The organism is Streptomyces antibioticus, assembly GCF_002019855.1.
GTDB classification, from domain to species: Bacteria; Actinomycetota; Actinomycetes; order Streptomycetales; family Streptomycetaceae; genus Streptomyces; species Streptomyces antibioticus_B.
Genome location: NZ_CM007717.1, coordinates 5,809,043 through 5,922,607, shown reverse-complemented (window position 1 = coordinate 5,922,607; position 113,565 = coordinate 5,809,043). Strand labels below are relative to the sequence as shown.

Genomic DNA, 113,565 nt, shown 5'->3' with positions numbered 1-113,565 from the left:
CCCCGTCTCCGAAATCCTCGCCAAGACCCCCGCCATCCCCAGCCGCTGCCAATGGGGCATCTTCCTGCGCAACCACGACGAGCTCACCCTCGAAATGGTCACCGACGAAGAACGCGACTACATGTACGCGGAATACGCCAAAGACCCGCGCATGCGCGCCAACATCGGCATCCGCCGCCGCCTCGCCACCCTCCTCGACAACGACCGCAACCAGATCGAACTCTTCACCGCCCTCCTCCTGTCATTGCCGGGCTCACCGATCCTCTACTACGGCGACGAGATCGGCATGGGCGACAACATCTGGCTCGGCGACCGCGACGCCGTCCGCACCCCCATGCAATGGACCCCCGACCGCAACGCCGGCTTCTCCTCCTGCGACCCCGGACGCCTCTTCCTCCCCGCCATCATGGACCCCGTCTACGGCTACCAGGTCACCAACGTCGAGGCGTCCATGTCGTCGCCCTCGTCGCTGCTGCACTGGACCCGCCGCATGATCGAGATCCGCAAGCAGAACCCGGCGTTCGGACTGGGGACATACACCGAACTCCCGTCCTCGAACCCGGCCGTCCTCGCCTTCCTCCGCGAATACGAGGACGACCTGGTGCTGTGCGTCCACAACTTCTCCCGCTTCGCACAGCCCACGGAGCTGGACCTGAGCCGCTTCAAGGGGCGCTACCCGGTCGAACTCTTCGGCGGGGTGCGCTTCCCGGCGGTCGGCGACCTGCCGTACCTGCTCACCCTCGCGGGGCACGGCTTCTACTGGTTCCGCCTCCGCGCGGACACCGTCTAGAACCCGCGGCGGGGCGGTTTCCCCCGCCCCGCCCGGGGCACGCATCAGTAACACCCCGACCCCCCGCGGGGAAAGGAATGTGACGCCATGGCGGACACGGTCACCCGTTCCGGCACGACAAGTCCAGGTCTCCTCGCGTCACTGGACCCGCTGCTGCGGGAGTGGCTGCCGCGGCAGCGGTGGTTCGCCGGGAAGGGGCGGCCGGTCACCGGGTTCTCGCTGGTCACGGCCACCGAGCTGCTGCCGCCTCTGGGACGGCTCGGGCTGTACCACCTGCTGGTGCGGGCCCATCAGCCGGGCAGCGCGGGCGACTGCTACCAGCTCCTGATCGGCGTCCGCGAGGCGCTGCCGCCCCGGCTCGCGCCCGCGCTGATCGGCCATGTGGCGTCCGGCCCGCTGACCGGGCGCACGGTCTACGACGCCCTCTACGACACCCGGCCCGCCGAACTGCTCCTGGAGGCGCTGCGCACCCGGGCCCGGATCGGTGCCCTGCGCTGCGACCGGGATCCGGGGCAGGAGATCCGGGCCGGGCTCGTGCCACGTCTGATGACCGCCGAGCAGTCCAACTCGTCCCTGGTCTATGGAGATACGTTCATCCTGAAGCTGTTGCGCCGGGTCGTGCCCGGCGTCAACCCCGATCTGGAGCTGCCGCTGGCGCTGGCCCGCGAGGGCTGTCCCCGGGTGCCGGCGCCGACGGCGTGGATGCACGCGGACGTCGACGACGACACGTATGTGGTCGGGGTGCTCCAGCCGTTCGTGCAGGGGGCGACGGACGGCTGGGAGCTGGCCCTGCGGGAGCTGGCCAAGGGCGAGGACTTCGTCGCGGAGGCCCGGGCACTGGGGCGGGCCACCGCCGAGGTGCACGGGGCGCTGGCCCGGGCGCTGCCCACGGCGACGCTCGGCGCCGCGCAGATACAGCCCCTGGTGGACGGCATGGTCGTACGCCTGGACGCGGCGGCGCGGGCGGTGCCGGCACTGCGGCCGTACGCGCCCGCGCTGCGCACCGCCTTCTCGGCGCTGGCGGATCTCGCGGCGGAGGGGCACACCTGGACCGCGCAGCGGGTGCACGGCGATCTGCATCTCGGACAGTGCCTGCGGGCACCGTCCGGCCAGTGGTCGCTGATCGACTTCGAGGGGGAACCGGCCCGGCCGCTGGCCGAGCGCCGGATGCCGCAGCCGGCCGTGCGGGACGTGGCGGGGATGCTGCGCTCCTTCGACTACGCGGCCTCCTGCGCCGATCCGCCGGTCCCCGGCTGGGCGCACGCCTGCCGGTCGGCGTACTGCGCCGGATACGCCGAGGTGTCCGGCACCGACCCGCGCACCGACCCCGTGCTGCTGCGGGCCCTGGAGACCGACAAGGCGGTCTACGAGGTGGTCTACGAGGCCCGGCACCGCCCCGACTGGCTCTCCGTACCGCTGTCCGCGATACACCGGCTCGCAGCCGACCTGCCCTGAGGAGGCCCCGTACGTGACTCCCCCGAAGAAGAAGGCCACCGGGAAGCAGTCCGCAGTGAAGAAGGCCGGAGCGAGAAAGTCCGGGGCCAAGAAGGCCGCGGTGAAGAAGAAGCAGGCCGGGGTGGAGCAGGCCCCCGCGGTGCCGGTGCCCGTCGAGCCCGTCCCGTCCGTCTCCTTCTCTCCCGCCCTCGGCACCGTCGACCGTGAGCGGCTGCTGCACGGCACCCATCACGATCCGCACGGCGTGCTCGGCGCGCATCCGGTGCCCGGCGGGGTGGTGTTCCGGGCGCTGCGGCCCTTCGCGCGGGCGGTGACGGTCGTGGCGGAGGGGCTGCGGGCCGAGCTGCACGACGACGGCGACGGCTTCTTCTCCGCGCTGCTGCCGCTCACGGACGTCCCCGACTACCGGCTCCTGGTGGCCTACGAGGACACCACCGTTGAGGTCGAGGACGCGTACCGCTTCCTGCCCACGCTGGGCGAGCTGGACCTGCATCTGATCGGCGAGGGCCGGCACGAGGAGCTGTGGACGGTCCTCGGCGCGCACCCGGCGACCCACCAGGGCGTGAGCGGCACCGGGTTCTCCGTGTGGGCGCCGAACGCGCAGGGCGTGCGGGTGGTGGGGTCCTTCAACTTCTGGGACGGCACCGGGTTCCCGATGCGTTCGCTCGGGTCGTCCGGGGTGTGGGAGCTGTTCGTGCCCGGGGTCGGCGAGGGGGAGTTGTACAAGTTCGACATAGCCCGGCCGGACGGTACGCACACCCTGCGTGCCGATCCGCTGGCCCGGCGCACCGAGGTGCCGCCGGCCACGTCGTCGATCGTGCACACCTCGCGCTACGAGTGGGGCGACGCCGAGTGGCTGGACCGCCGTGCCGCGACGCCGGTGCACGAGGCGCCGTTCTCCGTCTACGAGGTCCATCTGCCGTCCTGGCGGCCCGGGTTGACGTATCGTCAGCTCGCCGAGCAGTTGCCCGCGTACGTCCGGGACCTCGGGTTCACGCATGTGGAGCTGATGCCGGTCGCGGAGCATCCGTTCGGGGGTTCCTGGGGCTATCAGGTCACCGGTTTCTACGCGCCGACGGCCCGGCTGGGCACGCCGGACGACTTCAAGTTCCTGGTGGACGCGCTGCACCGGGCCGGGATCGGGGTCCTGATGGACTGGGTGCCGGCGCATTTCCCGCGCGACGAGTGGGCGCTGGCGGAGTTCGACGGGCGGCCGCTGTACGAGCACGAGGACCCGTTGCGGGCGGCCCATCCGGACTGGGGGACGCTGGAGTTCGACTTCGGGCGGCGCGAGGTGCGCAACTTCCTGGTGGCCAACGCGGTGTACTGGTGCGAGGAGTTCCACATCGACGGGCTGCGGGTGGACGCCGTCGCCTCCATGCTCTACCTCGACTACTCGCGCGAGCCGGGGCAGTGGACCCCGAACGAGCACGGCGGCCGGGAGAACCTGGACGCGGTCGCCTTCCTCCAGGAGATGAACGCCACCGTGTACCGGCGCTGCCCGGGTGTGGTGACGGTGGCGGAGGAGTCGACGGCCTGGGACGGGGTCACCCGGGCGACCCACCACCGGGGCCCGAGCGGTTTCGGCGGGCTGGGTTTCGGGCTGAAGTGGAACATGGGCTGGATGCACGACTCGCTCCAGTACATGAGCCACGAGCCGGTGCACCGCAAGCACCACCACCACGAGATGACGTTCTCGATGGTGTACGCGTACAGCGAGAACTACGTCCTGCCCATCTCCCACGACGAAGTGGTGCACGGGAAGCGGTCGTTGGTGTCGAAGATGCCCGGCGACTGGTGGCAGCAGCGCGCCAACCTGCGCGCCTACCTGGCCTTCATGTGGGCCCACCCGGGCAAGCAACTCCTCTTCATGGGGCAGGAGTTCGCGCAGGGCGCCGAGTGGTCCGAAGCGCACGGCCCGGACTGGTGGCTGCTGGATCCCGCGTACCCGGCGGAGCCCGATCACCGCGGGGTGCGGGACCTGGTGCGCGACCTCAACGCCGGGTACCGGTCGGCGCCCGCGCTCTGGCAGCTCGACACCGACCCGGCCGGGTTCCAGTGGGTGGTCGGGGACGCCGCCGAGGACGACGTCTTCGCCTTCCTGCGCCACGACGCCGAGGGCACCCCGCTGCTGTGCGTCGCGAACCTCTCCCCCGTGGTCCGCCACGACTACCGCATCGGCGTCCCCGACGACGTCCCCGCCTGGCACGAGTTCCTCAACACCGACGCCGAGCGCTACGGCGGCAGCGGGGTCGCCCACCCGGACCCGCTCAAACCGGAGCCACAGGGGTGGCACGGCCGCCCGGCGTCGATCCGACTGACCCTGCCCCCGCTCGCGACCCTCTGGCTGCGCCCGGCCTGACGGGCCACCGGGGCCCCGGCCCGCCCCGGCACCTCAGCCCAGGGCCGCCGCCAGTGCCGTCGGCAGCTCCTTGTGGTGGACCACGCCGAGCCGCTGGGTGGCCCGGGTGAGGGCGACGTACAGATCGCTGGTGCCGTAGTCGGCCGGTTCCACCACGAGCACCGAGTCGAACTCCAGGCCCTTGGACTGGCGCGGGTCGAGGAGGACGACCGTGCGGGTCAGGTCCGGTTCGGCGCCGGCCGTCACGCCGTCCAGCCGGGCGGCCAGCCGCCGGTGCAGGGCGCGCGGGGCGATGACGGCGAGCCGGCCTTCCTCGGGGGTCAGCTCCTCGACGGCGGCGGCGACCGCCTCGGGCAGGTCCTCGGCGGCGCGCGCCCAGGGCCGTACGCCGGTGGAGCGCACCGAGGCCGGGGGCTCGAAGCCGGGGTCCTCGGCGCGGACGACTGCCGCCGCGATCTCCATGATCTCCGCGGGGGTGCGGTAGTTGACGCCGAGGCGGGTGTGCTCCCAGCGGTTCTCGACGTAGGGGGCGAGGATGCCGGACCAGGAGCCGACGCCGGCCGCCTCGGCGGTCTGGGCGGGGTCTCCGACCAGGGTCATGGAGCGGGTCGGGCTGCGCCGCATCAGCAGCCGCCACGCCATCGGCGACAGCTCCTGCGCCTCGTCCACGATGATGTGGCCGAACGCCCAGGTGCGGTCGGCGGCGGCGCGCTCGGCGGCGCTGCGGTGGTCGTCCTCCTCGTGCCGCTCGGCGAAGCGTTCGGCGTCGATGATGTCGTGGGCCGACAGCACCTCGGAGCTGTCCGGGTCGCCGTCCTCCTTGTCCTCGAACTCGTAGGTCCGGGAGGCGTACGACACGTCGAGGACGCCCTGCGCGTAGGCGATCTGGGTCGCGCGTTCCCGTTCGGCGCGGATCCGGGCCAGCCGGTCGTCCTCGCCGAGGAGTTCGGCCGCCTCGTCCAGCAGCGGCACGTCCGCGACGGTCCATTCCCGGGTCACGGGGCGGCGGACGGCGGCCGCGTCGGCCCCGTCCAGATACGCCTCGGGTGCGGCAAGGAAGTCGGCGACCAGACGGCGCGGGGTGATCCTCGGCCAGAGCTGATCGATCGCGGACCAGACCTCGGGGTTCTCGGCCAGCTCGTCGCGGATCTGCGTGATGTCACTGGGGTCGAGCAGGCTCGTGCCGTCGTACGGGTCGGTGCCGACGCGCTCGGCGTACAGCTCGGTGAGCGTGTTGAGGATGTGCCCCTCGAAGTGCTCGCGGGCCGCGTTGTGCGGGAGCTTCGCGGCGCGGGTGCGTTCGCGGGCGACGCCGACGAGACCGTCGTCGAGCATCAGGACCTCCCGGTCGTGCTCGATCGCGATCACCGGGTCGGGCAGCGCCTGCCGGTCGCGTACGACGGCGGCGAGGACGTCCGCCATGGCGGCGCGCCCCTTCACCGCGGCCGCCTCGGGGGTGTCCGCGGCCGTCGCCCTCACGCCGGGGAAGAGTTCGCCGACCGTGGCGAGCAGCACGCCGGTCTCGCCGAGCGAGGGCAGCACCTCGCCGATGTAGCCGAGGAAGGCGGGGTTGGGTCCGACGATCAGGACGGCCCGCTTGGCGAGCAGCTCGCGGTGCTCGTAGAGGAGGTAGGCGGCGCGGTGCAGGGCGACGGCGGTCTTGCCGGTGCCGGGGCCGCCCTCCACGACCAGGACGCCCCGGTGCGGGGCGCGGATGATCTCGTCCTGCTCGGCCTGGATGGTCTGCACGATGTCGCCCATACGGCCGGTGCGCGCGGAGTTCAGCGCGGCCAGCAGCACGGCGTCGCCCGCCGGGTCCTCGTGGCCGGTCCGCTCCCGGTCGCCGAGGTCGAGGAACTCGTCGTGCAGGGCGGTGACCCGGCGCCCCTCGCTGCTGATGTGCCGGCGGCGGCGCAGCCCCATCGGGGTGTGGCCGGTCGCCAGGTAGAAGGGGCGGGCGACGTCGGCCCGCCAGTCGATGAGGACCGGGGTGCGGTCGGCGTCGTCGACGCGCAGCCCGATCCGGCCGATGTGGTGGCTGACGCCCGAGGCGAGGTCGATCCGGCCGAAGCACAGGGAGCCGTCCACCGCGTTCAGCGCGGCGAGCAGCCCCGAGCGCTCGGCGACCAGGATGTCCCGCTCCAGGCGGGCCTGCATGGGGGTGTCTCCCTGGGCGAGGGCGTCGGTGACGGCGGTCTCGGTGTCGCCGCGCAGGGCGTCCACGCGTGCGTACAGTCCGTCGATGAATTCCTGCTCGTGCCGCAATTCATCGTCCGGAATTTCGGTGTTTGACAATTCCACTCCCGCCCGGATATACTGTGCTCACTGAACTTCTTCGCGTATCGATATTTCCGAAGTCGCGAATCATCGAATATACGCAAAGAAATCCCCCGAGCGCAATTGCTCGGGGGATTTCTCCTGTTCAGGGGGTCAGAGCACCTCGGACAGCTCCTCCAGCAGCCGACGACGCGGACGGGCGCCGACCATCGCCTTCACCGGCTCGCCGTCGCGGAAGACCATGAAGGTCGGCATCGACAGCACCTTGTAGGCGTTGGTGGTCGCCGGATTGGCGTCCACATCGAGCTGCACCACCTTCAGCCGCTCGCCCTCCTCCGCCGCGAGCGCCTTCAGCACCGGCCCCATCTGCCGGCACGGCGGACACCAGTCGGCGGTGAACTCCACCAGCACCGGCAGCTCGGACCCGATCACCTCGGTCTCGAAGTCCGCGTCCGTCACGTCCCGCACATCGGTCACCATGTCCGGCCTCCCAGTTCGCACTTCGGCTCCGGACCCCCCGGAACCGCCGCCTCGGCCCGCGCGAGCTGGGCGCCGACCTGCGCCCGCACCGCCGTGAGCTGCCCGATCAGCGCGTCCAGCTCCGCCAGCTTGCGCCGGTAGACCAGGAGCGAGGCCGGGCACGAGTCCCCCTCGGGGTGACCGGCCCGCAGGCACTCCACGAACGGCCGGGTCTCCTCCAGCTCGAACCCGAAGTCCCGGAGCGTCCTGATCTGCCGCAGCAGCCGCAGATCGCTCTCGTCGTACGTCCGGTACCCGTGCTCGTCGCGTCGCGCGGGCAGCAGCCCCCGCGACTCGTAGTACCGCAGCGTCCGCGTCGTGGTTCCGGCCCGCGCGGCCAGCTCGCCGATTCGCATACCGACGAACGTACGGCTTGACGCCGACGTCAAGGCAACAGGTCCGGCGTCGGGGAGCGGTCCGGCATCAGGGCAACAGGGGCTTGTGGCGTATCGGCGAGGTGAGCACGATCGACGTGGTGGTGCGGCCGAGGGCCGAGATCTCCGACAGGACCTCCTCCAGATGCACGGTGTCGGCCACCGCGACCTTGAGGATCCAGCAGTCCTCGCCGACCACGTGGTGCGCCTCGGTGATCTCCGGCCGGTCCATCAGCTCCAGGGTCCTCGGATGCCTCAGGGTGTACCCGCCGTGCGGATCGACGCGGACGAACGCCTCGATGCCGTAGCCCAGCCGGGCCGGGACGACCCGGGCGCCGTAGCCGTCGATCACCCCCGCGGCCTCCAGGCGCCGGACCCGCTCGGTGACCGCCGCCGGGCTCAGCCGGACCCTGCGGCCCAGCTCGCTCAGCTTGATCCGGCCGTCGGTCTGGAGCAGCAGCAGGATCTGCCGGTCGAGGGCGTCGAAGGCCACCGACGTTTCGACGGTGGCGGCCCGTGACGGCCGAGGTTCTTTCGGTGCGGCGGCCGAAACTCCCATGGTTCCCCCTTCAGGACGGGCGGATACGCCGGGAGAATTATGGTCATGGACAAGCCACGAGAGGTACTGGTCATCGGCGGCAGCCGCTACTTCGGCAAGCGGCTGATCGCCCGGCTGCTCGCCGCCGGGGACCGGGTGACGGTCCTCAACCGCGGATCGTCGGCCCCGCCGCCGGGCACGGTGCATCTGGTCGCCGACCGCGACGACGAGGCGTCGCTGCGCGCCGCCCTGGGCTCCCGCGTCTTCGACGCCGTCGTCGACCAGGTCTGCTACACCCCGCGCCAGGCGGCCGTCGCCCGCCGGGTGTTCACCGGCCGCACCGGCCGCTATCTGATGACGTCCACCGTCGAGGTGTACGAGTACGAGGACTCCCTCGCGCCCGTACGGGAGGCGGACGTCGATCCGCTGGACGTCGTCGTAGACCTCGAACTCCCCTGGAACGACTCGGAGTTCACCGACGCCCACTACGGCGAGGGCAAGCGGCAGGCGGAGGCGGTGTTCGCGACGGACCCGCCGTTCCCGTGGGCCGCCGTGCGCGTCGCCCATGTGCTGGGCGGGGACGACGACTTCACCGGCCGGCTGGAGCACTACGTCTCCCGCATCCGGGCCGGTGAGCCGATCACCGTGCCGACGGTGAACCAGCCCGCCACCTACATCCACGTCGAGGAGATCGCCGACTTCCTGTTCTGGGCGGTGGGCCAGGACTTCACGGGCCCGGTCAACGCGGCCTCCCACGGCCGGCTCACCACCCGCGACCTCTGCGAGGCGATCGCCGCACAACTCCCCTACGGTGAGACGGTGTTCCGCGAGAGCGAGATCGGCGAGGTCTCCCCGTTCTCCTTCCGCCGCTTCTACGGCATGGACAACTCCCGTGCGGTCGCGCTCGGTTACCGCTTCGGCGACGTACGGCGGTGGCTGCCGCGGGCGGTGACCGAGACCCTCGGCACGGCGGCCCGGTCGGGCGCCGCCGGAAAGGGCGACTGAGATGCGGCACCGCACTCTGGGGGACCTGCGGGTGAGCGCGGTCGGACTCGGCGCGATGCCGCTGTCCGTCGAGGGCCGCCCCGACGAGGCACGGGCGCTGGCCACCGTGCACGCGGCGCTGGACGCGGGGGTGACCCTGCTGGACACCGCCGACTCCTACCATCTGCCCGGCGAGGAACCCGGCCACAACGAACGGCTGCTGGCCCGCGCGCTCCGCTCCTACGGCGGTGACACCGACGCCGTGCTGATCGCGACCAAGGGCGGGCGGGGCCGGCCGGCGGGCGCCGACTGGACCGTGAACGGCGACCCGCGCCATCTCAGGGCGGCCGCCGAGGGCTCGCTGCGACGGCTCGGCGTGGAGGCGATCGGCCTCTACCACCTGCACAAGCCCGACCCCTCCGTCCCCTTCGAGGAGTCGGTCGGCGCGCTGCGGGAGCTGCTGGACGCGGGCAAGATCCGGCTGGCGGGCGTCTCCAACGTGGACACCGGCCAGATCCGCGCCGCCCGCGCGATCCTCGGCGACCGGCTGGTCTCCGTACAAAACCGCTACTCCCCCTCGTTCGGCGACAGCGAGCCGGAGCTGCGGCTGACGGCCGCCCTGGGGCTGGCCTTCCTGCCGTGGAGCCCGCTCGGCGGCATCTCCCGCAGCGCCCTGGACGGGCCGGGCGGGTCCTTGGGACAGGCGCCGGGCGAGGGGCCGTTCGGCGCGTTCCACGCGATCGCGCGGGAGCACGGGGCGAGTCCCCAACAGGTGTGTCTGGCCTGGCTGTTGTCCCGCTCCCCCACCGTCGTCGTCATCCCGGGAGCGAGCCGCCCGGAGACGGCCCGCGACTCGGCCGGGGCGGCCGGCCTGGAGCTGACCGAGGAGGAGTCGACGCTGCTGGAGGCGGCGGTGGAGCACGGACGGGCGGCGCGGTCCGTCGGATGACGGCCGGATGCCTGTCGTCGGACAACGGCCGGATGCCCGGCCCCGGTTCAGGCGGGGCCGGGCATCCGGAGTGGGGAGGGGCCGGGGTGCGTGGGGTCAGGCGCGGGCCAGTTCCTTCTGGCCGTCCTCGCGCTGCTCGGGGACGTCGGTCCCCGCGCCGCCGTGGCCGTCGTCGTCGAGGAGGGTCTTCTCGTCGAAGGGCAGCCCGCCGGACAGCACCAGGCCGACCCGCTCGCGGTCGATCTCCTTGGTCCAGGTGCCGATCAGGACGGTGGCGACGGCGTTGCCCGCGAAGTTGGTCAGGGCGCGGGCCTCGCTCATGAAGCGGTCGATGCCGACGATGAGGCCGATGCCGTCCACCAGGGCCGGCTTGTGCGACTGGAGACCGCCGGCCAGCGTCGCGAGACCGGCGCCGGTGACGCCCGCCGCGCCCTTGGAGGCGACCAGCAGGAACAGCAGCAGCGGGATCTGCTCGCCGACCGACATCGGCGTGCCCATGGCGTCGGCGATGTAGAGGGACGCCATGGTCATGTAGATCATGGTGCCGTCGAGGTTGAAGGAGTAGCCGGTCGGGACGGTGATGCCGACGACGGGCTTGCTGACGCCCAGGTGCTCCATCTTCGCGATGAGCCGCGGCAGCGCGGACTCGGAGGAGGAGGTGGACAGGATCAGCAGGAACTCCCGGCCCAGGTACTTGAAGAGCGAGAAGACGTTCATGCCCGCGATCACCCGCAGCAGCGCCCCGAGCACGATGAAGACGAAGAGGAAGCAGGTGACGTAGAAGCCGAGCATCAGGACGGCGAGGCTCTTGAGGGCGTCGACGCCGGCCGAGCCGGTGACGGCCGCGATGGCGCCGAAGGCACCGATCGGGGCGGCCCACATCACCATGCCGAGGATGCGGAAGACGAGCCGCTGGATGTGCTCCACCCCGCGCAGGATCGGCTGCCCGGCCGACCCCATGGCCTGGAGCGCGAACCCGGCGAGCAGGGCGATCAGCAGCGTCTGGAGCACCTCGCCGCCGGTGAAGGCGGAGACGATGGTGGTCGGGATGACCCCGAGCAGGAACTCGGTGGTGTCCTTGGCCTCGGCCGAGACCTGCGCCTGGCCGGTCTCCTTCACCGCGTCCGTGATCGCCAGGCCGGTGCCCGGCTCCAGGATGTTGCCGACGACCAGACCGATGCTCAGGGCGACCAGCGACATGACCAGGAAGTAGCCGAGGGCGATACCGCCGACGGCGCCGACCTTCGCGGCCTTGCGGACCGATCCGATGCCGAGCACGATCGTGCAGAAGATGATCGGCGAGATCATCATCTTGATCAGATTGACGAAGCCGGTCCCGATCGGCTTCAACTCGACGGCGAAGTCGGGCGCGATCAGACCCACGGCGATGCCGAGGGCGACCGCGACGATCACCGCGATGTACAGGTAGTGGGTGCGGTCCCGCTTGGCGGGTGCGGCAGGTGCCGTATCGGGGGTGCTGCTGGCGGCCACGGCTGCCCTCCTTGACGTCTTCGTCGGCATCACCGGCGTGCGGCTCACGTCCGGGGAGAGATGGGGAATGCGGTGACTATCTCCCGGGCTGTGAGGGCGGTCACCCTTCCGTTCATTTAGTTCACGCCGGACCTCGGGGGCACACTGACGGCATGCGCCTCCCCTCCCCCCGGCCGCGCAGCCTGGCCGGCCAGCTCTTCGCCATGCAGGCGGTGCTGATAGCGATCGTCGTCGCGGGGTACGCGCTGTTCGCCTGGGCCAGCAACCACCGCCAGGCCGAGGACGCGGCCGCCCGGCAGGCCACCGCGGTGGCCCGTTCCGTCGCCGACTCGCCGTCCGTGCGGGCGGCGATCCACACCGCCGACCCCAGCGCGGAACTCCAGCCGTACGCGCTGCGGGTCGTGCGGGACACGGACGTCGACTTCGTGACGATCATGAACACGGACGGGATCCGCTGGACCCACCCGGACGAGAAGGAGATAGGCCGGCCCTTCCGCGGCAACACCGCGGCCGCGCTGGCGGGCCGCACCTTCACCGAGACCTACACCGGCACCCTGGGCGCCTCGGTCCGCGCGGTCACCCCGATCGAGGAGGGCGACGGACGGATCATCGGCCTGGTCAGCGCCGGGATCCGGGTCGAGGAGATCAGCAAGCGGGTTCAGGACCAGGTGACGGCCCTGATCGCGGTGGCCGCGGGCGCGCTGCTGCTGGGGGCGGTGGGCACGTACGTGATCAACGCGTCGCTGCGCCGCCACACCCACGGGATGAACGCGACCGAGCTGAGCCGGATGCACGACTACCACCAGGCCGCGCTGCACGCCGTGCGCGAGGGGCTGCTGATGCTGGACGGGCAGTACCGGGTGGCGCTGATCAACGACGGGGCGCGGGAGCTGCTGGGGGTCTCGGAGGAGGTGGTCGGCCGGTCCGTGGCCGAGCTGGGGCTGCCGGCGCCGCTCACGGGCGCGCTGCTGGCCTCCGAGCCCCGGGTCGACGAGGTGCATCTCGCGGCGGAACGGGTCCTGGTGGTGAACACCTCCCCGGTGTCGGGCGGTGAGCACCGCGGCACGGTCGTCACCCTGCGGGACGTGACCGAACTCCAGTCCCTGATGGGCGAGCTGGACTCGGAGCGGGGCTTCACGCAGGCGCTGCGCTCGCAGGCGCACGAGGCGGCGAACCGGCTGCACACCGTCGTGTCGCTGATCGAGCTGGGCCGCTCACCGGAGGCCGCGGAGTTCGCGACGGCGGAACTGGAACTGGCCCAGGCCCTGACCGACCAGGTGGTGGCGGCGGTGGGCGAACCGGTGCTGGCCGCGCTGCTGCTGGGCAAGACCGCGCAGGCCAACGAGCGGGGCGTCGAGCTGGTCGTCTCGCCGGACAGCCGCCTGGACGACGGTCTCCTCCCGCCCTCGCTGCCCGCCCGCGACCTGGTCACCATCCTCGGCAACCTCATCGACAACGCGGTGGACGCGGCGCAGGGCAGTGTGCGGGCCCGGGTGACGGTGACCGCGTCCACGGAGGGCGACGGCGGCGGCGAGCTGCTCCTCAGGGTGGCCGACACCGGTTCGGGCGTGGACCCCGCGCACGCGCAGCTCGTCTTCGAACGCGGCTTCTCCACGAAGCCCTCGGGCCCGGGCGGCCGCGGCCTCGGCCTGGCACTGGTCCGCCAGGCCGTCCTGCGCCACGAGGGAACCCTCTCGGTGACGGAGGCGGACGCCGGCGGCGCAGAGTTCCTCGTACGCCTCCCATTGCGCGCCACGGCGTCTTCCGGTACTCCCGGGCTGACGGGGGCGGAGGACAAGGGATGACGAAGGTGTCGGGAGAGACGGGCAGAAGCGGGGCGCCGGGCGGGACCGGTGGGCCGGGCAGAAGCCGTGCGCTCGGCGGGACCGGTAGGCCGAGCGGGACCAGTACGCCGAGCGGGAGCCGTGCGCCCGGCAGGACCGACGGGCCGAGCGGAAGCGGTAGACCGAGCGGGACCGGTGCGCCGAGCAGGACCGATGGGCCGGGCGGAAGCAGTGGACCGAGCGGAACCGGTACGCCGGGGGGAAGCGGTACGCCGGGCAAGCCCGGGGCGCCGAGCGGGAGCGATGGACCGAGCGGAAGCGGCGGGTCGGGCGGGCCAGACAGAAGCGGTGGGCCGAGCGGGACCGGCGGGCCGGGCGGAAGCGGCGGGCCGGGCAGAGGCGGTATGCCGAGCGGAAGCCGTGGACCTAGCGGGACCGGTGTGGCGAGCGGAAGCGGTGCGCCAGGCGGGACGGGCGGGCCAGGCGGAAGCCGTGCGCCCGGCGGGACCGATAGGCCGGGCGGGACCGGTGCACCCGGCGGGCCGGGCGGGCCGCGGGTGCCAGACGGGGAGCCGATTCGGGTGCTGGTTGTCGAGGACGATCCGGTTGCCGCGGACGCGCATGTCATGTACGTGGGACGGGTGCCCGGTTTCGTCGCGGTCGGGAAGGCGCACACGGGTGCCGAGGCCCGTCGGCTGCTGGACCGCACCCCGGTGGACCTGCTGCTGCTCGACCTGCACCTCCCGGACGGCCACGGCCTCCAACTGGCCCGCTCTCTCAGGGCCGCCGGCTATCACGCGGACGTGATCGCGGTGACGTCGGCGCGGGACCTGACGGTGGTGCGGGAAGGGGTGTCGCTCGGAGTCGTCCAGTACGTGCTGAAACCCTTCACGTTCGCAACGCTGCGCGACCGTCTGGTCCGCTACGCGGAGTTCCGGGGCGCGGCCGGTGAGGCGAGCGGCCAGGACGAGGTCGACCGCGCCCTGGCGACCCTGCGCGCCCCGGGCCCGGCCGCCCTGCCGAAGGGGCTGAGCGCGCCGACGCTGGAGCGGGTGACCCGGGCCGTGCGCGAGAGCGAGGAGGGCCTGACCGCGGCCGGTGTCGCCGAGGCGGTCGGCATCTCCCGGATCACGGCCCGGCGTTATCTGGAGCATCTGGTGGACGCGGGCCGCGCCGAACGCAGACCGCTCTACGGCCAGGTGGGCCGCCCGGAGCTGGTGTACCGGTGGGTGCGGGGGGCGGCCGGGAGAAGCCGCTAGCCCCCTGCGCTGCGGAGGATCACACCCCCGCGCCCCCGGTTCCGGTCCCGAACGGCACCGCGTACAGCACCACGAACACCCCGAGCCCCACGACGCCCACCGCCTCCACCAGCGACAGCACCAGCAGCCCCGACGAGAGCTGTCCGCCGCCCCAGTACACGATCAGCGCGGCCAGCGGTACGACGCAGAAGGCGAGCAGGTCGACGACACACTGGACGATCTTGCGGGACGTCCGGCGGGCGTCGCCGCGGTGGAAGGTCTCCCACCCGAAGACGTCCACGGCGCCGGTGACGGCCGCCAGCCGGGGCGTCAGCTCGCCGCGCACGTAGCGTCCGATCGCGGAGATCTTCTCGTCGTTGACCAGATAGGTCCAGCCGAGGACCACGCACACCGGCGGCAGCGCGAGCAGCATCGACGTCTGGCGGGCCTGGGCCGCGGCGGCGATCACCGCCGCGACCACCGCCAGGGTCACGTACAGCAGGTTGTCCCGGAAGCCGATCCGGGCCTTCTGCTCGTCCTTCACGCTCTGGTACTCGGCGAGCAGCAACTGCCCCTCGCCCATGTCCTGTTCGGCCATGCCGGCCGCCCCCTCCCCCTGACGGAAGGATCAGGCTAGAAGACCGACTCCGCCTCGTCCATCCGGTTCTTCGGGACGGTCTTCAGCTCGGTGACGGCCTCGGCCAGCGGCACCATCACCACGTCGGTGCCGCGCAGCGCGGTCATCTTGCCGAACTCGCCCTGGTGCGCCGCCTCCACCGCGTGCCAGCCGAACCGGGTCGCGAGAACCCGGTCGTAGGCCGTGGGGACGCCGCCGCGCTGGATGTGGCCGAGGATGACCGGCCGGGCCTCCTTGCCGAGCCGCTTCTCCAGCTCGTAGGCGAGGGCCGTGCCGATGCCCTGGAAGCGCTCGTGGCCGAACTTGTCGATGGCGCCCTTGCCGTAGTCCATGGTGCCGTCGGCGGGGTGGGCGCCCTCGGCGACGCAGATGACGGCGAACTTCTTGCCGCGGGAGAAGCGCTCCTCGACCATCTTGACCAGGTCGGCAGGGTCGAAGGGCCGCTCCGGCAGGCAGATGCCGTGGGCGCCCGCCGCCATCCCGCTCTCCAGGGCGATCCAGCCCGCGTGCCGGCCCATGACCTCGACGACCATCACGCGCTGGTGGGACTCGGCGGTCGTCTTGAGGCGGTCCATCGCCTCGGTGGCGACGCCGACGGCCGTGTCGAAGCCGAAGGTGCGGTCCGTCGAGGAGATGTCGTTGTCGATGGTCTTGGGGACGCCGACCACGGGCAGTCCGGCGTCGCTCAGCATGCGGGCCGCGGTGAGCGTGCCCTCGCCGCCGATCGGGATCAGCGCGTCGATGCCGAAGTCGTGGATCATGTCGGAGGCGCTCTCGCACGCCTCCCGCAGCCGGTCGCGCTCCAGCCGGGACGAGCCGAGAATGGTGCCGCCGCGGGCCAGGATGCCGCTGACGGCGTTGAGGTCGAGGGCGCGGTAACGGCCGTCGAGGAGACCGGCGTAGCCGTCCTCGAAGCCGATGACCTCGTCGCCGTAGTTGTCGACGGCGCGGTGCACGACCGACCGGATCACTGCGTTCAGGCCGGGGCAGTCGCCACCTGCGGTGAGAACTCCGATGCGCATCGTGCTGTGTCTCCTGCTCGCTGAGGATGCGGGTGAGCCGGGACCGATTCTTCCACGCCGCCGTACGGGCTGTCTCTTGACGGGCGCCTTATCCACGCGCAGAGGTATTGTCAAGAGGGATCTGCTCACCTAGGTGGGCGATTTTTGTGACCAGGGTTTGATGGCAGGCGTCGAGAACACCCAGGACAGAAACACCCAGGACAGAAACGGAGAGCACGCGTGACCCGCAGCGTGTACGTGACCGGTATCGACCGCGGCGACGGCCGGCAGGTCGTCGAGCTGGGGGTCATGGAACTCCTGACCCGACAGGTCGACCGGGTGGGAGTCTTCCGCCCCCTCGTCCACGACGGGCCCGACCGGCTCTTCGAGCTGCTGCGCGCCCGCTACCGGCTGGCACAGGACCCGGCCACCGTCTACGGCATGGACTACCACGAGGCGTCCGCGCTCCAGGCCGAGCAGGGCGCCGACGAACTGGTCTCCACCCTCGTCGAGCGGTTCCACCGGGTCGCCCGGGAGTTCGACGTGGTGCTCGTCCTGGGCACCGACTGGGCCGACACCCAGTTCCCCGACGAACTGGCCCTGAACGCGCGGCTGGCGAACGAGTTCGGCGCGGCCGTGATCCCGGTGGTCGGCGGCCGCGGGCAGACCGCGGAGTCGGTGCTCGCCGAGACCCGCAACGCCTACCGGGCGTACGTGGGCCTCGGCTGCGACGTACTGGCGATGGTGACCAACCGGGTGGCCCGTGAGGACCGCGACAAGATCGCGGCCGCGCTCGACACCCGGCTGCCGGTGCCCTGTTACGTGCTTCCCGACGAACCGGCGCTCTCCGCCCCGACCGTGGCGCAGGTCGCGCAGGCGCTCGGCGCGAAGGTGCTGCTCGGCGACGACTCGGGGCTCGCCCGGGACGCGCTGGGCTTCGTCTTCGGCGGCGCGATGCTCCCGAACTTCCTGCACGCCCTGACCCCGGGCTGTCTGGTCGTCACCCCGGGCGACCGGGCCGACCTGGTGATCGGCGCGCTCGCCGCGCACAGCGCCGGCACCCCGCCGATAGCCGGTGTGGTGCTCACCCTGAACGAGGTGCCCTCCGACGAGGTCCTCACCCTCGCCGCCCGGCTCGCCCCGGGCACCCCGGTCATCTCGGTGCCGGGCCTCAGCTTCCCCACCGCAGAGCAGTTGTTCTCCCTGGAGGGCAAGCTGAACGCGGCCACCCCGCGCAAGGCGGAGACCGCGCTCGGGCTGTTCGAGCGGCATGTGGACACCGGCGGGCTGCTGAGCCGGGTCTCGGCGCCGAGCAGCGACCGGGTGACGCCGATGATGTTCGAGCACAAGCTCCTCGAACAGGCCCGTTCCGACCGGCGCCGGGTCGTGCTGCCCGAGGGCACCGAGGAGCGTGTGCTGCACGCCGCGGAGGTGCTGCTGCGCCGCTCGGTCTGCGACCTCACGCTGCTCGGTCCGGTCGACCAGATCCGCAAGAAGGCCGCCGACCTGGGCATCGACCTCGGAGACTGCCAGTTGATCGACCCGGCGACCAGCGGGCTGCGCGACTCCTTCGCCGAGAAGTACGCGGCCGTCCGCGCCCACAAGGGCGTCAGCGTGGAGCTGGCGTACGACGTGGTCTCGGACGTGAACTACTTCGGGACGCTCATGGTGCAGGAGGGTCTCGCCGACGGCATGGTCTCGGGGTCCGTGCACTCCACGGCCGCGACCATCCGGCCCGCTTTCGAGATCATCAAGACCAAGCCGGACGCCGACATCGTCTCGTCGGTGTTCTTCATGTGCCTCGCGGACAAGGTTCTGGTCTACGGCGACTGCGCGGTGAACCCGGACCCGGACGCCGAGCAGCTCGCCGACATCGCCATCCAGTCCGCCGCCACCGCCGAGCAGTTCGGGGTGGAGCCGCGGATCGCGATGCTGTCGTACTCGACCGGTACGTCCGGCTCGGGCGCCGACGTGGACAAGGTGCGCGAGGCGACCGAACTGGTGCGGCAGCGGCGCCCCGACCTCAAGATCGAGGGGCCGATCCAGTACGACGCGGCGGTGGAGCCGACCGTCGCCGCCACCAAGCTGCCGGAGTCGGACGTCGCGGGCCAGGCCAGCGTGCTGATCTTCCCGGACCTCAACACCGGCAACAACACCTACAAGGCCGTGCAGCGTTCGGCCGGCGCGATCGCCGTCGGGCCGGTGCTCCAGGGTCTGCGCAAGCCGGTCAACGACCTGTCCCGGGGCGCCCTCGTCCAGGACATCGTGAACACCGTCGCCATCACCGCCATCCAGGCCCAGAACCCGATCGAGAGGCCCACCGCCCCGTGACCGCCAGCCGTGTCCTCGTCCTCAACTCCGGCTCCTCGTCGGTGAAGTACCAGCTCCTCGACATGCGCGACAACAGCCGGCTGGCCGCGGGGCTCGTCGAGCGCATCGGTGAGCGCACGTCCCGGCTGAAGCACACGCCGCTGGCCGCCGGCGGGGAGGCCCGGGAGTGGAACGGCCCGATCGCCGACCACGACGCCGCCCTGAAGGCCGTGGCGGAGGAGCTGGCCAAGGACGGGCTCGGGCTGGACTCGCCCGAACTGGCCGCCATCGGCCACCGGGTGGTGCACGGCGGGCAGACCTTCACCCGGCCGACCGTGATCGACGACGCGGTGCTCGCCGAGATCGAGCGGCTGATCCCGGTCGCCCCGCTGCACAACCCGGCCAATCTCACCGGCATCCGGACCGCCCGCGCGCTGCGCCCCGATCTGCCGCAGGTCGCGGTGTTCGACACCGCCTTCCACACGACGATGCCGGAGTCGGCCGCCCGCTACGCGATCGACGTGGAGACCGCCGACGCGCACCGCATCCGGCGCTACGGCTTCCACGGCACCTCACACGCGTACGTCTCCCGGGCGACGGCCGAGCTGCTGGGCAAGGCACCGGAAGAGGTGAACGTGATCGTGCTCCATCTGGGCAACGGGGCGTCCGCCTCGGCCGTGCGGGGCGGTGTCTGCGTGGACACCTCGATGGGGCTGACCCCCTTGGAGGGCCTCGTGATGGGTACGCGTTCGGGCGACACCGACCCGGCCGTCATCTTCCATTTGGCCCGCGTCGGCAATATGTCCATCGACGAAATCGACACTCTTCTCAACAAGAAGAGCGGGCTCATCGGGCTGTGCGGCGACAACGACATGCGGGAGATCCGGCGCCGTATCGACGAGGGGGACGCACGGGCGGAGCTCGCGTTCGACATCTACATTCACCGGCTGAAGAAGTACATCGGCGCGTATTGCGCGGTGCTCGGGCGGGTGGACGCGGTGGCGTTCACCGCCGGGGTCGGCGAGAACTCCGCCGAGGTGCGCGCGGCGGCCGTCGCGGGCCTGGAGACCCTGGGCCTGGCGGTGGACGACGCGCTGAACGCCGTACGCGGCGACGAGCCCCGGCTGATCTCGCCGCCGGACGCCCGGGTGGCGGTCGCGGTGGTGCCGACGGACGAGGAACTGGAGATCGCCACACAGACCTACGCATTGGTGGAAAGGACAAACTGAGCCGGAAAGCAACTGAGCACCGAGCCGCCCATTTGTATCTTCCGCCAGACGGAATATTCCGGAGCGAAACAAACCGATAGGATCGCCCCATGCGCCGTTCGAAAATCGTCTGTACTCTCGGCCCCGCGGTCGACTCCCACGAGCAGCTCGTGTCCCTGATCGAAGCCGGCATGAACGTGGCCCGCTTCAACTTCAGCCACGGCACGCACGCCGAGCACCAGGGCCGGTACGACCGGGTCCGGGCCGCCGCCAAGGAGACCGGGCGGGCCATCGGTGTGCTCGCCGACCTCCAGGGCCCGAAGATCCGCCTGGAGACCTTCGCCGAGGGCCCGGTGGAGCTGGTGCGCGGTGACGAGTTCACCATCACCACCGACGACGTCCCGGGCGACAAGACGATCTGCGGCACGACGTACAAGGGTCTGCCCGGTGACGTCTCGCGCGGCGACCAGATCCTGATCAACGACGGCAACGTCGAGCTGAAGGTCCTGGACGTCGAGGGCCCGCGGGTGCGGACCATCGTCATCGAGGGCGGGGTCATCTCCGACCACAAGGGCATCAACCTGCCCGGCGCGGCCGTCAACGTGCCCGCGCTGAGCGAGAAGGACATCGAGGACCTGCGGTTCGCGCTGCGCATGGGCGCCGACCTGGTCGCGCTGTCCTTCGTCCGCGACGCCAAGGACGTGGCCGACGTCCACCGGGTGATGGACGAGGAGGGCCGCCGGGTCCCCGTCATCGCCAAGGTGGAGAAGCCGCAGGCGGTGGAGAACATGGAGGACGTCGTCGCGGCGTTCGACGCCGTCATGGTGGCCCGTGGCGACCTGGCCGTCGAGTACCCGCTCGAGAAGGTCCCCATGGTGCAGAAGCGGCTGATCGAGCTGTGCCGGCGCAACGCCAAGCCGGTGATCGTGGCGACCCAGATGATGGAGTCGATGATCACCAACTCCCGTCCGACCCGCGCCGAGGCGTCCGACGTGGCCAACGCGATCCTGGACGGCGCGGACGCGGTCATGCTGTCCGCCGAGTCGAGCGTGGGCGCGTACCCGATCGAGACCGTGAAGACGATGTCGAAGATCGTCACCGCGGCCGAGCAGGAGCTGCTGAGCAAGGGCCTGCAGCCGCTGGTGCCGGGCAAGAAGCCGCGCACGCAGGGCGGTTCGATCGCGCGCGCCGCGTGCGAGATCGCCGACTTCCTCGGCGGCCGGGGCCTGGTGGCCTTCACCCAGTCCGGCGACACCGCGCGCCGGCTCTCCCGCTACCGCGCGGGCCAGCCGATCATCGCGTTCACCACGGACGAGAACACCCGCAACCAGCTCGCGCTGAGCTGGGGCGTGGAGTCGCACATCGTGCCGTTCGTGAACAGCACCGACGAGATGGTCGAGCTGGTGGACCAGGAGATCCTCAAGCTCAACCGGTTCAACCCGGGCGAGATCGTCATCATCACCGCCGGCTCGCCCCCCGGCGTCCCCGGCACCACCAACATGGTCCGGGTGCACCACCTGGGCAACGGCGCGAACGACTGACCGCCGCAGCACGTCCCCTCGGCGGTCCCGACCCCGCCGAGGGGCCTGTACGACGCCCGAGCGGCTTTGTACGACACCGAGGGCGCCCCCTGTTGCAGGGGGCGCCCTCGGCGTTTGTGCGGCTCCCGGACGGGTCCTTCTCGGTTCCCGGACGTCAGTCCGTGTAGACGTGCATTCCGGGGATGTGCAGGTTGCCACCCATCTGGGCGGCCTGCACGACCTTGACCTTGGTGAAGTAGATCAGCGGGATGTTCAGCGGCGGCGGGTTCTCCGGGTCGAAGGTGACCGGGATCAGACCGAACAGGTTCCCCGAGATGCTCTGGGTGTACATGATCGTGTCGCCGTCGCGGATCGTGGACGTGCTGCCCGAGGACGCCTGGACGTGGTAGGTCTTGCCGGCCTGCTTGTCCTCGACCGTCTGGTGCAGGTCCCCGATGTCGGTGCCGCCGGAGATGACGTACTTCAGGACCTTCTTCTTGGTCCCGTTGGCCGTCTTCACCTCGACGACGCCCTTGTAGTCGGCGCCCTTCAGCAGCAGCGAGCTGGCGTTGAGGTACCAGGGGTCGTCCGCGATCGGCGTCTTGTTGTCGACGCCGCTCTCGTCGAGGGTGGCGACCGGACAGTCGTCGACGACGGCGTCCGCACTCTCGGACGGGCTCGCGCTCGGCGAGGCGGTGGCCTCGTCGGCGGCGTCCTCGGCCGCGTCCTTCACGGCCTCGGTGACCGTGTCCTTGGTGTCCCCGGCGTCCTTGGAGTCCTTGCTGTCCTTGTCCTTGGATTCCCCGGCCGCACCGGAGCCGCCCGTGGCCGAGCCGCCCGACGAACCGGAGCCGGAGGAGCCCGAGTCGGAGGAGCCCGTGCCCGGGTCCGGCGTGGCGTCGTCACCGGTGCCGGCCGAGGCCGAAGGGGTCTCCGCCGGGGCCGGGGTCTCGTCGGCGGACTTGCCGCCGTCGAAGAGGTCCCCGATCGCGTCCCCGATGGTCTCCAGGACGTTCTTCTTCTCGGTCTCGGTGGCCGACGGGGCCGCCGTGGCCGTGTCGCCCGAGGACGAGGCCGGCTTGCCGGCCGACGCCGCGGGCGCGGAGGACGCGGACGGCGCGGGCTCGGCCTCTTCGTCGGAACCTGAATCCGACGACGAGCCGCCCGAACCGCTCGACGTGTCCTTCGAACCGCCCGTGGAGGGGGTGGTGGAGCCCTCGTCCCCGGAGTCCTTCGAGCCCTCGGAGTCCTTGTCGTCCTTCGCGTCGTCGGTGGACGCGGAGGCCGACGGCGACGGCGAGGCCGACGCGGAGGCGTCCGCGTCCTCCAGGGCCGCCACGCACTCCTTGTACTCGTCGATCGTGAGGCTCTTCGACGTGGGCTGGTCCTCGGCGTTGGCGAGGGTGGGCGTGAATCCCATGCCCATGAGGACCGCGGTGGGCATGGCCGCCAGGGCTATCGCCTTGCCGGCGGGCATGTGGAACCTGGTGAACAGCGGCTTCTTCGGTGCCGCGTGGCGGGGACCGGTCCTCACCGGGATCGACGCCTCCACGTCGGTCCCGTGAGTCACCTCGTCAGCCGGCACTGTGCCTCCCGTTCGCCCCGTTTCCCGGGCTCGTTCCTGACAGATCGTTCGGCTCGCCCGCGGCCTCGTCGCCCTCTGCGGGGGACGGGTCCTTGGTGAGGGCGGGGCCCGTGCTGTACGGGTTCTCGGTCACCTCGTCCGCGGGAGCGGGGTCGGTGGAGTAGACGCCTTCCGGCGCTCCCCCGGCGGCCGGTCCGGCCGTCGCCGTCTCCGGCGCGGACGGGGCGCCCGGCGCCCAGGACACGGCCATCGCTCCGCCGATGAGCGCGAAGAGGAAGCCGATGAGGAAGCCACCGAGGTTGGCCACCGGGATGGACACCAGGCCGAGCAGGATCGCGGCGACACCCGCGAAGGTCCGCACGTGCTTCTGGAACCACAGGCTCACGCCCAGTACGCCCAGCAGCACACCGATGATCAGGGAACCGGCGCCCGCGGTGGTCGCCATCGCCAGCGTCAGATGGCCCACCTGGAGGTGCGCGTAGGGGAAGTAGGCGATGGGGAACCCGCTGATGAGGACGAACAGTCCGGCCCAGAACGGCCGGGTGCCCCGCCAGGCGCGGAACTGCTGCCTCCGGAGGGTGAACTGGCCGGGGGCGACAGGAGTCTCGGCGCTCATGGAAAACAGCTCCCTGGTGCGGCTTTGCTGTGGAGATGAGGGCCGCGGTGGAACGCGCGGCCGTCAGAAGGGACGGGCGGGGGAGCCAGTGGCGCCCCCGCCCGTCACGGAGTGCTTAGTAGCACTCCTTGACACCCGTCGACAGCGACATCTTCAGGCCGCTGAGCTTGAAGGTTCCGGCGGTGGTCGCCCACGCCGTCTGCTTCACACCGGTGAGCACGGCCGAGTCCGCCTGCTGGCCGAAGCCGTAGGGGTTGGCCTGCTCGCCGCCGCCCTTCATGCCCGGACCCTTGTTGAGGTCCTTGGCGGGGACACCGATCTCGATGTTGTTGAACGTGGCGTCGGCCGCCAGGTCCTCGACGTCGATGTACAGGTTGTCGGCCTCGACCGGCTTGCTGCCGCCGCCGGCCTTCAGCGTGAGGCTGACCGAACCGAGCAGCGGGATGTCCGGGGTGACCACGGACTGGCACATGTTCGTGATCGTCGCGCTCTTGAACGACGAGACGGCGACGGGGTGAACCGTCTTCTTGCCGTCCAGGGTGTAACCCGTGTCGAGCGCGCCGTACTGAGCGAAGCCCGTGCCGACGAGCTTGTCGGCCGTGACCTTGAACGACTGGCCCGACACGCTGAACGACGCCGCGAGGGCGCCCTGCGCGAGGGCGACGCCTATACACGCCGTGGCGGCCACGCTGGGCACCATGACGACGGCGAACCGCTTCCATCTGGTCCCGCCACGCACCTGGGACTCCATATTTCCTCCTTCTCGGACGTACATCTCCTGCCCCCGACTCACCACCGAGGCGGCGGCTCAGCCGGGCAGGGATGGGAGAAGTGCTACGTCCTCGGGAAGGGGAGCGCCCGTGTTCCGAGGCGCTGTCCGCGCACCGATCACCGGCGATCACCCCCGAGCGACAACCACTGGTCGCGCCTGACACGCATCACGCACAACCTTGCTGGACAGGCTCCACCGAGCGGTGAAGACCCCCCTGCCCCAGAGCCGGCGTCACAGCCGCCGGCCCTGCTCGGTGGGGACCCAGGAAAACCCGTTGACCCAACCGGCTGTCGGGGTACGGCATTGGACCGAGCGTGGCCGATCGTGGTGCATTCTCGCCGCCCGCACAAGGGGGTTCGTTACTCGCTAGTAACGGCCGGATAACCGAACAACGACCCACAGGTCTCGGGCGGCGACGCAGGGTGGCAGATGGGCCCGGAACAAAACTGTTGATCGAGGGACAGAACCCGACACTTCCGCGGCCTGGACTTACTTCAAGTAACAGCGGCCGCGATTACCAAGATTTGGTAAAGCGCGGCCGCAGAAGAGCCTCTTCGGCAAAATTTTCACTCGGGAACCACGTGCCCCGACGTTTAGCGACTGGTCAGGAACAGGGCCCCCGCCCCGCTCAGAACAGCGCCCTGGCCAACGCCCGCCGCGCCGCGCCCACGCGCGGGTCCTCCGGGCCCACGACCTCGAACAACTCCAGCAGCCGCACCCGTACGGCGTCCCGCTCGTCGCCCGCCGTGCGGCGGACGGTGTCGATCAGCCGGCCGAAGGCGTCCTCGACATGGCCGCCCACCAGGTCCAGGTCGGCGGCGGCGATCTGCGCCGCGGCGTCCTGCGGCTTCTCGGCGGCGTCCTTGCGCACCTGCTGCGGGTCCAGCTCCTGCACCCGGTGCAGGAGTTCGGCCTGCGCCAGACCCAGCTTCGCCTCTGTGTTCGCCGGGTCGTCCGCGAGGACGTCGCGGTACGCCTGCACGGCGGCGCCGAAGTCCCCCGCGTCCAGGGCGTGCACGGCGGCCTCCAGAAGGGCGTCGTGCGGACCGGCCGGGACCTCGGCGGGCTCGGGCCGGCCGCCGCCGGGCTCGGCGTCGGGGTCGACGGTCAGGCCGGTCAGCCCGAAGCGCTGCTCGGCGACCTGCACGAGCTGGTCGAGGGTCTGCCGGATCTGCTCCTCACCGGCGGCCCCCTGGAAGAGCGGCAGGGCCTGCCCCGCGACGACCGCGAAGACGGCCGGGATCCCCTGGACCCCGAACTGCTGCATCAGCATCTGGTTCGCGTCGACGTCGATCTTCGCGAGCAGGAAGCGGCCGTCGTACTCGACGGCGAGCCGCTCCAGGACCGGGCTGAGCTGCTTGCAGGGCTGGCACCACTCGGCCCAGAAGTCGATGACGACGGGCACCTCGGCGGAGCGCTGGAGGACGTCCCGCTCGAATCCCGCCTCGTCGACGTCGATGACGAGATCGGCCGGGGAGACGGCCCCCGCGCCGCCCTGCCGGGCCGTTTCGGCGCGCGTCTGCTCCGCCTTCGCCTTGGCCTCCTGGGCCGCCTTCACCGCGGCGAGGTCGACGACTCCGCTCATGGACATGTTCCGTGGCTGCATGCGTCTATCCTCCCCCGTCCGCGCGTGTGCGTGAAAAGCGTTCCCGAAAGCCGTCTGCACGAGTGCCTGGTCGGGCACCCGGTCGGGCGCCGGGGTCCCCACCCCACGCCCTGCGGTCGCGGCCCGCGCACGTCCAGCGCGAGCTTTCGCTACGAGTCGTAGCGTAATGGCACGGGGTGCCTTCGCGGGGCGGACGCCGGGTGATCTCCCTCACGGCTCCCGGGGAGACAGCGCGGCGCAAAAGGGCGGTTATGGTCGGGGCATGCAGACCCGCACCCCTCTCGGCCGCACCGGCCGCCCGCGCAGTGCCGCCGCGGACACCGCGATCCTGGCCGCGACCCGGGCGGCCCTGGTCGAGCTGGGCTGGTCGAAACTCACCCTGGGGGACGTGGCGACCCGCGCCGGGGTGGCGAAGACGACGCTCTACCGCCGCTGGGCGGGCAAGAACGAACTGGTCGTGGACGCGGTCGCGGAGCTGTTCCACGAGCTGGAACTGCCCGACCGCGGCAGCCTGGCCGCCGACATCGAGGGCGTCGTCCTCCAGTTCGCGGCGATCCTGGCGCGCCCGGAGGCCAAGAGCGGGCTGATGGCGGTGGTGGCCGAGTCCACGCGCGACGACGCTTTGCGGGCGCGCATCCGGGCCTCGATCGTCGAGCCGCAGAAGGACCTCGTGCTGGAGGGCCGCGCCCGCGCCCGGACGCGCGGCGAACTCCCCCCGGAGACCGACCCCGAGGAGGCCGCCCGCACGGTCGACCTCATCTTCGACGTCGTCGCGGGCGCGGTGGTGCACCGCACCCTGGTCAGCGCGGAACCGGCCGACGAGGAGTGGGTGCGGAGCTTCACCCGGGTGCTCCTCCTCGGCCTGACGGCGACGGGCTGACGGTCCCCCGAGGCCAACTGGGCCTTGGGGAACCAGCCTTGGGGGAACCGGACTTGCTAGAACCCGGGCGGCTCGGTGTAGACCCCCCACTCCTCCCGCAGGACGTCGCAGATCTCACCGAGGGTGGCCTCGGCGCGGACGGCGTCCAGCATGGGCCCGATCATGTTCGAGCCGTCCCGGGCCGCGGCCAGCATCGCGGCCAGCGCGGTCCGCACCCGGGCGTCGTCCCGGGCCGCCCTGCGCTCGCCGAGCACCCGCACCTGCTCGCGCTCCACCTCGTGGCTGACCCGCAGGATCTCCAGGTCGCCGGTGACCGAACCGGTGTGGGCGTTGACGCCGACGACCCGCTTCTCGCCCTTCTCCAGGGACTGCTGGTAGCGGAACGCCGACTCGGCGATCTCACCGGTGAACCAGCCGTCCTCGATCCCGCGCAGGATGCCGGAGGTGATCGGCCCGATCGGGTGCCGGCCGTCGGGGTGCGCCCGCAGTCCGCGCTCCTTGATCTGCTCGAAGATCCGCTCGGCGTCGGCCTCGATCCGGTCGGTGAGCTGCTCGACGTACCACGAACCGCCCAGCGGGTCGGCCACGTTGGCGACGCCGGTCTCCTCCATCAGCACCTGCTGGGTGCGCAGCGCGATCTCGGCGGCCTGCTCGCTCGGCAGCGCGAGGGTCTCGTCGAGGGCGTTGGTGTGCAGGGAGTTGGTGCCGCCGAGCACCGCGGCGAGCGCCTCCACCGCCGTACGCACGACGTTGTTGTACGGCTGCTGGGCGGTGAGCGAGACACCGGCGGTCTGGGTGTGGAAGCGCAGCCACTGCGCCTTGTCGGACTTCGCGCCGTAGACGTCCCGCATCCAGCGGGCCCAGATCCGGCGCGCGGCGCGGAACTTGGCGATCTCCTCGAAGAAGTCGAGGTGCGCGTCGAAGAAGAAGGACAGGCCGGGCGCGAAGACGTCGACGTCGAGGCCGCGGCTGAGGCCCAGTTCGACGTACCCGAAGCCGTCCGCGAGGGTGTACGCAAGCTCCTGCGCGGCCGTCGCCCCGGCCTCGCGGATGTGGTAGCCGGAGACCGACAGCGGCTTGTAGGCGGGGATGGCGGCCGCGCAGTGCTCCATCAGGTCGCCGATCAGGCGCAGATGGGGCTCGGGCGGGAAGAGCCACTCCTTCTGCGCGATGTACTCCTTGAAGATGTCCGTCTGGAGCGTGCCGTTGAGGACGCCCGGGTCGACGCCCTGGCGTTCGGCGGCGACGAGGTACATGCAGAAGGCGGGGACGGCGGGGCCGCTGATGGTCATCGACGTGGTGACGTCACCGAGCGGGATGTCCTTGAACAGGACCTCCATGTCGGCGGCCGAGTCGATGGCGACCCCGCAGTGGCCGACCTCGCCCAGGGAGCGGCGGTCGTCGGAGTCGCGGCCCATGAGCGTCGGCATGTCGAAGGCGACGGAGAGACCGCCGCCGCCGTTGGCCAGGATCATCTTGTAGCGCTCGTTGGTCTGCTCGGCGTTGCCGAACCCGGCGAACTGCCGGATGGTCCACGTACGCCCCCGGTAGCCGGTCGGGTAGAGGCCGCGGGTGAAGGGGTACTCACCGGGCCAGCCGATCCGCTCGAAGCCGTCGTACCGGTCCCCGGGCCGGGGCCCGTACACCGGCTCCACGGGGTCCCCGGAGAGCGTGGTGAAGTCCGCGTCGCGCTTGCGCGAAGCGTCGTACCGGGCCTGCCAGCGACGGCGGCCCTCCTCGATGGCGTCAGCGTCCATGCTTCGAATTTACTTGGACGTCCTAGTAAATGTCGATGGGGGACCGCCTTGAGTAAGCCGTACGGCGGTAAGGACGCGCTGCGCGACCGGTGCGCCGGCATCGCCTAGCCTGGCGCCGTACGGCGGACGAGGGGGAGCCGGGATGAACGTGAACGGGATACGCACGGTGGGTCTGCTCGGGGCGGGGGTCCTGATGCTGCTCGCCGGAGGCGGGGTGATCGCCGTCGGGGCCGGGGCACCGGGGCTGGACACACGGACCTTCACCCGCATCTCGTGCAACGAGAAACACACCGCCAAGGGCGGCACCGTATGGCACTGCTTCGGCATGACCGCCGCCCAGATCGAGGCGGCCGAGGAGCAGCAGCGCCAGGCCCGGGAGGACGCGCTGCGCGGCAGCTATCCGGACCTGGAACCCGTGCCGCGCACCCGGCTCACGTTCGTCGACCACGACGGCCGGCAGGACCCCGCCGAGGTCACCGCGACCCGGGTCGGCTCACGGTGGATCGCCCACGCGCCGGGCGTGGTGGCCACGGGTGTCGCACTCCTGGCAGTGGGAGCCGGGGTGGCCGCCGCGAGCGTCGTACGACTGCGGGCCACCCGCCCGCCCGCGGAGCAACGGTGAAAGCGCACGTCCGAGCGGCTACGCCTTGGCGGCGGCGGTCGAGGCGTCGACGCCGTCCCCCGCCGCCTCCAGCTCCCGGCTGATCCTCCGCTCCACGAAGAACGCGGCCGTCGGGATCGTCCCCGCGAGCAGCACCCAGAGCTGCTTGGCGACCGGCCACTTCGCCTTGGAGCCCAGATCGAAGGCGAAGACCAGGTAGACGACGTAGAGCCAGCCGTGCGCGATGGAGACGGCCCGGGTGGCGTCCGCCGCGCCGTCCAGGTCCAGGACGTACTTGCCGATCATGCACAGGCACAGGAGAACCAGCAGCACACCGGTCACATAGGCCAGGACGCGGTAGCGGGTCAGCACGCTCTTCTTCATGCAGCGAGCGTAACGGGCTGTCCCGGGCGATCTTGCCGGGGGTCGGCCCGCTCGCCACAAGGGCGCTGGATCAGCGAGTGGCGCCCTCCGGCCACAGGATCCGCACCGGGGTGCCGTGACGCTCCGCGTACGCGACCACGTCCGCCGTACCGCCGAACCCCCGGGCGGGCTCGCCGTCCCACACCGCGAGGAGTTCGTCGGACAGGCCCACCAGAATCTCCGAGCCCGCCATGTGCGCCTCGGGCGTCGACTCGCCCATCCCGGTCACATGGGTGGCGGACGCCTTCCCCAGCAGGGCGTCGAACGTCGCGTGGTGCCACTCGGGAAGCGCGTCGCGGTATCCGACGGCCGGAACGACGACCTCAAGACGGCCACCGTGCTCCACCACGGCCTCGGCGAACCACGCGTCGGGGCCGTCCGCGATGCACGAGACACCGACCAGCTCGGCGGCGTCGTAGGCACGCACCGCCGTCACGATCATCTCCCGCACACTCCGCCCCACGTCCGCCCCGAGCCCCCGGTGCCCGGTGATCCCCACCCGCATGCCTGTCCTCCTAGAGATGAGCGCCGTGCAGGCGCTCATCTAAGTCCCGGACCTGTACGTCAGCCCGGTGTCGAGTGCCCGCCGGGCAAGTGCGAATGCCGACTCGACGCGTCCACCGGCGAGGTGTCCGGCCGCGATGTCGAGCACCAGGAGCGCGCGCTGCTTCGCGTGGCCGACGGTGAGGGCCTCCACGCCGTCCGACAGCCCCCAGTCCGCCCGGCCGAGCCGCGCCCCACAGGTCACCACCCGGCACGCGGTCGACGCGCAGGCAGGCCCTCTACTCGTCCTCGAAATCCCGTGCCGCCACCCGCAAGGGACGCAGCATCGCGAAGATTTCCGCGCATTCCTCCGCGTCGTACGCGCCGAGGCCGAAGTCCATGGCCATCAGGTCGCGGGTGGCGGACTCGACGACCTCGCGGCCCTTGTCCGTGATGACGGCGAGGGTGCCGCGGCCGTCGTTGGGGTTGGGGCGTCTGGCGACCAGGCCGGAGCGGACCAGGCGGTCCACGGTGTTGGTCACCGAGGTGGGGTGCACCTGGAGCCGTTCGCCGATCTTCGACATGGTCAGCTCGCCCTCCTTGGAGAAGGTGAGCAGCACCAGCGCCTCGTAGCGGGCGAAGGTCAGCCCGTACGGCTTGACGACCGCGTCCACCTCGGCGAGGAGGATCTGGTGGGCGCGCATGATCGAGGTGATCGCGGCCATGGACGGCACGCTGCCCCAGCGCTGCTTCCAGAGCTCGTCGGCGCGGGCGATGGGGTCGAAAGGAAGGCTGAGCGGCTTCGGCACGGCACCAGACCCTACCCGCCGGTCATATCCTGGGCAGCCCCGTCTCGGCTTTCGGTCCGCCGGGCCTCCCGGGCCAGCAGCAGACAGCAGACGGTCCCCAGCGCGCCGGCCCCGGCGACCGCCGCCCGTACGCCCGCCAGCTCCGCCGCGACGCCCGCCAGCGCCATCCCGACGCCCTGGAAAGTCATGAGCCCGGCGGTGAGCAGCGTCATCGCCCGGCCGCGCAGCTCCTCCGGCACGGCCCGCACGAACCACTGGTCGACCCCGAGGGTGTACGCCGTCCCGGCGCCGGAGACCACCAGCAGCAGGAGGGAGACGGCGAGGCCGGGGCGCAGGGCGAAGCCGAGGTAGGGCAGCAGGGTGAGGCAGACCAGCGGCAGCGCGACCCGCTCGCGGGTTGCGGGCCGCAGCCGGGAGCCCGCGTACAGCTCGCCCACGATCGTGCCGACCGGCAGCGCGCACATCAGCAGGCCGAGGGCGATCGGCCCGGCGCCCAGCTCGTCGGTGTACGGCGCCGCCAGGGCCTCCGGCGCGACCGAGAACACCGGCGGGATCCAGGTGAGCAGGAGCAGCACCCGCACCCGCCGGTCGGCCAGCACCAGCCGGGCGCCCCTGAGGGAGTCCCGGACGAGCGTGCCGTCGGCGCGGGAACGGGCGGGGCGGCGGCGGGTGCCCAGGCGCAGGATCGCGGCGGAGGCCACGAAGGTGCCGACCGTCACCAGCAGGGCCTGGCGCGGCGCGGCGACGGTGAGCAGCAGGCCGCCGAGCCCGTAGCCGGCCAGCAGCGCACTCTGCGAGACGATCCGCAGCAGGGAACGGCCGAGGACGAACAGGTCGCCGTCGCCGAGGATGTCGGCGAGCGTCGCCATCCGGGTGCCGCCGAACACCGGGGAGACCACGGCCAGCGCGCAGCGCAGCGCGAGCAGCACGGCCAGCGGCGCCCCCGGCACGGCCATCGGTACGACGCACAGCGCGCACACCAGATCGCAGACCACCAGCACCCGGCGGGCCGGGAAGCGGTCGGCGACGCCCGCGAGCAGGGTGCCGCCGACGACGTACGGCAGGAAGCCCAGGGCGAAGGTGAGCGCGCTCATCAGCGGGGAGCCCGTGAGGTCGTAGACGAGGACCGCGAGGGCGATCTCGGCGACGACCACGCCGAGCAGGGAGAGCGTGTGGGCGGCGAAGACGGCGCGGAACTCGGGGACGGCGAGGACGCGGGCGTACCCGGTCGGGGGTGCGGCCTGCGCGGCGGGGACGGCGTCCTCCGGCGTGACCTCTGAAGTGACCTCTGGCATGGACGGCAGCGTGCTCGGGGCAGGGCCGCGCGGCCTATAGTTTCGGCCCTGGCCGAATGTTCCGGCCGCCGTCGTGTCCCGTGTCGTCCCAGGAGGCCCCGTGCCCTCGCGTCTGCACTTCGGCGAGGACGACTTCCTGCGCTGCCGCTTCGCCGTGTCCCCGCTCTGGGAGACGCAGGAGGTGGTGCGCATGCTCAAGCGGCCCGAGCGGCACGCCTATCACGCGCCCTGGCTGCGGCGCGCGGCCTCGGTGGCGGCGGGCCTGGACCTCGCGGGGCTGTGGCTGCTGATGCCGCGGCGGGGCCACTCCCCCGACTGGCTGTGCCCGCCGCCGCTCGGTCCGGCCGCCTCCTTCGAGGAGGAGATCGCCGCCGTGCGGGCGAGCGATCCGGCGGCGGCGCGCGCGGACACGGCCCGGTCGCTGGCCGACACCCCGGGCGCCCTCGGTTCGGCGCGCGGGCGGCGGTGGCTGACGGACCCTGCCGGCATGGTCCGGGAGCTGGCGGACGCCCTGGAGGAGACCTGGCGCGCCCTGGTCGCGCCGGACTGGCCGCGGCTGCGCGCCCTGCTGGAGGCCGACGTGGCGTTCCACTCGCGCCGGCTGGCCGAGGTGGGGCTCGGCGGGCTGCTGCCGGAGATCAGCCGGCGGTTCGGCTGGCGGGCCGGGACGCTGACGGTCGAGTCCCGCGTCGTGCACGAACGGCGGCTGGACGGTCAGGGTCTGGTGCTGATGCCGAGCGTGTTCATCTGGCCGGACGTGGTGAGCACCTGGGACCCGCCGTGGCAGCCGACGCTCGTCTACCCGGCGCGCGGCATCGCCGGTCTGTGGGCCGAGCCCGGGGACCGGGCCGCCCCCGAGGTGCTGGTACGGCTCCTCGGGCGCGGCCGGGCCGGGGTGCTGGCCGCGCTCGACGAACCGGCCGGCACCGTCGCCCTCGCGCACCGCCTCGGCCTCGCGCCATCGTCGGTCTCCGCGCATCTGACACTGCTGCGGGACGCGGGGCTGCTCGTGGCGCGGCGCTACGGCCATCAGGTGCTGTACGAGCGGACCCCGCTGGGGATGGCGCTGGCGACGGGCGGGACGGCCGGCTGAGCCGCCCGCCCGTACCGGCCCCTCAGTACAGCCGGCGCAGCCCGAGCACGTCCCCCTTGCCCAGGGTGCGGGCGCTGGTGGAGCAGATGTACGAGTTCGCGTACATGGTGAGGTTGCCGTGCCCGGGGCCCGCGTGGCCCAGGCCGAAGACATGGCCCGCCTCGTGCGTGGCGACGCTGCGGATGTCGTAGGCGTTGTCGCAGGTGTCGCTGTGCGGGTTGTTGGTGAAGCGGTAGTGGCGGATGTTGAAGCGGACGTCCGCCTCGATGAGCTGGTCGGGGCGCGGTCCCGGCACCGGGTTGCTCCAGGAGCAGGTGGTGGCGACGACCCCGCTGCTGAGGTCGCCCGCGTCCCAGACGTTCAGGCCGTCGCGGGTGGTGCAGCGGGCCTCGGCGTCGACGTCGGCCTCGTGGTGGGTGGCGGCCACGAACCGCGCCTTGGCCCGGACGGTGTCGGCGAAGCCGCAGTCGTTGCGGCTGGTGGTGATGGTGGCGATGGCGTCCTCGAAGGCGCGGCGGGCCTCGGCGCGGGAGATCCCGCCGGGCATCGGGCCGTCCCCGATGAACCAGTCGTAGGTGTTGTACTCCTTGCGGTCCGCGGTGGTGAACGCGGAGTCGTCGCAGGCCGCGGGCGAGTCGGCGCGGCTGCCGGCGCCCGTCGCCGCACGGTCGCCGGGTGCGGTGTGGTCGTCGTCGTAGGAGACCGTGCCGTCGGCGGCGACCCGTACGGTGAGGCCGCGGGCGGCGCCGTCCACGGTCAGCGCCTCGACGGCGACCGTGACGCCCGGTTCGGGTACGGCGACGCCGACACCGTCCCGGGTGAGGAGCCGGCCGACGGCGGCGCAGCGGATCACCGAGGATCCGGCAGGCAGGTCGTCGACGGTCAGATCGCCCCGGGCGGGCCCGCATCCCGGCACCCGGCCGGAGTCACCTCCGCCGGCGACGGACAGCAGCGCCGTCAGTACGAACGCCGTGACCGCCCTGCCGAGAAGTCCCGGCCCGCGCCACCCAGTCACGCATCCTCCCGCTGAACGCCAGGCCCGTCGCCTGTGATCGATCCGGGGAGACATTAACCGCGCCGGGGGCCGTGAAACCCGTCACCCGGTCGCCCTATTGAGGGACTGATCAAACGGGTGTACCGTCCGCGCGGTTTCGCCGGGCGGGCGCTCAAGTCCCGCCCGGGCACGGCGGATTGACGGGGCGGCAGCATGCCGCTGCGCGGGTCCGCGCCGGGCCGGACGAGGCGCGGACACCCGCCCGGGCCCGCCGCCGGGCACCGGCCCGGGGACCCGGGAGGCGCCGAGATTCACCGGGATCGCCTATCTGCGGCGGCGCGGAGGCGAGCGGCGGTGCAGAGGCGAGCGGCGGCGCGGAGGCGAGCGGCACGGCCCGGCGGGCTACTCCGCCAGGTACCGCTCCACCGTCTCCACCTTCGACGTCATACCGTCCGTGACGCCGGGGCGGATGTCCGCCTTGAGGACCAGGGAGACCCGCGGCGCGCGTGCCTCGACGGCGGCGACGGCGCGCCGGACGACGTCCATGACCTCGTCCCACTCGCCCTCGATCGAGGTGAACATGGCGTCGGTGCGGTGCGGGAGGCCGGACGCGCGGACCACCCGGACGGCGTCGGCGACGTACTCCCCGACGTCCTCGCCGACACCCAGCGGGGTGACCGAGAAGGCGACGATCACGCGTTCACGACCCCGGTCTTGCGGGCGCGGGAGGCGATGACCGCGTCCTCGGCCTCACGGCGCAGCCGGCGGTCGGCGAAGAAGCCGCCGGCCGGGAGGACGGAGAACAGGAGGTAGAGGGACGCCGTCCCCAGCGACCACTTCGCGCGGTTCCAGGCGTCCGCCCAGAAGAGCACGTAGAGGACGAACAGCACGCCGTGGATCATGCCCATGACGGGTACCGCGTTGAACTCCGTCGTCCGCTTCAGCACCGAGCAGACGAGCAGCAGCAGGAAGGACACCGCCTCGGGGGCGGAGACCAGGCGGAGGCGGCGGAGGGCGGAGGCGGTCTTGAGGTCCACGGGTCACCTTCGGGGGGGGGGAGGTCGGGCGGGTCAGGCGGGTCGGACAAGTCGGGCGTCACCGGCGCGGCGACTTGTGAACGCACGCACAAGCGCTCGCCCCATTGAAGCAAACGGTCACCCCGAGACCGTCCTCAGGGTGCGGTCAGGGTCGGTATCCACCCGTGGGCCCTGTTCCATCCACCCCCGCGAGGGCTACCTTTCGCTGCGTGGCGATGTTCCGACTGCAAGGCAGCAAGGTGCTGGCCGTCGACATGACCGGGGACGCCGTGAAGGCGAAGAACGGCTCGATGGTCGCGTACGACGGTCAGATGACCTTCAAGAAGCTCAGTGGCGGCGGTGAGGGCATCCGGGGGATGGTCACCCGGCGGCTCACCGGCGAGCAGATGACCGTGATGGAGGTGACAGGGCAGGGCACGTGCTGGTTCGCCGACCGCGCGTCCGAGATCAACCTCGTCCGCCTCCAGGGCGAAACGCTGTACGTCGAGTCCAGCAACCTCCTCGCGACGGAGTCGGGGCTGCGCACCGGCACGAGCTTCACCGGCCTGCGCGGGGCGACCCAGGGCAACGGCCTGTTCACGACGACCGTCGAGGGGCACGGCCAGGCGGCGATCATGTCCGACGGGCCGGCCGTCGTGCTGCGGGTCAGCCCGCAGTACCCGCTGACCGTCGACCCCGGCGCGTACATCGCGCACCAGGGTGCCGTGCGGCAGTCCTTCCAGTCCGGGGTGACGTTCCGCACGTTCCTGGGCGAGGGCGGCGGCGAGGCGTTCCAGATCCGGTTCGAGGGGGACGGCCTGGTGTACGTCCAGCCGAGCGAGCGCAACACGATCGCGGGGGACGTCTGACATGGCCTTCCGAGAGATCAACTCCAAGATGGTCGAGGCCACGGTGGTCCCCGGCCAGCGGCTGTTCAGTCAGCGCGGCGCGATGCTGGCGTACCGCGGCGAGGTGTCCTTCACCCCGAACATGCAGGGCGGTCAGGGCGGGGTGATGTCCATGATCGGGCGCCGCCTGGCCAACGAGGACACGCCCCTGATGAGCGTCGAGGGCAGCGGCACGGTCCTCTTCGGGCACGGCGGTCACCATGTGCATCTGATCCGGCTCACCGGCGACACCCTGTACGTCGAGGCGGACCGGCTGCTGGCCTTCGAGGGCACGCTCCAGCAGGGCACCATGTTCCTGGGCTCGCAGGGCGGGGTGATGGGCATGGTCCGCGGCCAGGTCAGCGGCCAGGGCCTGTTCACCACGACCCTCAAGGGGCACGGCGCGGTCGCCGTGATGGCGCACGGCGGCGTCTTCGAGATCCCGATCACCCCGCAGCGCCCGGTGCACGTCGACCCGCAGGCGTACGTCGCCCACCAGGGAGACGTCCGCAACAAGCTGTCGACCGCGCTGGGCTGGCGGGACATGGTGGGGCGCGGCTCCGGTGAGGCGTTCCAGCTCGAACTGAGCGGTCATGGTGTGGTGTTCGTCCAGGCGTCGGAGGAGAAACTGTGAGCGGCTACCCCGGCGCGGGACCCATCGTGCACGACCCCCTGACCCTCCCGGCCGACGACAACGTGAACGCGTACACCTTCTGCGTGGAACTGAAGGGGAGCCAGTGGTTCCTCCAGAAGGGGAAGATGATCGCCTACTACGGCTCGATCGACTTCAACGGCGTCGGACACGGCCGGCTGGACCGTCTGGTGCGTACGTCGTTCCATTCGCCACTGCACGCGAGCGACTGGGTCGTGGCGGAGGGCTCGGGCAAGATGCTCCTCGCCGACCGGGCCTTCGACGTGAATTCCTACGATCTGGACAACGGCAACCTGACCATTCGCTCCGGCAATCTGCTCGCTTTTCAGCCAAGTCTCGCGTTGAAGCAATCCATCGTCCCGGGATTCCTCACGCTGATCGGAACCGGAAAGTTCGTCGCCGCGTCTAACGGTCCGGTGGTGTTCATGGAACCTCCGATCCGGGTGGACCCGCAGGCGCTCGTCGGCTGGGCCGACTGCCCCTCCCCCTGCCATCACTACGACCATGGGTACATGACCGGCGTCATGGGCGGTCTACGTGCACTGACGGGGCTGGGCGGGGCTTCCGGCGAGGAGCATCAGTTCGAGTTCGTCGGCGCCGGGACGGTGCTGCTCCAGTCGTCCGAGACGCTCATGGCCGAGCAGGCGGCGGGGGTCGTTCCGCACCAGCCGGGGGTGCCCGGCGGCGGGACGCCCGGCATGGCCGGCGGGCACGGCGGGCAGTCGGCGGGACCGCGCCTTCCCGGACAGCTCGGAGACCTCCAGCGTCGCTTCGGGCTGTGAGCGGTAGTCTGCGGAGTGTGACATCGAACGCCTGCCCACCGTCACACGACCTTCGCTAGTACGCATTTCAACATTTTAGGTAGACTTCATTCATGGAGACCGAAACGGCCACTCGCTGGCTGAACGACGCGGAGCAGTGCGCCTGGCGCACCCACCTGGAGGTCAACCGCCTGTTGACCTACCAGCTCGAAAAAGACCTCCAGCCGTTCGGCCTCACGATGAACGACTACGAGATCCTGGTGAACCTCTCCGAGTCGGACGACGTCCGTATGCGGATGAGCGACCTCGCGTCCGCCACCCTCCAGTCCAAGAGCCGTCTCTCGCACCAGATCACCCGCATGGAGAACGCGAACCTGGTACGCCGTGAGAACTGCGAGTCCGACCGCCGCGGCCTGTACGCGGTGCTGACGGAGCACGGCATGGAGACGATGCAGAAGGTCGCACCCCACCATGTGGCGTCGGTGCGGCGCCACTTCATCGACCTGCTCTCGCCCGAGGCGCTCCTCGAGCTGGACAAGTCCCTCAAGCCCATCGCGGAGCACCTCCGCGGCCAGCGCGGACGCCCCTAGGACCTAGGGCCCAGGGCGTGTTGCGCCCTGGGCGTCCCGCGCGTCCCGGAAGACCGGCAGGCGGAGCTCGAACCGGGCCCCGCCTGCCGGCGCGTCACCCACCGTGAGCGTGCCGCCGTGCCGCACGGCCACGTCCCGGGCGATGGCCAGCCCCAGGCCCGCCCCGCCGTCGTCCCGGGCCCGCGCGTCGTCCAGCCGCACGAACCGCTCGAAGATCCGCTCCCGGTCCGCCGCGGGCACCCCGTCCCCGTCGTCGGCGACCGTGACGACCGCCCGGGCGTCCTCCCCGCGCCCTTCCTCGCGCACGGTCACCGAGACCCCGGTCCGGGCGTGCCGCAGCGCGTTGTCCAGCAGGTTGGCCAGCACCCGCCCGAGCTGCCCCCGCGAGCCGCCGGCCTCCACCGGCCCGGCGGCGGACACGGTCACCCCGGGCCGCCCCGCCGCCTCCTCCCGCGCCAGCGCCGCGAGGTCGACCCGGGCGCCGGGCACCGGCCCCTCCCCCGCGTCCAGCCGGGCGAGCAGCAGCAGATCGGCGGCGAGCCGCTGGAGCCGTACGGTGTCCTCGACCGCGCCCGCCACGTCCAGCAGACCGGGGTGCGCGGCGCCCACCTCCAACTGGGTGCGCAGCGAGGCGATGGGGCTGCGCAGCTCGTGGGAAGCGTCGGCGACGAACCGGCGCTGGCGCTCCACGGACGCCTCCAGCGCGGCCAGCGTCTCGTTGGTGGTCCGGGCCAGCCGGGCCACCTCGTCATGGGTGTCCGGCTCGGGCACCCGGCGGGCCAGATCGGCGGAGGCGGTGATCGCGGCCATCTCCCGCCGGATGCCCTCGACCGGCCGCAGCGCCCGCCGCGTGACCAGCCAGGTCACCCCCGCCACGACGGCGAGCAGCAGCGGGAAGCCGATCAGCATGGCGGTGAGGGCGGTGCCCACGGCGCCGCGCTCGGTGTCCAGCGGGGCGCCCGCGTGGACGGTGACGGGGCCGCCGTCGGGCCCCCGCACCGCGACGGCGGCGAAGCGGTACGAGGCGGTGTCGCAGTCGACCGTGGCGGTGCCGTCGAGGTAGCGGGTCTCGTCGTCGATCTCACCGGGGTCGAGGTCGTCGCCCGCGTCGTCGTCGGGGTCCGGCACGTCGATCCGCTCCAGCTCCTCGCTCGACGCGACCGCCCGGCCGCCCGCGTCCACGATCCGCACCGGCCGCTCGTCGTCGTCCATCGCGGACAGCCGGTCGTACGGCGTCCCCACCGCGAGCTGGGCGGCGACCGCCCGCGCGGAACGCTCCGCCCTGCCGTCCGCCTGGTCGGTCAGGCTGGAGCGCAGCGCCAGCAGGACGGCGGTGCCGGCCGCGAGGAGCGCGACGGCGACGACGAGGGTGGCGCCGAGCGTCGCCCGGGCCCGCACCGAACCGAACCGGGCGCTCATCGCGCCGCCCCCGGCCGCTCCAGCCGGTACCCGGCGCCGCGCACGGTGCCGATGAGACCGGCGCCCAGCTTGCGGCGCAGGGCGCTGACGTACACCTCGACGATGTTGAGGTCGCCCTCGTAGGCGAAGTCCCAGACGTGCTCCAGGATCTCCGCCTTGGACACCACCTCGCCGGCCCGCACCACGAGCTGTTCCAGGACGGCGAACTCCTTGGCGGTGAGCACCACTTCGGTGCCGGCCAGCAGCACCCGCCGGGCGGCGGTGTCCACCTGCAGGTCGCCGAGGACGTGCACGGGCGACGCCCCGGCGCCCTGGGCGCGGCGCCGCAGCAGCGCCTTGATCCGGGCGACGAGGACGACGTACGAGAAGGGCTTGGTCAGATAGTCGTCCGCGCCCGTGTCCAGGCCCTCGGCCTCGTCGTACTCGCCGTCCTTGGCGGTGAGCATCAGGATCGGCACGTCGTGGCCGGCGGCGCGCAGGGCGGCGCAGACCCGGTAGCCGTTCATCCCGGGCAGCATGATGTCGAGGACGACCAGGTCGTACGGCGTCCCGCTCGCCCGGTGCAGCCCCTCCGGGCCGTCGTGGACGACGTCCACGGCGTAGCCCTCGGCGGTCAGTCCCTTGGCCAGGGAGAGGGCGAGGCGGCGTTCGTCCTCGACGATGAGCAGGCGCATGGGCTTCAGGGTGCCAAACCGAAGCTGAAGCGATCTTCAGGTGGCTTCAGCGTGCCTTCAGGAGGGTTCGGGCAGCGTGGTTCCCGTCGAGAAGACACCGGCTCGGGAGGAACCCCATGAAGCGCACGTTCGCCGTCACCGCCGTCGTCACGTCCCTCGCGCTCGCCGCCGCCGGCGGTACGGCGCTCGCCCTCGCGGACGACGAGCCGGACACGGGCGCGGCCCGGACCGCCCGCACGGTGACGGCGGCCGAGGCCGACACGACCACCACCAAGGCGGACACGACCGACAAGGCCGACGCCACCGGCATCGGCAAGGCCCTCGCCGCCGCGCTGGCGCACACCCCCGGCACCGCCGTCGCCGCCGACCGTGAGGACGACGGCCGGGACGCCGGGGCCTGGGAGGTGGACGTGGTGACCGCCGACGGCACCGAGTACACCGTCACCGTCTCCCCCGACGGCACCAAGATCCTCGGCGCCCACCGCGACGGCGGGGACGACGACGGCCGCGAGGACCTCGCCGCCCTGAAGGGCACGTCGGTGGACGCCCGCGAGGCCGCCCGGGCCGTGGCCGTCAAGGGCACGGTCACCGACGTCGAGCTGGACGACGACGGGGGCACGGTCGCCTGGAGCGTGGAGACCGCGAAGTCCGGCGCCTGGACCGTCGACGCCCGCACGGGCGAGGTGGCCCAGGACCTGGACGACTGAGACGCCGGGACCGTCAGCCCTCGGTGAGGCCCGCCACCAGCTCGTCCGCCGCGCGGTACGGGTCCAGCTCACCGGAGACGATGCGTTCCGCGAGGGCGCTGAGACGGCGGTCGCCGTGCAGATCGCCGATGCGTTCGCGCAGGGCGGTGACGGCGATCGTCTCCACCTCGCGGGAGGCGCGGGCCCGGCGGCGCTCGGCCAGGACGCCGCGCTCCTCCATCCAGGCCCGGTGCTTCTCCAGCGCCTCGACGACCTCGTCCACTCCCTCGGCGCGGGCGGCGACCGTCTTGACGATCGGCGGCCGCCAGTCGCCGGGGGCACGGGACTGGCCGAGGCTCAGCATGTGGTTCAGCTCGCGGGCGGTGGCGTCGGCGCCGTCCCGGTCGGCCTTGTTGACGACGTAGACGTCACCGATCTCCAGGATGCCCGCCTTGGCAGCCTGGATGCCGTCGCCCATGCCCGGGGCGAGCAGCACCACCGAGGTGTCGGCCTGGGAGGCGATCTCGACCTCCGACTGGCCGACGCCGACCGTCTCCACCAGGATCACGTCGCAGCCGGCCGCGTCCAGGACGCGGATGGCCTGCGGGGCGGCCCAGGCGAGACCGCCCAGATGGCCCCGGGTGGCCATGGAGCGGATGTAGACGCCGGGGTCGGACGCGTGGTCCGACATCCGGACGCGGTCGCCGAGCAGGGCGCCGCCGGAGAACGGCGAGGACGGGTCGACGGCCAGGACCCCGACCCGCCGGCCCTGCTTGCGGTAGGCCGTCACCAGCGCCGAGGTGGACGTCGACTTGCCGACGCCCGGGGAGCCGGTGAGGCCCACCACGTAGGCGTTGCCGGTGAGCGGCGCGAGGGCCGCCATCACCTCCCTGAGCTGCGGGGACGCCCCCTCCACCAGGGAGATCAGCCGGGCCACGGCCCGCGGCCTGCCTTCCCTGGCCTGGGCGACCAGCGAGGGGACGTCCTGCATCACAGCTCCGTTCGAGGAAGGGTCGGACAGCGATCTCAGCCCTTGGGCACCCGCACGATCAGGGCGTCGCCCTGGCCGCCGCCGCCGCACAGCGCGGCCGCGCCGACGCCGCCGCCGCGCCGCTTCAGCTCCAGCGCCAGGTGCAGCACCAGACGGGCGCCGGACATGCCGATCGGGTGGCCCAGGGCGATCGCGCCGCCGTTGACGTTCACCTTGTCCGTGGTGACGCCCAGGTCCTTCATGGACTGGACGGCGACCGCGGCGAACGCCTCGTTGATCTCGATGAGGTCGAGGTCGGCGGCCTCCAGGCCCTCCTTGCGCAGGGCGTGCGCGATGGCGTTGGAGGGCTGGGACTGGAGCGAGTTGTCCGGGCCCGCGACATTGCCGTGGGCGCCGATCTCGGCGATCCAGGCCAGGCCCAGCTCCTGCGCCTTGGCCTTGCTCATCACGACCACGGCCGCCGCACCGTCCGAGATCTGCGAGGAGGTGCCGGCGGTGATCGTGCCGTCCCGGGTGAACGCCGGGCGGAGCTTGCCCAGGGAGTCCACCGTGGTGTCGCCGCGGATGCCCTCGTCCTTGCTGAAGACGACCGGCTCGCCCTTGCGCTGCGGGATCTCGATCGGGGTGATCTCGGCCTCGAAGACGCCGTTCTTCTGGGCGGCGGCGGCGCGCTGGTGGGACAGGGCCGCGATCTCGTCCTGCTCGGCGCGGCCGATGCCCAGGCGGGTGTTGTGCTTCTCGGTGGACTCGCCCATCGCGATGTTCTCGAAGGCGTCGGTGAGGCCGTCGTGCGCCATCGCGTCGAGCACCTCGACCGCGCCGTACTTGTAGCCCTCACGGGACTTGGGCAGCAGGTGCGGGGCGTTGGTCATGGACTCCTGGCCGCCGGCCACCACGATGTCGAACTCACCCGCGCGGATGAGCTGGTCGGCGAGCGCGATGGCGTCGAGGCCGGACAGACACACCTTGTTGATGGTGAGCGCCGGGACGTTCATCGGGATGCCGGCCTTGACCGCGGCCTGCCGGGCCGGGATCTGGCCCGCACCGGCCTGGAGCACCTGGCCCATGATCACGTACTGCACCTGGTCGCCGCCGATCCCCGCACGGTCGAGGGCGGCCTTGATCGCGAAGCCGCCGAGGTCGGCTCCCGAGAAGGACTTCAGCGAGCCCAGCAACCGCCCCATGGGCGTCCGGGCACCCGCGACGATCACCGAGGTGTTCGTTCCAGAAGACATGAGCTGTGATCCCCTTACCGGCCTGCACAGCCGAGGAGTGAACGAGGGTTTACTTCGAATGTACTGAGCGGTACCGCAACCCGTCACCGGCCCTTCGGTGTGATCGCGCGCACGTTGCGTAACCACCCGAGGAGCGCTCCACTAACAGCATGCTGACGCGAATCGACCACATCGGGATCGCCTGCCACGACCTCGACGCGACCGTCGAGTTCTACCGCTCCACGTACGGCTTCGAGGTGTTCCACTCCGAGGTCAACGAGGAACAGGGCGTGCGCGAGGCCATGCTCAAGATCAACGATACGTCCGACGGCGGTGCCTCGTACCTCCAGTTGCTGGAGCCCACCCGTCCGGACTCCACCGTCGCCAAGTGGCTCGACAAGAACGGAGAGGGTGTCCATCACATCGCTTTCGGTACGGCGGATGTCGACGCGGAGTCGGCGGACATCCGGGACAAGGGCGTACGCGTGCTGTACGAAGAGCCGCGACGCGGCTCCATGGGGTCACGAATCACCTTCCTGCACCCCAAGGATTGTCACGGTGTACTGACGGAACTGGTCACATCGGCGCCGGTTGAGTCACCTGAGCACTGACCCTCGTACATATGGGCCGGTAGGGTTGGGGGCGGTCGCCGCGCAGCCAGGGCGACCGGTCCTGCTGCCTTGCCCGGCGGGATCTGGCCGGGGTCCGGGTTTCGGGGGGCGAGCGTCGGGGCAGCAGCCCGTGCTCCGCCGTTGATCTGACACCATTCCCCGGGGACCCCGTTCGGCGGATGGACGGGGACTCGTTCGGGAAGCATGCGACCAGGGACGGATGGGACTCGCGCAGTGCGGGGCTACGAGAGCCAGGAGCGGGAGCCGGCGGCTGACGTCGACCACCTGACTCGGTTCGAAGCCGAGATGAAACGGCTGAAGACCGAGCGGGAAAAGGCGATCCAGCATGCCGAGGACCTCGGCTACCAGGTCGAGGTGCTGCGCGCCAAGTTGCACGAGGCGCGCCGCACCATCATGTCCCGGCCCGCCTTCGACGGCGGCGACCTCGGGTACCAGGCCGAGCAGTTGCTGCGGAACGCGCAGATGCAGGCCGACCAGCTCCGGCAGGACGCCGAGCGGGAGCTGAGCCAGGCGCGGGCGCAGACCCAGCGCATCCTCCAGGAGCACGCCGAACAGGCGGCCCGGCTCCAGGCGGAGCTGCACCAGGAGGCGGTCACCCGCCGCCAGCAGCTCGACCAGGAGCTGGCGGAGCGCCGCCAGACCGTCGAGTCGCACGTCAACGAGAACGTGGCGTGGGCCGAGCAGCTCCGCGCCCGCTCCGAGACCCAGGCCCGCCGGCTGCTGGAGGAGTCGCGCGCCGAGGCCGAGCAGGCCCTGGCCGCCGCCCGCGCGGAGGCCGAGCGGGTCGCGGCGGAGGCCCGTCAGCGGCTCCAGGCCGACTCCGAGGCGGCCCGCGCCGAGACCGAGCAGTTGCTGCTGCGCGCCCGCACCGACGCCGAGCGGCTGCTGAACGCCGCGTCCTCGCAGGCGCAGGAGGCCACCGACCACGCCGAGGCGATGCGCAGCTCGACGGCGAACGAGTCGGACGCGGCCCGCCGCCAGGCCGGTGAGCTGAGCCGGGCCGCCGAGGCCCGGATGGCCGAGGCGGAGGAGGCGCTGCGCAAGGCGCAGTCCGAGGCCGAGAAGCTGGTCGCCGAGGCCAAGGCCGCCGCCGAGAAGGCGCTCACCAGCGCTGAGTCGGCCAAGGAACAGCGCATCCGGACGGCGAAGGAGCAGGTCGCCCGGCTGGTCAGCGAGGCCACCAAGGAGGCCGAGACCACCAAGGCGGACGCCGAGCAGGTCGTCGCCGACGCCCGCGCCGAGGCCGAGAAGATCGTCGCGGAGGCCGCGGAGAAGGCCCGTACGCTCACCGCCGAGGAGAGCGCCACCCAGCTCTCGAAGGCGGCGAAGACCGCCGAGGACGTCCTCATCAAGGCGCAGGAGGACGCGCAGCGCACCACCAGGGCCGCCGCCGAGGAGGCCGAGCGGATCCGCCGCGAGGCCGAGACCGAGGCCGACCGGCTGCGCGCCGAGGCGCACGACATCGCCGAGCAGCTCAAGGGCTCGGCGAAGGACGACACCAAGGAGTACCGGGCCAAGACGGTCGAGCTCCAGGAGGAGGCCCGCCGGCTGCGCGGCGAGGCCGAGCAGCTCCGGGCCGACGCGGTCGGCGAGGGCGAGAAGATCCGCGCGGAGGCCCGCAAGGAGGCCGTCCAGCAGATCGAGGAGGCGGCCAGGACCGCCGAGGAACTGCTGTCCAAGGCGAAGGCCGACGCGGACGAGCTGCGCCAGAAGGCCACCACGGACAGCGAGAAGGTCCGTACCGAGGCCATCGAGCGCGCCACCACGCTGCGCCGGCAGGCCGAGGACACCCTCGACCGCACCCGCAAGGAGGCCGAGCGCCACCGCGACGAGGCCGTGGAGCAGGCCGAGGGCATCACGGCGGACGCCGAGCGGGCCGCGCAGGAGCTGCGCGAGGAGACCGAGCGCGGGATCGAGGCCCGGCGGGCCGAGGCGGCCGACGAGCTGACCCGGCTGCACACCGAGGCGGAGACCCGGCTGGCCTCCGCCGAGCAGGCGCTCACGGAGGCCCGCGAGGAGGCCGCCCGGATCCGCCGTGAGGCGTCCGAGGAGGCCGAGCGGCTGCGCACGGAGGCCGCCGAGCGGATCCGTACGCTCCAGCAGCAGGCCGCCGAGGAGGCGGACCGGCTGCGCACCGAGGCCGCCGCCGACGCGTCCGCCTCCCGCGCGGAGGGCGAGGCCGTCGCCGTACGGCTGCGTTCGGACGCGGCCGCCGAGGCCGAGCGGCTGAAGTCGGAGGCGCAGGACACCGCCGACCGGGTGCGCGCGGAGGCGACGGCCGCCGCCGAGCGGCTGGCCACCGAGGCGTCCGAGACGCTGGCCGCCGCCCAGGAGGAGGCCGCCCGCCGGCGCCGCGAGGCCGAGGAACTCCTCGGCTCCGCCCGCCAGGAGGCCGACCAGGAGCGCGAGCGGGCCCGCGAGCAGAGCGAGGAGCTGCTGGCCTCGGCGCGCAACCGCGTGGAGGAGGCGCAGGCCGAGGCGGTCCGGCTGGTCGAGGAGGCCGACCGGCGCGCCACCGAGATGGTCTCCGCCGCCGAACAGCACGCCCAGCAGGTGCGGGACTCCGTGTCCGGGCTGCACGAGCAGGCCCAGGAGGAGATCACCGGGCTGCGCAGTGCCGCCGAGCACGCGGCGGACCGTACCCGTCGGGAGGCGGAGGAGGAGGCGGACCGGGTCCGCGCCGACGCCTACGCCGAGCGTGAGCGGGCCTCCGAGGACGCGAGCCGGCTGCGCCGCGAGGCGGCGGACGAGACGGACGCCGCCCGTACGCTGGCCGAACGCACCCTCGCCGAGGCCGCCGCGGAGGCCGAGCGGCTGCGCTCGGAGGCGACCGCGCACGCCCAGCGAGTGCGCACCGAGGCGTCGGACGCGATCGCCCAGGCCGAGCAGGACGCCTCGCGCACCCGGGCCGAGGCCCGGGACGACGCCAACCGCATCCGTTCGGACGCGGCGACGCAGGCCGACACCCTGATCACCGAGGCCCGCAACGAGGCCGAGCGGCTCCAGACGGAGACCATCGCCGAGGCGGAGCGGCTCCAGTCGGACACGGTCGCGGAGGCCGAGCGGGTCCGGGCCGAGTCGGTCGCCAAGGCCGAGAAGCTGATCCAGGACGCCACCGGGGACGCGGAGCGGCTGCGCGCCGAGGCCGCCGAGACGGTGGGGTCCGCGCAGCGGCACGCCGAGCGCATCCGGATCGAGGCGGAGCGGGTCAGGTCGCAGGCGGCGGCGGAGGCCGACCGCATGCTGAGCGTCGCCCGCGACGAGGCCGACTCGACGCTGGACGAGGCCCGCAAGGAGGCCAACAAGCGGCGTTCCGAGGCGGCCGAGCAGGTCGACACCCTGATCACGGAGACCACGTCCGAGGTCGACAAGCTGCTCGCCGAGGCGCAGGAGCAGGCGCTCCAGACCACGGCGGACGCCGAGGCGCAGGCGGACAAGATGGTCGGCGCGGCCCGCAAGGAGGCCGACCGGCTGGTGTCCGAGGCGACGGTCGAGGGCAACGCCCGGGTGGAGAAGTCCCGTACGGACGCGGACGAGCTGCTCGTCGGCGCGCGCCGGGACGCGACGGCCATAAGGGAGCGGGCGGAGGAGCTGCGCGACCGGATCACGGCCGAGATCGAGGCGCTGCACGAGCGGGCCCGCCGGGAGGCCGCCGAGACGATGAAGTCGACGGGCGACCGCTGCGACGCGCTCATCAAGGCGTCCGAGGAGCAGCTCACCAAGGCGCAGGCCAAGGCGAAGGAGCTGGTGTCGGAGGCGAACTCCGAGGCGGGCAAGGTCCGGATCGCCGCGGTGAAGAAGGCGGAGGGGCTGCTCAAGGAGGCCGAGCAGAAGAAGGCGACGCTGGTGCGCGAGGCCGAGGAGCTGAAGGCCGAGGCGATCCGCGAGGCGCGGCGCACGGTCGAGGAGGGCAAGCGCGAGCTGGAGGTCCTGGTGCGCCGGCGCGAGGACATCAACGCCGAGATCTCCCGGGTGCAGGACGTCCTGGAGGCGCTGGAGTCGTTCGAGGTGCCGAACGGGGGCAAGGACGGAGGGGTTCGGGCCGGGGCCACGATCGGGGCCCCCCGATCGGGTGGCAAGTCGACGGACAGCTAGCGAAATGTGTGATTTGGGTTAAAGTCTGGGGACTTTGACTGAGGATTTGGCAAGTGGCACGCCGCTCGGCCACCCAAAAGGGGTGTCATTCTCCAGATCAAACACGTATCCGCTCGATGACACACCGCTTCGGCCCCTAGGATTCCCCCTATCACCTCACCGGTCTCATTCGACAGGAACCCCATGAGCGACACTTCCCCCTATGGCTTCGAGCTAGTGCGGCGTGGGTACGACCGCGCTCAGGTGGACGAACGGATCTCCAAGCTCGTCTCCGACCGTGACAGCGCGCTCGCCCGCATCACCGCCCTGGAGAAGCGCATCGAGGAGCTCCACCTCGAGACGCAGAACGCCCAGGCTCAGGTGAGCGACGCCGAGCCGTCGTACGCCGGTCTGGGCGCGCGGGTCGAGAAGATCCTTCGCCTCGCCGAGGAAGAGGCCAAGGATCTGCGCGAGGAGGCCCGTCGCGCGGCCGAGCAGCACCGCGAGCTCGCCGAGTCGGCGGCCCAGCAGGTCCGTAACGACGCGGAGTCGTACGCCGCGGAGCGCAAGTCCAAGGCCGAGGACGAGGGCGTCCGGATCGTCGAGAAGGCCAAGAGCGACGCCTCTCAGCTCCGCGCCGAGGCGCAGAAGGACGCGCAGTCCAAGCGCGAGGAGGCGGACGCCCTCTTCGAGGAGACCCGCGCCAAGGCCGCGCAGGCCGCCGCCGACTTCGAAACCAACCTGGCCAAGCGCCGCGAGCAGTCGGAGCGCGACCTGGCGTCCCGTCAGCAGAAGGCGGAGAAGCGCCTCGCGGAGATCGAGCACCGCGCGGAGCAGCTCCGGCTGGAGGCCGAGAAGCTGCGCACGGACGCCGAGCGCCGGGCCCGCCAGACCGTCGAGACGGCGCAGCGCCAGGCCGAGGACATCGTGGCCGACGCCAACGCCAAGGCGGACCGGATCCGTTCGGAATCGGAGCGCGAGCTGGCGGCCCTCACCAACCGCCGCGACAGCATCAACGCCCAGCTCACGAACGTCCGCGAGATGCTCGCGACGCTCACGGGTGCCGCGGTCGCCGCGGCCGGTTCGCCGGCCACGGACGACGAGCCGGTCTCCCGCGGGGTGCCGGCGCAGCAGTCCCGGTAGTCGTTCGGTGCGTGTGAGGGGCGGTGGGACCCGGTCCCACCGCCCCTTTCGTGCGCCCGCGTACGAGGGGACACCCCGGGTGCCTCCGGTGGCAGGCGCCGCGCGCCGGTCATAGCGTGGCCCGCATGATCGAGGTCGAGGGGCTGACGAAGCGGTACGGCGACAAGGTGGCGGTGAACAACCTCAGCTTCACCGTCAGACCCGGTATCGTCACGGGCTTCCTCGGGCCCAACGGGGCCGGCAAGTCCACCACCATGCGGATGATGCTCGGTCTGGACCGGCCCACCGCGGGGGACGTCCGGATCGACGGCACGCACTACGACCGGCTCAAGGACCCGCTCACCTACATCGGCGCCCTGCTGGACGCCAAGGCCGTGCACGGCGGCCGCAGCGCCTACAACCATCTGCTGTGTCTGGCGCAGAGCAACGGCATTCCGCGCGCCCGGGTCGACGAGGTGCTGGACACCGTCGGACTGACGGCCGTGGCGCGGAAGAAGGCCAAGGGGTTCTCGCTGGGCATGGGCCAGCGCCTCGGCATCGCGGGCGCGCTCCTCGGCGACCCCCGGATCCTGATGTTCGACGAGCCGGTCAACGGCCTCGACCCCGAGGGCATCCACTGGATCCGCACCCTGATGAAATCGCTGGCCGCGCAGGGGCGGACGGTGTTCGTCTCCAGTCATCTGATGAGCGAGATGGCGCTGACCGCCGAGCATCTGGTGGTGATCGGCCAGGGCCGGCTGCTCGCCGACACCTCGATGGCCGACTTCATCGCCCGTAACTCCCGGTCCTTCGTCCGGATCCGCACCCCGCAGCGCGAGCGGCTCCTCGATCTGCTGCGCGGTGCGGGGCTCACCGTCGTGGAGAGCGGCAGCGGGGTGCTGGAGGCGGACGGCGGCACGTCCGAGCAGATCGGGGAGCTGGCCGCGCGGCACCAGATCGTGCTGCACGAGCTGAGCCCCCAGCAGGCGTCCCTGGAGGAGGCGTTCATGCGGCTGACCGCCGAGTCGGTGGAGTACCACGCGCATTCGGACCGCCCGCCGCAGCAGGAGCGGCAGGCGTGGGGCGAGGACTGGGCGGGGAGGGGCTGAGCCATGGCCGCGATCCAGGTCGTACGGTCCGAGTGGACCAAGATCCGGTCGGTGGCGTCCACGGTGTGGACGCTGTCGCTGGCCGTGGTCGTCACCGTCGCGCTGGGCATGCTGATCGCCGCGCTGTCGAAGAACGAGTTCGACAACCTCAGCGCCCGCGACCGGCTCTCCTTCGACCCGACCTACATCAGCTTCGCCGGGATGAGCCTCGGCCAGCTCGCGATGATCGTGTTCGGGGTGCTGGTGGTGTCCAACGAGTACAGCACCGGCATGATCCGCACCTCGCTGGCGGCCGTGCCGCAGCGCGGCACCTTCCTGTTCAGCAAGATCGCGGTGGCGGCCGGGCTGGCGCTCGCGGTGGGCCTGGTCACCAGCTTCGTGACGTTCTTCCTGGGCCAGTCGATGCTGGGCTCGCTCCGGGCGGAGATCGGCGACCCGGGGGTGCTGCGCGCGGTGATCGGCGGCGGCCTCTACATGACGCTGATCGCGCTGTTCTCGATGGGGGTGGCCGCGATGCTGCGCTCACCGATGCTGTCGCTGGGCATCCTGATGCCGTTCTTCTTCCTGATCTCCAACATCCTCGGCAACGTCGGCGCAACGAAGAAGGTCGGCCGCTATCTGCCCGACCAGGCCGGCAGCAAGATCATGCAGGTGGTCACCCCGGTCGACGACGACACCCCCTACGGCCCCTGGGGCGGGCTCGCGATCATGGTGGTGTGGGTGGTGGCCGCGCTGCTCGGCGGGTATCTGCTGCTGAAGCGACGTGACGCGTGACGCTTTCGTTCTTTGCTTTCATTTGAGCGGAACCGTCAGCGCCTGGATAAGCTCCTAACCCTTACGGGGGCGTGTGCCCTGCTGTCCTGATCCTTTCGATGGGTGCGGAGCATGATCGAGGCTGTCGGCCTGACCAAGCGCTACGGCGACAAGACCGCCGTGTACAACCTTTCCTTCCAGGTGCGGCCCGGTGCCGTCACCGGCTTCCTGGGGCCCAACGGCTCGGGCAAGTCGACGACCATGAGGATGATCCTCGGCCTGGACAATCCGACCGCGGGCTCGGTCACGATCGGCGGCTACCCCTACCGCAAGCTGCCGAACGCGCCCCGCCAGGTCGGCGCCCTGATCGACGCCAAGGCCGTGCACGGCGGCCGCAGCGCCCGCAACCACCTGCTGTCGCTGGCCCAGCTCTCCGGCATCCCGGCCCGCCGGGTGGACGAGGTGCTCGGGGTGGTCGGCCTCCAGGACGTGGCCAAGAAGCGGTCCAAGGGCTTCTCGCTGGGCATGGGCCAGCGGCTCGGCATCGCCGCCGCGCTGCTCGGCGACCCCCAGGTGCTGCTCTTCGACGAGCCGGTCAACGGCCTCGACCCCGAGGGCATCCTCTGGGTGCGCAACCTGATGAAGTCCCTCGCGGCGGAGGGCCGCACGGTCTTCGTCTCCTCGCACCTGATGAGCGAGATGGCGCTGACCGCCGACCACCTGATCGTCATCGGGCGCGGGCAACTGCTCTCCGACATGAGCGTGAAGGACTTCATCTCGGCGAACTCGGCCGACTTCGCCCGGGTGCGCACCCCGCACACCGAGCCGCAGGTCCGCGAGAAGCTGGCCGCCGCGCTCACCGAGGCGGGCGGTCACGTCCTGCCCGAGCAGGACGGCGCGCTGCGGGTGACAGGACTGCCCCTGCCCCGCATCAGCGACATCGCCCACGACGCCGACGTACGGCTGTGGGAGCTGTCGCCGCACCAGGCGTCGCTGGAGGAGGCGTACATGCGGATGACGCAGGGCGCCGTGGACTACCGCTCCACCGTCGACCAGAAGGCCGGGCTCCAGCAGCCGCTGCCGCCGGGCGCCCAGCCGCCGATGCCGGTGCCGGGACAGGGCCAGCCGGGCTGGTACGCCCCGCCGCCCCCGCAGACGGGCTACGCGCCCCCGCAGCCGGGCCAGGGGCCCGCCGCGGGCGCCTACGGCGCTCCCCAGGCCCCGGGCGCCCCCACGGCCCCGCAGGGGGCGTACGGCGCCCCGGGCGCGCCCTCGGCCGCCGACGCCAACCCGTACGCCCAGGCGGCCCCGCAGGCGCCTCAGGCCCCGGCCCAGCCGCTGGCGGCCCCCGCGGCCGCCCCGCAGACCCCGCCCGCCGCCGCGCCCTCGTTCGACAAGGCGCCGGCCGCGCCCGCCACCCCGTCCGCCCCGGCCCCCGCCGCCCCGACCACCCAGCCCGAGGACGCCCGATGAGCACCCCGCAGCACCCCGCGCCGCAGGCCGCCGCGCCCGCCTGGCAGGCAGGGCAGCCCGGACCCGGGTACGCCGCCCCCGGCGGCCACCCCGGCTACACCTCGCCGATCCCGGTCGTGCGCACCCACCTCGGGCACGCGCTCGCCTCGGAGTGGACGAAGATCCGCTCGGTGCGCTCCACGATGTGGACGCTCGGCGTGTTCGTCCTGCTGGTCGTCGGCATCGGCCTGCTGACCTCCCTGCTGGTCGCCGCGAACACCACCGAGGGCGACCTCTCGGGCGAGAACCCGCTGTCCTTCGGCTTCTTCGGACTGCTGCTCGGCAGCATGTGCCTGATCACGCTCGGCGTGATGACGACGGCCTCCGAGTACGGCACCGGCATGATCCGCACCACGATGGTGGCGTGCCCGTCGCGCGGCCGGGTGCTCGCGGCGAAGGGGATCGTGTTCTTCTCGGTCGCCTTCGTGGTGACGCTGGTCTCGGCCGGGATCATCGCCATGGTGGACGTGGCGCTCTTCACCGACGCGCGCGAGCCGTCCGCCGGCGAGTGGCTCAAGGGCACCGTCGGGGTGTCCCTCTACATGGCGCTGCTCGGCCTGCTGTCGCTCGCCGTCGGCTCGGTCATCCGGCACTCGGCCGGCGCCATCACCATCATGATCGCCCTGGTGCTGGCCCCGCTGGTGATCGCGCTGTTCATGTTCTCGTCCTCGCTGGAGGACCTGCGCCAGGCCCTGTTCGAGTACTCGATCCCGAACCAGCTCAGCGTCTTCTACTCCAACTCCCTCACCGAGTCCGGCCCTTCGGGCTGGGACCCGCTGTGGATCGCGCTCGGGGTGACGGCCGTCGCCTTCGCCGCCGCCTTCAGCCTGCTGGAGAAGCGCGACGTGTAACACGCCGCGGACGGACCGCCGTCCGACAGCGGGACACGCAACAGCCTCAGAAACGAGGCGCGTTACGAGACCGCCGCACCCCCGGGTCGCGGCGGTCTCGCGCGTTCCAGCACGCCTTGTGCCAGTGCCGGCGGTCGTCGACCCCCGCGTGCTCGGGCCAGGCGACCACGTGCGGGACGCCGTCCGGGATCATCTGGTCACAGCCCGGGCACCGGTACGACTTCCCCTGCGCGCTCGCGCCCGCCACGTGCCGTACGCTCCACTCCTCGCCGCGCCAGGTCGCCGAGGACTGCCAGCCGCCGTAGCGGCTCGCGCGGTCGTCCTCGGCGCTCCGGCCGGACGAGTCCGCTGAGCCGGCACCCTTGGCTCGGTTACGACGCGGGGACACAGGACACCTCACGGGGCTATACAGGAAGCAGGGTTCGTGTCCAGCCTACGCGGCGCGAACGAGGGCACCCGTACGTCACCGATCCCCACAAGTCGCCCTCCCTGACCCCCCATTCTCCAGACAATCGGCAAATCTCTCCGCCAGGCCGTGTCCTCGGCACGTGTCAGACGGTTATGCCGAGTGGGGGAGCTCCGCGTCGGAGCCAAGGAAGCAGGAAAGTCCATGCGCGTTGGTAGTTTCGTGTTGGGTGCCCAGTTCCCCGGGCAGGGCCAGGGGGAGGCGCTGCACCGCGCGGTCCGCTCCGCCGAGGTCGCCGAGGAAGCGGGTCTCGACTCGGTCTGGCTGGCCGAGCACCACTTCGTGCCGTACGGCACCTGCCCGTCGGCGGTGACGCTCGCCGCGTTACTGCTGGGCCGCACCCACCGGATCCGGGTCGGCACCGCGGTCAGCGTGCTGCCCACCGTCCATCCCGTCGCCCTCGGCGAGCAGGCGGCGCTGCTGCACCTCACCAGCGGCGGCCGCTTCTCGCTGGGCGTGGGGCGCGGCGGGCCCTGGGTCGACCTGGAGGTGTTCGGCTCCGGCCTCGCGGCGTACGAGCAGGGGTTCCCGGAATCACTCGATCTGCTGGTGCGCTGGCTGCGCGAGCCCTCGGTCGGGGCCGACGGCGAGCGGTTCCGGTTCCGCGAGGTCCCCGTCGTACCGCGCCCCTCGGAGGCGCTGACGGACACCGAGGGCCCCGAGGTCGTGGTGGCGTGCACCTCGCCGTCGACCGTGCGGCTGGCGGCCGAGCGCGGGCTGCCGATGCTGCTGGGCATGCACGTGGGGGACGAGGAGAAGGCCGAGATGGTCGCCCTGTGGCGCCGCCACGCGCGCGCGGCCGGCCGCTCCGAGGACGAGATCCGGGCCGCCGCGCATGTCTCGGCGGGCGTCTGCCAGATCGCCGACCGGCGCACGGACGCCGTCGAGACCCTGGTCAAGGCGATGCCGGGCTGGCTGAAACAAGGGCTCGACGCCCATGTGACGGTGGACGGCCGGGCCCGCTCGATGCGGGACCCGGTGGCGTACACCGAACTCCTCTGCGGGCTGCACCCGGTGGGCACCCCCCGGCTGTGCGCCGACCGCCTCGCGGCGACCGGCGAGCGCACCGGCATCTCGCGCTTCGCCCTGCTCGTCGAGGGCTCGGGCGATCTGGCGGCCACGGAGGAGAACGTCCGGCGACTGGGCGCGGAGGTGCTCCCCCACCTCCGCTGAACGGCCCGGCACACCGGGGAGCTTGCCGCTCCCGTACTGATGGCACCTCCCGCGTGAGGAGCGGCAAGCGACAGGCTCACACTGCTGCCTCAGCAGTCCCGGAACTCCGGTGACTGGTTGAGCACTTGGCTGCGGACCGAGGTGAAGCGGGCCAGCTTGTCGTCGACCGACGGGTCCACCGGGAACACCGCCACCCGATGGCAGTTCTGGAAGGCGAGCCGCACACCGAAGTGCCGCTGGAGCGCACCGCGAATGGCGTCACTCGCCAGCGCTCGCAGCAACTGCCCGCGTGCCTGCTCGTTCGGCGGTGGCGTCTGGTTGTCGGCGAAGGCTCCGCCGTCCACCTTCAGCTCGGCCACCAGGGAGCTGATCATCTCCCATGCGTAGGGCAGGGAGGTCCGGACGCAGTCGACGAATTCAGCTTCGTCGACCTCGCCTCGCTCGGCCTGTTCGAGTAGGGCCGGTGAGACGTCGAGCGACATGGGTACTCCTCTCGCACCCCCGGTGGAACAGGGGGTTGCCGGACAGGGAAAGGGAGTTCGGCATGACGAAGTACCGCACACGCTGAGTACACGCATCGCGACCTCCCGTTTACTACGGTAGGCAACGGTCGGTGGCGGCACCAGGAGAATGGGCACATAGGGAACTCCCGGTAGGCGCACAATCGGCCAGGTCCGAACAGCGGTTTTCCCGATCAAAAGGGGCGGGGCACAAGGGGCCCGGGTGACGGGTGGGGGCCGGAGCGGGTCGGGCGAATCGCGTGCGGTGCGAGGCGTCGGATAGCGTTGCCGACCATGCGTCTCGTCATCGCCCGGTGCTCCGTCGACTACGCCGGCCGGCTCACCGCCCATCTCCCCTCCGCGCCCCGTCTGATCCTGGTCAAGGCGGACGGCAGTGTCTCGATCCACGCGGACGACCGGGCCTACAAGCCCCTGAACTGGATGTCGCCGCCCTGCACGCTGAAGGAGGGCACGGGCGACGAGGACGGCGTCTGGACCGTCGTCAACAAGGGGGGCGAGAAGCTCATCATCACGATGGAGGAGATCCTGCACGACTCCTCGCACGAACTGGGCGTCGATCCCGGCCTGATCAAGGACGGCGTGGAAGCGCACCTCCAAGAGCTGCTCGCCGACCGCATCGAGACCCTCGGCGAGGGCTACACCCTGATCCGGCGCGAGTACATGACCGCCATCGGGCCGGTGGACATCCTGTGCCGGGACGCCGAGGGGCAGACCGTGGCGGTCGAGATCAAGCGGCGCGGCGAGATCGACGGCGTCGAGCAGCTCACCCGCTATCTGGAGCTGCTGAACCGCGATCCGCACCTCGCGCCGGTCCGCGGGGTCTTCGCCGCGCAGGAGATCAAGCCCCAGGCCCGCGTCCTGGCCACCGACCGCGGCATCGGCTGCCAGGTCCTGGACTACGACGCGCTGCGCGGCATCGAGGACGACAAGCTGCGCCTGTTCTGACCTCGGGTACGGCGTTCGTACGACGCTCGTACGACGGTGAGGGCCGGGTCCCCGGGTGGGGAACCGGCCCTCGGTGCTGTGCGGGGGCTCCTCAGATCACCGTGTCCGGGGTGGACTCGCCGGAGGACGCGTCGGCGACGCTCGGGGAGACGGGGGTGCCGGAGGTCGTGCCACTGGCCGAGGTCTCGGTCGCCGGGTCCGTGCTCTCCGACTCCGACGGGGTGTCCGTCGGGGTCGTCGGGTTCTCGGTGGGCGTCGTCGGCTGCTGCGTCGGCGTGGTGGGCCGCTGCGAGGGCGTCGTCGTCGGGCGCGACGACGAGCTGGACGACGACGGCCGCGGGGAGCCGCTGGAGCCGCCGGTGCCGGTCCCGGGTGTGCCGCCGGTTTCCGTCGAGGCGGAGGGGGACACCGTGGGTGTCGGATCGTCCGACGTCCCCATCGTCCCGTCAGGGCCCGGGTCCGTCGGCCGGCTGGTCGCCGTGCCCGTGTCGCCGGTGGCGGTGCCGTCGCCCGGGATGTCCGAGTCGAGGCCGCCGTCGCCGAGGTCGCTGCCGGCGGACGGGTTGACGCCGACCCGCTCGGAGGGATCGTTCGCGTCGTTGTTGGAGGTGGCGCCGAGCGTCACGACCGTGCCGAGCACGGCGACCAGGAGCGCGCCCGCGCCGGCCGCGACCAGGTTGCGCCGGGCGAGGCCCTTGAGACCGGCGGCGTACGACCGGCGGGCCGGGGCCGCGGCCGGGGGCACCGGGCGGTGGACGAGGGTCTCGGCCTCCGGCGCGTAGACGGCCGGGAGCATCGCCTGGACGCCGCGCGGCGGGGACACCGGCTCCTCGGGGCGGGCCTCGGGAGCCTCCTCGCCGGTGCCCGCGGGGACGAGGCCCGGGATGTCGCCCGAGGCGTCGGCGACCAGGGCGAGGGCGCGGCGGCCCGCGACGGTGCCGCGCTTGTCGGTGAGGGTGCCGCGCAGGGCGAGCGAGGCCTCCAGTTCGGAGCGGGCCCGGTCGAGGTCGCCGCCGCAGAGCGCGAGGACGCCCATCTCGTGGTGGAAGTAGGCGCGGTCGGCTGACTCCCCGGCGAGCCGGGCGGCCTCGGCGCCCTCGCGCAGGGTGATGTCCCAGGCGCTCCAGCGGAGCCCGGCGGCGAAGGCGGGGGCGGCGGCGCGGGCGAGCTGGACGGCGGTGGCCTCCTCGCCCTCGGCGGGCGGGGTGGTGACGGGGCCGACCAGGGTGAGCGCGGCGAGGACGGCGGCGGACTCGGCGCAGACCCGCTCGGGGGTGACCGAGGGGTGCGCGGCCCACCAAGCGTAGTGCCGGGCGGCGGTGGCGGCGCGGGCGGAGACGTCGTCGTCGTAGCCGGCGGCCTCCAGTTGGGTCTTGATGCCGGCGGCGAGCCGGTAGCCGGTGCCGGCCGGGGAGACCAGTCCGCAGGCGACGAGTTCGCCGAGGGCCGCGTCGGCGTGGGTGTCGCCGACCAGTGCGGGCAGATGGGCCTGGTGCGGCACCTCGCCGCCGAGGGCGACGGCGAAGCGCAGGGTGGCGCGGGCGGAGGCGCTCAGCCGGGCGGCGAGCAGCGGGGCGGGCGCGGCGGCCTCGCCGAGGGAGGGCAGCGGTATCTCCTCGGCCTCGCCGGCGCCGGAGTCGAGGGGCTCGGGCGCGGGCGGGGCGTCCTCGAAGACCCCGAAGGCGTCGACCGCGTCGACCTCGGCGCGCAGCCGGTCGCGCTGGGCCAGCAGGGCGCCGGCCTGGACGAAGCGCAGCGGGAGTCCCTCGGACTCGAACCAGAGGTCGCCGGCCCAGTTCTCCTCCTCGTCGGTGAGGTCGCGGCCGAGGGCGTGCTCGATGACCTCGACGCCGGCCGCGCGGTCCAGGCCGCTGAGGGCGACCTCGTCGACGGCGGCGTCGGCGGAGGGGGCGGGGACGTCGGGGGTGGCGCCGAGCAGGAAGGCGCACTCGGGGGTGGCGTCCAGCAGCCGGTCGAGGTCGGTGCCGCCGAAGCCGAGGTCGTCGACGACGACGACCGCGCCGATCTCCCGTACCAGGGCGAGGAGTTCGTCGGTGCCGGGGTGGTGGCGGTCGGCGTCGTAGACGGTGTGGAAGAGGTCGAGCAGCAGATCGGCCGCGGTGCTGTGCAGTCCGGAGAGGCGGACGACGCCGTCGGGGGCGAGGTCGTCGCAGTCCTCGGCGACGAGGTCGAGGAGGCTGGTGCGGCCGGAGCCGGCCGGGCCGGTGAGGCGTACGGTCCGGCCGCGGGCCAGCAGCCGGACCAGGTGCTCGCGCTCCTCCTGGCGGCCCAGCAGGGGCGGGGCGGGCCGGGCGGGTCCTGCGGGGGCGGGCGGCCGGGCGGCGCGCTCGGCCTCGGCCCGCTGCTCGGGGGTGCGCTTGGCGGGGCGCTCGGGCACCTCGGTCGGCGGGCAGAGTTCGATCTCGCTGCCGTCGACGGGGTTGACCGTCAGCAGGTGTTCGCCGGCGACGATCCGCACGGTGCGGGCCGGGCCCGGCGTGTGCTGGGCGAAGTCGGGCGTGAGGGGGTCCCTGGACGGGCGCGGGCGCGACGCGCGGCCGTCGCCGTCATGGCCGTGGTCCTCGGGTACCGGGTTCGTCGGATCCATGGGTCAAGCCCCCCAAAAGCGTCGTGTGGCGGTAGCCCCTCCCGGCCTTGCTGCACACTGGGCTGTCGCTTCTGGTCCGGTGCCCGCTCGAGGGCTGAGGGCGGCGGGCAGACGAACCGTAAACCTTCGCACAGTATCTACGACAGTCCGGGGGGCCGTGCCGTCCGAGACATCACGGTCCGGTGAGGATTGCGCCCGCCGTACCTTTTCCACCGCAGGCCACGCGGGGTGCGGGTCAGACGCGGGGCAGGGACTCCACGCCGATGCCGCCCTCGATCGCGAGGATCCGGTGCAGCCGGGTGGCGACCAGGAGGCGTTGCATCTGCGGAGGGACGCCGCGCAGCACCAGGCGCCGGCCGCAGCGGCCGGCGCGGCGGTGGACGCCCATGATGACGCCGAGTCCGGTGGCGTCCCAGGAGTCCAGTTCGGACAGGTCGAGCACCAGGTCGCCGACGCCGTCGTCGACGGCCGAGTGCAGGGTCGTCCGGGCGTCGGCCGCGCAGCGCACGTCGAGACGGCCCCCCACGACCAGCTCGGCGTGGTCGCCCCTGATGTGCATAGCGCTCCCCTAGGCGTGCGTTGTGTGCTCCGCGGTGTGATGTCCGGTGTTGCATGCTCTGACTGCGGTAAGCAGCCGAAGGTTGCCGTCTGTGAGCGAACCGATACCGAATTCACCCGCAGGGGTGAGGCAGGTGGGGCCTGTGCGGTTTCGGTGCCTCTGAAGCCCTGCCCGCTCGCGCGTCCGATGTCACCGGCGTCAACCATCCGGCGCATCCGAGCGGTCCGCTCCGTCTGGCCTCTCGGCCGGAGATTAGCGGGCGTGAGGCGCTGTGTGACCGGTTAGTAACGCGTCTCACGTCTCATGAGGTGAGACACCGGTCACGTCGTCAAATCCCGCCCGATTCAGTCGGTTTCGGACCGTTTCAGTCCGCCCGTGGCCGGGTCGGGAGCGGGTGACGAACGGAACGGAGCGGATCCGGTCGGACCGTCTAGATTGGCCGCATGGTCAATCTGACGCGCATCTACACCAGGACCGGCGACCGGGGCACCACCGCGCTCGGGGACATGAGCCGGGTCGCCAAGACCGACCTGCGGATCTCCGCCTACGCGGACGCCAACGAGGCGAACGCGGTGATCGGCACGGCCGTCGCGCTGGGGGGCCTGGACGAGGAGATCGTCACGGTCCTCACCCGGGTCCAGAACGACCTGTTCGACGTGGGCGCGGACCTGTCGACGCCGGTGGCGGAGAACCCGGAGTTCCCGCCGCTGCGGGTCGAGCAGTTCTACATCGACCGGCTGGAGGCGGACTGCGACCGGTTCAACGCCGAACTGGAGAAGCTGCGGTCGTTCATCCTGCCCGGCGGCACCCCGGGCGCGGCCCTGCTGCACCAGGCGTGCACGGTCGTACGCCGGGCCGAGCGTTCCACGTGGGCCGCCCTGGAGGTGCACGGCGAGGTGATGAACCCGCTCACCGCGACCTACCTCAACCGGCTGTCGGACCTGCTGTTCATCCTCGCCCGCACGGCCAACAAGGAGACCGGGGACGTGCTGTGGGTGCCGGGCGGGGAGCGCTGAGCCCGGCCCCTCTCACGGCATCACCGCCGTACGGCGGTCTCCGGCTCCCGCTTCGGCCAGAGCGTGTAGGTCAGCGCCACCAGGCCGTGGATGCCGGCGGCCCTGAGGGCCACCCACTGGAAGGACCGCAGCGACGAGGTGTCGCCGTCGCCGACGTACCAGACGGCGCCCTGGAGCAGGGCGCAGGCGACGGCGGCCGCCAGCACGGTGCGCAGCCACAGCGCGCCCTCGTGCCGGGCGCGGGCGCCGCCGTAGCGCGGTGGCTTCGGGGGCGGGGGGCCGCCGGCCAGCCGGTGCGCGGCGTGGCCGTCCAGCCAGCGGATCGTGTAGTGGCCGTAGGCCACGGTGTAGCCGATGTAGAGCGCGGCCAGGCCGTGTTCCCAGCCCGGCTCGGCGCCGTTGCGCAGGTCGATCGCCGTCACGGCGAACAGGAACAGCTCCAGGACCGGCTCGCACAGCAGCAGCACCGCACTGGTGCGGCGCATGCCCAGCAGGTACCGGACGGCCAGGCCCAGCGCCAGCAGCACCCAGAAGGCCACCTCGCACGCGACGATCAACGTGACGACCACGACTCGCTCCTCTCGCTCACCCCTCCAGACTCCCGCCGGCCCGGGCCGCTTTCGTCGTCGGCGCTGACGACCTCGGGGTACATCGAAAGATGCAGCGCGGAAACGTCCCCGGGGTGAAGGCGCCCGCGGCGGACGCCGTGTTGGATGGAGGACATGGCCGCAGCACTCCCCCGCCCCCACCGCTTCGACGTGTACGTGGCGTGCGGCGGACTGCTCGGCGGGCTGGTGCTGATGGCGCTCGGCCTGGCCCTGCGCCCCGCCGACGAACCGCTCGTGCTGCTGCCCGGCGCCTGGGCGGTGCTGCCGCCGCTGGTGGTGATGTCCGGCTGCGAACTGCTGCGCCGGACGGCCCCGCGCACCGCGCTGCTGACCGGCACCGCGGCGCTGGCCCTGGACACCGTCACCCAGGGCAGTGTGGCCACGGTGCTGATGTTCACCGACCTGGTGTACGCGGCCGTCCTGTACGGCCCGCCCGCCTCGGCCCGCCGTATCCCCCGGATCACCGGGCTGCTCACGGTCGCCGGGACCGTGGTGCCGTACGCGGTGTGGCGGGTGCCGGAGGCGCTGCTGATCGGGGTGGTGATCGGCGCCGTCGCGTTCGGCCCGGCCGCGACCGGCTTGATCGTCCGCGACCACCGGGACGCGGCGATCGCGGCCCGGCTGCACGCCGAACAGACCACGCTGCTCGCCGAGATGGACCGCCGCGAGGCGGTGGTCGCCGAACGGGCGCGGATGGCACGGGAGTTGCACGACATGGTCGCCAACCACCTGTCGGCGATCGCCATTCACTCCACGGCCGCGCTCTCCATCGACGACCCGCGGACCTCCCACGAGGCGCTCGGGGTGATCCGGGAGAACAGCGTCGACGGGCTCGCGGAGATGCGCCGGCTGATCGGGATCCTGCGGGACGGCGGCGGGGACCGGGAACCGGCGGCGGCGCCCACCCTCGACGGGCTGGACGCGCTCGTGGACGGCGCCCGCGCCAACGGACTCGACGTCACCCTCGACATCGACATCGACACCGGCTTCGGCACGGGCACCGGCACCGGCACCGGCACCGGCCGGATTCCCGCCCCCGTCGAGCTGGCCGCCTACCGGATCGTCCAGGAGTCGCTGACCAACGCCCTCAAGCACGCCCGCCCCGGCCCGGTGACCGTCGCCCTCGCCCTCACCCGGCACGACGGCCCCCGGGTGCTCGACGTCGAGATCAGCAGCCCCTGCGGGCGCGAGGACGGGCCGCGCGCCCCCGGCTCCGGGGCGGGCCTGGTGGGGATGCGGGAGCGGGCGACCCTGCTGGGCGGCACCTTCACGGCCGGTCCGCACGGCGGCCGGTGGACCGTGCACGCCTCGCTGCCGCTCGCCGAGGCCGAGCCGGGCCACGGCAAGGACCCCGAAGGAGACCGCCCATGAGCCGGACCGTCCGCGTCCTGGTCGCCGAGGACCAGTCCGCCGTGCGCGCGGGGCTGGTGCTGATCCTGCGCAGCGCGCCCGACATCGAGGTGGTCGGGGAGGCCGCGGACGGTGAGCGGGCGGTGGAACTGGCCCGGGAACTGCGGCCGGACCTGGTGCTGATGGATGTGCAGATGCCGCGCCTCGACGGGGTGGCGGCGACCCGGAAGGTGGTCGCGGAGAACCTCGCCGACGTGCTGGTGCTGACCACCTTCGACCTCGACGAGTACGTGTTCGGGGCGCTGCGGGCCGGGGCCGCCGGTTTCCTGCTGAAGAACACCGAGGCACGGGATCTGATCACGGCGGTGCGGACCGTGGCCGCCGGTGAGGGGCTGATCGCCCCGGCCGTCACCCGGCGGCTGATCGCGGAGTTCGCGGCGGGCCCGGTGCGCGAGCCGGCCGCCGATCCGGCGGTCCTCGACGCCCTCACCCGGCGCGAGCGCGAGGTGCTGTCCTGCCTCGGGGAGGGGCTGTCCAACGCGGGCATCGCCGAGCGGCTCGACATGGCGGAGGCGACGGTGAAGACCCATGTCAGCAGGCTGCTGGGGAAGCTGGAACTGCGCAGCCGGGTGCAAGCGGCGGTGCTCGCACAGGAGTTGGGAATCTAGTCCAACCGTATACAAGAGTGGTCCAGACCTATTGACCCGTGGTCCAGACCTTTCTATTCTCGCGGCACTGTGGGCGTGAAGGCTCAGTCACGCCCCCCAACTCCCCATAGGAGGCGCAGAATGCGCTTCAGACACAGAGCCGCGGCAGGATTCGCGACCCTGTTGCTCCCGCTGGCCGGTCTCGTCGGCCTCGCGAGCCCCGCCCAGGCCGCCACCTCCGCCACCGCCACCTACACCAAGGCGTCGGACTGGGGCACGGGCTTCGAGGGCAAGTGGACGGTGAAGAACACCGGCACCACCTCCCTCAGCTCCTGGACCGTCGAATGGGACTTCCCCTCCGGCACGTCCGTCACCTCCGCCTGGGACGCCGACGTCACGTCCTCCGGCACCCACTGGACCGCCAAGAACAAGTCCTGGAACGGCACGCTGGCCCCCGGCGCCTCCGTCTCCTTCGGCTTCAACGGCGCGGGCAGCGGCTCCCCGTCCAACTGCAAGCTCAACGGCGGCGGTTGCGACGGCACCACGGTGCCCGGCGACTCCGCCCCCTCCGCTCCGGGCACCCCCACCGCCTCGGACATCACCAACACCTCGGTGAAGCTCTCCTGGAGCGCCGCCACCGACGACAAGGGCATCAAGAACTACGACGTGCTGCGCGACGGCACCAAGGTCGCCACCGTGACGACCACGTCGTACACCAACACCGGGCTGACCGCCGGGACCACCTACTCCTACTCGGTCCAGGCCCGCGACACCGCCGACCAGACCGGTCCGGTCAGCGGCGCGGTCTCGGTGCGCACCACCGGCGGCACCACCGACCCGCCGCCCACCGGCGACAAGGTCAAGCTCGGCTACTTCACCGAGTGGGGCGTCTACGGCCGCAACTACCACGTCAAGAACCTGGTGACCTCCGGCTCCGCGTCGAAGATCACCCACATCAACTACGCCTTCGGCAACGTCAAGAACGGCCAGTGCGTCGTCGACGACACCTACGCCGCCTACGACAAGGCGTACACCGCCGACCAGTCCGTCAGCGGCACCGCCGACACCTGGGACCAGCCGCTGCGCGGCAACTTCAACCAGCTCCGCCAGCTCAAGGCCAAGTACCCGCACATCAAGGTGCTCTACTCCTTCGGCGGCTGGACCTACTCCGGCGGCTTCGCCCAGGCGGCGGCCAACCCGACCGCCTTCGCGAAGTCCTGCAAGGCCGTCGTGGAGGACCCCCGCTGGGCCGATGTCTTCGACGGCATCGACATCGACTGGGAGTACCCGAACGCCTGCGGTCTGACCTGTGACAGCAGCGGCCCGGCCGCGTTCAAGAACCTGTCCCAGGCGCTGCGCACCGAGTTCGGCTCCAACTACCTGGTCACCGCGGCCATCACCGCCGACGGCTCCAACGGCGGCAAGATCGACGCGGCCGACTACGGCGGCGCCTCCGCGTACCTCGACTGGTACAACGTGATGACGTACGACTACTTCGGCGCCTTCAACGCGCAGGGCCCCACCGCCCCGCACTCGCCGCTGACCTCGTACTCCGGCATCCCGCAGGCGGGCTTCAACTCCGCCGACGCGATCGCCAAGCTCAAGTCCAAGGGCGTTCCGTCCGCCAAGCTCCTGCTCGGCATCGGCTTCTACGGCCGCGGCTGGACCGGAGTCACCCAGGCCGCCCCCGGCGGCTCGGCGACCGGCGCGGCCCCGGGCACCTACGAGCCGGGCATCGAGGACTACAAGGTCCTCAAGTCGTCCTGCCCCGCCACCGGCACCATCGCGGGCACGGCGTACGCCTACTGCGGCAACAACTGGTGGTCCTACGACACTCCCGCCACCATCGCCGGCAAGATGACCTGGGCCAAGAACCAGGGCCTCGGCGGCGCGTTCTTCTGGGAGTTCAGCGGTGACACCGGAAACGGTGAGCTGGTGACGGCCATCAACAACGGCCTCGCGTAAGCAAGTTCGAAGAGTTACCAGAAGAGTCACTAAGCGACGTTGACGCGCTGACCGGGCGGGGCTGCTTCCAGCCACGCGAGAAATCCGGTCAGCGCGTCTTCGCTCATCGCCAGTTCGAGCCGGGTGCCCTGATGGGCACAGGCGAGGATCACCGCGTCGGACAGCAGCGCCAGTTCCTCCTCGCCCTCCGGGAGCCGTCGGCCCGCCACCTCGATCGAGGCCCGCTCCAGCACCCTGCGGGGCCGGTAGGCGTAGGAGAAGACGCGGTACCACTCGATGCGGTCGCCGTTGTAGCGGGCGACGCCGTAGCTCCAGCCCTTGCCGCTGGCGTCCGGTTTCTCGGGTACGTCCCAGCGCAGGGAACAGTCGAAGGTGCCACCGGAGCGCTGGATGAGTCTGCGGCGCAGACCGAAGACGAACAGCCCGAGCACCACCAGGGCCACGACGATTCCGCACACAGTCAGAGCGAGGACCATCGACACCGACCTCCTCGTCTCCTAGGTACCGAAAATAGGTAACGGAACGGAAAAAACATCCAGATCTGCCTCAGCCGCGGCCGGCCCGGAGGACTCCGGGCCGGCCGCGGCTGAGTGACGTCATACGGCTCCGCGCTGGGTCAGCGCGTCGCCGCCGCACGCAGTCGTACGTCCGCGCGGCGCTCGGCGAGGGCGTCGCCCTCGGCCTTCGCGCGCTCCAGCTCCCGCTCCGCGCGCTGGACGTCGATCTCGTCCGACAGCTCGGCGATCTCGGCCAGCAGCGACAGCTTGTTGTCCGCGAACGAGATGAAACCGCCGTGCACCGCGGCGACGACCGTTCCACCATCACTCGTACGGATGGTCACCGGGCCCGACTCCAGCACACCGAGCAGCGGCTGGTGACCGGGCATGACGCCGATGTCGCCGGACGTGGTGCGCGCGACGACCAGGGTGGCCTCGCCGGACCAGACCTCTCGGTCAGCCGCGACCAGCGCGACGTGCAGCTCAGCAGCCAAGGTGGCTCCTCGGGTCACCACCCGGCGGATCTGCCGGGTGTTGGTTACTAAGTCTAGTGGGCGTGGCGAAGGGGGCGGGACGCGCCCGCCCCCTCACACACGAACTCGGAGAGTTCCGAGATCAGGAGACGCCCAGCTCCTTGGCGTTGGCCTTCAGGTCCTCGATGCCACCGCACAGGAAGAACGCCTGCTCCGGGAAGTGGTCGTACTCGCCGTCGATGATCGCGTTGAACGCGGCGATCGACTCGTCCAGCGGGACGTCCGACCCGTCGACGCCGGTGAACTGCTTGGCGACGTGGGTGTTCTGGGACAGGAAGCGCTCGACGCGACGGGCACGGTGGACGGTGAGCTTGTCCTCCTCGCCCAGCTCGTCGATACCGAGGATCGCGATGATGTCCTGAAGGTCCTTGTACTTCTGGAGGACCGTCTTGACGCGCATCGCGGTGTTGTAGTGGTCCGCCGCGATGTAGCGGGGGTCCAGGATCCGGGACGTGGAGTCCAGCGGGTCCACGGCCGGGTAGATGCCCTTCTCGGAGATCGGACGGGAGAGCACCGTCGTCGCGTCGAGGTGGGCGAAGGTGGTGGCCGGGGCCGGGTCGGTCAGGTCGTCCGCGGGGACGTAGATCGCCTGCATCGAGGTGATCGAGTGACCACGGGTCGAGGTGATGCGCTCCTGGAGGAGACCCATCTCGTCGGCCAGGTTCGGCTGGTAACCCACCGCGGAGGGCATCCGGCCGAGCAGGGTCGAGACCTCGGAACCGGCCTGCGTGAAGCGGAAGATGTTGTCGATGAAGAACAGCACGTCCTGCTTCTGCACATCGCGGAAGTACTCCGCCATGGTCAGACCGGCCAGGGCCACGCGCAGACGGGTGCCCGGGGGCTCGTCCATCTGACCGAAGACCAGGGCGGTCTTGTCGATGACGCCCGACTCGGCCATCTCCTCGATGAGGTCGTTGCCCTCACGGGTGCGCTCACCGACACCGGCGAACACGGAGACACCGTCGTGGTTGTTGGCGACGCGGTAGATCATCTCCTGGATGAGCACCGTCTTGCCGACGCCGGCACCACCGAACAGACCGATCTTGCCGCCCTTGACGTACGGGGTCAGCAGGTCGATGACCTTGACGCCGGTCTCGAACATCTCGGTCTTCGACTCGAGCTCGTCGAAGTTCGGGGCCTTGCGGTGGATGGACCAGCGCTCGCCCGTGTACTTCTCGTCGACGTTCAGCACCTCACCGAGGGTGTTGAACACCTTGCCCTTGGTGAAGTCGCCGACCGGGACGGTGATGCCCGTGCCGGTGTCGGTGACCGGGGCCTGGCGGACCAGACCGTCGGTGGGCTGCATGGAGATGGTGCGGACCAGGCCGTCACCCAGGTGCTGGGCGACCTCCAGGGTCAGCGTCTTCTTCGCGCCGTCCTGGGCCGGGTCGGCCACCTCGACGTGAAGGGCGTTGTAGATCTCCGGCATGGCGTCGACGGGGAATTCCACGTCGACGACCGGGCCGATGACCCGGGCGACGCGGCCCGTGGCAACGGCCGTCTCAACTGTCGTCGTCATTACCTGTCACTCCCCGCGGTCGCGTCGGCCAGGGCTGCGGAGCCACCGACGATCTCGCTGATTTCCTGGGTGATTTCGGCCTGGCGGGCCGCGTTGGCAAGGCGGGAGAGCGTCTCGATCAGCTCTCCGGCGTTGTCGGTCGCCGACTTCATCGCGCGCCGCGTGGCGGCGTGCTTCGAGGCTGCCGACTGGAGAAGCGCGTTGTACACGCGGCTCTCCACATAGCGCGGCAGAAGCGCGTCGAGGACGTCCTCCGCCGAGGGCTCGAAGTCGAACAGCGGAAGGATCTCGCCCTTCGTCGCCGACTCCTCCGCCACCTCGTCGAGGCTGAGCGGCAGCAGACGGTCGTCGAGCGCCGACTGCGTCATCATCGACACGAACTCGGTGAAGACGATGTGGATCTCGTCCACGCCGCCGTCCGCCGTGTCCTTCTCGATGGCCTCGATCAGCGGGGCCGCGACCTTCTTGGCGTCCGCGTACGTCGGCTCGTCCGTGAAGCCCGACCACGACTCCGCGACCTTGCGCTCACGGAAGTTGTAGTGCGCGAGACCACGCCGGCCGACGATGTACGTGTCGACCTGCTTGCCCTCGGACTCGAGGCGCTCCGTCAACTGCTCCGCGGCCTTGATGGCGTTGGCGTTGAAGGCGCCGGCGAGACCGCGGTCGCTGGTCAGCAGCAGCACCGCGGACCGCACGACCGTGTCGGCCTGCGTGGTCAGCGGGTGCTGCGTGTTCGAGCCGGTGCCGACCGCCGTGACCGCGCGCGTCAGCTCGGCCGCGTAGGGCGTGGAGGCCGCCACCTTGCGCTGCGCCTTGACGACACGCGAGGCGGCGATCATCTCCATCGCCTTGGTGATCTTCTTGGTCGCGGTGACGGATCGGATGCGACGCTTGTAGACCCGGAGCTGGGCTCCCATGAGTCAGGTCCCTTCCTTACGTCACTTGGCGGCGGACGGGGCGTCCTCGCCGAGAAGCTTGCCGTCCGCGGTCTCGAACTGCTTCTTGAACTCGGCGATCGCGTCGGCGACGGCGGTGAGGGTGTCGTCCGACATCTTGCCGCCCTCCTTGATGGAGGTCATGAGGCCCTGCTCCTTGCGGTGCAGGTACTCCAGGAGCTCCTTCTCGAAGCGGCGGATGTCGGCCACCGGGACGTCGTCCATCTTGCCGGTGGTACCGGCCCACACGGAGACGACCTGGTCCTCGGTCGGCATCGGCTGGTACTGCGGCTGCTTCAGCAGCTCGACCAGACGCTGACCACGCTCGAGCTGGGCCTTCGACGCGGCGTCCAGGTCGGAACCGAAGGCGGCGAACGCCTCCAGCTCGCGGTACTGGGCGAGGTCGAGGCGCAGTCGGCCGGAGACCTGCTTCATCGCCTTGTGCTGCGCGGAACCACCGACTCGGGAGACGGAGATACCGACGTTCAGCGCGGGGCGCTGACCGGCGTTGAAGAGGTCCGACTCCAGGAAGCACTGGCCGTCGGTGATGGAGATGACGTTGGTCGGGATGAACGCCGAGACGTCGTTGGCCTTCGTCTCGACGATCGGCAGACCGGTCATCGAGCCCGCGCCCAGGTCGTCGGAGAGCTTCGCGCAGCGCTCCAGCAGACGGGAGTGCAGGTAGAAGACGTCACCGGGGTAGGCCTCACGGCCCGGCGGGCGGCGCAGCAGCAGCGACACGGCGCGGTAGGCGTCGGCCTGCTTCGACAGGTCGTCGAAGATGATCAGGACGTGCTTGCCCTCGTACATCCACTGCTGGCCGATGGCCGAGCCGGTGTACGGCGCCAGGTACTTGAAGCCGGCCGGGTCGGACGCCGGGGCGGCGACGATGGTCGTGTACTCCAGCGCGCCGGCCTCTTCCAGGGCGCCCCGCACGGAGGCGATGGTCGAGCCCTTCTGGCCGATGGCGACGTAGACGCAGCGGACCTGCTTCTTCACGTCGCCGGAGCGCCAGTTGTCACGCTGGTTGATGATCGTGTCGACGGCCAGCGCGGTCTTGCCGGTCTGGCGGTCGCCGATGATGAGCTGACGCTGACCGCGGCCGACCGGGGTCATGGCGTCGACGGCCTTGTAGCCGGTCTCCATCGGCTCGTGCACCGACTTACGGGCCATGACACCCGGAGCCTGAAGCTCCAGGGCACGGCGGCCGGACGTCTCGATCTCGCCGAGGCCGTCGATCGGGTTGCCGAGCGGGTCGACGACGCGGCCGAGGTAGCCCTCGCCGACGGCCACGGAGAGCACCTCACCGGTGCGCTGCACCGGCTGCCCCTCCTCGATGCCGCTGAACTCACCGAGGACGATGGCGCCGATCTCGCGCTCTTCCAGGTTGAGCGCGAGGCCGAGGGTGCCGTCCTCGAACTTCAGCAGTTCGTTGGCCATGGCCGAGGGGAGGCCCTCGACCTTCGCGATGCCGTCGCCGGCAAGGGTGACCGTACCGACCTCCTCGCGCGAGGCCGCGTCCGGCTTGTACGACTGGACAAAGTTCTCCAGCGCGTCCCGGATCTCCTCCGGCCGGATCGTGAGCTCCGCCATCTGGGTTCCCTGCTCTCCTTGTTGGGCCCGAAGTTTCTTAGGGGGTCTGGGGGCGACCCCCAGGATTCTTCTGCACGGCCCAACCAGGGCCGTCGTGTACGTACTGCGGTCTTGAGTTGCTGCTAGCTCGCCATGCGGCGGGCGGCGTCCTCGATACGGTCCGCGAGGGAGCCGTTGATCACCTCGTCGCCGACCTGCACCCGCATCCCGCCGAGGACCTCGGGGTCCACGTCGAGGTTGAGGTGCATCTGGCGCCCGTAGAGCTTCGCCAGGGCGGCGCCCAGGCGTCGCTTCTGCGCGTCGCTCAGCGGCACGGCCGACGTGACCACGGCCACGACCCGGTCGCGGCGCTCGGCGGCCAGCTTGGACAGGGACTCGAGTCCCGCTTCCAGGCTACGTCCTCGCGGCGCGGTCACAAGGCGCGTCACCAGACGCTCGGTGGCCGCGTCGGCACGGCCGCCGAGCAGGCTGCGCAGCAGCTCGCTCTTGGCCGAGGCGGTGGCCTTCCGGTCGGTCAGTGCGGCGCGCAGCTCGGTGTTGGAGGAGACGATCCGCCCGAAGCGGAACAGCTCGTCCTCGACGCTGTCGAGCGCACCGGTCTGCTGCGCGGCGGTGAGGTCGGCGACGTTCGCCAGCTCCTCCAGGGCGTCCACCAGGTCGCGCGACTGCGACCAGCGGGAACGCACCAGGCCGGACACCAGGTCGGCGGTGGTGCCGCTGACCTGCCCGGCGAGCAGGCGCTGGACCAGCTCGGCCTTGGCCTCGCCGGCCTGCGCCGGGTCGGTGAGGACCCGACGCAGCGACACCTCGCGGTCGAGCAGCGCGGTGACGGCCGCCAGCTCGCCCGCGAGCTGAGCGGCGTCCACGGACGTGGAGTCCGTCAGCGCGTCGAGACGCTCACGTGCGGCTGCCAGGGCCTCGCGGCTCGCTCCGTTCATCGCGACGCCTCGGCCTTCTCCTCGAGCTCGTCGAGGAAGCGGTCGATGACGCGGCTCTGGCGGGCGTGGTCCTCGAGGGACTCGCCGACGAGCTTGCCGGCCAGTTCGGTGGCGAGCTTGCCGACGTCCTGGCGCAGCGCGGACGCGGCGGCCTTGCGGTCGGCCTCGATCTGGGTGTGACCGGCGGCGACGATCTCCTCGCGCTGCCGCTGGCCCTCGGCGCGCATCTCGGCGATGAGCGTCGCACCCTGCTCCTGCGCCTCCTGGCGCAGACGAGCGGCCTCGTGCCGGGCCTCGGCGAGCTGAGCCTTGTACTGCTCGAGCACGCTCTGTGCCTCGGTCTGAGCGGCCTCGGCCTTCTCGATACCGCCCTCGATGGCCTCGCGACGCTCTTCCAGAACCTTGTTGATGGTCGGGAGGAGCTTCCAGGCGAGGAAGCCGAAGACGATGACGAAGGCGAGCAGGCCGATGACAAGCTCAGGGATCGGCGGGACGAGGGGGTTTTCCGTCTCCTCGGCCGCCAGAATGAGCAGCTGGCTCATGTCAGTGCCTTTCGTCTAGTCGGCTGGTCGTGGATCGCTAGATCACTTGCCGTAGACGAACGGCATGACCAGACCGATCAGGGCGAGCGCCTCACAGAAGGCGAAGCCCAGGATCTGGTTGGCGCGGATCAGGCCGGCCGCCTCGGGCTGGCGGGCGAGAGCCTGCGTGCCGTTACCGAAGATGATGCCGACGCCGACGCCGGGGCCGATGGCAGCGAGGCCGTAACCGATGGAGCCGAGCGAGCCGGTGACAGCGGCAAGGGTCTGGGACATGCCAGTTCTTCCTTTTCTTTACGGACCGGTGGGGGTTGGCCACCGGACGATCAAGGGGTGTACGAGGGCGCTCAGTGGTGCTCGGCCAGGGCGCCCTGGATGTAGGTGCACGTCAGGAGCACGAACACGTACGCCTGCAGCGCCTGGATGAACAGCTCGAAGGCCGTCATCACGATCGTCATGATGAAGCTGACGCCGGCGTAGGCGATGCCGATGCCGTTCAGCAGGTACCAGCTCGCGATCGTGAAGAGCAGCAGCAGGGTGTGACCGGCGAACATGTTCGCGAAGAGTCGCACCGCGTGCGTGAAGGGGCGCACCAGCAGGTTCGAGAAGAACTCGATGAGCATCGCGAGCGGCAGCACCGCACCGAGCGACTTGTCGTAACCGGTGACGTTCTTGAAGAACCCGACGAAGCCGTGACGCTTGAAGGTCAGCGAGACCCACAGGACGTAGACGATCAGGGCGAGTACGGCGGGGTACGCGATGATCGCCGTCACCGGGAACTGGGCGAGCGGGATGATCGACCAGAGGTTCATCATCCAGACGAAGAAGAACAGCGAGACGATCAGCGGAACGTACTTCTCGCCCTCCTTCTTGCCGATGGTCTCGTACACGACACCGCGCCGGATGAAGTCGTAACCCGCCTCGGCGACCATCTGGAGCTTGCCGGGCACGACCTTCGGCTTGCGGAAGGCGGCCCAGAAGAAGCCGACGACGATGACCGAACCGAGCAGGGCGAGCAGCATGGTCTTGTTGAAGTACAAGTTGCTGTCCCCGTCACCCCAGATGGGTTCGAACAGGAACGAGTGCAGGCCGGGGGCCGGAAAACCACAGCCGTCGAAGATGTGGCAGTCGGTCTCGAAGGCGAGCACCTGCGTCGGGTCAGCACTCACCGCGGGCTCCTTCAGCGTGGCGCATAGGTACGGCAACCTCGTTGTGTCGGCGCGGCGCGCGGCCGCGGTTCGGCACTGGACTGGTGTTACGGATGTGGGGGCGGCTTGGGGGCATCTCGCCTCGCGATTGAACAGGCGTCAGCTCGGATGCCCGCGCCCGCGATGCCGCAGTTGGCACCGGACGATAGCAGGATCTCTCAGACGTCTTTATACCGGCCCTACCCCTCACGACGAGTGCCCCGAGTTTTCGGGCTTCTCGCCCTTCGAGGAGGTCGTGGTGGAGCCCGATTCGGGTTCGACGTAGAGGATCTTGGCCTTCATGTGCGCGCGCGTCTGTGCGGCGATCCAAGCGAGGGTGCCGACGACGAGCGTGATGGCGAAGGCCCGGGGGTTGAAGAGCGTGGTGTCCTTGAACGCGGCGAGGAAGATGAACAGCAACAGGATCTGCGCCGCGTAGAGCATGAGGCCCATCGCCTGGAACAGGTGCGGCAGCGATCGGGCGGTGCGGTTCAGGACGTACATCCCGAGGCCCATGAACGCGATGACCAGGACCGTGGCGACGACGGCTCCGAGGGCTCCCTCGCCGCCGGCGACCACGCCACTGACGACGGCGGCGATAGCGCCGACGGCGGCTGTGGGCACGGCGGCCTGGGCCAGGATCCGGACGTCGTTGGACGGCATGGCGGCAACTCCGCTTTCAAGGGGGGCAGGGGTGTCGTCATGGACGAGCGTAGTCCCGGGCTGAGAGAGAACCTCACACCGGTGGGCCTTCGCACTTCGGGCCCTTCGGCTCTGTCCGGGGAGTTCTCGTGAACGGTATCACAAACTATTTGATGAGGTCTTTACCTGAGGGTGTGCCCACTGTCACACATGAGAGTGAAGGCGCGCGTCTGTGCAGGAACGCGGCCCATGTGTCTGATATTGGACCGGTTCGTTCCCTCATGATTTGGCAATGCTCTAGTCAGACTCTTACCTTGCGGGCCGCCATCCGCCGCCCCTCCGGACACACCTGCGCCCCGGCGGGAAAGCGGCTCCCACCGGGGCACAGGGCCGGACCGTCACACGCGGTGCGAGCCGACGTGGCAGTCCTCACTCATTCGTGCCGCGTTTCAGCAGTCGATGTTCTTGACGCCGCTCGCTTCGGTCCACAGAACTCCGCCATAGGCGAAGCTCTGCGTCTTGTTCCGGCCGATGCTGAATTCCGGGTCCCGGCGGGCGGCCACCGTGACGCTGAAACACGCGGTCCGGGCACAGGAGTTCTTCACCTTGACGTACCGGTTGAACCTCTTGGTGTAGGTGTCGACCAGCTTGACGCAGTCGGCAGCCTGGACCGCCTGCGCGGCCTGGGCAGCCTGCGGCTGGGCCACCGCCTGGGTCGCACCCAAGACGCCGAGCGAACCACTCAGCGCCACCATCGCCGCGATCCCGCTGACGAATTTACGCATGTTCCCTCCGTTTCGGTAAGCAGAGGCGACGTAATGCGTCCTGGTCATGAACGCGTCGCCTCGGCCCGAAACCCTAGATCACCCCGCTCAGCGGTCACAAACGCATATGCACGGCACAACGCCGCCATTCCCCACCGGTACGACTCATTCCGCACTTGTGCGCCGGAGAGCTGTCCAGAGGAACGAATTCAGCGAAAGGGAAGGGCACTGGTCACAGGCTTGGTCCAGCCTTCACCTTTTGCCTCAATTACCTCAGAGGGAACTTTTGGCCAACCTCGCCCCGCGAGAAGGCAGCGTCACGGCGGCCCGTTCTACGGGCGGCTGCGGGTACGCGCGCTGAGCGCCGTGGCCCCATTGGCGCGCATCGCACCGGCGGCGACGGGAGTGCGGGGCTCTTCCTCGACGGCAGCCGTGGGCGGCGCCGCCGGCTCGGGCTCCACGACGGCCCCACGTCGGCGGTAGCGCGGGGGAATGAACGCCTCCGCCCAGCGCGGCGCCCGTGGGGTGAAGCGGGGCAGGAGGAGGAGTACCAGGCCCAGGGCGCTGAGGAAGACGACGCCGAGGACGATCCACATGGCGCCCGCGTTGACGGAGTAGGCCAGGGTGCCGAAGGCGATCAGGCCCGACCAGAAGTACATGATCAGGACCGCGCGGCTGTGCGAGTGGCCGATCTCCAGCAGACGGTGGTGCAGATGCCCGCGGTCCGCGGCGAACGGCGACTGACCGCGCCAGGTCCGGCGGACGATCGCCAGGATCAGGTCGGCGGCCGGGATCGCGATGATCGTGAGCGGCATCACGAGCGGGATGTAGACCGGCACCATCTGGTGGACCGCGCTGCGCTCGGAGTTCGTGTAGAGGTTCATCAGGTCCGGGTCGACCTGGCCGGTGACCGAGATCGCGCCCGCCGCCAGCACCAGCCCGATCAGCATCGAGCCCGAGTCGCCCATGAAGATCCGCGCCGGGTGCATGTTGTGCGGCAGGAAGCCCAGGCACATGCCCATAAGGATCGCCGCGAACAGCGTCGCCGGGGCGGCGGCCTCGATGCCGTACGAGTACCAGATGCGGTAGGCGTACATGAAGAACGCGGCCGACGCGATGCACACCATGCCGGCGGCGAGGCCGTCGAGGCCGTCCACGAAGTTCACCGCGTTGATGGTGATCACGACCAGGGCCACGGTCAGCAGGGTGCCCTGCCACTGGGTGAGCGCCACCGTGCCGACGCCCGGGATGGGCAGCCACAGGATCGTCAGACCCTGCATGACCATCACGCCGGCGGCGATCATCTGGCCGCCCAGCTTGATCAGCGCGTCGATCTCGAACTTGTCGTCCAGGACGCCGATCAGCCAGATCAGGGCGGCGCCCGAGAGCAGGGCGCGCGGCTCGTTGGACTTCTCGAAGACCTCGTTGAGGTTGGTGAGGTGGTCCGCGACCAGCAGACCGGCGCACAGCCCGAAGAACATGGCGATACCGCCGAGCCGCGGAGTCGGTTCCCGGTGCACGTCACGGGCCCTGATCTCCGGCATCGCTCCGGCCACGATCGCGAACTTCCGTACCGGCCCTGTCAGCAGGTAGGTCACCGCGGCCGTGATGCAGAGCGTCAGCAGGTATTCACGCACGGGCTTCCCCACAGATCTCGCTGGCCATCTCAGCCCCACACCCTAGCGATCGACTCCGACGCGGCGCATATGTGTGGGGACTTCCGGGTAGCGACGATGGTTGCACGCGCGGCTGTGGCTTCGGGCGCACGGGGGCGCGTCCACCCGCGCGCCTACCCCGTTTCAGGCGGGATACGGCGGGAACGCGCCCGTCAGTTCCCGCACCTGGGCCCGCGCCTTCGTGACCTCGGTCTCCTTCCTGAGCACCCCCGCGATCAGCGCCGCGATCCGGGCCATCTCCTCCTCCCGCATCCCCTGTGTGGTCACCGCCGCCGTGCCCAGCCGCAGCCCGCGGTCGTGGGCGTGCGGCAGCGCGCAGCAGTCCAGCACGATCCCGGCGGCCGCCAGCAGCCCGCGCGCGGCCCGCCCCTCGACACCCAGCGGCGCCGGATCCGCGGTGATCAGATGCGTGTCCGTGCCACCGGTCGTCACGGCGAGCCCCTCGGCCGCGAGCCCGGCCGCGAGCACCTTGGCGTTGGCGACGACCTGATGGGCGTACACGGTGAACGCGGGCGTCGCCGCCTCCCCGAACGCCACCGCCTTCGCCGCGACGGTGTGCATCTGCGCACCGCCCTGCGTGAAGGGGAAGACGGCCCGGTCCACCCGCTCGGCCAGTTCGGCGCCGCACAGCAGCATCCCGCCGCGCGGACCCCGCAGCACCTTGTGCGTGGTGGCGCACACGACATCGGCGTACGGCACGGGGTTGGGCGCCGCTCCCCCGGCCACCAGGCCGATCGGGTGCGCGGCGTCGGCGATCAGATGGGCGCCCACCTCGTCGGCGACCTCCCGGAAGAGGGCGTAGTCGATATGGCGGGGGTAGGCGATGGAACCGCACACGATCGCCTTGGGCCGGTGCGTACGGGCCAGGGTGCGGACCTGCTCGTAGTCGATCAGCCCGGTCTCGGCGTCCACCCCGTAGGGGACGAAGTCGAACCAGCGCCCGGAGAAGTTCGCCGGCGACCCGTGGGTGAGATGCCCGCCGTAGGGCAGCCCGAGGGCGAGGACGGTGTCCCCGGGCCGCAGCAGCGCCGCGTACGCCGCCAGCACGGCCGACGAGCCGGAATGCGCCTGTACGTTGGCGTGGCCGGCCCCGAAGAGGGCCTTGGCGCGGTCCACGGCGAGCCGCTCGGCGACGTCGACCAGTTCACAGCCGCCGTGGTGCCGGGCGCCCGGATAGCCCTCCGCGTACTTGTTGGCCAGCGGTGAGCCCAGCGCGGCCAGCACGGCGGGCGAGGTGAAGTTCTCGGCGGCGATCAACTGGAGCGACGTCGCCTGGCGCTCCCGCTCCCCGTCCAGGATCTCCGCCAGCTCGGGGTCCTGCCCACGCAGAACATCGGCCTCGTGAACGGGAACGACCGACATGGTGGACTCCGAGGCGCCGACAATGACGTACGTCCAATGTAGGCCCGCCGCAGCCCCACCGCGCCCCACCTCCGGCAGGGGCGGCCCCGCCCCCGGGTCACATCCGCGCCGGAACCCCCGTCAGCGCCGTCACCACCGGATCCAGCGCCTGATGTATCTCGTCCCCGATCGAGCGGAAGAACGGCAGGGGCGCCCCGTACGGGTCGTACACCTCGTCCGCCTCCAGCGTCGGCGCGAGGAGCCAGCCCCGCAGCGCCGCCGCGGCCCGCACCAGCGCCCGGGCCCGCCGTACGACACCCTCCTCCAGCGGCGGCAGCGTCGCGGGGTCGATCGCGTTGACCAGCCGGGTGAACTCCTTCAGCGTGAAGGTGCGCAGCCCCGCCGAGTGCCCCATGGAGATGACCTGGGCACGGTGGTCGCGGGTCGCGGTCAGCACCAGGTCGGCCATGATGACGTGCTCGTCGAGCAGCTCACGCCCGGTGAAGCCGGAGGCGTCCGCGCCGAAGTCGGCCAGCACGGTCTCCGCGTTGGACTCCATCGGCGCGCCCTCGTGGCCCCAGGTGCCCGCGCTCTCCACGATCAGCCCGCCGCCCAGCACCCCGAGCCGCTGCGACACGAAATGCCGGGTCAGCCGCTCGGTGATGGGCGAGCGGCAGACGTTGCCGGTGCTGACGTGGAGGATGCGGAAGGTGTCGCGCGGCAGTCCGACGAAGGTCGTCGTGATCTCCGCGGCGCGCTCCCCGTTGCCTATGCCACGCCCCGCGTCAGGGGCTGTCAATTCGCCACCTCGAGGTCGGGTACGACCTTCCTCAGCTCGTCCGCCGAGATCGCCCCCGCCCGCAGCAGCACCGGCACCTCGCGGCTGACGTCGACGATCGAGGACGGCACGTTGCCGGGGGTGGGGCCGCCGTCGAGGTAGACGGAGACGGAGTCGCCGAGCATCTCCTGGGCAAAGTCGCAGTTCTCCGGCGCCGGGTGGCCGGTGAGGTTGGCGGAGGAGACGGCCATCGGGCCGACCTCGGTGAGCAGCTCGATGGCGACCGGGTGCAGCGGCATGCGCACGGCGACCGTGCCCCGGGTGTCGCCCAGGTCCCACTGGAGGGACGGCTGGTGCCGGGCGACGAGCGTGAGCGCGCCCGGCCAGAAGGCGTCGACCAGCTCCCAGGCCAGCTCGGAGAAGTCCGTGACGAGGCCGTGCAGCGTGTTCGGGGAGCCGATGAGGACGGGCGTGGGCATGTTGCGGCCGCGGCCCTTGGCCTCCAGCAGATCGCCGACGGCCTCCTTGGTGAACGCGTCGGCGCCGATGCCGTACACCGTGTCGGTCGGGAGGACCACGAGCTCGCCACGGCGGACGGCGGACGCGGCCTCGCGCAGACCGGTCACACGGTCGGTCGCGTCGTTGGTGTCGTATCGCCGAGCCATGTCTAGCGGGCCTCCTCGTGCACGTACTGCTGGACGGAAGTCTGGGGGGTGTGCGCCCGGGGGTTCACGGCATGGCCCGGCGGGCGGTCGCGAAGCGGGGGCGGTTGTTGAGGTCCGGGTGGTCGGCCGCGTCGGCCCAGCCCCGCTCCTCGGTGAAGATCCACGGCACCTGGCCGCCCTGGGTGTCGGCGTGCTCGACGACGACGACACCGCCGGGGCGCAGCAGCCGGTGCGCGGTGCGTTCCAGGCCCCGGATCAGGTCCAGGCCGTCCTCGCCGGAGAACAGGGCCAGCTCGGGGTCGTAGTCCCGCGCCTCGGGAGCGACGTACTCCCATTCGGTGAGCGGGATGTACGGCGGGTTGGAGACGACCAGGTCGACCTGGCCGTCGAGGTCCCGGAAGGCGTCCAGGGCGTTGCCCTGCCGCAGGTCGACCCTGGAGCCCTGCATGTTCTTGCGGGTCCACACCAGGGCGTCCTCGGACAGCTCCACGGCGTGCACGCGCGAGCGCGGCACCTCCTGGGCGAGGGCGAGCGCGATGGCGCCGGAGCCGGTGCACAGGTCGACGATGCACGGCTCGACGACGTCCATGGCGCGGACCGCGTCTATGGCCCAGCCGACGACCGACTCGGTCTCGGGGCGCGGCACGAAGACTCCGGGGCCGACCTGGAGCTCCAGGTACCGGAAGTAGGCCCGCCCGGTGATGTGCTGGAGCGGCTCGCGCTGCTCGCGCCGGGCGATGACCTCCCAGTACCGGGCGTCGAAGTCGGAGTCCTTCACGGAGTGGAGTTCACCGCGCTTCACGCCGTGCACGAACGCGGCCAGCTCCTCCGCGTCGTTGCGCGGCGAGGGCACGCCGGCGTCGGCCAGCCGCTGGGTGGCCTGGGCCACCTCTGCGAGCAGCAGGTTCACGCAAGTCCTCCGTGTCGTACTCGAGCGTGCACAGCCTTACGCGGCTGCGAGCTTCGCGGCCGAGTCCGCGTCGACGCATGCCTGGATCACCGCGTCGAGGTCGCCGTCCAGGACCTGGTCCAGGTTGTACGCCTTGAAGCCGACGCGGTGGTCCGAGATGCGGTTCTCCGGGAAGTTGTAGGTACGGATCTTCTCGGAGCGGTCGACGGTGCGGACCTGGCTGCGGCGGGCGTCGGCGGCCTCCCGCTCCGCCTCCTCCTGCGCCGCCGCGAGCAGCCTGGAGCGCAGGATACGCATCGCCTGCTCCTTGTTCTGAAGCTGGCTCTTCTCGTTCTGGCAGGAAGCGACGACTCCGGTGGGAATGTGCGTGATGCGCACGGCGGAGTCGGTGGTGTTCACGGACTGTCCGCCGGGCCCGGAGGACCGGTAGACGTCGATGCGGAGGTCGTTCGGGTTGATCTCGACGTCGACCTCCTCCGCCTCGGGCGTGACGAGGACACCGGCGGCGGAGGTGTGGATGCGGCCCTGCGACTCGGTCGCCGGGACGCGCTGCACCCGGTGCACCCCGCCCTCGTACTTCATCCGCGCCCACACGCCCTGGCCGGGCTCGGTGGCGCCCTGGCCGCCCTTGGTCTTCACGGCGACCTGGACGTCCTTGTAGCCGCCCAGCTCGGACTCGGTGGCGTCGATGATCTCGGTCTTCCAGCCGACGCGCTCGGCGTAGCGCAGGTACATGCGCAGCAGGTCGCCGGCGAACAGGGCCGACTCGTCGCCGCCCGCGCCCGCCTTGATCTCCAGGATGACGTCCTTGTCGTCGCTCGGGTCGCGCGGGACGAGGAGGAGGCGCAGCTTCTCCGTGAGTTCCTCGCGCTGCCGGTCGAGCACCTTGACCTCGGCGGCGAAGTCGGGGTCGTCGGCGGCGAACTCGCGGGCGGTCTCGATGTCGTCGCCGGTCTGCTTCCAGGAGCGGTAGGTGGCGACGATCGGGGTCAGCTCGGCGTACCGCTTGTTGAGCTTGCGCGCGTTGGCCTGGTCGGCGAAGACCGACGGGTCGGCGAGCTTCTTCTCCAGATCGGCGTGTTCACCGAGGAGGTCTTCGACGGCCTCGAACATCTTGGGCTCCTGTACTGCTGGCGTGCGCGTGTTGCCGCGCGGGAAGGGGAAGGCGGGCGACCAAAAACGCCGGTCCCGGCGCACCCCGCAGGGGCACGGCCGTGGACCGGCGAAAAGGGGCTCGCTACTTCGAGGAGCCGGCGGCAGCCTTGCCGAAGCGGGCCTCGAAGCGGGCCACACGGCCACCGGTGTCGAGGATCTTCTGCTTGCCCGTGTAGAACGGGTGGCACTCGGAGCAGACGTCGGCGCGGATGGTGCCGCTGTCGATCGTGCTGCGGGTGGTGAACGACGCGCCGCAGGTGCAGCTCACCTGCGTCTCGACGTACTCGGGGTGGATGTCGCGCTTCAAGGTGTCTCCTAGTTTCGGGAGGGCGCCGGGTCGCCGCCGCGGGATACGGGAGCGTGAACCGGAGCCGACGTACCAGTCTGCCAGGACTGGCGCCATCCCCCAAAACCGGGGTGCGGGGTGATCTATTCCCGCGGTCCGTCCCCGATCCGTCCCGCGGCCCGTCCCGCGGTCTCTACGACGCGGTGACGACGCCGTCCGCCTCGCCCGTGGCGTTGCCCTCGGTGGCCTCCCTCGGGATCGGCCGGTCGTTCTTGAGGGCCGTCCAGACCTGCTCCGCCTTGGTCTCCGAGACGACGACCCGGTTGGGGTCGGCGGGGTCGTAGCGGACCGGCAGGGTGACCATGTGCATGTTCGACGCCTTGATGCCCTTGAGTCCTGACGCCCAGGACATCAGGGTCTTCACCGAGCCGAGGTCGGAGTCGGTGGTGACCGCCTTGGTGGCGGTGTCGGCGAGGTCGTACAGCTTCTTCGGGCTGGTGAACAGGCCGACCTCGCGGACCTGCTCGACGAGCGCCTTGATGAACGCCTGCTGGAGCTGGATGCGGCCGAGGTCGGAGCCGTCGCCGACGCCGTGCCGGGTGCGGACCAGGCCGAGGGCCTGCTCGCCGGTGAGGGTGTGGGTGCCGGCCGTCAGCTCGAGATGGCTGTCGGGGTCGTCGATGGCCTTGGTGGTGGTGACCTCGACGCCGCCGAGTTCGTCGATGAGCTTCTCGAAGCCCGCGAAGTCGACCTCGAGGTAGTGGTCCATCCGGATGCCGCTCATCGACTCGACGGTCTTCACCGCGCAGGCGGCGCCGCCCGTGGAGTAGGCCGAGTTGAACATCACGCCGCGTGCCGCGTCATGGGTGACGCCCTGGGTGTCGGTGCACTCGGGGCGGTCGATCAGGGTGTCGCGCGGGACGGAGACCACGCTGGCCTTCTTGTGGCCCTCGTAGACGTGGACGATCATCGCGGTGTCGGAGCGGGCGCTGCCGTCGTCGGTGCCGCCGCCGAGCTTCTTGTTGGCGCCGGAGCGGGTGTCCGAGCCCAGGACCAGGATGTTCTCGGAGCCGTTGTCCGCCTTGTCGGGCCGGTCGGTGCCGAGCGCCTGATTGATGTCGACGCTTCTGATGTTGCCGTTGAGCTTGAAGTACAGATAGCCGGCGCCGGTGCCGCCGAGGATCACGATCCCCGCGGCCGTCCAGGCCATCACCAGCAGTCCCTTGCGCCTGCCCCGCTCCCGGCGGTGGCGCGGGCCGCTGTCGGCCTCCCCCGGTATGCCGGGCTCCGGTGTGCTCTCGGCGGTCATGTGCTCCTCTGTTCTCGTGCGAACCTCACCATCGTCACTCCGCCTGGTCAGACGGGGAAACTCGAACGGCGGTTGCACGACGCTCCGTGACCGAATCGCGAGGATTCGATCACGGAGCGTTTCCAGAGGGCCGGGCGGACCCGGCTCACCTGCGTAAAGGGCCGAAATCAGCCGAACAGGTCGTACGTCTTGAAACCGGTACCGAGCGACACGCGTGTGGCGAAGATCGCGCTGGTGTTCTTGCCGGTGCCCTTGTAGAGGTACAGCGTGCCGCCCGGCGTACGGGTCAGCAGATCGGCCTTGCCGTCGCCGTTGACGTCCCCGACGGTGTCGAAGACGTTGTACGTCGTGGTGGGCCACGTGGCGACCTTGAGACGGGCCGCGAAGGCGCCCGTGCCGGCCTTGCCGGTGCCCCGGTAGAGGTAGACGGCGCCGGTGCTCTTGTTGCGGACGATCAGGTCGGCACGGCCGTCGCCGTTGAAGTCGCCGTGGCCGCGCACGATGTCGTACTGCGTCCAGTTGGTGGCGGCCTGGATCCGGCTCCCCAGCTTCCCGTCGCCCTTGCCCGGGTAGATCCACACCACACCCGCGGAGTCGACGGACACGACGTCCGGCAGGGTGTCGCCGGTGACGTCACCGGGGGCGACGATCGCCCGGCGGGTCTTCCAGTTGTCGGCCAGCAGGTTGCTCACCCAGCTGTCGGTGGACGGCACGTAGTGCCGCCAGTAGACGTCACCGTCGGAGGTGCGGCGCTGGATCAGGTCCTGGTAGCCGTCCCGGTTGAGGTCGGCCTGCACCACCAGGTTCCAGGCCGAGTACGAGCCCCAGGACGCCCGGGAACCGAGCGAACCGCCCTTGGAGGGCAGGTGGTAGCCGGTCTTGGTGGAGGAGTTGCGCACCCACACGTCGGCGTAGTTGTCACCGGTGATCTCGGTGTCGTCGATCCGCGGGTAGGTCGCGCCGACGTACGTGGTGACCTTGGTGAAGACGCTGTACGCGCCCTGCTTCACGCAGTCCCTGACACCCCAGGAGACGACACCCACGATCTTGCCGCCGACCACCAGCGGGCCGCCGGAGTCGCCGTTGCAGGCCGAGGTGGTGCCGGTGTCCGAGCCGGAGGCCGGGGTGCCCGCGCACACCATGTGCCCCGCGATGAAGTCCGCCTCATAGAAGCCCGAGCAGGTCGCGTTGGACTGGATCGGCAGGGTGGCCGTCTTCAGCACGTCGGAGATGTTCTCGTTCGTGGACGTGGTGCGTCCCCAGCCGTAGACCTTCGCCGCGGTGTTCGCCGCGTACGAGGCGGTGTCACCGGCCGTCGTCATCGGGATCGGCTTCGCCTTGACCGGGTTCGGCAGGGTCAGCAGCGCGATGTCGTTGTCGATGGTGGCGGCGTTGTACGACGGGTAGTTCCACTGCCGCCAGACACCGCTCACGGTGCCGCCGTGCAGGTCGACGTCGCCGCCCGCGTCCTCCGACGGGAGCTGCGCGGTGCCGGTGACGACGACGCCGTGGGCCTTCCAGTTGTAGCCCTTGACGCAGTGCGCGGCGGTGAGGATCTTCGTCGGCGCGACCACGGCGCCGCCGCAGAAGAAGCCGATGTCGTCGGCGGTGGTGCTGGTGCCGCGGTCGTCGCCGTACCAGAGCTGCGCCATCCAGGGCGCGTTGGTGATGGTGGTCGTCGAACCGCCGATGACCTTCGGGTCGACGGTGGCGGACCCCGTGCTCGCGCTCAGGGACGCCTTCGAGGACGTCTCCCCCGCGATGTCGTCGCCGGCGAGGGCCGTCGACAGCCGCGCGTCCAGTTGGGCGGCCGACGGCGTGCTCCGCACCGGCGTCGGGACCGCCGGGGCCGCGTCGGCCGACGACGTCAGGAGCAATCCGCCGACGGTCGCGGCGAGCGTGGCCGCCACGACCGGCAGGACGAGACGTATCCGGCGTCTGTGCCGGCCCCCGGACATACGTGTACCCACTCGTGTCCCCCCTCGGGATCAGAAGTGCAGGATCGGTGCGCCCGAACGGCCGACCGAAGGGCGTGATCGTAACAACGCCCACCGACAACGCGAAGGGCCGCCCCCGGCATCGGGAGCGGCCCTTCTACGGCGTACGGGGCGACGTCAGTCGTTGTTGCCCGGCGACGGCGTCGTCTTCTGGATCTGCATCAGGAACTCGGCGTTCGACTTGGTCTGCTTCATCTTGTCGAGGAGCAGCTCGATCGCCTGCTGCTGGTCGAGCGCGTGCAGCACCCGGCGCAGCTTCCATACGATGCCCAGCTCCTCGGCACCGAGCAGGATCTCCTCCTTGCGGGTACCGGACGCGTCGACGTCCACCGCGGGGAAGATGCGCTTGTCGGCGAGCTTCCGGTCGAGCTTGAGCTCCATGTTGCCGGTGCCCTTGAACTCCTCGAAGATCACCTCGTCCATGCGGGACCCGGTGTCCACCAGGGCGGTGGCGAGGATGGTCAGCGAGCCGCCGTCCTCGATGTTGCGGGCCGCACCGAAGAAGCGCTTCGGCGGGTACAGGGCCGTCGAGTCGACACCACCGGACAGGATGCGGCCGGAGGCCGGGGCGGCGAGGTTGTACGCACGGCCCAGACGCGTGATCGAGTCGAGCAGCACGACCACGTCGTGGCCCAGCTCCACCAGGCGCTTGGCGCGCTCGATGGCCAGCTCGGCGACCGTGGTGTGGTCCTCGGCCGGGCGGTCGAAGGTCGAGGAGATGACCTCGCCCTTCACCGACCGCTGCATGTCGGTGACCTCTTCCGGACGCTCGTCGACCAGGACGACCATCAGGTGGCACTCGGGGTTGTTGTGCGTGATCGCGTTGGCGATCGCCTGCATGATCATGGTCTTGCCGGTCTTCGGCGGGGCCACGATCAGACCGCGCTGGCCCTTGCCGATCGGCGACACGAGGTCGATGATCCGCGTGGTCAGCACGCCCGGGTCCGTCTCCAGACGGAGGCGGTCCTGCGGGTAGAGCGGGGTCAGCTTGTTGAACTCCGGGCGGCCGCGGCCGTGTTCGGGCGCCATGCCGTTGACGGAGTCCAGGCGCACCAGCGCGTTGAACTTCTCGCGGCGCTCGCCCTCCTTGGGCTGGCGGACCGCGCCGGTGATGTGGTCGCCCTTGCGCAGGCCGTTCTTGCGGACCTGGGCGAGGGAGACGTACACGTCGTTCGGGCCGGGCAGGTAGCCGGAGGTCCGGATGAACGCGTAGTTGTCGAGGATGTCCAGGATGCCCGCGACGGGGATCAGGACGTCGTCGTCGGCGAGCTGCGGCTCGGCGGTGCCGATCTCGTCGCGCCCGCGACGGCCGCGGCGGTCACGGTAGCGGCCACGGCGGCCACGGCGGCCGCCGTCGAAGTCGTCGTCGTCCTGCGGGCCGGAGTTGCGGTCCTGACGGCTCTGCTGCTGGGTCTGCTGACCGCGCTGCTGGCCGCCGCCCTGCTGCTCGTCGCCCTTGCCACGGCGGTCGCCGCGGTCGCCACCGCGGTCACGGTCGCCGCTGCGGTCACGGTCGCGGCCGCGCTCACGGCGGTCCCGGCGACGGCCGTCGGCCTCGCCCTCGGCGGTCTTGGCGTCGCCCTGCGGCTGCGCGGGCGCCTCGGTCCTGGTCTCGGCCTTGGCCTCGGCGACGACCGTCTCGGGGCTGCCCGCCTCGGCGGTGGCGCGGCGACGGCGGCGCTCGGCGGGGGCGTCGCCGCGCTCGGTGTCACCGGCGCGGGCGCCACCGGCCGGCTGGCCGGGGATCTCGATCTGCTGCTGGGCCACGGCCTTCTCGGCGGGGGCCTCGGCGGCCTTGGGAGCGTCCGCCTTCTTCTCGGCGGACTCGTCACCGGTGCGCGCCTTGGAGGTGGCGCGGCGCTTGGGCTTGGTCTCGGCGGCCGGAGCGTCGGCCTTCGCCGGCGCGGCGCCGCCACCGGCCTGCGCCTCCTTGATGACCTCGATCAGCTGGCTCTTGCGCATCCGCGCGGTGCCCCTGATGCCGAGGCCGGAGGCTACCTGCTGAAGCTCCGCCAGCACCATGCCCTCGAGGCCGGTACCGCGGCGCCGCCGGGAGCCGGCACCGCCGGCAGGCGCGGAGGCGTCCGTGGCGGGCGCGGCAGCGGTCTCCTCGACACGTGCGCCCATCAGATCGGTGGTGTCGCTCACGAAGGGTCCTTCCCTGGAGCGGACGTCGGCCTGTCTGGCTCGGCGACCGGTTGTGCTGTCCGACTTCGGTCCTTGCTGAGGCGAAGCCGGGCGGTGGTCCGCTCAAAGCGGCGGAGGAAAATTTGCTGGTGATGGTGCTTCCCCGACGATCCGTGGCATCGAGTGTCACGAGGCGTGGTAGCACCGATTCCGGAGCGTGCCCTGCAGACCGCTCAGCGTCGGTGTACGGCGTACTGCCCAGATACGACATACGGAACGCAGTGCGGCTTGGGGAGCTCCCGGAAGAATGTCTGTCCCGGACGGGGACACGAAGCACCTCGCCATGGTGGGGTCGGGTGCAGACTTGAGGTTAACACTACCGGATCCAACAAACATTCCCCCTCTCGAAATCCGGCAACCGTGCACTAAATGTCGCCGGAACGCGTGTCACCCACCGGCGCGAGCGGCAGCACGCTCGCCCCCTCGAGGTCCAGGGCCAGCCGGTTCGCCGCCCAGTCCGTGCCCGCCAGGGCCTCGACCTTGTCGGCCGTACCGGCGTCGGCGAGCGCCATCACGGTGGGCCCGGCACCGGAGATGACCGCGGGGATCCCGTCGCCGCGCAGCCGCTCCACCAGGGCGGCGCTCTCCGGCATGGCGGGGGCGCGGTACTCCTGGTGCAGCCGGTCCTCGGTGGCGGGCAGCAGCAGTTCGGGGCGGTTGGTCAGCGCCTCGACGAGCAGGGCGGCACGGCCCGCGTTGGCGGCGGCGTCGACGTGCGGCACGGAGCGCGGGAGGAGTCCGCGCGCCGTCTCGGTCAGGACCGGCTTACCGGGGACGAAAACCACCGGAACGATGGAATCGTCGGGCTCCATCCTGATCGCGCGCGCGGCGCCCGACTCCATCCAGGACAAGGTGAATCCGCCGAGCAGACAGGCCGCGACGTTGTCCGGGTGGCCCTCGATCTCGGTGGCCAGCTCCAGCAGCGCGGTGTCGTCGAGCTTGCTCTCGCCGCCTATGGTCACCGCGCGCGCGGCGACGATGCCGGCGCAGATCGCGGCGGAGGAGGAACCGAGGCCCCGGCCGTGCGGGATGCGGTTGGCGCAGACGATCTCGAGGCCGCGCGGCTGACCGCCCAGGACGTCGAAGGCGGTGCGCAGGGAGCGGACGAGGAGGTGCTTCTCGTCGCGCGGCAGCGTCTCGCTGCCCTCACCCGCGATGTCGATGTGCAGCCCGGAGTCGGCCACCCGGACGACGACGTCGTCGTAGAGCCCCAGCGCGAGGCCGAAGGCGTCGAAGCCCGGGCCGAGGTTGGCGCTGGTGGCGGGGACGCGCACCCGTACGGCGGCGGCGCGGAAGGCGGGACCGGCCATCTCGCGATGACTCTCCTTGAGCTGCGGGACTGTCGCTGAGCTGCGTGACTGTCGGGATGTCGTGACGGTCGGGGCGTCGTGACGGTCGGGGTGTGTCGAGACTGTCGCATGACAGCCGAGGGGGTGGGTGAGGGCCCTGGCGCCGACGGCGGAGCCGGCGCGCGGACGACGCACGGCACTGCGGCATATGCGGCGGGCGGGTTCGGTACAGCCTATCGAAGGAAGGTTCTGCGGCGACATAGGGCGCACAGGAGGCGCACGATGCGTGTCGTAAGCCCCCCGTGCACCCCCGGCGGGGGAATCCCCCGCCGGGTCGCTCATGGGTCGTGCACAGCTCACGCACGGTCGCGCACGAGCGGTCCGGGGTCGCGCGGGCGACGGGTCGTCCGTATGACCCCGGACGCTCTACGCCAGACCGAGGCGCTGGGCCGCCGTCGCCGCGTCGACCGGCACGGTGACCGGCTGCGGGGCGCCGGCGACGGCCCAGTCCGGGTCCTTGAGGCCGTTGCCGGTGACCGTGCAGACGATCGTCTGGCCCGGGTCGACCTTGCCCTGCTCGGCGGCCTTCAGCAGACCGGCCACCGACGCGGCGGACGCGGGCTCCACGAAGACGCCCTCCTGAGCGGCCAACAGCCGGTAAGCGCGCAGGATCTCACGGTCCGTCACCTCGTCGATGAACCCGCCGGACTCCTCCCGCGCGGCCAGCGCGTGCGCCCAGGACGCCGGGTTGCCGATCCGGATGGCGGTGGCGATCGTCGACGGGTCCTTGACGACCTCGCCGCGCACGATCGGGGCGCTGCCGGACGCCTGGAAGCCCCACATACGGGGCTTGCGCGCGGCGACGCCGTCGGCCGCGTACTCCGTGTAGCCCTTCCAGTACGCGGTGATGTTGCCCGCGTTGCCGACCGGCAGGACATGGACGTCCGGGGCGTCGCCCAGCATGTCCACGATCTCGAACGCGGCCGTCTTCTGGCCCTCGATACGCACCGGGTTGACCGAATTGACCAGCGCCACCGGGTAGTTGTCGCTCAGCTCACGGGCGAGGGTGAGGCAGTCGTCGAAATTGCCGTCCACCTGGAGGATCTTGGCGCCGTGGATCAGGGCCTGGCCCATCTTGCCGAGCGCGATCTTCCCGCGCGGCACCAGCACGGCGGAGACCATCCCGGCCCGCACCGCGTACGCGGCGGCGGAGGCGGAGGTGTTGCCGGTGGAGGCGCAGATGACGGCCTGCGCGCCCTCCTCCTTGGCCCGGGTGATGGCCATGGTCATACCGCGGTCCTTGAAGGACCCGGTCGGGTTGGCGCCCTCCACCTTCAGGTGGACCTCGCAGCCCGTGCGCTCGGAGAGCACCTGCGCGGGCACGAGGGGCGTGCCGCCCTCGCGGAGCGTCACGACGGGCGTGCTGTCGGATACCGGCAGCCGGTCCCGGTACTCCTCGATGATTCCGCGCCACTGGTGGGTCATTGCTGGTTACTCTCCTTCAACCCGCATGATGCTGGCGACACCCCGCACGGTGTCGAGCTTGCGCAGCGCCTCGACGGTCCCGGTGAGGGAGGCGTCGGACGCGCGGTGGGTGACGACGACCAGGGAGGCCTCGCCGTCCTTGCCCTGCTGGCGCACCGTATCGATGGACACCCCGTGCTCCGCGAACACGGTGGCCACCTGGGCGAGAACGCCCGGTTTGTCGGCCACGTCCAGGCTGATGTGGTAGCGCGTGACGACCTCGCCCATGGGCGACACCGGCAGGGCGGCGTACGCCGACTCGCCGGGCCCCGTCGCCCCGCTGAGCCGGTTGCGGCAGACGGCGACCAGGTCGCCGAGCACGGCGGAGGCGGTGGGAGCACCGCCGGCGCCGGGGCCGTAGAACATGAGCTGCCCGGCCGCGTCCGACTCGACGAACACGGCGTTGTAGGCCCCGCGCACCGAGGCGAGCGGGTGGCTCAGCGGAATCATGGCGGGGTGCACCCGCGCGGTCACGGATCCCCCGTCGGCCGCCCGCTCGCAGATGGCGAGCAGCTTGATGGTGCAGCCCATCTCCTTGGCGGAGGCGAAGTCGGCCGCGGTGACCTCGGTCATGCCCTCGCGGTAGACGTCGTCGAGGCGCACGCGCGTGTGGAAGGCGATCCCGGCGAGGATGGCGGCCTTGGCGGCGGCGTCGAAGCCCTCGACGTCGGCGGTCGGATCGGCCTCCGCGTAGCCGAGGGCGGTGGCCTCGTCGAGGGCCTCCTGGTAGCCGGCGCCCGTGGAGTCCATCTTGTCGAGGATGAAGTTGGTCGTGCCGTTGACGATGCCCATCACCCGGTTGATCTTGTCGCCGGCGAGGGACTCGCGCAGCGGCCGGATCAGCGGGATGGCGCCGGCGACGGCAGCCTCGTAGTAGAGGTCCCGGCCGTGCTCGCCGGCGGCCGCGTGCAGGGCGGCGCCGTCCTGGGCGAGGAGGGCCTTGTTGGCGGAGACGACGGAGGCGCCGTGCTCGAAGGCGCTGGTGATGAGGGTGCGGGCCGGTTCGATACCGCCGATGACCTCGACGACGACGTCGATGTCCCCGCGTTTGACCAGGGCGGTCGCGTCGGTGGTGACGAGCGCGGGGTCGATGCCCTCACGGACCCGGGAGGGCCGCCGTACGGCCACGCCCGCGAGCTCCACCGGGGCGCCGATCCTCGCGGCGAGGTCGTCGGCGTGCGTCGTCATGATGCGCGCCACCTCTGAGCCGACCACTCCACAGCCCAGCAGCGCCACCTTCAGCGGACGCGTACGCATCATCCGACCTCGTTTCCTCATACCGTCTACGGCTGGTCCAGTACGGTTGGTCCAGTCTCACTCACCGGACCGCAGTTTCTGCCCTTGGTCCGGATCGTGAGACATGTATTTCATTTCCACGGCCCGCCGGGACGAAAGATTTCCCCCGGGCTTTCCTGTGGGGTTTCCTGTGGGGTTTCCTGTGGGCCGTTCGCTCACCCGACGTCGAGCCGCAGCAGATCCTCCTCCGTCTCCCGGCGCACGATCACCCGCGACGCACCGTCGGCCACCACGACCACCGGCGGCCGCGGCACATGGTTGTAGTTGCTCGCCATCGACCGGCAGTACGCGCCCGTCGCCGGTACGGCGATCAGGTCGCCCGGCGCCAGATCCCCCGGCAGGAACGCGTCCTTCACCACGATGTCCCCGCTCTCGCAGTGCTTGCCGACGACCCGCGCGAGCATCGGGGGCGCATCCGAGGTGCGGGAGACGAGCGCCACGCTGTACTCGGCGTCGTAGAGCGCGGTGCGGATGTTGTCCGACATCCCGCCGTCGACGGAGACGTACGTACGCAGCCCGTCCAGCGGCTTGACGGTGCCGACCTCGTACAGCGTGAACGCCGTCGGCCCGACGATCGCGCGCCCCGGCTCGACGGAGATCCGCGGCGTCCGCAGCCGCGCCGCCTCACACTCACGGGTGACGATCTCGGTGAGCGCCTTGGCGATCTCGTGCGGCTCGCGCGGGTCGTCGGCGCTCGTGTACGCGATGCCGAGCCCGCCGCCGAGGTCGATCTCCGGCAGCTCGACGCCGTGCTCGTCACGGATGGCCTTGAGCAGCCCGACGACCCGGTGCGCGGCGACCTCGAAGCCGGACATGTCGAAGATCTGCGACCCGATGTGGGAATGGATCCCGATCAGCTCCAGACCGTCGAGCTTCAGCGCCCGCCGCACGGCCTCCGCGGCCTGCCCGCCGGCCAGCGGGATCCCGAACTTCTGGTCCTCGTGGGCGGTCGCGATGAACTCGTGGGTGTGCGCCTCGACGCCGACGGTGATCCGGATCTGCACCCGCTGCCGCTTGCCGAGGGACTGCGCGATGTGCGCGACCCGCACGATCTCCTGGAAGGAGTCGAGCACGATCCGTCCGACGCCGGCGCGGATCGCCCGCTCGATCTCCTGCGTGGACTTGTTGTTGCCGTGCAGCGCGATGCGGTCGGCGGGCATCCCGGCGGACAGGGCGGTGGCGAGTTCGCCGCCGGAGCAGACGTCGAGGTTCAGCCCCTCCTCGTGCAGCCAGCGCACGACGGCCCGGGACAGGAACGCCTTGCCGGCGTAGAAGACGTCGGCGTCGGCCCCGAAGGCGGTGCGCCAGGCACGGGCGCGGGCCCGGAAGTCGCTCTCGTCCAGGACGTAGGCGGGCGTGCCGTGCTCCTCGGCGAGCGCCTTGACGTCGACACCGCCGACGGTGACGACCCCGTGCTCGTCGCGGCTGACGGTCTGCGCCCAGACCTTCGCGTCGAGCGCGTTGAGGTCTGCGGGCGGTGCGGAGTAGTGGCCCTCGGGGAGGACATCGGCGTGGCGGGGCCCGGCGGGGTGGGCGGAACGGCTCATCTGGGCGTGCTCTCTCAGCTCTCTCAGAGATGGTCGGGTGCGTCGATGCCGAGCAGGGACAGGCCACCGGCCAGCACCGTCCCGGCGGCTTCGGCGAGCGCGAGCCGGGCGCGGTGGGCGGCCATGGGTTTCTCGTCCCCCCGGGGCAGGGTGCCGGGGAGCAGATCGAGTACGGCGTCGGCGACGGCGACCAGATGCCGCGCGAGGCGGGCGGGGGCGGCGATGGCGTCGGCACGGGGGAGACGAGGGAGGGGGGCGGCGGTGGTGAGGATGCGGGGGTAGTCGGTGAGAAGAGGAAGAAATGGCGCTTCGGGTCCGGGCACGACGGCGATGCCGAGGTCGGCGGCGTTACAAACGACGGCCCGGGTGCGGGCGTGGGCGTAACGGACCCGGAAGAGGGGGTTGACCTCCCGCTGGACGAGGTGATCGGCGGTGATACGGGGCCGGTCGGACGGGGCGGGGTGGAGCAGGGCCCAGCGGGCGGCGTCGGGGCCGAGGGGGGTGGGGTCTTGGGGGGCGGGGACGGGTCGGACGTCGAGGGTCTCGTGCGTGTCGTCTTTTTGAAGCTCCTGCTGCTGGATCTCGACTCGCGCTCCTTGCGAGGCGACCATCCGGGCGAGCACGTCGGCGACGACCTCGGCACGGATCTCGTACGGCACACGCAACACGTAGACCTGACCGACGAGGGTGTCACTGTGCCCGTACCGCGCCGCCCCTTCGTCGAGGATCCGCCGCACGAGCGCGGTTCCAACGTTCTGATCGAGCCGGATGTTGAGGAAGCCGGGCCCGGTGATCTCGACGCCGGCGATGCCGTCGGCGTCGACGAGGTGCGACCGCAGCAGCTCGGCGACGCGCAAGGGGGGTTGTCCGGCGGGCCGGGCGAGTTGGAGGGCGATGCTGGTGGCGTAGTCCCCCACGCCTCCGGCCCCGGGCGGCGCGACGACGACCCGCTCGGGTACGGCGACCCTGAGCTCTCCGGCATCCACGGCACGACGCACCGCGCCCAGCACGGTACGGGAGAGCTCGACGGGGGTCACGGGACCAGCGTAGGGGAGGAGGGGGGTGGGTACGCGAGCCGGTTTGGGGTGGTCCCGGGATGTGGACGGTGGGGGTGAGGCGAGCGGAGGAAGCCGCCTGGGCGCCGCCTATTCGGGGATACCCCCCTGCCCGGCGGCGAGCCCAAGCCCTCCACCCCCGAGGACACCACTCCCTGACCGCCCCTCGGTCAACAACTGCTTGACAAGGGCGACAAGTTGATGCGGCTCGAACGGCTTGGAGAGAAACGCGTCAACGCCGGCCTCGAGCCCGGTCTCGACCTCGTACTGCGTACACGCACTGATGATGGCGAGGGGAAGGTCACGCGTCCTCGGATCGGAACGCAGCCGAGCGGCGGTCCGCAGACCGTCCAGTCGAGGCATGACGACATCGAGGGTGACGACATCCGGTCGCACCTGATGAACGACATCCAGACACTCGGCACCATCGGATGCGGTCACGACCTCGAGGCCCTCCAGCTCGAGATTGACCCTGATCAGCTGCCGGATGACCTTGTTGTCGTCCACAACAAGCACCCGGCCCGACGCGCCTGACACAACTCGAGAGTAGGTCCGCACCGGCCACCGCGTCCGGGTTTTCCCCACTTCCACCCCGTGCGGGGGACACCCCCCGGAAACCCGTTCATGACCACCCCGACCAAGCTGGTAGTGTTCTACCCGTCGCCGCGAGCAACACCAACCGGCCGACACGCCCCCGTAGCTCAGGGGATAGAGCAACGGCCTCCGGAGCCGTGTGCGCAGGTTCGAATCCTGCCGGGGGCACCCCTTCTGAGGTGCCTAAAGACCCCGTGACCAGCAGAGATGCTGAGTGCGGGGTCTTCGCGTATGTGCAGCCATATGCCGCTCGGAGCGGCTGTATGTCGGAGGCTGTGGACTATGCGTGGACTGGCCGTAGGGCCAGATTCCGCAGGTCAGCCCGAGAAAACGACGAAGCCCCCGGACCGTAGTCCAGGGGCCATCATGCCGCAGGTGGATGTGTCGGAGGTGTGTCGCGATCAGGCCCGGCCGCCGGGCTCGTCCTCCTGGTCGTCGTCCTCGCCGAGGAGTTCGGCGATCCGGCGGTTGGCGACGTCTTGGCGACCATCGAGGCACTTCGCGTAGCGGCTCAGGAGCACCTCCACACTGTTGCCCGCGCGCTCGGCAACCTCGGTCGGGTCGACGCCGGCGTTGAGCCACGAGGAGAGCGCGGCGTGCCTCAGGTCGTACGGCCGGGCGGCGAGGGGCGAGGCCACCTGCTCCGGGGTGAGCGCCAGGTGCCGCGCCTCATCCCAGACGCGCCAGTAGGTGGTCGAGGCGACCACTCCCCCGCGTTCGTTGGCGAACAGCCGTCCGTCCTTGGCGGTGCCGAACTCGTCGATGTGCGCAAGGAGGATGCGGACGAGGCGGGGCGGAATCGGAACGATGCGGGTCTCGTTGGCGGGGCGATTCTTGAGGCCGCGGTTGTCGTGCACCTCCCCCGTTCCGGTCCACCGCTTACCGACGGTGGGACGGCTCTTCTCCAGGATCAACGAACCCCATCCGGTGTCCGGCAGCGTGCAGTCCGGACGACGCAGGGCCACGGCTTCCGCCGGCCGAAGCCCACCGAAGTACATGCAGGCGAAGAGGGCGACGAGGCGTCGCCCACGGGCCCGGCGGTAGCCACCAACGTACGAGACAGCACCAAGGAGCTCGGCAGCCTGCCGGGGGTTCACCACGACTCGGCGGTCTACTTCCTTGGTGACCTTGGGCAGCTTCCACTTCACGAGCGAGACCGGGTTCTCCGGGAGCTCCCCCAGCTCGACCGCGTAGGCCAGAGCGTTGAAGAGGACAGCCCGCTTGCGCCTCACTGTCTCGGCAGCAGCCGGGGCACCAGAAAGCGTGAGCTTGAGCGAGTCGAGGACGCTGCGGATGTCTGCCGGGTTCTTCAGCGTCGTCAGCGGCAGTGAGGCTTTGACCACCCAGCGGAGGGCGTTCGCGATGTCCACCGGCGGAGGGTTCTCGCCCTCGGCCTGGACGACGAAGGCCCAGCCGCGTAGGGCCCGCCGCAACACATCGTCTGCCGGACGACCGGGCCGGTCCCCCAGGAGCTGAGTGGTGACCAGCGTCATTGTCTCGTTCAGGCTGTCGCGGGAGTTCGGAGCCGCGTGCGGCCACTTCATGGCCACGTACGCCCGTGCGAAGTCGTACCAGGTGAGGGATTCTTTGACCGGTGCCATGGAGTCCGGCAGACCGTTTTCCGTGTCGAATGCCTCGCCCTTCTGAGCAGCACGGAGAAGCTTCGCGCGGTAGTTGTCTGCGAGTGCCTTTGTACGGAAGGTCTCGGAGAACGGAGGGACATCGCCGACTTTCCAGCGCACGTCGTACGACGGGGTTTTGTACGGCCGCTTGCGGATGCCCCACACCTTCACGTCGTGCGACTTCACGCCGCCTCCCCGAGTCCGTGGAGCCACGAGGTGAAGTCACTTCGCCAGAAGCGGAGTTCGCCGTTCGGAAGCTTGATCGCTTCCGGAGCCTGCCCCAGTTCGCGCCAGCGGTAGAAGGTGCGACGGGAGACTCCGCCCAGCTCTGCGAGGATCTGCGGCACGGTCATCAGTTCGTCTCGTCGGCGGTCCATGTGGAGCCTCCTTCCGTGTCGGAGTCGTCGGGTCGGCGCGAAGCGGCGAACAGGGTTTCTGCGGCGGTCAGGCCGGTGCCGGCGAAGCGCCAGTGGGAAAGGATGAGGACGGTGTCCGGGTCGGGCAGTGGGTCACCGGCTGCGGCGGCTCGTTCGCGGGTGAGTGCTTCGTTGTGGTCGGCTCGTTCCTGGCGGAGGGCGCCGAGGGTGACGGAGTACGCGCGGGATTTGGTCGAGAAGTGGCCGCGAAAGCCGAGCATGTGTGCCCACTTGCGCAGACGCAGGTCTTCGAGTTCGGGCAGGGCGCCGAGGTGCCAGCAGGTGAGGATCAACTGACGGGCGTGATCGGTGACTTCGGCGCCGATGAGGTCCGTGATCGGGTTGCGAATGGGTCGGTCCAGGGTGCCCGTCGCGCTTTCAGCACCCTTGGTCGCGTACTTGGCGATGTACGCGGCGACAGCTCGGCTGGTCAGGTCGGTGGCTCCGGTGAAGTCGGCGGAGCGGATGGGGCGGATGTCGAGCTGTTCCCCGAAGCGGAAGGTGTGGGCGTGGTCGTCGAGGACCGGGCCGGGTGTCTCGGCGAGGCGGGCAGCCGAGCGGATCGCGTCGGTGAGGAGTTCGGTGGTGGCCCAGGTGGGTGGGGTGTCTTCGGCTCCGTCCGGTCCGTCCAGCCGGATCACCGCATGGAAGTGGACCGCACCGCGCCGCTGATACTCGGCAACCTTGGCGTACGAGACCTTGAGGCAGTCGCGGAGCTCCGAGCGGCGGATGCCCGCGCGGGAAGCAAGTTGTTGGCGGAGGTAGGTGGTGAAGCGGGCCCAGAGGGCGCCGGCGTGCGCGTTCCAGAGCACGGCGGCGCGGTAGTCGTAGCGGTCGGGCTTCAGGGGCGTGCCGAGGGCGGGGTCACCGTCAGGGTGAAGGCGTCCGCAGCGGCAGCGGCCGCCGCCGGGGCGGTTGTGGACGGGGCCGAAGGAGGGGGCGGTGAAAGTGGCGAAGACGCGGGGGTGTGCGGCGACAGAAGCGCCGATGCCCTTGCCGCCGCTCAGGCCGGCTGTGACGAGGTGGTACGTGTCTTTGCGGTAGACCTCGGCGCAGGCAGCGCACCTGGTGGCGCGGCGGTTGTTGCAGCGGATGAGGAGCTGTCCGGCGGGAAGGTCGCTGTCGGCGACCTCACGGACGATTTCACCGGTCGCGGCGTGGACGTCCAGGCGGTGACCTTCCATCCGTACGGGCCGCTCGCAGCCGCCGAGCCGTTGGATTTGGTGTGCGTAGGTGCTGAGGTCGCCGTGCAGGGCGAGGGCCGCCAGTCGGCGGATGGCTCCGTTGGGAGCCTCGGGGCGCATGTGCGGGTTCCTCCTTGGAGGCGGGAGCTTGGGGCAGCAGCCCGGCTTGTCCAGGGGGCTAGACAGGGTGGGCAAGCCGGGCTGCGGAACAGGTGAGGTCAGCGGCGGTCGCTCTTGAGGATCGAGCGGACGGTGACCGCGCAGACGGCCACGGAAGCGGCGGTGATGGCGACGGCGAGGAGCATGGAGACCAGGACCGCGCCGACGACGAGGACCAGGGCGCCACCACCGGCAGCGAGGGTGAGCAGGCTGCCAGGGGTGAGCTGGACCGTGGGCCGGTTGGAGGCAGGGGCGGACGGGACCGGGGCGGGGGCCGGGTTGTACGGCGCCGGGCTGTAGGCGGCCGGGGCCGGGGTGATCAGCGGCGGAGCAGTGTCCTGCGGCGGGTACTTGGGCTTCAACATGACTGGTCCCTTCAGAGGTTCAGTCGAGGAGGGCGGCGACGGCGGGGGCGAGGACGCTGTTCGCGACGAGGTAGCCGCCGAGGAGCAGGAGGGCGACGAGCCACCACGGCGGGCGGGCGAGCTGGATGCCGAGGACGGCGACGACGAGCACGGCGAACCAGAGGGGAACGTCCATGGCGTGATCTCCTGTCAGGCCTTGCAGCGGTGGGTACGGGCGGCGAGTTCGGCGGCGGCGCGGCTGTCGTACTCGGCGGAGAAGTCGCAGCGGGGCGCGGTGCAGGCGGCCAAGTGGCGCTTACGGCCGCGGGCGAGGAACGAGGCGACCTGTACGGGACCGAAGCGGCGGACGTTGCGGAAGCGCGGGGTCACTGGGGCGGTCCTTTCTCAGAGGTGGGCGGCGACGGAGGGCGTCATGGCCGGGGGCAGGCCGAGCCGGGCGCGTACGGCGTCCGGGTCGGCGGGTTCGCCGGTCGTGGCGCGGTGTTCTGCAGCCAGGGCCTGAACGCGGTCGACGAGGGCGGGCGGCAGAGCGACGGCCGGAGCCGGCACCGGAGCGGCGGTCACGAGGTCGGTCGGAGGTTCGTCAGCCACCGGAGCCGGGGCGGGTGCGGCGAGTTCGTGATGGTTGGGCAGCTCGACCGCGACGGGGGGCGAAGGCGGTGCGGGTTCTGCCTCCGGCGTCACGGAGGCCATCGGTTCCTCCGAGGCGCGAGGCCCGTGCGCCAGCAGCGTTCCGCCGAAGAAAGCGACGGCCGGCCAGCCGGCCACCACGACGCGGAGCCATGCAGGAACGTGGTCCAGGTCGAGAAGGCCGGCGGTGGCGACGTTGGCGCCGAGGGAGGCGGCCAGGGCGACCAGGAACCAAAGCCGCGGGCCCCCGGCCGGGCGTCCGGCGCGTTGCTGTTCGCGCATCCGGCGCCAGGCTGCAACGAGTAGCAGGTCAACGCTGACGGGGTAGGCCCACGCCTTCCAGCCGCCCTGTCCGGCCGCCTCCGCCAGGTCGTGAAGGTGGGAGAAGGACAGGGCGCCCGCGATGACGGCTTGGACGATCACGGCGTCCAAGCGGGCGAGGTGGGCACGCATCGGCTCGACTCCTTCCAGCGTGATCAGTCGGCGGACTTGAGGGAGTCAGCGCGCTCACGGGCGAGACGAGCCACCTCGGCGGCCTCGGCGTCGCCGGGTGTGTGGGTGGCAATGCGCGCCAGCAGGTCGGCCTTACGGGCCATGAGCGCGGCGAACTCGCCAGGGGTGCGGTTCTGACGGAGCGCGGCCAAGTCGGCGATGAGCGCGCTGACTTCGGCGATGGAGGGGCGGGACATGGGGCGTCCTTCCGGTTCCGGGCATGGGAGGGGTAGGGACTTGGCGCGAGGCAGTCGCGCCGACCGTGGAAAGGGGGTGCGGCTACTCGGTCACCGGGCGGGCCATGGGCACACCAGTGGCGGACGAGGCGACGTCAGCGGGCTCGACGGCGACGGCGGGCCGGAAGGCGTCGAGGCGGGGCAGCTCCGGCACGAGGGCGGAGGTGGCGCGGCAGACGGCCGCTGCTTCGTCAAGGGTGAGGTGCGGGGAGCGGGCGCGGGACCAGCCGCCGGAGGAGTCGCCGACGATGGCGACGCCGGGACGTTCGGCGGGAATGGCGGTTGCGGCGAGGGCCGCTTCTGGGGAGATGTCGGCGAGTGCCATGTTCGCCGACGACTCGTCGTTGACGCGGTGGCAGATACGGCCGGTGAGCTGGGCGCGGAGCATGGTGGCGCCCTTGCCGAGTTCGGAGCCGAAGCGCTGCCCGCACACTTCGAGGTAGATGCCGGCGGCGCGGCCGAGCTGGGCAATGCGGATGAGCTTGGTGACCATGGCGTCGCGTCGCTTCTCGTCGTCGCGGCTTGCGGCGAGGAAGAGTTCCGCGACCTCGTCGACGACGACCACGACCGGCACCGGACGTACCTTCTCGGGCAGGCCCCACACGTCCGAGGTGAGGACGGTGTCCGGCCCGATGACGGAGCTGAGCCCGATCAGCCGGAACCGTGCCTCCATCTCGTCCAGCAGGACATCAAGGAGTTCGTTCGCCCGGTCCGGGGTATCGGCGAGGGCCGACAGGCGGGGCGCGAACGGAGCCAGTTCGACACCCCACTTGCAATCGATACCGACGAGCACGACCGGTTGCCGGGCGAGCCCGCACAGCAGGTTGCGCAGGTACACGGACTTGCCGGACTGCGTTGCGCCGAGGATGAGTTCATGCGGCACGGCACGGAAGTCCCGTACGTGCCACCGTCCGTCATCCCGCAGCGCCAGCGGCAGGGAGAGCAGTCCGCCGCTGTGACGTAGGCGCCGTGCCGGTCGTACGTCCGCGAGCACATCCCAGCCGATCAGCCGCAGTTCGAGCCACCCCGGCTTGGTCGGGCGGATGTGCACGGCGTGCGCGGCCCAGGCATGCCGCAACCGGTCGGCGGAAGCGATGAAGTCTTCCGGTGCCTGCCCGGTCGCCATGCGCAGCCGCATCACGAGACCGGAACCGGTCGGCACCGGGAACGAGCGGCGAGGCGGTACCGGCGCCGCTTCCCGCCCGATCATCCGGGCAGTGGCCCGGCGCATGGCTGATGCAGGGACAGTCAGACCGCAGGCGTCCATGGTGGCCCGGTAGGTCGCCAGCACCCGCACCGCGACGAACGGATAGCCGACGAGCCACCAGAACGCGACCGGCACCCGACGACGCAGCACCAGCAGCGTGACCAGGCCGACCAGGCCCAGGACGAGCATCCACACGGTGTCGGTCATGGCGATCAGCCCCGCACCGGCGCCGGCGTGTTGACCATGACGGCGTCCGCCCGGTAGGCGATGCCGTGACGCATCCGGCCGCCGAACTCGCTCTCCCACGGCCGGGCGACGAGGCCGGACAGGATGACCGGAGCTCCCATCACCAGGCCCTCGCCGATGCCCTGCTCCGGAACGGTCACCTTGATCATGTCCGAACCGCCCTGCGCGATGAACACCACCTCCAGCACCATGAGCCGCTGGTTGGTCACCGGGTCCACGGCGATCTCACCGGTCTGGCGGTCCCTCACCTTGACCTCGGGCAGCTTCGTGACGAGCAGCGTTGCGGCCGAGGCGTCCACGGGGATAACACGCATTTCTTGAACCTCACTGGTTGGCGGCGCCCTGGTGAGCGCCGATCCGATCTGGATACCCCCCTAGACAGCAAGGGAGGTCGCCCGCCCTAACTGTCTAGGGGGGTTGACGACAACAGTAGACCGCCACCCGGGAACTGTCTAGGGGGGTATACGTGCGTGCCTCTGAAGACGCGAAGCCGCTACGGCAGAACCCAGTGCAAGGCCGTGGCGTCGTCGTGCGCCTTACCCCGTGGCCAGCGTCGCCCCTCGGAGTCGCCGGCCTCGATCTCCCGCACGCGACGGATCAACTCGGCAGGCCCGGCCCCACTGAGGAGAGCCAACGTCTCTGGCCAGGTGGAGAGTTCGAAGGAGTCGACAAGTCTCGTCGCGCCGTCGCTCAGCAGGGACACGGACGCCAGCGACGTCAGCGGCACGGCCCCTGTGAGAGCGTGTTCAGCCGCCTGCGGATCGGGCCCAGCGATCCAGAAGCCACCAGGCCGGTTACGCAGCCCCGTCAGCGCGTCGCGGTACTCGGCCAGGGCTGCGGCATGTTGGGGCGAGCCGGTGGGAAGCGCGTCGACCGGCCCGCGTAGCCGTTTGCCGACATCGTCCAGGCGCTGGTCCGTGACTGCGGTTGCCTTCCCGTCCGTGTCGGCGAGCAGCATTGTTGAGTCGCCAAGGACGAGGTATTCCAGAGCTCCCGCGGTGGCGCGTACGGCCAGGACTGTACTGGTCGGACTGGCCCGATAGGCCAGGTCGCAGGTGTCCTCATGCAGGGAGCGGACAGCCTGGATCGAGTCGGCCAGGCAGGCGGCGAGCGGCAGGGCGGACTGCGCACTGATGGTGCCCAGCAGCAGCCCGCCCAGCGTCGAGGAGAACCATGCGATGCCGTGCACGCATCCGGTCTCGCCCCCGGCCACGCCGGCCCCGTCGAGGAGGACAGCTGCACCGGGAGCAGCGGCGGCGAAGTCCTCGTTCTCCCGTCCCGGTCCGGCGGGCTGTGAGTCGAGGACGACGTTCACGCCGTCGCCTCCTCGTCGTGCAGGTAGAGCGGGGTGAGCAGCTCGACGGATTGTGGTTCGTCGGTCTCGGGGTCGTATTCGACGCTCACCAACGTCGAGAAATGACGCTCGCCCACTTGGCCCCAGAGCGCGTTGAGATCCGAGGCGAGCAGGTGAACGACGCCAAGGGACCCCGCTGTGTGGATGCCCGCGATGGCGAGCACCGAGCCGTTCCCGTCCGGGCGGGGCAGCCGGCCGAGGTATCCGACGTCGTGCGGGCGGTACGGCTCAGTGTCCGCTCCCGCGCGGTACGAGGATCCAGTGCGACGGTCTACCAGGGCCCACGGCTCGCCGTCCGGGTGCTCCCAGCCGAGTACAGGATCCTGGGCGTACAGATCGCTCATGGCTTGAGACATACCCGGCCCGCACACGACGACCAGACCGTCACGGTTGAGGTCGACCTCACCGCTCACCTGCACGTGACCGGAGCTGACGTCGAGCCCATACGACTTGGCCAGCTCTTCGAGCCGCTTCCCGGAGTTCATGTCGGCCATGGCGACCACCGGCCGCTTCTTCTCGCCGTCCCACCGCAGCGGGGTGACGATCGTGACCGCTCCCGCGCCGAGGAAAGCACCCTCAGGCGCCGGTCCGGTGTGCCGGATCTGATGAATCCGCCCGCGGCTCAGGCCGACCTTCTCCGCGATCTGCGCATACGACAGCCCTTGCGCATGCAGGTCCTGAACGACGCGGCGGCGGAGCCGGGCGAGTTCGGTCACCTCCTGCTGCGCGTCGGCCAAACGGGCCGTGACCTCACGCAGGAGCAGGTACGGATCATCGATCGCCATGATCCGTTGCAACTCGTCCGACATGACCACACCTCCTAGAAGTAACCAGGAGTCTAGGGCCCTAGACAGAACAGGCGCGAGACGGCGTCCAGAATGAACCCCGATCACGTAGAACGCAGCCCTGCGCCGAGGCACGCCTTTGGGACTCACCCTCGACTGCCCGCGATGCAGACGCACGCCATCATCTTGAGGCAGACCATCACCCGCTCACCCGCGCGAGGTCCGCCCAGACGCAGCGCCCACCGGCAGGCCGGTCCTTCACGCCCCAGTCTTTGGCGCAGGCCGAGACCATCATCAGCCCGCGACCGCCCTGGTCCACCGGACTGCGTACGCTCCGCACCAACGGTTCGTCGTCGCCGCCCTGGTCGACGACCTGAACGCGGATGAAGTCGTCGGTGAAGCCGATGACCACGAGGAACCATCCCCGGTACCAGCCGCTACGAGTATGCCGGACGGCATTGGCCGCCAGCTCGCCGACGACCAGGACGGCGTCATCCACGAGGTCGGAGGCCTCACCCTCCAGCAGAGAGGCAACGAAGTGGCGCGCTTCGGCCACCTGCCAGGCCTGGCCGGGAAACATGCGGGCCCAGTCTTTGGGCATGGGAACACTCCTCTGCATCTAGGGGGCTAGACGTTGCACTGAGCAGAGTATTCCGGCCCGCACCCAACGAGCCAGGCATCTTGAGGAATTATTCCTCTATCGAGTGGCGGGAGCGTCCAGGTCCCGGAAGTCCGCCATCACCTGGAGCAGCAGTTCCCGCACGTCAGATCCGAAGACCGCGGCACTCTCGAAGCGCCCGAACGTCTCCTCGTACGCGGCAACTTCGGCGGAGTCGTCCACGACCCGCTCACCCCGGAAGCTCTCAACGACGACCGCTCCGTGATCGCACAGGGTGAACCCGTGGCGAGGCATGACAGGCACTGGCCGACGCCACGGAATGACGCCAAGCCGTACCGTGCTCAGACTCTCGACAGCCAGCAGCCGGTCAACCTGGGCGAGCATCAGTGCAGGACTCCCCGGCCAGGTCCGCAACACACCTTCCGTCAGCACGAACACCGACTCCCGCCCCGGCTCGTACAACAGACTCTGCCGCTCCACACGGGCGGCGACAGCCCGGCCGACAGCCTCAGGGGAAGCGTTCGGAGCGCTGTCGAAGACGTGCCGGGCGTACTCGGCACTCTGAAGCATGGCCGGCAGGACGACGCATTGGAACGAGCGGATCAGCCGCGCAGACCGCACCACGTCATCGAGAACCACCCCGACCGAGGCCAAGTCGCCGAGTTCTTCGACTGTGTCCGGAGCGGCTTCAACAGCGGCCAGGAGGTCACGCAGCTCACGCGAAGTCACGCCATCGAGGCCGAGCGCGCGCACCAAGCGGCCCAGCACGTCAGCGCTGGGGATCATCCGGCCGTTCTCGACTTTGGATACGGTCGGCTGCCCTACACCGGCCCTCTGTGCCAACACGGCACCCGTCAGACCGGCATCCGCACGCAGCTCACGAAGACGCGCACCAAGCGCCTTCATCCGCTCCCGCCGCTCACTCCCCATATCCAGGGTTCTACACCACGAGGCAGCCGACACCAGGCACGAGACCTAGATGATCATGAACCACCCAGCCCATGATTCAAACTTTCTCTACTGGTTCAAGGCGGCTCGCTCCGCTCCCCGCGCGCGGCCCGGCCCCCGGCCGGGCCTGCGCTCCTGTCTTCGCCCCGCTCCAGCCCGGCCGGCCCCCGTGCCGCGCTCAAGCAATCACCGCCTGATACCGGAGAAGGGGTACGCCGTGGCTGGGGCGGTCGGCTCCACGGCTTTAGGCAGCCACTTTGGGGCGAGCCTCGAAGATCATGGCCCCAACGTCGTGCTCTACCGGGCAGGTCCACAGACTGCCCGACGCGCCGGAAGCTTACGGGGCCATGATCACTCGCCCCAAAGCAGCTCCAGCCCAAAGCCGCTCCGCCAACCGCGATGCTCAGTGCTCGCCGTCTGCGGTCACCTCACGACACGACTGTCACGTCCTACCGCCAGCCGACACAGGCCAGGAAGGCTCACACCCCTGCAGCATGTAGTGCATAACTGTCACAGCACGTCCACTGCAGAGCCACTGTCAGTGGTGGGCACTAGTCTTACCTGTATGAAGTCCGCAGACCAGTGCAGCTGCCTGTGCGAGTACTAGGCATCTGCCACACTAGGTGGTAGATGCGGGCGGCTGCGGCTGAGGGCACGGCGGAAGGGGTGATGATGGCAGCAACCAACACGCGCGAAGAGCGTTTCAAGCACACCCTAAATACGCTAGTCAAGCGTGAAGGCGTAACTCCGGAAACCCTGCTCGAACTCCTGGGGTCCTTGGAATCCTACACAGCTTTGACTTCTGGCGCCCGTCTGCCGTCCACATACGAAGCAACTTTGTTGAGTGCCTTTTTTAAAGTAGCCCCCGGCTTGCTACTTCATGGTGACGAACCATCAATGGGAGTAAGCCTAAGGCTTGGAACAGTTGATGGGATCCACGACGTAAGTGAAGTCGTTTCTCATGCTATTCAACTGTTGGCTACGGATCGCCTGACACGCGATTGGGGTTGCACTCAACCGATTATAGACGTAGCAAGCTTCGCCCCGTCGAAGGTGTGGCATGACCGGAACGCCGGCGAGAGAACTGCGGCCCGCCTGAGGGCCTATCTGGACTTCAGCGAGACTGAGCCCGTACAGGATCTAACGGGCCTCGTTGAGAGCTTCGGAGTCCCCGTCGAGTATAGGAAACTTCCGGACAACATTCACGGAATCTCAATCCCTGAAAAATGGGGAGACTGCGTTTCGTGGATTGTAGTGATTAACTCGAATGACGTTTGGTCGAGGCAGCGATTCACTCTTGCCCACGAACTCTGCCACGTCTTGCAGAATGATCCGGGTCAGGTAATCGTCGATCGGGCCAAAATGCAGGACTTGCGCCCCGAGAGGATCGCGAACTCATTTGCGCGGCACTTCTTGCTCCCAGAAGAAGCCCTTCTGGAAAAGCTAGAAAAGCGGGGAGCTATTTCAACCAGAACTCAACTTGCCGCATTGGTTACAGAGATCGTATTGACGTATGGACTCAGCCGCGATGCCACAATGATTGCCCTTGGCGAAGTCGCTGAAGATGGCATCGATGAATCGCTTATGAGGTTTTGCCAGACAGCTCCGGTTAGCGAGCTGATGCGCATCACGGGGAACTCCGCCGCATGGGATGAGTTGAATTCAACCCAAGGTGAGAGCTTTCCTTCGGAGAGGCTATCTCAGCAGGTCCTCGATGCTTACGCTGAGCAACTAGTAAGCTTGCAGGCTGTCGCAGACGTCATTGCTGATGGTTCTGTCGAGAGTGCTCGAATGCAACTGGGCAAGGCCGGATGGGACATGAGTGAACGAGTGGTTGGATAACCTGTTCAACCACAAATTCGGCATGTGTCTCCGTGCTTCACGCAGCGGAAAGCGCTAGCATCAGCCGGTTGACGATGCGCAGGCACAGTGGCGAATGTGCGCGTCACTTCTTTGAAGCTGTCGAACAGCTCCTCAGCGTCCGTCGGATCGGCCGCGCACCCTAGTTCGGCCAAGAGCTGGCCAAGATCCTTGCAGGGGACGCTGTGGCTCTCCGCGACCTTGATCGCGCCACCATCATTCGTAAGGAGGACGGTTTTGCCCCCGGCCCCTACGATCCGCGCAGCACAGACAATGCTATGAGTCTCTCCAACATGCTTGTGCGCAGAGGTCACAGCGTCCGTGGGCCTGCCGGCACGTTCCGCTGCGGCTGCATCGATCCCTTGCAACTGCCTGAGCACCTGGTCGAGTTTGGCGACCGTGTTGAACGTCTCTGAACCAGTCGGAAGGGCGCATTCCATGATCCGCCCGTCGTCGAGGTACCGGACGACCGTATCGGCGCCGCTACACAGCAATCGCGTCTGGGGCGTACGTCGCGCTTCGGGGGTCCCCGACAAACGCCGGATCTCTACGGCAACTGCCTCGGCTACCACGAGAGACGCACCGTAGATATCCAAGATCTTGTCCAGCAGAACCGGCCTGCGAGCGAGCGCGCAGAGCAACCCCGTGTCTGCCCAAGCACGAAACACATCCACATGACGCCGCGGCTGACCAGTGGAGGTTGACGTGCGGACACGCGCTCGAGTCCTCGGCTGGAGGCTTGGAGGCCGAACGGCCATCCCCTTCGGGGAGGGGCGCTCCAGATCGTCCAACTCCCCCTCCGGCGGCTACCGACGTGCGCCGACGAGGCGTCAGAGCATCGTTCCTAGAGTAGCCGCCGGACCGAGTTGATGCACACGCCTCGGGGTTACCAGAAGATCCGGACGACTGCGGGAGTCACGGGAGGCGAAACTGGTCGTCCTCGGCCTCGTCTACGGTCGCGTCGGAACACCAACCACGGACGGGACACCACCGGCAGTGCTCACCGGGAGTGCTATTCCAGGATGTATCCCGGTGCCACTTCTTGGCCCGCAGACGCACTTCAGCCTTTGCCATGCGAAGCAGTCGAGCATCTCCAAGATCCCAGGAGAACAGACGGCTTTCCTCGGGAGCCAAAACTTCTAGCTCAAGTCGCGCATTATCACTCTTGTAGGGACCCCGGTAGCCGCTACCAATCAAGTTAAGAAGCCAAGGCACCGCAAAGAATCTGTCGAATGCTTCTTGCTCATCCAATGGAAGACTCAGGGTCGTCGTCTTCGTTTCTCTGATCACGAAGGTTTCATCAGAATCCACGTACAGCAAGTCGGGCTTGCTGACAACTACGACATCCGCTTGCGCATCGTACCCGTATACGGATATTTCACTGCCAATTACTTGCGCCCCGTCCCCAAGAGGGCACATGGAAGCATGCTGCGTCACATACTTACGCGATTCTAGGTAATCACTCTCATCGAGGCCAGGAGGGAAGTTTCCATCGATTGCATCCAGATCACTTGGATCACACTTACGGTTCCCCATGTGGGCTCGGGCTAGCCATTCATGAATAACCCTTCCCCTCTCCGAGGAGGGCGGTGTATCCGATCTCGACGGCAAGTTATTAGACGTCAAGTACCATTGCGCAGGACACTTTTCGTAGACCTCGATGTCTCGTGCACTGACCGAGCGGGTGGACGAACCCTTACGGGACTGCCCGAGAAAACCGTCAACCTTCTCGAGAGAGGAGCAGCATCCTGCAATTTTGCATCGGCCGCAGCTGTTTCCCGGGGTTGCCACCTTAGATGTAACAATGCCACTAACGAGCGGAATCACTCTAGTAGCGTATAGAGACTGCGCCTCTGCAGGACTGCCATCAAACAGGATCTCCATAGATCCGTCGCCAAGACCGATTTCCACAACACGAATCCGCTGTAGATAATCTCGGGGTCTAAGCAGTCCGGCGATGTGCGCTGCTGTAATCGCCCAATTTTCGCTATCCTTTGCTATTGGACGAGCCCGGCCGAAACGAAGTTTACGAACTTCACGGATGCCATCTTCGTTATCGTATACGGGTGCCCATACGGTCAACTGATTCAAGGGGAAGCTAGTATCCGGAACAACCGTTGGGTCACACGTGCGGAGCCTGAGCGCCCCAAGTTCGGATTCGCACACCTCGTGGCAAACAAGATAATTCTCGATAGCTTGCGCTATGTAACTTCTGTCTCCTGAGTGCAACTGGTACTGAGCTAACTCAACTTGCACCAACTTATTGAGCGCTTCCCAGTCGGGGGATCTCAGAGCATCGTGCAACCTCAGGCTGACGTCACGAACAATTCCGAGGACAAAAGTCTCCGTGTCATCCTTTCTGCGTTCCCAATCCGTTGGCTGGAGCTTGGGACGTACCTTCAGCGCCCCATGCAGACCGCATCCATGAGGCAGCCCCTGGACGTCTGACGCACTCACTCGAAGTAGGTCAGACTGCCCACTGAACTTCGGCCCCGCACCCGGCGCTGCCATCTCGCCCCCTAGCTGCGCAATGTCACGATGAACGCCACAGAGTCAACAAGTATGACAGGGAAAAGCCGATCGGCCTCCAGAACCGGGTACCTGGGTTGATCTTGCGGGCCTCCCTGCCTGACAGATCATCGCCCACCAGTTCGTCGGACAGGTGTGCCGTTGCGAAGGATCGTCTCTCGATCTGCGGCTGTCGGCTTCGAGGTGAGTTATCCACAGGGTCGCCTGAGCGGATCCCTGGCGCCGTACGGTGCTGTTTCCGGTTCAGCACGACCAAAGGGATGTGCAATGTCATATGAGGTGGACTTGGCGGTCCGGGTGGAAGACGTTCTGGACGACCTTCCTGCAGAGGGCCGACGTGAAGTAATAGAGACGATCGCCGCGGCTCTGGTACGGCCGGAGTTGTGGCCAGCACCCGGCGGCTGGGACGGAACGCTGACGTTTGGGCCACGGGCCTGGGTAGCATTCACGTCGTTCCTGGGCGGGATTCAGGTATACGACGCTGGCTGGACTGGTTAATCGCGTGTGGTGCCGAAGAGCACCTCAACCCCCAGCCCACGTACAGTTGAGCGCTAGCCAGCAGGTCGATGTATCACCCGAGCACTACCTACCGTGGCACCTCAGACCACCGGCCAGAGCAGTCCGTGCCCCAGGAGAAGTTAGCCTGCCGCCTGCTCTTGGCAAACCTTGTGACTCGGCCTCCCCTGGTCATTTAGCAGGCTCGCTGGCTTGCCGCAGTGCTGGCATGGCTGAGGCTGCGCAAGCCAGCGCGACTTGGCGCTCCAGTCCAACAGAGCAGGGTCTGTACCGGTCGGCCTATGGGGTCGAGGCATCCGTTGCCCGGGGATGCTTACCGCAGAGGCATCGAACCGCTGTCCCCGGTCAAACACCTCGCGCTCCGGCGATCGGTGGGCACTTACCTCTCCATACCGACAGATGCGCTCCATCTCCTGCTGGCTTAGGGAGGACGGGACGGCCCGACGCCTGCTCCCCAGCGCGAGTTCGTCCTCGGTTGGCAGCCCGCCAACGCTTGCCGCGTATAGGTCCCGGTCAGCCGGCCTCGTCCAGAAGCGGTTCATCCAGCGGCTCTGCGGAACTATGACTGGCACCCAGTCCCCCGCCGCCGAACCGCGGACCAAGTCGTCCAGAGTCGGGTTGTACACCTCCCAGATTCCATGGAAGTCGCTGCACTTGCCGGTTCTCTTCACGGGGCAAGGCCCCGGGATGCGAACGCACTGCAACATCTCGAGAACGCGCACGCCACCAGCGACACGGATCTCATGCCCAGCTCGGATCTCCTGCCACGGACGAGGAACGATCAAGGACCACGGGGCGCCTCGTAGCACCTCGGACAACTTCTTCGCTGAGGTCGTCCAGGAAGGGACGAGACCGTCCCGACGGGCCAGGGCTGCCCTTTGCTTCACCCCGGACTCTGAGATGTTCGATACCTGGATCTCCCACCCCACGGCGACATTTCCCATGACTGTGACGTCGGTGCGACGGGCGCCATCGTGAGCGCGGTCTTCGGTGACGACGCGGAAACCTTCTCGATCACCCGTTGTGGCGATGCGGTCCTTTAGGGCCTTGTGCTCATCACTCTCTGACTTGGCGGAGTGTTCTCCGATGGAGGAGTTGAAGTGCACGGCCTCCCGCTGACCATTACGAACACGAAGGAACATCCACTCTGGGCAGTGAGGGCGTTCCGCACGGCACTCCAGGCACTGCAGCCCACGTTGCGCCACCGGCCGTTTGTCGCTGTAGAGAAGCTCCCACAGCCCCGGCATCGCGGGGTGTCCAAGATCCTGAAGCGTTAGGTCGATCTCGATGGCCAGTTTCACGTGCCAGACGCCGTTCGCCACAGATGTCCCCCACCCGGTAGCAATACGTGGAAATCGCTGCTCCTTTAAGGTACGGCCCACCACCGACAGCAGGACAGAGTTGCCCCGGTCATCGTGTGGTCGTCTGAGCGTCTAACGACCTCGTGCACGGTTGGCCGTGGCTCGGTGCTCGGGTGGCTCGTTGAACGGGGCATGATGGCTGCTGGGGCGCGTGAGTTGATCACGGCGGAGTACCGGATCACCGGGCTGTCGCCAGTTGTGATCGCTTCGCCCCAGCAGGGGGTGCAGGGACAAGGTGCGCTTCCGTGGCCTGCTCCCCGACTAGAAGCGCGAGTGGGCGACGTGGCAGCCCACCAACCCCGACAGCCCCGGCCGGATCGACGCCTCCTGTGTCCTCGTGTACGGGCTGATCCCCGGAGCCAACTAGGACACCATCGTTCACGCCCCACTGCCCTACGTCCCCGCAGTCTGCCCTAGCCGGGCGAAGCTGGCCGACAAGTGGGTCAGCGTCAGTGTATGGAAGGGCAATCTGTAGGTGAGCTACGGAGTCAGGTGAGCCGCCCCTGGGTCTGTAGCCGCGGAACGTGTAGGAGGGGCAGATGGGTCGCAGGCGCGAAGAACAAAGGGTGAGGCTGCGGTTGGCTCGCCAGAGGCCAGGCCACGTGAGAGAGCGGGAAAGAGCCGGGCAGACACCGGAGCCGAAACGGCCCGGCCAATGGCGGGACGTCACTGTGGTGGGAGGCCTCGTCAGCGTCCTGGTCGGAGCCGCTGTGGCGGTGTGGACCGTACTGGCGGCTCAAGACCAACTCGATCAGTCAAAAAAGGCTGACGCGCAGGAGGCACGCGCCCAGGCATCGCGAATTTCGACATGGACCATGCAGGAGAAGGGCGGCAAGTGGCGCGTACACGTGATGAATAGAAGCCCCGATCCCATCGGAAACGTCTACCTGACATTCCGAGTGCTTCCCGCCGGCATGCCGCAAGTCGCCTGGGCGGTGATGCTGACCTCAGTGCCACCCTGCTCCGACATGACGTTCCGTCAAGACCAGCTGGGATATGACGAAGATCGCCGCGCCCCGGACAGTGCCCCGGAGGGCATAACGATGTTCTCTACGTTCTCTACGTTCTCTACACCTGTACCGGATAAACCGTCAGACAAGGGGTGGCAATCGTTGACTGACATGGATCCGTGGTTGCTCAGCGGGGCTGTCGGGTTCACCGATCGCGACGGGGTGCCCTGGATGCGCGCCAACGGTCGCTTGATCCAGACCGGCGCCCCACTGCCGAATCTGCCTGGCATCCCAGGAGACGTCGTGGGCCTACCCGCTGTTCGTGCGATGGACGGATGCGATGAAAGAAGCTAGCGAGCCGCCTCATGGGAGCAGCGTCTGATCTGTGCGGACTCCCAGAGGCAACGTCAGCGATAGCTTTCACGTCCCGCTCCCGCAGGCTCCGCAGGGAGGCGGCGCCCGCACCGGGATACCGGGCAGCGTGAGCCGAACCGGCCGGCATCCCCATACGGGCGCCGTCTCGGGCGGTGAAGGCGGCATGTCTGGCTAGGAGAGCACGCTGGAGGCCCCGGTCAGCGCTTGATGGTGCTCAGCCAGCCGTGGACTATCCGTGGACTCTTCCCATCTGATCTGCCAAGTGCAGGGGCGTGACCTGCGGCGGCGCCCAAGTCCCAAGGGGCCTCCGGAGCCGTGTGCGCAGGTTCGAATCCTGCCGGGGGCACTCGCCTAGGAACAGCAGCAATCAAGCGCTGACCAGGGCGGATGCCGAGAGAAGAGGGCGGGAGTCAGTCTCACTGACTCCCGCCCTCTCTCGTTGTCTCTCAGTGTTCACGCACTATCTGCGATACATCCCGAGACACCGGGTCGACAGTGTTGGGGCGACGCCCGTCTGCCCGACCGCTCAGCCAATTCAGCGGCGCCTCGGTGAGCAAGCTGGCAGGCTCACCTTGAGACATAGCGCGTGAGGCGGTCACCGCCCGAGGGCCGGCACACGGGGAGGACTCTTACCGATGGCCAGAGACAGCCTGCTGAACACACCCGATCTGGTAACAAGGTCTGCGTCGGATTTCTATTGATCAGAAACTCATGGGGTTCTCGTCCAGGACGTAGCGGACGTGTGGGCCGCCGAAGTAGCCGCGGACGATGTGCGGCTGGCGCTGGCGTCTGCGGAAGAAGCGGCGGGTCTCGGCGGCGAGTTCGGCCTGGTTCCGGGCTCGGTGCTGCTTGGGCAGGCTGTGCTTGAGGTCGGCGTTGACGAGTTCGTCGGGGTTGAGCTCGGGCGAGTACGGGGGCAGGAAGTGCAGCTCGACGTCGTCGGGGTGGGCTGCGAGCCAGTCGCGGACCTTCTTCGAGCGGTGGGCGGAGTGCCCGTCGACCACGAGATGGACCTTGTGGTCGAAGTGGCCGGCGAGCCGGTCCAGGAAGCGGCACATCACCTCGGCGGTGAAACTCTCGGTGAAGACCATGAAGTGCATCCGGCCCTTGGTGCTGATCGCCGACATCGCGTTCACCGAGAACCGGTTCCCGGCCCGTCGCACGACGGGGGTCTTGCCCTTCTCTCCCCAGGTGCGGCCTGTGACCTGGTCGGAGCGGATGCCGACCTGGTCGGCGAAGAGAATCTCCCCACCGTCCTCCTTCGCCCTCGCCCGGATCTTGGGCCAGGTCTCGGCGTGCCAGCGCCGGACGGCCTCGGGGTCCTGCTCGACGGCCCTCTTGTCCGGGCGCTGGAAGGAAAGACCCCACCGCTTCAGGTACTTGCCCACCCCCGGTTCGGTCAGCCGTACCCGGTACAGCTTCGCGATCAGGTCACCGATCAGCCGCCGCGTCCACAACTGCCCACTCAGCCCCACGTCACAGGGCCGGTGATCGAGGACCGCCTGCCGCACAGCGGCCTGCTCGGCCTCCCCGAGCACCTGGTGCACCCCGACCGGCTTACCACGCGGCCGCATCACCAGAGCCTCCCGACCGCCGGCCAGCCACTTCGCCCACCAGATGTCGACGGCCTTCAGCGACACCCCGAACACCGCCGCCACGTCCTCACGGTCCCGCCCCGCCACCAACGCGGCCACCGCCCGCAGCCGCAGGGCCTCCTGCGCCGACGGCGACAGATGCCGCGCGTCCCCCACCAGATCGCTCACACCCCTCCAACGACCCAGAACCCAAACCGTTTCGGATCAA

At 70.3% G+C, this 113,565-nt stretch carries 107 protein-coding genes and 1 tRNA gene (1 of these 108 running past the window's edge); 35 read left to right on the top strand and 73 right to left on the bottom strand.

Annotated elements, in window-relative coordinates; genetic code table 11:
* The 3 genes from treS to glgB all read left to right on the top strand — a co-directional run.
* Positions 1 to 790 carry the 3' portion of a maltose alpha-D-glucosyltransferase gene (gene treS, locus AFM16_RS26990; protein ID WP_078634879.1) on the top strand. Its footprint begins 911 nt before the window's first position, so the window shows 790 of its 1,701 coding nt (coding positions 912-1,701); the start codon falls outside the window, past its left edge; the stop codon is at positions 788 to 790.
* An 87-nt stretch (positions 791 to 877) separates the two neighbouring features.
* Positions 878 to 2,245, top strand: a complete 1,368-nt coding sequence (locus tag AFM16_RS26985) for a maltokinase N-terminal cap-like domain-containing protein (RefSeq protein ID WP_078634878.1) — start codon at positions 878 to 880, stop codon at positions 2,243 to 2,245.
* Positions 2,246 to 2,258: 13 nt separating this feature from the next.
* Positions 2,259 to 4,607, top strand: coding sequence for a 1,4-alpha-glucan branching enzyme (gene glgB / locus AFM16_RS26980; protein WP_078634877.1), 2,349 nt, complete (start codon positions 2,259 to 2,261; stop codon positions 4,605 to 4,607).
* 33 nt (positions 4,608 to 4,640) lie between these two features.
* On the opposite strand, the gene AFM16_RS26975 is transcribed toward glgB, so the two are convergent.
* The 4 genes from AFM16_RS26975 to AFM16_RS26960 form a co-directional block, all read right to left on the bottom strand.
* Positions 4,641 to 6,920, bottom strand: coding sequence for a HelD family protein (locus tag AFM16_RS26975; RefSeq protein WP_078634876.1), 2,280 nt, complete (start codon positions 6,918 to 6,920; stop codon positions 4,641 to 4,643).
* A gap of 117 nt (positions 6,921 to 7,037) precedes the next feature.
* Positions 7,038 to 7,364, bottom strand: a complete 327-nt coding sequence (locus AFM16_RS26970) for a thioredoxin family protein (RefSeq protein WP_078634875.1) — start codon at positions 7,362 to 7,364, stop codon at positions 7,038 to 7,040.
* The gene (locus tag AFM16_RS26965; protein WP_030784797.1) at positions 7,358 to 7,759 is read right to left on the bottom strand and encodes a MerR family transcriptional regulator; all 402 of its coding nucleotides are present in this window, start codon (positions 7,757 to 7,759) and stop codon (positions 7,358 to 7,360) included. Before AFM16_RS26965 ends, AFM16_RS26970 begins: the two co-directional genes overlap by 7 nt.
* Before the next feature lie 67 nt (positions 7,760 to 7,826).
* A complete protein-coding gene (locus AFM16_RS26960; RefSeq protein WP_078634874.1) occupies positions 7,827 to 8,270 on the bottom strand; it encodes an Lrp/AsnC family transcriptional regulator in 444 nt (147 codons plus the stop codon).
* Between the two features lie 111 nt (positions 8,271 to 8,381).
* On the opposite strand from AFM16_RS26960, the gene AFM16_RS26955 reads away from it, so the two are divergent.
* On the top strand, positions 8,382 to 9,320 hold the full coding sequence (locus AFM16_RS26955) for an NAD-dependent epimerase/dehydratase family protein (protein WP_245177811.1): 939 nt from the start codon (positions 8,382 to 8,384) through the stop codon (positions 9,318 to 9,320).
* A gap of 1 nt (position 9,321) precedes the next feature.
* Entirely contained in the window at positions 9,322 to 10,248 is a 927-nt protein-coding gene (locus AFM16_RS26950) for an aldo/keto reductase (RefSeq protein WP_078634872.1), read from the top strand.
* Positions 10,249 to 10,344: 96 nt separating this feature from the next.
* Here AFM16_RS26950 and AFM16_RS26945 read toward each other — a convergent pair whose 3' ends face one another.
* A complete protein-coding gene (locus AFM16_RS26945; RefSeq protein WP_078637105.1) occupies positions 10,345 to 11,769 on the bottom strand; it encodes a cation:dicarboxylate symporter family transporter in 1,425 nt (474 codons plus the stop codon).
* Between the two features lie 122 nt (positions 11,770 to 11,891).
* Here AFM16_RS26945 and AFM16_RS26940 point away from each other — a divergent pair, with 122 nt between their 5' ends.
* Both AFM16_RS26940 and AFM16_RS26935 read left to right on the top strand, forming a co-directional pair.
* Positions 11,892 to 13,544 carry a sensor histidine kinase gene (locus AFM16_RS26940; protein ID WP_078634871.1) on the top strand — a complete coding sequence of 551 codons (1,653 nt, stop codon included), beginning with the start codon at positions 11,892 to 11,894 and terminating at the stop codon, positions 13,542 to 13,544.
* A gap of 536 nt (positions 13,545 to 14,080) precedes the next feature.
* On the top strand, positions 14,081 to 14,782 hold the full coding sequence (locus tag AFM16_RS26935) for a response regulator (protein ID WP_078634870.1): 702 nt from the start codon (positions 14,081 to 14,083) through the stop codon (positions 14,780 to 14,782).
* A 19-nt stretch (positions 14,783 to 14,801) separates the two neighbouring features.
* Here the strand turns inward: AFM16_RS26935 and AFM16_RS26930 are convergent, their stop codons facing one another.
* Together AFM16_RS26930 and AFM16_RS26925 are read right to left on the bottom strand one after the other, a co-directional pair.
* Positions 14,802 to 15,359, bottom strand: a complete 558-nt coding sequence (locus AFM16_RS26930) for a hypothetical protein (protein ID WP_030784776.1) — start codon at positions 15,357 to 15,359, stop codon at positions 14,802 to 14,804.
* Positions 15,360 to 15,394: 35 nt separating this feature from the next.
* Positions 15,395 to 16,420, bottom strand: coding sequence for an ATP-dependent 6-phosphofructokinase (locus AFM16_RS26925; protein WP_030784775.1), 1,026 nt, complete (start codon positions 16,418 to 16,420; stop codon positions 15,395 to 15,397).
* Positions 16,421 to 16,639: 219 nt separating this feature from the next.
* Between AFM16_RS26925 and pta the strand changes: the two genes are divergently transcribed.
* From pta to pyk, 3 genes are all read left to right on the top strand, one after another.
* Positions 16,640 to 18,730 (top strand): phosphate acetyltransferase, encoded by a 2,091-nt coding sequence (gene pta, locus AFM16_RS26920; protein WP_078634869.1) that lies wholly within the window; start codon positions 16,640 to 16,642, stop codon positions 18,728 to 18,730.
* Complete coding sequence (locus AFM16_RS26915; RefSeq protein ID WP_078634868.1) at positions 18,727 to 19,938, top strand: acetate kinase; 1,212 nt, start codon at positions 18,727 to 18,729, stop codon at positions 19,936 to 19,938. Before pta ends, AFM16_RS26915 begins: the two co-directional genes overlap by 4 nt.
* Before the next feature lie 89 nt (positions 19,939 to 20,027).
* On the top strand, positions 20,028 to 21,458 hold the full coding sequence (gene pyk / locus AFM16_RS26910; RefSeq protein ID WP_030784765.1) for a pyruvate kinase: 1,431 nt from the start codon (positions 20,028 to 20,030) through the stop codon (positions 21,456 to 21,458).
* A gap of 154 nt (positions 21,459 to 21,612) precedes the next feature.
* Here pyk and AFM16_RS26905 read toward each other — a convergent pair whose 3' ends face one another.
* From AFM16_RS26905 to AFM16_RS26885, 4 genes are all read right to left on the bottom strand, one after another.
* On the bottom strand, positions 21,613 to 23,022 hold the full coding sequence (locus AFM16_RS26905; protein ID WP_078634867.1) for a hypothetical protein: 1,410 nt from the start codon (positions 23,020 to 23,022) through the stop codon (positions 21,613 to 21,615).
* Complete coding sequence (locus AFM16_RS26900; protein WP_078634866.1) at positions 23,012 to 23,638, bottom strand: DUF6114 domain-containing protein; 627 nt, start codon at positions 23,636 to 23,638, stop codon at positions 23,012 to 23,014. Before AFM16_RS26900 ends, AFM16_RS26905 begins: the two co-directional genes overlap by 11 nt.
* Positions 23,639 to 23,753: 115 nt before the next feature.
* Positions 23,754 to 24,389: a DUF6230 family protein gene (locus AFM16_RS26895; protein WP_030784756.1), complete on the bottom strand. Its 636-nt coding sequence runs from the start codon at positions 24,387 to 24,389 to the stop codon at positions 23,754 to 23,756.
* Positions 24,390 to 25,038: 649 nt separating this feature from the next.
* The gene (locus tag AFM16_RS26885; protein WP_078634865.1) at positions 25,039 to 26,016 is read right to left on the bottom strand and encodes a tetratricopeptide repeat protein; all 978 of its coding nucleotides are present in this window, start codon (positions 26,014 to 26,016) and stop codon (positions 25,039 to 25,041) included.
* A 262-nt stretch (positions 26,017 to 26,278) separates the two neighbouring features.
* On the opposite strand from AFM16_RS26885, the gene AFM16_RS26880 reads away from it, so the two are divergent.
* A complete protein-coding gene (locus AFM16_RS26880; RefSeq protein WP_030784751.1) occupies positions 26,279 to 26,896 on the top strand; it encodes a TetR/AcrR family transcriptional regulator in 618 nt (205 codons plus the stop codon).
* A gap of 56 nt (positions 26,897 to 26,952) precedes the next feature.
* Here the strand turns inward: AFM16_RS26880 and icmA are convergent, their stop codons facing one another.
* A complete protein-coding gene (gene icmA / locus AFM16_RS26875; protein WP_078634864.1) occupies positions 26,953 to 28,653 on the bottom strand; it encodes a coenzyme B12-dependent isobutyryl-CoA mutase large subunit in 1,701 nt (566 codons plus the stop codon).
* Between the two features lie 148 nt (positions 28,654 to 28,801).
* On the opposite strand from icmA, the gene AFM16_RS26870 reads away from it, so the two are divergent.
* On the top strand, positions 28,802 to 29,275 hold the full coding sequence (locus AFM16_RS26870) for a hypothetical protein (RefSeq protein WP_218670755.1): 474 nt from the start codon (positions 28,802 to 28,804) through the stop codon (positions 29,273 to 29,275).
* 18 nt (positions 29,276 to 29,293) lie between these two features.
* On the opposite strand, the gene AFM16_RS26865 is transcribed toward AFM16_RS26870, so the two are convergent.
* The 5 genes from AFM16_RS26865 to AFM16_RS26845 form a co-directional block, all read right to left on the bottom strand.
* Entirely contained in the window at positions 29,294 to 29,638 is a 345-nt protein-coding gene (locus AFM16_RS26865) for a DUF3817 domain-containing protein (protein ID WP_030784733.1), read from the bottom strand.
* A 70-nt stretch (positions 29,639 to 29,708) separates the two neighbouring features.
* Positions 29,709 to 30,182 carry a hypothetical protein gene (locus tag AFM16_RS26860; RefSeq protein WP_078634862.1) on the bottom strand — a complete coding sequence of 158 codons (474 nt, stop codon included), beginning with the start codon at positions 30,180 to 30,182 and terminating at the stop codon, positions 29,709 to 29,711.
* A 39-nt stretch (positions 30,183 to 30,221) separates the two neighbouring features.
* Positions 30,222 to 30,428 carry a hypothetical protein gene (locus AFM16_RS26855; protein WP_370628068.1) on the bottom strand — a complete coding sequence of 69 codons (207 nt, stop codon included), beginning with the start codon at positions 30,426 to 30,428 and terminating at the stop codon, positions 30,222 to 30,224.
* 31 nt (positions 30,429 to 30,459) lie between these two features.
* Complete coding sequence (locus AFM16_RS26850) at positions 30,460 to 30,969, bottom strand: MarR family winged helix-turn-helix transcriptional regulator (protein ID WP_030784727.1); 510 nt, start codon at positions 30,967 to 30,969, stop codon at positions 30,460 to 30,462.
* 11 nt (positions 30,970 to 30,980) lie between these two features.
* Positions 30,981 to 32,264: an MFS transporter gene (locus AFM16_RS26845; protein WP_078634861.1), complete on the bottom strand. Its 1,284-nt coding sequence runs from the start codon at positions 32,262 to 32,264 to the stop codon at positions 30,981 to 30,983.
* 100 nt (positions 32,265 to 32,364) lie between these two features.
* On the opposite strand from AFM16_RS26845, the gene AFM16_RS26840 reads away from it, so the two are divergent.
* Positions 32,365 to 33,357: an ArsR/SmtB family transcription factor gene (locus AFM16_RS26840; RefSeq protein WP_078634860.1), complete on the top strand. Its 993-nt coding sequence runs from the start codon at positions 32,365 to 32,367 to the stop codon at positions 33,355 to 33,357.
* 22 nt (positions 33,358 to 33,379) lie between these two features.
* Here the strand turns inward: AFM16_RS26840 and AFM16_RS26835 are convergent, their stop codons facing one another.
* The 3 genes from AFM16_RS26835 to AFM16_RS26825 all read right to left on the bottom strand — a co-directional run bounded on the left by AFM16_RS26835 (position 33,380) and on the right by AFM16_RS26825 (position 35,388).
* A complete protein-coding gene (locus AFM16_RS26835) occupies positions 33,380 to 34,372 on the bottom strand; it encodes a matrixin family metalloprotease (RefSeq protein ID WP_030784718.1) in 993 nt (330 codons plus the stop codon).
* Positions 34,373 to 34,753: 381 nt separating this feature from the next.
* Positions 34,754 to 35,047 (bottom strand): MTH1187 family thiamine-binding protein, encoded by a 294-nt coding sequence (locus AFM16_RS26830; protein WP_030784715.1) that lies wholly within the window; start codon positions 35,045 to 35,047, stop codon positions 34,754 to 34,756.
* Complete coding sequence (locus AFM16_RS26825; protein WP_030784713.1) at positions 35,044 to 35,388, bottom strand: DUF3817 domain-containing protein; 345 nt, start codon at positions 35,386 to 35,388, stop codon at positions 35,044 to 35,046. The genes AFM16_RS26830 and AFM16_RS26825 overlap by 4 nt, the downstream gene beginning before the upstream one ends.
* Positions 35,389 to 35,603: 215 nt before the next feature.
* On the opposite strand from AFM16_RS26825, the gene AFM16_RS26820 reads away from it, so the two are divergent.
* The 4 genes from AFM16_RS26820 to AFM16_RS26805 all read left to right on the top strand — a co-directional run bounded on the left by AFM16_RS26820 (position 35,604) and on the right by AFM16_RS26805 (position 38,257).
* Positions 35,604 to 36,236 (top strand): AIM24 family protein, encoded by a 633-nt coding sequence (locus tag AFM16_RS26820; RefSeq protein ID WP_078634859.1) that lies wholly within the window; start codon positions 35,604 to 35,606, stop codon positions 36,234 to 36,236.
* Position 36,237: 1 nt separating this feature from the next.
* Positions 36,238 to 36,888 (top strand): AIM24 family protein, encoded by a 651-nt coding sequence (locus AFM16_RS26815; RefSeq protein ID WP_030784707.1) that lies wholly within the window; start codon positions 36,238 to 36,240, stop codon positions 36,886 to 36,888.
* Positions 36,885 to 37,688 (top strand): AIM24 family protein, encoded by an 804-nt coding sequence (locus AFM16_RS26810; RefSeq protein WP_078634858.1) that lies wholly within the window; start codon positions 36,885 to 36,887, stop codon positions 37,686 to 37,688. Before AFM16_RS26815 ends, AFM16_RS26810 begins: the two co-directional genes overlap by 4 nt.
* A 92-nt stretch (positions 37,689 to 37,780) precedes the next feature.
* Positions 37,781 to 38,257, top strand: coding sequence for a MarR family winged helix-turn-helix transcriptional regulator (locus tag AFM16_RS26805; RefSeq protein WP_030784701.1), 477 nt, complete (start codon positions 37,781 to 37,783; stop codon positions 38,255 to 38,257).
* 3 nt (positions 38,258 to 38,260) lie between these two features.
* Here the strand turns inward: AFM16_RS26805 and AFM16_RS26800 are convergent, their stop codons facing one another.
* Entirely contained in the window at positions 38,261 to 39,676 is a 1,416-nt protein-coding gene (locus tag AFM16_RS26800; protein ID WP_078634857.1) for a sensor histidine kinase, read from the bottom strand.
* Complete coding sequence (locus AFM16_RS26795; RefSeq protein ID WP_078634856.1) at positions 39,673 to 40,350, bottom strand: response regulator transcription factor; 678 nt, start codon at positions 40,348 to 40,350, stop codon at positions 39,673 to 39,675. Before AFM16_RS26795 ends, AFM16_RS26800 begins: the two co-directional genes overlap by 4 nt.
* A gap of 116 nt (positions 40,351 to 40,466) precedes the next feature.
* Between AFM16_RS26795 and AFM16_RS26790 the strand changes: the two genes are divergently transcribed.
* Positions 40,467 to 41,057: a PepSY domain-containing protein gene (locus AFM16_RS26790; RefSeq protein WP_078634855.1), complete on the top strand. Its 591-nt coding sequence runs from the start codon at positions 40,467 to 40,469 to the stop codon at positions 41,055 to 41,057.
* Positions 41,058 to 41,070: 13 nt separating this feature from the next.
* Here the strand turns inward: AFM16_RS26790 and meaB are convergent, their stop codons facing one another.
* Both meaB and AFM16_RS26780 read right to left on the bottom strand, forming a co-directional pair.
* Entirely contained in the window at positions 41,071 to 42,027 is a 957-nt protein-coding gene (meaB, locus tag AFM16_RS26785) for a methylmalonyl Co-A mutase-associated GTPase MeaB (RefSeq protein ID WP_030784690.1), read from the bottom strand.
* 35 nt (positions 42,028 to 42,062) lie between these two features.
* A complete protein-coding gene (locus AFM16_RS26780; protein WP_030784688.1) occupies positions 42,063 to 43,262 on the bottom strand; it encodes an acetyl-CoA C-acetyltransferase in 1,200 nt (399 codons plus the stop codon).
* A 149-nt stretch (positions 43,263 to 43,411) separates the two neighbouring features.
* Between AFM16_RS26780 and mce the strand changes: the two genes are divergently transcribed.
* The 7 genes from mce to AFM16_RS26745 all read left to right on the top strand — a co-directional run bounded on the left by mce (position 43,412) and on the right by AFM16_RS26745 (position 53,294).
* The gene (gene mce, locus AFM16_RS26775) at positions 43,412 to 43,852 is read left to right on the top strand and encodes a methylmalonyl-CoA epimerase (protein ID WP_030784686.1); all 441 of its coding nucleotides are present in this window, start codon (positions 43,412 to 43,414) and stop codon (positions 43,850 to 43,852) included.
* A 234-nt stretch (positions 43,853 to 44,086) separates the two neighbouring features.
* Positions 44,087 to 47,968, top strand: a complete 3,882-nt coding sequence (scy, locus tag AFM16_RS26770; protein ID WP_078634854.1) for a polarized growth protein Scy — start codon at positions 44,087 to 44,089, stop codon at positions 47,966 to 47,968.
* Positions 47,969 to 48,151: 183 nt separating this feature from the next.
* The gene (locus AFM16_RS26765) at positions 48,152 to 49,090 is read left to right on the top strand and encodes a coiled-coil domain-containing protein (protein ID WP_030784683.1); all 939 of its coding nucleotides are present in this window, start codon (positions 48,152 to 48,154) and stop codon (positions 49,088 to 49,090) included.
* A gap of 125 nt (positions 49,091 to 49,215) precedes the next feature.
* The gene (locus AFM16_RS26760) at positions 49,216 to 50,178 is read left to right on the top strand and encodes an ABC transporter ATP-binding protein (RefSeq protein ID WP_030784681.1); all 963 of its coding nucleotides are present in this window, start codon (positions 49,216 to 49,218) and stop codon (positions 50,176 to 50,178) included.
* Between the two features lie 3 nt (positions 50,179 to 50,181).
* Positions 50,182 to 50,952 (top strand): ABC transporter permease, encoded by a 771-nt coding sequence (locus AFM16_RS26755; RefSeq protein ID WP_030784679.1) that lies wholly within the window; start codon positions 50,182 to 50,184, stop codon positions 50,950 to 50,952.
* A gap of 111 nt (positions 50,953 to 51,063) precedes the next feature.
* A complete protein-coding gene (locus AFM16_RS26750; RefSeq protein ID WP_078634853.1) occupies positions 51,064 to 52,404 on the top strand; it encodes an ATP-binding cassette domain-containing protein in 1,341 nt (446 codons plus the stop codon).
* Positions 52,401 to 53,294 (top strand): ABC transporter permease, encoded by an 894-nt coding sequence (locus AFM16_RS26745; RefSeq protein WP_030784674.1) that lies wholly within the window; start codon positions 52,401 to 52,403, stop codon positions 53,292 to 53,294. The genes AFM16_RS26750 and AFM16_RS26745 overlap by 4 nt, the downstream gene beginning before the upstream one ends.
* 46 nt (positions 53,295 to 53,340) lie before the next feature.
* On the opposite strand, the gene AFM16_RS26740 is transcribed toward AFM16_RS26745, so the two are convergent.
* Positions 53,341 to 53,682 (bottom strand): Rv1322 family protein, encoded by a 342-nt coding sequence (locus AFM16_RS26740; RefSeq protein ID WP_030784671.1) that lies wholly within the window; start codon positions 53,680 to 53,682, stop codon positions 53,341 to 53,343.
* Between the two features lie 222 nt (positions 53,683 to 53,904).
* Here AFM16_RS26740 and AFM16_RS26735 point away from each other — a divergent pair, with 222 nt between their 5' ends.
* Positions 53,905 to 54,933 (top strand): LLM class flavin-dependent oxidoreductase, encoded by a 1,029-nt coding sequence (locus AFM16_RS26735; protein ID WP_078634852.1) that lies wholly within the window; start codon positions 53,905 to 53,907, stop codon positions 54,931 to 54,933.
* An 89-nt stretch (positions 54,934 to 55,022) separates the two neighbouring features.
* Here the strand turns inward: AFM16_RS26735 and AFM16_RS26730 are convergent, their stop codons facing one another.
* Positions 55,023 to 55,415, bottom strand: coding sequence for an SCO5389 family protein (locus AFM16_RS26730; RefSeq protein ID WP_030784666.1), 393 nt, complete (start codon positions 55,413 to 55,415; stop codon positions 55,023 to 55,025).
* Between the two features lie 312 nt (positions 55,416 to 55,727).
* On the opposite strand from AFM16_RS26730, the gene nucS reads away from it, so the two are divergent.
* On the top strand, positions 55,728 to 56,399 hold the full coding sequence (nucS, locus tag AFM16_RS26725; RefSeq protein ID WP_030784664.1) for an endonuclease NucS: 672 nt from the start codon (positions 55,728 to 55,730) through the stop codon (positions 56,397 to 56,399).
* A gap of 91 nt (positions 56,400 to 56,490) precedes the next feature.
* On the opposite strand, the gene AFM16_RS26720 is transcribed toward nucS, so the two are convergent.
* The gene (locus tag AFM16_RS26720) at positions 56,491 to 59,007 is read right to left on the bottom strand and encodes an ATP-binding protein (protein WP_078634851.1); all 2,517 of its coding nucleotides are present in this window, start codon (positions 59,005 to 59,007) and stop codon (positions 56,491 to 56,493) included.
* Positions 59,008 to 59,242: 235 nt separating this feature from the next.
* A complete protein-coding gene (locus AFM16_RS26715) occupies positions 59,243 to 59,566 on the bottom strand; it encodes an STAS domain-containing protein (RefSeq protein WP_030784659.1) in 324 nt (107 codons plus the stop codon).
* A 443-nt stretch (positions 59,567 to 60,009) separates the two neighbouring features.
* Here AFM16_RS26715 and AFM16_RS26710 point away from each other — a divergent pair, with 443 nt between their 5' ends.
* A complete protein-coding gene (locus tag AFM16_RS26710) occupies positions 60,010 to 60,582 on the top strand; it encodes a cob(I)yrinic acid a,c-diamide adenosyltransferase (protein WP_030784657.1) in 573 nt (190 codons plus the stop codon).
* A gap of 20 nt (positions 60,583 to 60,602) precedes the next feature.
* On the opposite strand, the gene AFM16_RS26705 is transcribed toward AFM16_RS26710, so the two are convergent.
* Positions 60,603 to 61,151: a hypothetical protein gene (locus AFM16_RS26705; RefSeq protein ID WP_078634850.1), complete on the bottom strand. Its 549-nt coding sequence runs from the start codon at positions 61,149 to 61,151 to the stop codon at positions 60,603 to 60,605.
* Positions 61,152 to 61,304: 153 nt separating this feature from the next.
* Here AFM16_RS26705 and AFM16_RS26700 point away from each other — a divergent pair, with 153 nt between their 5' ends.
* The 3 genes from AFM16_RS26700 (at position 61,305) to AFM16_RS26690 (ending at position 65,152) form a co-directional block, all read left to right on the top strand.
* Positions 61,305 to 62,561, top strand: coding sequence for a sensor histidine kinase (locus tag AFM16_RS26700; RefSeq protein ID WP_078637104.1), 1,257 nt, complete (start codon positions 61,305 to 61,307; stop codon positions 62,559 to 62,561).
* On the top strand, positions 62,558 to 63,208 hold the full coding sequence (locus AFM16_RS26695; RefSeq protein WP_078634849.1) for a response regulator: 651 nt from the start codon (positions 62,558 to 62,560) through the stop codon (positions 63,206 to 63,208). The genes AFM16_RS26700 and AFM16_RS26695 overlap by 4 nt, the downstream gene beginning before the upstream one ends.
* A gap of 120 nt (positions 63,209 to 63,328) precedes the next feature.
* Entirely contained in the window at positions 63,329 to 65,152 is a 1,824-nt protein-coding gene (locus AFM16_RS26690; RefSeq protein ID WP_030784648.1) for a glycoside hydrolase family 18 chitinase, read from the top strand.
* Positions 65,153 to 65,181: 29 nt separating this feature from the next.
* Here AFM16_RS26690 and AFM16_RS26685 read toward each other — a convergent pair whose 3' ends face one another.
* From AFM16_RS26685 to AFM16_RS26555, 27 genes are all read right to left on the bottom strand, one after another.
* Positions 65,182 to 65,628 carry a DUF2550 domain-containing protein gene (locus tag AFM16_RS26685; protein ID WP_030784646.1) on the bottom strand — a complete coding sequence of 149 codons (447 nt, stop codon included), beginning with the start codon at positions 65,626 to 65,628 and terminating at the stop codon, positions 65,182 to 65,184.
* 140 nt (positions 65,629 to 65,768) lie between these two features.
* On the bottom strand, positions 65,769 to 66,143 hold the full coding sequence (locus AFM16_RS26680; protein ID WP_030784643.1) for a F0F1 ATP synthase subunit epsilon: 375 nt from the start codon (positions 66,141 to 66,143) through the stop codon (positions 65,769 to 65,771).
* Between the two features lie 121 nt (positions 66,144 to 66,264).
* On the bottom strand, positions 66,265 to 67,701 hold the full coding sequence (gene atpD, locus AFM16_RS26675; RefSeq protein WP_030784641.1) for a F0F1 ATP synthase subunit beta: 1,437 nt from the start codon (positions 67,699 to 67,701) through the stop codon (positions 66,265 to 66,267).
* Positions 67,701 to 68,618 carry a F0F1 ATP synthase subunit gamma gene (locus AFM16_RS26670; protein WP_030784637.1) on the bottom strand — a complete coding sequence of 306 codons (918 nt, stop codon included), beginning with the start codon at positions 68,616 to 68,618 and terminating at the stop codon, positions 67,701 to 67,703. Before AFM16_RS26670 ends, atpD begins: the two co-directional genes overlap by 1 nt.
* Before the next feature lie 21 nt (positions 68,619 to 68,639).
* A complete protein-coding gene (gene atpA, locus AFM16_RS26665; RefSeq protein WP_030784633.1) occupies positions 68,640 to 70,229 on the bottom strand; it encodes a F0F1 ATP synthase subunit alpha in 1,590 nt (529 codons plus the stop codon).
* A gap of 122 nt (positions 70,230 to 70,351) precedes the next feature.
* Positions 70,352 to 71,167, bottom strand: a complete 816-nt coding sequence (locus AFM16_RS26660) for a F0F1 ATP synthase subunit delta (protein ID WP_030784629.1) — start codon at positions 71,165 to 71,167, stop codon at positions 70,352 to 70,354.
* Complete coding sequence (locus tag AFM16_RS26655) at positions 71,164 to 71,709, bottom strand: F0F1 ATP synthase subunit B (RefSeq protein ID WP_030784626.1); 546 nt, start codon at positions 71,707 to 71,709, stop codon at positions 71,164 to 71,166. The genes AFM16_RS26660 and AFM16_RS26655 overlap by 4 nt, the downstream gene beginning before the upstream one ends.
* A 42-nt stretch (positions 71,710 to 71,751) precedes the next feature.
* Complete coding sequence (gene atpE / locus AFM16_RS26650; protein ID WP_030784624.1) at positions 71,752 to 71,982, bottom strand: ATP synthase F0 subunit C; 231 nt, start codon at positions 71,980 to 71,982, stop codon at positions 71,752 to 71,754.
* Between the two features lie 71 nt (positions 71,983 to 72,053).
* Positions 72,054 to 72,875 carry a F0F1 ATP synthase subunit A gene (gene atpB, locus AFM16_RS26645; RefSeq protein WP_030784621.1) on the bottom strand — a complete coding sequence of 274 codons (822 nt, stop codon included), beginning with the start codon at positions 72,873 to 72,875 and terminating at the stop codon, positions 72,054 to 72,056.
* 225 nt (positions 72,876 to 73,100) lie between these two features.
* A complete protein-coding gene (locus AFM16_RS26640) occupies positions 73,101 to 73,556 on the bottom strand; it encodes a Cg1360 family ATP-synthase-associated protein (RefSeq protein WP_078634848.1) in 456 nt (151 codons plus the stop codon).
* Between the two features lie 428 nt (positions 73,557 to 73,984).
* Positions 73,985 to 74,320 carry a hypothetical protein gene (locus AFM16_RS26635; protein WP_245177810.1) on the bottom strand — a complete coding sequence of 112 codons (336 nt, stop codon included), beginning with the start codon at positions 74,318 to 74,320 and terminating at the stop codon, positions 73,985 to 73,987.
* 311 nt (positions 74,321 to 74,631) lie between these two features.
* Positions 74,632 to 75,936, bottom strand: a complete 1,305-nt coding sequence (locus tag AFM16_RS26630) for an MraY family glycosyltransferase (RefSeq protein ID WP_078634846.1) — start codon at positions 75,934 to 75,936, stop codon at positions 74,632 to 74,634.
* Between the two features lie 162 nt (positions 75,937 to 76,098).
* Positions 76,099 to 77,337 (bottom strand): serine hydroxymethyltransferase, encoded by a 1,239-nt coding sequence (gene glyA, locus AFM16_RS26625; protein ID WP_078634845.1) that lies wholly within the window; start codon positions 77,335 to 77,337, stop codon positions 76,099 to 76,101.
* Between the two features lie 97 nt (positions 77,338 to 77,434).
* Positions 77,435 to 78,115, bottom strand: a complete 681-nt coding sequence (locus AFM16_RS26620) for an arsenate reductase/protein-tyrosine-phosphatase family protein (RefSeq protein WP_030784607.1) — start codon at positions 78,113 to 78,115, stop codon at positions 77,435 to 77,437.
* Positions 78,112 to 78,759 (bottom strand): L-threonylcarbamoyladenylate synthase, encoded by a 648-nt coding sequence (locus tag AFM16_RS26615; RefSeq protein ID WP_030784604.1) that lies wholly within the window; start codon positions 78,757 to 78,759, stop codon positions 78,112 to 78,114. The genes AFM16_RS26620 and AFM16_RS26615 overlap by 4 nt, the downstream gene beginning before the upstream one ends.
* A 64-nt stretch (positions 78,760 to 78,823) precedes the next feature.
* On the bottom strand, positions 78,824 to 79,669 hold the full coding sequence (gene prmC / locus AFM16_RS26610) for a peptide chain release factor N(5)-glutamine methyltransferase (protein WP_030784601.1): 846 nt from the start codon (positions 79,667 to 79,669) through the stop codon (positions 78,824 to 78,826).
* Between the two features lie 36 nt (positions 79,670 to 79,705).
* A complete protein-coding gene (gene prfA / locus AFM16_RS26605; RefSeq protein WP_030784598.1) occupies positions 79,706 to 80,782 on the bottom strand; it encodes a peptide chain release factor 1 in 1,077 nt (358 codons plus the stop codon).
* A gap of 124 nt (positions 80,783 to 80,906) precedes the next feature.
* On the bottom strand, positions 80,907 to 81,131 hold the full coding sequence (gene rpmE, locus AFM16_RS26600; protein ID WP_030784595.1) for a 50S ribosomal protein L31: 225 nt from the start codon (positions 81,129 to 81,131) through the stop codon (positions 80,907 to 80,909).
* Between the two features lie 172 nt (positions 81,132 to 81,303).
* The gene (locus tag AFM16_RS26595; protein ID WP_078634844.1) at positions 81,304 to 82,419 is read right to left on the bottom strand and encodes an LCP family protein; all 1,116 of its coding nucleotides are present in this window, start codon (positions 82,417 to 82,419) and stop codon (positions 81,304 to 81,306) included.
* 167 nt (positions 82,420 to 82,586) lie between these two features.
* Positions 82,587 to 84,377 carry a trypsin-like serine protease gene (locus AFM16_RS26590; protein WP_078634843.1) on the bottom strand — a complete coding sequence of 597 codons (1,791 nt, stop codon included), beginning with the start codon at positions 84,375 to 84,377 and terminating at the stop codon, positions 82,587 to 82,589.
* Positions 84,378 to 84,533: 156 nt separating this feature from the next.
* Positions 84,534 to 86,564: a transcription termination factor Rho gene (gene rho, locus AFM16_RS26585; RefSeq protein ID WP_078634842.1), complete on the bottom strand. Its 2,031-nt coding sequence runs from the start codon at positions 86,562 to 86,564 to the stop codon at positions 84,534 to 84,536.
* Between the two features lie 404 nt (positions 86,565 to 86,968).
* Positions 86,969 to 87,913: a homoserine kinase gene (gene thrB / locus AFM16_RS26580; RefSeq protein WP_030784583.1), complete on the bottom strand. Its 945-nt coding sequence runs from the start codon at positions 87,911 to 87,913 to the stop codon at positions 86,969 to 86,971.
* Between the two features lie 405 nt (positions 87,914 to 88,318).
* Positions 88,319 to 89,377, bottom strand: coding sequence for a threonine synthase (gene thrC, locus AFM16_RS26575; protein ID WP_030784581.1), 1,059 nt, complete (start codon positions 89,375 to 89,377; stop codon positions 88,319 to 88,321).
* Positions 89,378 to 89,383: 6 nt separating this feature from the next.
* Positions 89,384 to 90,676 carry a homoserine dehydrogenase gene (locus tag AFM16_RS26570; protein ID WP_030784577.1) on the bottom strand — a complete coding sequence of 431 codons (1,293 nt, stop codon included), beginning with the start codon at positions 90,674 to 90,676 and terminating at the stop codon, positions 89,384 to 89,386.
* A 191-nt stretch (positions 90,677 to 90,867) separates the two neighbouring features.
* Complete coding sequence (gene lysA, locus AFM16_RS26565; RefSeq protein ID WP_078634841.1) at positions 90,868 to 92,259, bottom strand: diaminopimelate decarboxylase; 1,392 nt, start codon at positions 92,257 to 92,259, stop codon at positions 90,868 to 90,870.
* A gap of 23 nt (positions 92,260 to 92,282) precedes the next feature.
* On the bottom strand, positions 92,283 to 93,296 hold the full coding sequence (gene nrtL, locus AFM16_RS26560) for an ArgS-related anticodon-binding protein NrtL (RefSeq protein ID WP_078634840.1): 1,014 nt from the start codon (positions 93,294 to 93,296) through the stop codon (positions 92,283 to 92,285).
* Between the two features lie 108 nt (positions 93,297 to 93,404).
* Complete coding sequence (locus AFM16_RS26555) at positions 93,405 to 93,899, bottom strand: response regulator (RefSeq protein ID WP_078637103.1); 495 nt, start codon at positions 93,897 to 93,899, stop codon at positions 93,405 to 93,407.
* Between the two features lie 105 nt (positions 93,900 to 94,004).
* On the opposite strand from AFM16_RS26555, the gene AFM16_RS26550 reads away from it, so the two are divergent.
* Positions 94,005 to 94,076 (top strand) — tRNA-Arg (locus AFM16_RS26550).
* Between the two features lie 233 nt (positions 94,077 to 94,309).
* On the opposite strand, the gene AFM16_RS26545 is transcribed toward AFM16_RS26550, so the two are convergent.
* The 14 genes from AFM16_RS26545 to AFM16_RS26485 form a co-directional block, all read right to left on the bottom strand.
* On the bottom strand, positions 94,310 to 95,716 hold the full coding sequence (locus tag AFM16_RS26545; RefSeq protein ID WP_078634839.1) for a tyrosine-type recombinase/integrase: 1,407 nt from the start codon (positions 95,714 to 95,716) through the stop codon (positions 94,310 to 94,312).
* Positions 95,713 to 95,907, bottom strand: a complete 195-nt coding sequence (locus AFM16_RS26540; RefSeq protein ID WP_013000706.1) for a helix-turn-helix transcriptional regulator — start codon at positions 95,905 to 95,907, stop codon at positions 95,713 to 95,715. Before AFM16_RS26540 ends, AFM16_RS26545 begins: the two co-directional genes overlap by 4 nt.
* Positions 95,883 to 97,250, bottom strand: coding sequence for a replication initiator (locus AFM16_RS26535; RefSeq protein WP_078634838.1), 1,368 nt, complete (start codon positions 97,248 to 97,250; stop codon positions 95,883 to 95,885). The genes AFM16_RS26540 and AFM16_RS26535 overlap by 25 nt, the downstream gene beginning before the upstream one ends.
* 98 nt (positions 97,251 to 97,348) lie before the next feature.
* Positions 97,349 to 97,654, bottom strand: a complete 306-nt coding sequence (locus AFM16_RS26530) for a SpdD protein (RefSeq protein WP_078634837.1) — start codon at positions 97,652 to 97,654, stop codon at positions 97,349 to 97,351.
* 19 nt (positions 97,655 to 97,673) lie between these two features.
* A complete protein-coding gene (locus AFM16_RS39475; RefSeq protein ID WP_099053934.1) occupies positions 97,674 to 97,829 on the bottom strand; it encodes a hypothetical protein in 156 nt (51 codons plus the stop codon).
* A 14-nt stretch (positions 97,830 to 97,843) separates the two neighbouring features.
* The gene (locus AFM16_RS26525; protein WP_078634836.1) at positions 97,844 to 98,023 is read right to left on the bottom strand and encodes a mobile element transfer protein; all 180 of its coding nucleotides are present in this window, start codon (positions 98,021 to 98,023) and stop codon (positions 97,844 to 97,846) included.
* A 15-nt stretch (positions 98,024 to 98,038) separates the two neighbouring features.
* Positions 98,039 to 98,737 (bottom strand): DUF2637 domain-containing protein, encoded by a 699-nt coding sequence (locus AFM16_RS26520; protein WP_078634835.1) that lies wholly within the window; start codon positions 98,735 to 98,737, stop codon positions 98,039 to 98,041.
* Positions 98,738 to 98,760: 23 nt separating this feature from the next.
* Entirely contained in the window at positions 98,761 to 98,973 is a 213-nt protein-coding gene (locus tag AFM16_RS26515; RefSeq protein WP_078634834.1) for a hypothetical protein, read from the bottom strand.
* Between the two features lie 82 nt (positions 98,974 to 99,055).
* Entirely contained in the window at positions 99,056 to 100,426 is a 1,371-nt protein-coding gene (locus tag AFM16_RS26510; protein WP_078634833.1) for an FtsK/SpoIIIE domain-containing protein, read from the bottom strand.
* 5 nt (positions 100,427 to 100,431) lie between these two features.
* A complete protein-coding gene (locus tag AFM16_RS26505) occupies positions 100,432 to 100,779 on the bottom strand; it encodes an SCO3933 family regulatory protein (protein WP_078634832.1) in 348 nt (115 codons plus the stop codon).
* 179 nt (positions 100,780 to 100,958) lie between these two features.
* Entirely contained in the window at positions 100,959 to 101,780 is an 822-nt protein-coding gene (locus AFM16_RS26500) for an integrase (protein ID WP_078634831.1), read from the bottom strand.
* Positions 101,777 to 102,628, bottom strand: coding sequence for a sigma factor-like helix-turn-helix DNA-binding protein (locus tag AFM16_RS26495; protein ID WP_078634830.1), 852 nt, complete (start codon positions 102,626 to 102,628; stop codon positions 101,777 to 101,779). Before AFM16_RS26495 ends, AFM16_RS26500 begins: the two co-directional genes overlap by 4 nt.
* Positions 102,629 to 102,803: 175 nt before the next feature.
* Positions 102,804 to 103,205, bottom strand: a complete 402-nt coding sequence (locus tag AFM16_RS26490; protein WP_078634829.1) for an ATP-binding protein — start codon at positions 103,203 to 103,205, stop codon at positions 102,804 to 102,806.
* 96 nt (positions 103,206 to 103,301) lie between these two features.
* A complete protein-coding gene (locus AFM16_RS26485; RefSeq protein ID WP_078634828.1) occupies positions 103,302 to 104,153 on the bottom strand; it encodes a helix-turn-helix domain-containing protein in 852 nt (283 codons plus the stop codon).
* A 690-nt stretch (positions 104,154 to 104,843) separates the two neighbouring features.
* On the opposite strand from AFM16_RS26485, the gene AFM16_RS26480 reads away from it, so the two are divergent.
* Both AFM16_RS26480 and AFM16_RS39140 read left to right on the top strand, forming a co-directional pair.
* The gene (locus AFM16_RS26480) at positions 104,844 to 106,013 is read left to right on the top strand and encodes an ImmA/IrrE family metallo-endopeptidase (protein ID WP_167797258.1); all 1,170 of its coding nucleotides are present in this window, start codon (positions 104,844 to 104,846) and stop codon (positions 106,011 to 106,013) included.
* Between the two features lie 203 nt (positions 106,014 to 106,216).
* Positions 106,217 to 106,447 carry a hypothetical protein gene (locus tag AFM16_RS39140; protein WP_143648451.1) on the top strand — a complete coding sequence of 77 codons (231 nt, stop codon included), beginning with the start codon at positions 106,217 to 106,219 and terminating at the stop codon, positions 106,445 to 106,447.
* A 499-nt stretch (positions 106,448 to 106,946) separates the two neighbouring features.
* Here the strand turns inward: AFM16_RS39140 and AFM16_RS26475 are convergent, their stop codons facing one another.
* Complete coding sequence (locus AFM16_RS26475) at positions 106,947 to 107,915, bottom strand: PD-(D/E)XK nuclease family protein (protein ID WP_245178008.1); 969 nt, start codon at positions 107,913 to 107,915, stop codon at positions 106,947 to 106,949.
* Positions 107,916 to 109,198: 1,283 nt separating this feature from the next.
* Positions 109,199 to 110,218 (bottom strand): competence protein CoiA family protein, encoded by a 1,020-nt coding sequence (locus AFM16_RS40765; protein WP_441348951.1) that lies wholly within the window; start codon positions 110,216 to 110,218, stop codon positions 109,199 to 109,201.
* Positions 110,219 to 111,147: 929 nt separating this feature from the next.
* Here AFM16_RS40765 and AFM16_RS39135 point away from each other — a divergent pair.
* Positions 111,148 to 111,741, top strand: coding sequence for a hypothetical protein (locus AFM16_RS39135; RefSeq protein WP_143648449.1), 594 nt, complete (start codon positions 111,148 to 111,150; stop codon positions 111,739 to 111,741).
* 722 nt (positions 111,742 to 112,463) lie between these two features.
* On the opposite strand, the gene AFM16_RS26460 is transcribed toward AFM16_RS39135, so the two are convergent.
* Positions 112,464 to 113,525, bottom strand: a complete 1,062-nt coding sequence (locus tag AFM16_RS26460; RefSeq protein ID WP_209313206.1) for an IS630 family transposase — start codon at positions 113,523 to 113,525, stop codon at positions 112,464 to 112,466.
* Positions 113,526 to 113,565: the final 40 nt, after the last annotated feature.

Bases quoted from the DNA above. Each gene is read 5' to 3' on its own strand.
- prfA (WP_030784598.1), bottom strand. From the start codon at position 80,782: ATGTTCGAGGCCGTCGAAGACCTCCTCGGTGAACACGCCGATCTGGAG.
- AFM16_RS26945 (WP_078637105.1), bottom strand. From the start codon at position 11,769: ATGCCGACGAAGACGTCAAGGAGGGCAGCCGTGGCCGCCAGCAGCACC.
- icmA (WP_078634864.1), bottom strand. From the start codon at position 28,653: ATGGACGCTGACGCCATCGAGGAGGGCCGCCGTCGCTGGCAGGCCCGG.
- AFM16_RS26635 (WP_245177810.1), bottom strand. From the start codon at position 74,320: ATGCGTAAATTCGTCAGCGGGATCGCGGCGATGGTGGCGCTGAGTGGT.
- AFM16_RS26940 (WP_078634871.1), top strand. From the start codon at position 11,892: ATGCGCCTCCCCTCCCCCCGGCCGCGCAGCCTGGCCGGCCAGCTCTTC.
- AFM16_RS26720 (WP_078634851.1), bottom strand. From the start codon at position 59,007: ATGGATCCGACGAACCCGGTACCCGAGGACCACGGCCATGACGGCGAC.
- AFM16_RS26695 (WP_078634849.1), top strand. From the start codon at position 62,558: ATGAGCCGGACCGTCCGCGTCCTGGTCGCCGAGGACCAGTCCGCCGTG.
- AFM16_RS26685 (WP_030784646.1), bottom strand. From the start codon at position 65,628: ATGGTCCTCGCTCTGACTGTGTGCGGAATCGTCGTGGCCCTGGTGGTG.
- AFM16_RS26780 (WP_030784688.1), bottom strand. From the start codon at position 43,262: ATGTCTTCTGGAACGAACACCTCGGTGATCGTCGCGGGTGCCCGGACG.
- AFM16_RS26660 (WP_030784629.1), bottom strand. From the start codon at position 71,167: ATGAACGGAGCGAGCCGCGAGGCCCTGGCAGCCGCACGTGAGCGTCTC.
- AFM16_RS26730 (WP_030784666.1), bottom strand. From the start codon at position 55,415: ATGTCGCTCGACGTCTCACCGGCCCTACTCGAACAGGCCGAGCGAGGC.
- AFM16_RS26655 (WP_030784626.1), bottom strand. From the start codon at position 71,709: ATGAGCCAGCTGCTCATTCTGGCGGCCGAGGAGACGGAAAACCCCCTC.
- AFM16_RS26515 (WP_078634834.1), bottom strand. From the start codon at position 98,973: ATGTCCCGCCCCTCCATCGCCGAAGTCAGCGCGCTCATCGCCGACTTG.
- AFM16_RS26700 (WP_078637104.1), top strand. From the start codon at position 61,305: ATGGCCGCAGCACTCCCCCGCCCCCACCGCTTCGACGTGTACGTGGCG.
- AFM16_RS26715 (WP_030784659.1), bottom strand. From the start codon at position 59,566: ATGCACATCAGGGGCGACCACGCCGAGCTGGTCGTGGGGGGCCGTCTC.
- thrC (WP_030784581.1), bottom strand. From the start codon at position 89,377: ATGACCCACCAGTGGCGCGGAATCATCGAGGAGTACCGGGACCGGCTG.
- AFM16_RS26815 (WP_030784707.1), top strand. From the start codon at position 36,238: ATGGCCTTCCGAGAGATCAACTCCAAGATGGTCGAGGCCACGGTGGTC.
- atpD (WP_030784641.1), bottom strand. From the start codon at position 67,701: ATGACGACGACAGTTGAGACGGCCGTTGCCACGGGCCGCGTCGCCCGG.
- AFM16_RS26750 (WP_078634853.1), top strand. From the start codon at position 51,064: ATGATCGAGGCTGTCGGCCTGACCAAGCGCTACGGCGACAAGACCGCC.
- AFM16_RS26965 (WP_030784797.1), bottom strand. From the start codon at position 7,759: ATGCGAATCGGCGAGCTGGCCGCGCGGGCCGGAACCACGACGCGGACG.
- AFM16_RS26930 (WP_030784776.1), bottom strand. From the start codon at position 15,359: ATGGCCGAACAGGACATGGGCGAGGGGCAGTTGCTGCTCGCCGAGTAC.
- AFM16_RS26860 (WP_078634862.1), bottom strand. From the start codon at position 30,182: ATGCGGGTGGGGATCACCGGGCACCGGGGGCTCGGGGCGGACGTGGGG.
- AFM16_RS26615 (WP_030784604.1), bottom strand. From the start codon at position 78,759: ATGGCTCGGCGATACGACACCAACGACGCGACCGACCGTGTGACCGGT.
- AFM16_RS26535 (WP_078634838.1), bottom strand. From the start codon at position 97,250: ATGCGCCCCGAGGCTCCCAACGGAGCCATCCGCCGACTGGCGGCCCTC.
- pyk (WP_030784765.1), top strand. From the start codon at position 20,028: ATGCGCCGTTCGAAAATCGTCTGTACTCTCGGCCCCGCGGTCGACTCC.
- AFM16_RS26735 (WP_078634852.1), top strand. From the start codon at position 53,905: ATGCGCGTTGGTAGTTTCGTGTTGGGTGCCCAGTTCCCCGGGCAGGGC.
- AFM16_RS26955 (WP_245177811.1), top strand. From the start codon at position 8,382: ATGGACAAGCCACGAGAGGTACTGGTCATCGGCGGCAGCCGCTACTTC.
- AFM16_RS26760 (WP_030784681.1), top strand. From the start codon at position 49,216: ATGATCGAGGTCGAGGGGCTGACGAAGCGGTACGGCGACAAGGTGGCG.
- lysA (WP_078634841.1), bottom strand. From the start codon at position 92,259: ATGAGCCGTTCCGCCCACCCCGCCGGGCCCCGCCACGCCGATGTCCTC.
- AFM16_RS26845 (WP_078634861.1), bottom strand. From the start codon at position 32,264: ATGCCAGAGGTCACTTCAGAGGTCACGCCGGAGGACGCCGTCCCCGCC.
- AFM16_RS26490 (WP_078634829.1), bottom strand. From the start codon at position 103,205: ATGCCCAAAGACTGGGCCCGCATGTTTCCCGGCCAGGCCTGGCAGGTG.
- AFM16_RS26540 (WP_013000706.1), bottom strand. From the start codon at position 95,907: ATGGACCGCCGACGAGACGAACTGATGACCGTGCCGCAGATCCTCGCA.
- AFM16_RS26745 (WP_030784674.1), top strand. From the start codon at position 52,401: ATGAGCACCCCGCAGCACCCCGCGCCGCAGGCCGCCGCGCCCGCCTGG.
- nucS (WP_030784664.1), top strand. From the start codon at position 55,728: ATGCGTCTCGTCATCGCCCGGTGCTCCGTCGACTACGCCGGCCGGCTC.
- AFM16_RS26530 (WP_078634837.1), bottom strand. From the start codon at position 97,654: ATGTTGAAGCCCAAGTACCCGCCGCAGGACACTGCTCCGCCGCTGATC.
- AFM16_RS26595 (WP_078634844.1), bottom strand. From the start codon at position 82,419: ATGACCGCCGAGAGCACACCGGAGCCCGGCATACCGGGGGAGGCCGAC.
- AFM16_RS26590 (WP_078634843.1), bottom strand. From the start codon at position 84,377: ATGTCCGGGGGCCGGCACAGACGCCGGATACGTCTCGTCCTGCCGGTC.
- AFM16_RS26795 (WP_078634856.1), bottom strand. From the start codon at position 40,350: ATGCGCCTGCTCATCGTCGAGGACGAACGCCGCCTCGCCCTCTCCCTG.
- AFM16_RS26820 (WP_078634859.1), top strand. From the start codon at position 35,604: ATGTTCCGACTGCAAGGCAGCAAGGTGCTGGCCGTCGACATGACCGGG.
- atpE (WP_030784624.1), bottom strand. From the start codon at position 71,982: ATGTCCCAGACCCTTGCCGCTGTCACCGGCTCGCTCGGCTCCATCGGT.
- AFM16_RS26505 (WP_078634832.1), bottom strand. From the start codon at position 100,779: ATGCGTGTTATCCCCGTGGACGCCTCGGCCGCAACGCTGCTCGTCACG.
- AFM16_RS26710 (WP_030784657.1), top strand. From the start codon at position 60,010: ATGGTCAATCTGACGCGCATCTACACCAGGACCGGCGACCGGGGCACC.
- AFM16_RS26985 (WP_078634878.1), top strand. From the start codon at position 878: ATGGCGGACACGGTCACCCGTTCCGGCACGACAAGTCCAGGTCTCCTC.
- meaB (WP_030784690.1), bottom strand. From the start codon at position 42,027: ATGCAGGACGTCCCCTCGCTGGTCGCCCAGGCCAGGGAAGGCAGGCCG.
- AFM16_RS26900 (WP_078634866.1), bottom strand. From the start codon at position 23,638: ATGAGCGCCGAGACTCCTGTCGCCCCCGGCCAGTTCACCCTCCGGAGG.
- AFM16_RS26895 (WP_030784756.1), bottom strand. From the start codon at position 24,389: ATGGAGTCCCAGGTGCGTGGCGGGACCAGATGGAAGCGGTTCGCCGTC.
- AFM16_RS26970 (WP_078634875.1), bottom strand. From the start codon at position 7,364: ATGGTGACCGATGTGCGGGACGTGACGGACGCGGACTTCGAGACCGAG.
- AFM16_RS26790 (WP_078634855.1), top strand. From the start codon at position 40,467: ATGAAGCGCACGTTCGCCGTCACCGCCGTCGTCACGTCCCTCGCGCTC.
- AFM16_RS26925 (WP_030784775.1), bottom strand. From the start codon at position 16,420: ATGCGCATCGGAGTTCTCACCGCAGGTGGCGACTGCCCCGGCCTGAAC.
- AFM16_RS26520 (WP_078634835.1), bottom strand. From the start codon at position 98,737: ATGCGTGCCCACCTCGCCCGCTTGGACGCCGTGATCGTCCAAGCCGTC.
- AFM16_RS26755 (WP_030784679.1), top strand. From the start codon at position 50,182: ATGGCCGCGATCCAGGTCGTACGGTCCGAGTGGACCAAGATCCGGTCG.
- atpA (WP_030784633.1), bottom strand. From the start codon at position 70,229: ATGGCGGAGCTCACGATCCGGCCGGAGGAGATCCGGGACGCGCTGGAG.
- AFM16_RS40765 (WP_441348951.1), bottom strand. From the start codon at position 110,218: ATGTTCCTTCGTGTTCGTAATGGTCAGCGGGAGGCCGTGCACTTCAAC.
- AFM16_RS26765 (WP_030784683.1), top strand. From the start codon at position 48,152: ATGAGCGACACTTCCCCCTATGGCTTCGAGCTAGTGCGGCGTGGGTAC.
- AFM16_RS26475 (WP_245178008.1), bottom strand. From the start codon at position 107,915: ATGGAGATCCTGTTTGATGGCAGTCCTGCAGAGGCGCAGTCTCTATAC.
- AFM16_RS26570 (WP_030784577.1), bottom strand. From the start codon at position 90,676: ATGATGCGTACGCGTCCGCTGAAGGTGGCGCTGCTGGGCTGTGGAGTG.
- AFM16_RS26640 (WP_078634848.1), bottom strand. From the start codon at position 73,556: ATGCCGTCCAACGACGTCCGGATCCTGGCCCAGGCCGCCGTGCCCACA.
- AFM16_RS26950 (WP_078634872.1), top strand. From the start codon at position 9,322: ATGCGGCACCGCACTCTGGGGGACCTGCGGGTGAGCGCGGTCGGACTC.
- AFM16_RS26865 (WP_030784733.1), bottom strand. From the start codon at position 29,638: ATGAAGAAGAGCGTGCTGACCCGCTACCGCGTCCTGGCCTATGTGACC.
- mce (WP_030784686.1), top strand. From the start codon at position 43,412: ATGCTGACGCGAATCGACCACATCGGGATCGCCTGCCACGACCTCGAC.
- AFM16_RS26495 (WP_078634830.1), bottom strand. From the start codon at position 102,628: ATGTCGGACGAGTTGCAACGGATCATGGCGATCGATGATCCGTACCTG.
- AFM16_RS26485 (WP_078634828.1), bottom strand. From the start codon at position 104,153: ATGGGGAGTGAGCGGCGGGAGCGGATGAAGGCGCTTGGTGCGCGTCTT.
- AFM16_RS26480 (WP_167797258.1), top strand. From the start codon at position 104,844: ATGGCAGCAACCAACACGCGCGAAGAGCGTTTCAAGCACACCCTAAAT.
- AFM16_RS26880 (WP_030784751.1), top strand. From the start codon at position 26,279: ATGCAGACCCGCACCCCTCTCGGCCGCACCGGCCGCCCGCGCAGTGCC.
- thrB (WP_030784583.1), bottom strand. From the start codon at position 87,913: ATGGCCGGTCCCGCCTTCCGCGCCGCCGCCGTACGGGTGCGCGTCCCC.
- AFM16_RS26885 (WP_078634865.1), bottom strand. From the start codon at position 26,016: ATGCAGCCACGGAACATGTCCATGAGCGGAGTCGTCGACCTCGCCGCG.
- AFM16_RS26670 (WP_030784637.1), bottom strand. From the start codon at position 68,618: ATGGGAGCCCAGCTCCGGGTCTACAAGCGTCGCATCCGATCCGTCACC.
- AFM16_RS26800 (WP_078634857.1), bottom strand. From the start codon at position 39,676: ATGAGCGCCCGGTTCGGTTCGGTGCGGGCCCGGGCGACGCTCGGCGCC.
- AFM16_RS26510 (WP_078634833.1), bottom strand. From the start codon at position 100,426: ATGACCGACACCGTGTGGATGCTCGTCCTGGGCCTGGTCGGCCTGGTC.
- AFM16_RS26690 (WP_030784648.1), top strand. From the start codon at position 63,329: ATGCGCTTCAGACACAGAGCCGCGGCAGGATTCGCGACCCTGTTGCTC.
- AFM16_RS26805 (WP_030784701.1), top strand. From the start codon at position 37,781: ATGGAGACCGAAACGGCCACTCGCTGGCTGAACGACGCGGAGCAGTGC.
- AFM16_RS39475 (WP_099053934.1), bottom strand. From the start codon at position 97,829: ATGGACGTTCCCCTCTGGTTCGCCGTGCTCGTCGTCGCCGTCCTCGGC.
- glyA (WP_078634845.1), bottom strand. From the start codon at position 77,337: ATGTCGGTCGTTCCCGTTCACGAGGCCGATGTTCTGCGTGGGCAGGAC.